A 115343-nucleotide genomic window follows, 5' to 3' on the forward strand; every position below is an offset into this window, starting at 1 on the left:
GCCGTCGCCCGCGAACTGGGCTGCGACGTGGTCGTGGACCGGCGTTCCGAGGACGTCATCGCCGCCGTCAAGGAGGCCACCGGCGGCCGGGGCGCCGACGTGATCTACGACCCCGTCGGCGGTGCGGCGTACACCCAGTCCACGAAGGTCGTCGCCTTCGAGGGCCGGATCGTCGTCGTCGGTTTCGCCAGCGGCTCCATCCCGAGCCCCGCGCTCAACCACGCCCTGGTGAAGAACTACGCGATCCTCGGCCTGCACTGGGGCCTGTACAACACCAAGAACCCCAAGCTGGTGCAGCACTGCCACGAGCAGCTGACCGAACTGGCCGCGCAGGGCGCCGTAAAGCCGCTGGTCAGCGAGCGGGTCGCGCTGGGCGACGCCGCCGCGGCCGTGCAGCGCGTCGCCGACGGCGTCACCACCGGACGCGTGGCCGTACTGCCCGCGCCGGAGAACGGAGCAGGGGCATGACCGACGCCGCACGCGCGGGCGGCGCGCCCGACGCCGCCGAACTGCGCAGCCGCACCAAGGAGTTCCTCGCCGAGCACCCGCCCGCGGAGACCGGGCGCCTCGACTTCCTGCGGGCCCGCTTCGACGCCGGACTCGCCTGGGTGCACTTCCCCGAGGGCCTCGGCGGCCTCGGCGTACCCCGCACCCTCCAGGCCGTCGTGGACAGCGAACTGGATGCGGCCGGCGCCCCCGACAACGACCCCCGGCGCATCGGCATCGGCCTCGGCATGGCCGCCCCCACCGTCCTCGGCTTCGGCACCGAGGAGCAGAAGCGGCGCTTCCTGCGGCCCCTGTGGACCGGCGAGGAGGTCTGGTGCCAGCTCTTCAGCGAGCCCGGCGCCGGGTCCGACCTCGCCGCGCTCGGCACCCGGGCGGTCCGCGACGAGGCGGGGGACTGGGTGATCGACGGACAGAAGGTGTGGACGTCCAGCGCCCACCTCGCCCGCTGGGCCATCCTCATCGCCCGCACCGACCCGGACGCGCCCAAGCACCGCGGCATCACCTACTTCGTGTGCGACATGACCGACCCGGGCGTCGAGGTGCGGCCGCTGCGCCAGGTCACCGGCGAGGCCGAGTTCAACGAGGTGTTCCTCACCGGCGTCCGCATCCCCGACGCCCACCGCCTCGGCGAGGTCGGCGACGGCTGGCGGGTCGCGCAGACCACACTGAACAACGAACGCGTCGCCATCGGCGGCATGCGGATCCCCCGCGAGGGGGGCATGATCGGCCCCGTCTCGAAGACCTGGCGCGAGCGCCCCGAGCTGCGCACCCACGACCTGCACCAGCGGCTGCTGACCCTGTGGGTCGAGGCCGAGGTGGCCCGGCTCACCGGCGAACGGCTGCGCCAGCAGCTCGTCGCGGGCCAGCCGGGACCCGAGGGCGCCGGCATGAAGCTCGCCTTCGCCCGGCTGAACCAGCAGATCAGCGGCCTGGAGGTGGAACTCCTCGGCGAGGAGGGCCTGCTGTACGGCGACTGGACGATGCGCCGCCCCGACAAGGTCGACTTCACCGGCCGGGACGCGGGCTACCGCTATCTGCGCTCCAAGGGCAACAGCATCGAGGGCGGGACCAGCGAGGTCCTGCTGAACATCGTCGCCGAACGCGTGCTGGGTCTGCCCGCCGAGCCGCGCACCGACAAGGACGTGGCCTGGAAGGACCTCTCCCGATGACGACACCGCCGACCCCGCACGCGCAGCCCGACCTGCTGTACAGCGAGGAGGAGGACGCGCTGCGCGCCGCCGTCCGCGACCTCCTCACCGACCACTGCGACGCGCCGGGCGTCATCGCCCGCGGCGAGTCCGACGCGCCGCACGACCTGCCGGCCTGGAAGGCGCTCGCCGGCGGCATGGGCCTCGCCGGACTGCTGGTGCCCGAGGAACTCGGCGGCCAGGGCGCCACGCACCGGGAAGCCGCCGTGGTGCTGGAGGAGCTGGGACGCGCGGTCGCGCCCGTGCCGTATCTGACCAGCGCCGTCGTCGCCACCGAGGCGCTGCTCCAGTGCGGCGCCGACGACCTGCTGGCACAGCTCGCGCAGGCGACGACGATCGGTGTGCTCGCCGTCGGGCTGCACACCGCTCCGGGCGCCGCCTTCCCGGCCGCGGAACTGCGCGACGGCCGCCTGCACGGGAAGCTGACCGGCGTCGCCGACGCGGCCGTCGCCGACGTGCTGCTCGTACCGGCGGACGACGGCGGCCTGTACGCGGTCGACGCCGCCGCCGCGACCGTCACCCCGCAGGTCTCCCTCGACCAGACCAGACCGCTCGCCACGGTCCTCCTGGACGGCGCCCCCGGCCGCCCGCTCGGCGAGGCCGGACCCGCCGTGCACCGTGCCCTGCGCGCCGGCGCCGCACTGCTCGCCTCCGAGCAACTCGGCGTCGCCGAATGGTGCCTGACGGAGACCGTCCGCTATCTGAAGGAGCGCAAGCAGTTCAACCGGGCCGTCGGCGGTTTTCAGGCGCTCAAGCACCGGCTCGCCCAGCTCTGGCTGGAGACCGTGCATCTGCGCGCCGCCGCCCGGCACAGCGCCGACGCCCTCGCGACCGGCAGCGCGGACACGGAAGTCGCCACCGCCCTCGCCCAGGCGTACGCGGCACCGGTCGCCGTGCACGCCGCCGAGGAGGCCCTCCAGTTGCACGCCGGCATCGGCATGACCTGGGAACACCCCGTCCACCTGTACCTGAAGCGGGCCAAGGCGGACTCCCTCGCCTACGGCACGGCCGGCCGGCACCGCGAGGCACTGGCCGAACTGGTCGACCTGCGGGCGCCCTGACCGGCGCGGCAGGCGGGACCGCCGCCGCCCGGGTGAACGCGCGGCGGCGGTCCGGCCAACTCCCGCCACGGCCCTGCTCTTTGCGCCGGACGCCGCCTACGCTGCCGGAGTCCTGACATCGCCGTACGGGCGGTACGCGGACCGTCCCCGTCCGCCCCCGCGCCCCGTACGGCACTCCCAGGGAGGCAGAGCATGGCCCGCATCACCCGCCGCAGAGCCCTCACCACCCTCGGCGCCGCACTCGCGGCCACCGCCGCGCTGCCCGCCGCGCACGCGGGGGCCACCACGGGCCGGCGCCACCCCCGTCCGCTGTGGCGGGCCCACGCGCACAACGACTACGAGCACCCTCGGCCCCTCCTCGACGCCCTCGACCACCGCTTCGGCAGCGTGGAGGCCGACATCTACCTGGTCGACGGCCAACTGCTCGTCGCCCACGACCCCGTCGACCTGGACCCCTCCCGCACCCTCGAAGCGCTCTACCTGGCGCCCCTCGCCGCCCGCGTCCGGGCCAACCACGGCGCCGTCCACCGGGGCCACCGCACACCGCTGCAACTGCTCGTCGACATCAAGACCGAGGGCGCGGCCACCTACCTCGAACTCGACCGCCAACTGCGGCGGTACCGCCACCTGTTCACGACCTACGCGCACGGCCGCGTGCACCCGGGCGCGGTCACGGCCGTGGTCTCCGGCGACCGTGCCGCCCGGGCGCCCATGGAGGCGCAGTCCGTGCGCAGCGCCTTCTACGACGGCCGGCTCACCGACCTGGGCACCGCCGCGCCCGCCTCCTTCACCCCGCTGATCAGCGACAACTGGGCGCTGAACTTCACCTGGCAGGGCACGGGGACGTTCCCCGGCGCCGAGCGGCAGAAGCTGCGCGAGATCGTCGGCTCGGCGCACGCCCACGGGCAGAAGGTGCGGTTCTGGGGGACGCCCGACACGGCGGGCGCGGCCCGCGACGCGCTGTGGGGCGAACTCCTCGCGGCGGACACGGACTACCTCAACACCGATGACCTGGCCGGTCTCGAAGCGTTCCTGGACGCCCACGCGCGCCCGTAGCCGCCGCACCCCGACACCACACGTTCGGGGGACACGTCAGCCGCCCGGACAGACCCTCCGCTACGTCACACTTGCGGCCGAAAGCCGCGGAGTGGACGTGGCGGAGGAGGATGACGATGGCCATTTCCATCTCTGTGGTGGTACTGCTCCTGATCCTCGCGGTGGTGTTCCTGCGCAACGGAGCGCTGAAGCCCTCGCACGCCCTGGTCTGCGTCCTGCTCGGCTTCTACCTGGCGAGCACGAGCATGGCGCCGACCATCAACGAGGGACTGACGGCGACCGCCGACATCGTGAGCGGCCTCAACCCGTGAACCGGTGAGCGGCCCCGGCCCGCGTCAGGGGCTCGAGAACACGCCGATGCCGTTGGGCACGGGCCGCTCCGCCCCGCCGCTCGGATGGTTGCGGACGCTGACCTCCGACGCCCCCGACGCCCGCGCGACGAGCGTGCTGGAGCCCCCGCCGTCCAGACTGAAGCCGTCGTACGAGCCCAACTCCCGCAAGGTGTCGGCCACTTCGGCGATGGTCAGACCGGTGCGGTAGGCGGGGTCCCCGTCCAGCGCGAGCAGCAGCAGCCGGCGCCCGTGGTCCGCGACGCCCACCGCGGTCCGTACGGCCGACGTCACGCCGTCGAGGCCGGGCAGCGGCCGGCCGCCGCTCAGCACCGGGTAACCGCCGAGCGCGAAGCGGTACGGGACGCGGGAGGCGGCGGCCACCAGGCGGTGCCGCACCCGGACCCGCTCGCCCACCGACAGCTTCCGCAGCCGCTGGGCGCCCGCCTCGCGGCCGACCAGGACGGTGCTGCCGACGGCGACGGAACCGCTGCCGGGGGTGTCGGACACCGCCACCACCCGGCCGCCGGTGACCGTCACCTCGTAGGTGTCCGTGCTGCACGGCGCGGCCCGGTCGGTGTCCGTGCCGCACACGGCCCGCGCCCGGGAGACGCCGCCCCAGTCCGCGGTGAACGCGCCGATGGAGCCCTCCGGCAGCGCGTACTGGTTGAACCCGCCGAGCGCCGTGGTGCCGTCCGGTGTGCGCACCGAACCCTCCAGGGCGAGGCCGTCGAGGCGGGCCCGGCCGTCGGCGCCGACGCCGAGCACGTCCTCGGTGCTCCTACCGGGCGGCAGGGCGGGCCCGAAGCGCTGCCCGTCCGGCACGGCGGCCTTGAGCGCGCGCCCGTCCGCGACCGCGGGGCCGACCGGCGCGCCCGTCGCCTCGACGCCCGGATGCTGGGTCTCGGTGATGTTGAAGAAGTCGCCGTTGACCCCGGCCACGGCGCCGCTCGTGCCGGCGAGCGCGGAGAGCGGGGACCGCGCGGCGACGGCGCCCGGGTACAGCAGGCCGACCCGCACCCGGGGGTCGCGCAGGTCGACGTCGAGGAGATGGGCGTGCGTGAGGCCCGCGGCGGCCCGGATGCCGAACTCCCTGTACCGCACGCCCGGGGCGACGGGGGTGCCCCGCTCCGTGGCGGCGGCCGGTACCGCCCCCGCCAGGACCGCCGAGGCCAGCGCGCCCCACACCGCGAGAACCGTCAGTACAGATCTGAACCGTGCGTGATGTCGCACCACAGTCCCCCCTGAAGTCGCGTCAACTGTCGCAGGACTCGAGGGGAGTGCACCAGACGGCGGTGAACCGGCCGGCCGCTACGTGCCGACCAGACGGGAACGGATCAGGAAACGCACTCCTTCGGGGGCCTCCAGGGAGAAGCCGCTGCCCCGCCCCGGTACGACGTCCACGATCAGCCGGGTGTGCGCCCACACCTCGTACTGGCTCTTCGACATCCAGAACCCGACCGGCTCGGCCACACCGGTCACCTCCAGCTCGGCGAGCAGCACGTCGGAGCCGCCGGTGCGGAACTCGCCCGCCGGGTAGCACATGGGCGCGCTGCCGTCGCAGCAGCCGCCGGACTGGTGGAACATCAGCGGTCCGTGCCGCTCCCGCAGCCGCCGCAGCAGCTCGGCGGCGTCCGGGGTGATGTCCACGCGCGGGATCACGTCCACCGCGTCCTCCTGCCGTCGTCGATGACCGCTTCCCAGTCCACACCCGGCCACGTTGCATGCACGTTGCACGGGCGCGGTACGCTGGGCGCATGCTTCCCGCTTTCCGCCCCGTGTGCGCGTATGAGACGGCTCTGGTCGGAGCCGTGATCCGCTAGCGCGTCAGGGCCGGGCCAGAGCCTCCAGGGCAAAGACACCTCGTGTCTTTGCCTTTTCTCGTTTCGCACGTTTCGCACGTCTCGCACGTATCGCGACGGGAGGCAGCGGCCCGGTGGTCCGATCCCCCAGGACCCGGCCCGGTGGGCGTTCCCTTCCGTCCCGTACCTCTCGTACCACCCGGAAGGAACCCTCCATGCACGCACTGCCCGAACCGCTGGCCCCCCTCGCACGTCACATCGAGGACGTCGTGGGAGCCGGCTCCCTGCGCGAACGGTTCGCGTCCGGCCGGCCGCTGCGCATCAAGTACGGGGTCGACTGCACCGCCCCCGACCTGCACCTCGGCCACGCGGTGAACCTGTGGATGATGCGGCACCTCCAGGACCTCGGCCACACGGTCGTCTTCCTGCTGGGGGACGCGACCACGGCGATCGGCGACCCGTCGGGCCGGTCGGCGACAAGGCCCCGGCTCGCCCCCGAGGAGATCGACCGCAACGCCGCGGCGTTCCTGGAACAGGCGTCGCTCGTGCTCGACACGGACCCCGGACGCCTGGAGATCCGCCGCAACTCCGCCTGGTGGTCCACGATGCCCGCCACCGAGTTCATCACGCTGCTGTCGATGACCACGCACGCCCAGCTGGTGGGCCGGGACATGTTCCGCGACCGGCTCGCGAGCGACGCGGAGATCGCCACCCACGAGCTGGTCTACCCCGTCCTCCAGGGCTACGACAGCGTCATGACCGAGTCCGACCTGACCATCGTCGGCTCCGACCAGCTCTACAACGAAATGATGGGCAGGCACTTCCAGCACCGCTTCGGGCAGGAACCGCAGGCCGTGATCACCAGCCGGATCACGCCGGGCCTCGACGGCGGGCCCAAGCAGTCCAAGTCGCTCGGCAACTACGTGTCCCTGACCGACCCGGCGCCCGAGAAGTTCGGCAAGCTGATGAGCCTGCGCGACGACCTCGTGGGCGTCTGGGCGGCGGCGTACACCGACCTCACGGACGCGGAGGCGGCCGGGCTCGGCGAGCAGGCGGCGTCCGGCGGTGTCGCGGCGCGCGACGCGAAGCTGGCGCTCGCCGAGGAGGTCGTGGCCCGCTACCACGGCGCGGAGGCCGCCGCGCGGGCCCGGGCCGGGTTCCTCGCCCGGTTCTCCGAGGGCCGCGTCCCCGAGGACGTCGCGGAGCTGACCGTGCCGGCCCGGCTCACCGTGCGCGAGCTGCTGGCCCTGGCCCGGCCCGAGCTGAGCGTCTCGGCCGGACGCCGGCTGCTGGTGCAGGGGGCCGTACGGCTCGACGGGACGCCCCTGCGGGAGGACGCGGCCGGTCTGGCCGTCGGGGACGGCGCGGTGCTGCGCACCGGTCCGCGGCACCTGGTGCGGCTGCGGACGGAACCGGCGGCGCCCCCGCGGTGAGCACGGCCCGGCGGGTCACTCCCCGCCGGCCGTGAGCCGGGCCACCACCTGGTCCAGGTCGAGGTGGTGGTGCTCGGTGCCCGGCGGTACGAGGGCGTCGGCGCGCCGCAGGAAGGCGGTCACCGCGGCGGTGTCCGCCTCGACGACCGCTTCCCCGGCGTCGCTTCGCAGGACGATGCGGACGACGTCCGGCCGGTCCGGGCGGCGCGGGGACACCAGCACGTCACCGGCGCCCGCCGGGCCGCTGAGCCCCTGGGTGAGCAGCGACCGGGCGAACACCCAGTCCACGGACGGGGCGGCGGGCGCGCCGACGGCCAGGCAGACGGCGTACGGGTCGCTGCGGTCGTAGCGGAACTCGGCGGGCAGCCGTACCGGCGGCCGGCCCGGGGACCCGACGACGATCTCCGTGCGCAGGGCGACCGGGGCGGCGCCCTGCGCGGTACCGCGCGGCCGCCGGGCGGCGGGGCGCACGGGGTGCTCGCCGGGGGAGTGGCGGTACTCGCAGGCGCGGCGGCCGAAGGCGCCGGGAGCCCGGCGCGGCCGCGGCGTCACCGCTCCGCCCGCACGGGGTGCTTGCTCATGACGGAGACCCGGTTGAACGCGTTGATGGTGACGGCCACCCAGATGACGGCCGAGATCTGGTCGTCGGTGAGGGCGTCACGGGCGGCGGCGTAGGCGGCCTCCTGGGCGGCGGCGTCGGCCGGGCTCGTCGTCGCCTCCGCCAGGGCCAGCGCGGCCCGTTCTGCCGGGGTGAACAGCTCGGTGTCCCGCCAGGCCGCGAGCACGCCGAGGCGCTGGGTGGTCTCGCCCGCGCGCAGGGCGGCCCGGGTGTGCAGGTGGAGGCAGAAGGCGCAGCCGTTGACCTGCGAGACGCGGAGGTTGACGAGTTCGACGAGCCTGCGGTCGAGTCCGGCTCCGGCGGCCACCGCGTGGACCGCCTCGGAGGTCTTCACCAGTGCCTGGTACGCCTCGGGGCTCTGCTTGTCGATGAAGATCCGCCGGACCGCGGACCCTGCTGCGGGGCTGCTCAACCTGGGTCTCCTTCGGGGGCCGTGTACGGCTCCGTCTGCTCCGTCGTGTACTTGTACCGTCGTCGCCCTATGATCGGGGCTACTGTTGTTGAAAGTGAAACTACCATGCCCCTTGGGAGGCGGTCCCCGATGAGCAACGTCGAAGCCCAGCCCGTGCAGGTGCGGTGCGGTGCGCCGGCCGGCGGCGAGCGCCCGGACGGGGAGTCGCGCGTCGAGGTGCTCACCCCGCGCGACGTGCCGCTCGGCGGCCCGCGGGCGATGACCGTACGGCGCACCCTGCCGCAGCGGGCCCGCACCCTGATCGGGGCGTGGTGCTTCGCCGACCACTACGGCCCCGACGACGTCGCGAGCACCGGCGGCATGGACGTCGCCCCGCACCCGCACACCGGACTTCAGACGGTGAGCTGGCTGTTCAGCGGGGAGATCGAGCACCGCGACAGCCTCGGCACCCACGCCCGCGTACGGCCCGGCGAGCTCAACCTCATGACGGGCGGGCGCGGCATCAGCCACTCCGAGGTCTCCACCCCGGACACCTCCGTCCTGCACGGCGTCCAGCTCTGGGTGGCGCTGCCCGGCGAACACCGGCTCACCGAGCCGGACTTCGAGCACTACGCGCCCGAGCCGGTCGTTCTCGACGGCGCCGAGGCCCGCGTCTTCCTCGGCGAACTCGCCGGAACCGCCTCCCCGGTGAAAACCTTCACGCCCCTGCTCGGCGCCGAGATCCTCCTCGCACCGCGCGCCGAACTCACCCTCGCCGTCGACCCGGACTTCGAGCACGGCCTCCTGATCGACCAGGGCGAGGTCCGCTTCGCCGGCACACCACTGCACCGCGGCGACCTGGGCTACGCCCACCCCGGCACCGCCACCCTGACCCTCGCCAACGCCTCGGACACCCCGGCCCGCACGGTCCTCCTCGGCGGCACCCCGTTCGGCGAGGAGATCATCATGTGGTGGAACTTCATCGGGCGGTCTCACGAGGAGATCGCACAAGCGCGTTCGGACTGGATGGCTGGCACTCGGTTCGGCGAGGTGCGCGGGTACGACGGAGACCCGCTGCCGGCCCCGGAACTCCCCTCAGTGCCCCTTAAGCCGCGGGGGCGGGTGCGCTGATCTGCTAGGACGTCCGACTCGCCTGAAGAGCGCTCGGAGTTGATCCCTGTTCGGCAGAGGCTCACCAACGCTACGTGGAGATCCTCTGTATGGGCGCTTTCCCTGATGGAGTGTCAGGTCGGCCCTGTGTGTATGCGGTCCACAGCCCCCTTGCGGCACCGCCAGTGGAGCCCGCAACTCCCTTGCTGGCTCGTGCCTTGGCTGAGGGAGGCAGGGCACGTGGGCTCCGGAGGTCAATGGCAGGACCTGCTCGCAAGCGAGCTGGTTGGAGACTCACAACAACCAAAGCGGGTTCTTGCCTGCCCCGGCGGTGTAGGCGCAGGCAGGTCAGATGGGTGATTTGTGGTGAAAGGGCTGCATCCGCGACATGTGCATAGCGTCCCGGTAAGTTCTTCGTCTGCTGGTGGTACATGGACCACGACCTCCATGAACGGCCAGAACAATGGCATTGAGGTCAGCTCCCTGGATGATGGACCGCGAAGGGTTCGAATCTTGGTTCGTAGCCATGATTTGTGTTGCCCGCGGTCACTGGCCTTTGGCTGAGCGATGCGGAGGTGGTGACGGGCGGTGTGCAGGAAGATCCTCTGACCCGTCCCTGCCGGGCGAATGTGACTTCTGGCCCCGTTGCGTGGGGCGATGAGATCTTCTTGAAGTTGTCTACTAGGCCGCCCCCACAGGAGTTCACACGGGAGGTGCCGACTCACAAGTATCTGTGGCTGCCTCATGAGGCGAGGTGACCACGATGTGTGGTCGCCGACACGGTGGAGCAGACCCGCCGGGTCAAGGAGCCTGTTTCAACCTGCCGGAGCGGCTTGCGCGTTGGGCTGACGGACGAAGAAGCCCCTGGTAGACGGTTTTTCGACCAAGAGAACCGGATCCACCAGAGGCTTCGCGTGCTTATCTACCGCTTCGGCATCGACCTGTCCAGTTCCACGGTGCGCTTCCTGGCCGGCCAACTGCGCTCCCGGCATCGACGGAAGGGCACGCGGTGGCGGCGTCTGCCGCCGGGCCGCCAGGCCCTGCTGGTCCTGGCCCGCCTGCGCAAGGGCGACACCTACGCCCAGCTCGCTGCCGGGTTCGGCATCGGCACCGCCACGGCCTACCGCTACATACGCGAGGCGATCGATGTCCTGGCCGTCCTCGCCCCGACGCTCCAGCAGGCCATGGACGAGGCTCGGCGCAAGGCGTTCCTGATCCTGGACGGCACGCTCCTGTCGATCGACCGGATCGCGGAGGACCGCCCGTACTACTCCGGAAAACACAAGCGCCACGGAATGAACGTGCAGGTTATCGCCGATCCGCACGGCAAACTCCTGTGGGCCTCGACTGCGTTGCCCGGTGCCACGCACGACCTGACCGCCGCCCGCACGACCGGAATCATCGAGGCGCTGGGCACCATCGGGCTGACGACCTGGGCCGACCGCGCGTATCAGGCGGCGGGGCGACACATCCGGGTGCCGATCCGCGGCCGGAAACTCAAACGGTGGCAGCGCCGCTACAACACAACCTATGCCAAGATCCGCTGCGTCGGCGAACAGGCCGTCGCCACACTGAAGGGCTGGCGAGTCCTGCGCAAGATCCGATGCAGCACCACCCGGATCACCGACCTTGTCCGAGCCATCCTCACACTTCATCTGGCCAGCTCAACGCCAAGATGAAATGCACTCAGTTTATACAGCAGTCGAATAGAGGGTCAGGCCGGCTCCGCTGACCAGCGGTGCATCGACCCGAGGGCGATAGTCAGTGGTGAAGGGCGAGGCCCTCATAGCACGCCTAGCGGGTGGGACCGGGGGGCCCGACCAGCCAGGACCGCGCCTCTCCCACCGTGATCACGGAGCCGGTGACCAGAATCCCGCCGCTCTCTCCCACGGAGGAAAGGGCCGACTCCAGCGCTGCGGGCACGTTTGGTGCCATGCGCACTCGTTGGGCGCCGAACACCTGGGTGGCGAGCGCCAAGAGTTCCCCGGCATCGAGGCCACGGTCGGTGGAGTTCCGGGTGACCACGAGATGTGAGAGGACGGGCTCGAGTTCCTCCAGCACCCCTCGCACGTCCTTGTCGGCGCTGGCGGCCAGGACTCCGGTTACTTCGCACGGGCCGAACACCTCAGCTACCGCCCCCGCGGTGACCTGCGCACCTGCCGGGTTGTGCGCGGCGTCCAGCACAATGCGTGGCGAGGTTGCCACTATTTCCATTCGCCCGGGGGAGGAGGCTGCCGCGAAGGCTTGGCACACGATCTCGCTGTCGAGCGGGACAATGGCCCCCTGGCGCGGTGCGAGGAACGCTTCAGCAGCAGCCAGAGCCACTGCGGCGTTCTGTGCTTGGTGCGCGCCATGCAGTGGCAGGTGGAGGTTGTCGTACAGGTGGCCCGAAGGCCCGCGCAGGGCAAGGACCTGGCCCGTGGACGTTGGGCAGCGGGACTCAACCCCGAAGTTGCGTCCCTCACGCAAGGCGACAGCGCCCTGTTCAGCTGCCCTTCGTAGCAGTACCGCCTCCGCGTCCTTGGGCTGATGCGCCAGAATCGCGATCGCGCCTGACTTGATGATGTCTGACTTCTCCTCAGCGATCTCGCCTGGTGACGATCCGAGCCGGTCGACGTGGTCGAGCGAGATGGGCGTGATGACGGCGACCTCGGCGTCCAGCACGTTCGTTGCGTCCCAGGATCCGCCCATCCCCACCTCGACCACAGCCGCGTCGACACGGGCATGCGAAAAGGACTCGTAGGCCATGGCGGTGAGCACCTCGAAGAAGGACAGCCTGTAGTCCTGCTCCTCATCGACACGTTGCACGGCACTGTCGATTCGCCCGTAGGCTTCGACGAACTCCCGAGCGGAGATCGGTTCGCCGCTCAGGCTGATCCGCTCGGTGACCGACTGGACGTGCGGAGATGTGTAACGGCCCGTCCGCAGGCCGTGGGCCAGCATCAGGACCTCCACCATGCGTGCGGTCGACGTTTTGCCGTTCGTTCCGGTGAGATGCACCGAAGGGTAGGTCCGTTGCGGATCTCCCAGTGCAGCTATCAGCGCGGAAATCCGGCTGACTGATGGTTCCAGCTTCGTCTCGCCCCAACGTGTTGCAAGTTCGGACTCAACATCCACCAACTCATCTCTGGAGAATCGGCGTTCAACCGGACCGGTTTCGACGTCGAGGCCTGCGGAGGAGGGGCACGAGGGATCAGTGTTATGCATGGTTGGCCAATCGTGTCAGTAGATAGACAACAGATCTTCGGTCGCGACGCGTCAATTCCCACCGCGTCAAACGCGTGCGGGCTCATCATCCTCGACGGCGATGACAGATCCGCACCTGGCATTGCGGAGGTCCCTTGCCCGGTACCAGCTCCTTACTCCAGCGGGAACTGACGTATGGCGGGCTGCGCGACTCCGAGGCCAAGATAAGCACGGGCGGACCCCACGCTCGCCCAGGAGGTAGTCGCGGGGCGCGGCCAGGACCACACCCTGCGCGTCACCGCAGCCCCCACCGTCCGCTGCCGGCTCCTGGTACTCCACCTAGCTCTCGACGGCGGCCAAAGCTTCCTGCAGTCCGGTCCAGAGCAAGGCCCGTCGTAAGTAGGAGAACCAGGTCAGCGGGCTCGTGCCGGCCAACCCATGAGCGTTCTCGCCGGGATGTCCTGTAGCCAACTACTCACACCCGGTATTGGGCCGGGCGGCCAGCAGGGCCAGGCCCAACGCGAGGCCATGGACCGCTGGACGCAGCCACTCCAGGCCCCGCCTCAGGCGTCTTCGGGCGCCTACAGGATGCAGGGAAAGCCGGCTCCGGCCGCACTGGTGCCAGTGCCGAGCCTGGCAAACAGAAAGTCGACGCCATTGAACAGCGACTCAGCGTGCCCCCACACATGCCCTGTCCTGCGTGAGGTGGGTCCGCGCTCTGAGTAGAAGCGGCTTCGCACGCATCCTCGAGCGTGCAAAACCGAACAACATACGTTGCACGCCCAAGGCCATCTCGGCCAATGAGGCTTGGTATACGGTCCCCGCACGCCCCGCTTCGACTACCGCAGGTCCGTCGGTCCGGCGGGCCTGTCTCGTCGGTCGTCCGTTACATTCGCAACCATGTTCTGAGGTGCCATGTCACATAACGTGTCTGCTCCGCAGCGGTCTTCGTCAGCGCTTTCTCTTCGGCACACGAACCTGACGATTCTGCTTGCCTGCCTAGGTGTATTCACTGCTTACCTGCCCGTCGTGGGGGTCTCGGTCGCCCTTCCAGTCATCCAGCAGGCACTGGACGCCAGCACCGTCGAGCTCCAGTGGGTCGCTGACGCTTTCATCCTGCCGACTGCGGCGCTTCTGTTGACGTTCGGAATGCTCGGCGAGCTTTTCGGCCGCAAGAAGGTCTACGTCGCAGGCCTGGGCATTTTCTGTGTGGGCTCCTTGCTATGCCTCGTGGCACCGAACGTTCTGCTTGTCTGTGTCGGTCAGGCCTTCGCAGGCGTTGGTGCTGCCGCATTGCTTCCTTCAAGCCTGGCTCTGATCAGCCACGTCTGTCCCGACTACCGCAGGCGCTCTCGCGCGATTGTCGCGTGGACCGCCTCTCTCGGTCTCGGTCTGGCCCTCGGACCGATAATCAACGGCGTGATCGTCGAGCACGCGAGCTGGCGATGGATCTTTTTCCCGGCCCTGGTCATCGGTGCGGTCATCGTGGCCGTCAGCATGACCGCCCTGAAGGATTCTCGAGGATCGCGCGAACCACATCTGGATATCGTGGGCCAGATCCTCGCCATCGTGGCCATCACCACACTCGTTTACGGCGTCATCGAGGGCGGAAGCGCTGGGTGGACGTCCACCAAGGCCGTCGTCGCCCTGATCGCGGCTGCACTGGCCTTGGCTGCGTTCGTCCTGGCAGAGCTGCGATCTTCGCATCCCATGCTGGACATGCGCCTCTTTGCTTCCAAGGGGTTCTCCGGCGCTGCGTTTGTCATGGCAGTGGCGCTCTTCGCCCAGGTAGGGCTTGTGTTCGCGCTTAGCGAGTACTTCGGACTCGTCCATCACGCCTCGACCTTGGACATTGGTATCCGTCTGCTCGCCCTCAATGGCTTCGCCGTGCTCCTCGCCCCGCTCGTCGGCCGGTTGATGAACAGGACCAGCCCAGGACTGGTTCTCGTCATGGGTCTCGTCATCAGCGGGATCGGAGCCCTGTGCGTGTGCTTCTTCCATGCCTCGACGGGCACAGGCACTGCTGCCCTGGTGATGGGTGTCCTGGGCATTGGGATCGCGCTCGCCCTTGCACCGATCACCAGCATCGCGATCAGCAGCCTGCCCCGCCACCTCGCCGACACTGCAGGTGCGTCGAACAGCACCATGCGCCAGATCGGCAGCGCACTGGGCCCCGCCGTCTTCGGCGCCATCCTCACTGACCGGACCCTGGCAGCACTGCCCGAGCACCTTTCCACCTCTGGCCTGAACGCCGCAGGGCAGGGCCAGGTAGAAGGTGTGGTGTCACACGTAGGAATCCAGGCCGGAGCCTTCTTGCGACTCGACACGGCGCCGGCCACTGAGCAGGCGCTGACAGCCTACGGACAGAGCTTCACCGACGCCTTGCACGTCTGCGCGGTAGTCAGCGGCGTCGGCATGCTCGTCGGTGCTGTGGTCGCAATCGTCACGATCGGCGTGCGCAAGCGAGCCGCCCACGATTCGGCGCCGGCGCGCCAGGAAGCTGTGACGGCAGTCGCCGACGAAGGCTGAGCCACGCCCTGATCGACGTTCCGTGCATGCAGCAAAGGCCAACGGCTTCTGTACCGACGTGGTCCTGGTGGTCCTCGCCGCAAGCCGAGGACCACCCCGGTGCCGGACGTGCTCTGCCCGGCGGCCTGTGCCCTGCCTGAGGCCAGACAAGCAAGGTGGCCCGCAGCGTCACGGCACGCCTCGCAGGACGACTTGAGCGAGGGTTGTGCGGCTCTGTTAGCGTGACTAAATCGATCTGGTTCGCCCTGCAGGAGCGTGCCGCCCGACAGAGCCGCGCACAGGACCGCGAGCGCCCTCGCTCAAAGACTTCTGGTGCGAAGGGCACGAGGAGTTCTATGGATCACATTTCACTGATGCGGAGCTTTGCGGCCGTAGCTCAAGTTGGCAGCTTCAACGGAGCCGCGAAGATCCTCAATTTCTCGGGCTCCGTCGTCTCGCGGCATGTCGGAGAACTGGAGCGGCAACTTGGTGTCCAGCTCGTCCACCGCACCGCTCGGTCCGTCAGCCTCACCCAGTCCGGCAAACGTTACGCCGAGTTCGCCACCCGGATCCTCGACGAGATGGATGAGGAGCGGGCCAGCATCTCCCAGACACACGAACTGGTGGAAGGCGGACTCAGCGTGATGGCTCCCAAGTGGATCGGTAGTCTCGACCTCGGTGATGCCATGGCCGCCTTCTCTATGGAGTTTCCCAAGCTGTCAGTGCGGTTCGAGCTGGGTGGTCTGTCCCATCGCACTTACAACTTCCTCGAGAGCGGCTTCGACGTTGCGCTACAGACCCGGGAGTTGCGGGACTCCAGTGTCCGCCTAAGAAAGATCACCTCGGTGCCGTTCGTACTGTGCGCTTCGAAGGCGTACATCGAGCGGAACGGGGCGCCAACCCGCCCTGACGAGCTCAGTGAGCACGAGTGTCTGGTGCACAGCAACGACCCCGTCTGGAGGCTGGGCAGCGGGCCTGCCGCTGCACCGATCAGGATCCGAAACACCCTGTTTTCGTCCAACTCGCACCTGGCGTTGCACAAGGCGGCTCTATTCGGGCGAGGTATCGCTCTGCTTCCCGAACGGGCTGTTTACGACGATCTTGTGTCGGGCAAGCTCCAGGTCCTCTTCCCCGAACTTGGCGTAACCGATCGATCCCTCTACGCGATCTACGGTCCTGGTGACGCCGTACCGCGCAAGGTGAGTGCACTGCTGGATTTCCTGACCGCGTGGTTCAGGGAGAATCCCATGCCCACGCTCCAGACCGACGCAGCGCCGTGAGTCCGGCCGCTGCCAGAAGCGGCACAGGGCGCAGTCCCATCATTTGGCAGGGGGGACTACGAGATCCGGTATCGACCGATCCTGATCGTCCGCCCCGAGGAGCCCGCCGTTTGACGCGATGGACACGAGCCGGGCCGCCTTGAGCTCTGTCTCATCCCACTCACGTTCCGGATCCGATCCCCATGTGATGCCGGCCCCGGTCCCGAAACGCAAGCGCGACTGCTCCCGATCGATCCAGAAGGTGCGTATGCCGACTGCCAGTTCGCCGCAGCGGCGATCGGCGTCCACCCACCCGATGCCGCCACAATAGGGACCGCGGGGCGCGGTCTCGAGCGAACGGATGATGTCAAGAGCCCTCTGCTTAGGGGCCCCGGTGACCGAGCCTGGCGGGAAGGCAGCGGCCAACATCTGGCCCCAGCCGATGTCTTTGCCCAGGACACCGCGGACTCCGGATACCAGATGGACGAGTCCCGGGTGCTTCTCCACGGCACAGAGGCTCGGAACGGTCACACTGCCCGTCTCACAGATCCGACCGAGATCGTTGCGGACCAGATCGACGATCATGACATTCTCAGCGTAGTCCTTCTCCAGGAGATCGTCTTCTGTGCAGCCGGTCCCCTTTATGGGACCAGAATGAATGACCTGGTCATCGCGGCGAATGAACAGCTCTGGAGATGCCGAGGCCACCTCGATGCCGTGATCGGGCAGGCGCACCATTGCGGCGTACGGGGCGTGGTGGCGCGCGGCCAACAAAGCGGCCAGGCTCTTGATGTCCGCACCCGGGCCGATCGGGGCGGAGAGGATCCGGCACAGGTTGGCCTGGTAGACATCACCGGCTGCGATGAAGTCACGGATTCTCTGAACGCCGGCCACGTAGGAGGCATGGCTGAGTGAGCTGCTCCATTGGTACGGACCGGGGCCCTGCCAGACGCCCGACTGCGCAGCCGGCACAAGCGGCCTGACGCTGCTGAAGCGGGCGAACGTGAGACGTCCTTCGAACTCGGCCACCACAGCCCAGAAGCCCTCGGAGTCGAGAGCTTCGGGATCGTCAGTGACGTCGAGGAGGCCACTCGCCACACGGCCACGAAATACTGCCATAGCTGGGACGTTGTTCATGTGTGGCCTCTTTCGTGACGTACAGACGAGGCGGCATCTAAGCGGGTACGGCTTCGCATTCGGCGGCCCACTCGGCAGCAAGAAGCGTATTGACGAGGAGCATGGCGATAGTCATCGGACCCACGCCGCCCGGCACCGGTGTGATGCGTCCGGCAATTCCGTCGAGTTCGGCAGCACGCACATCACCGGTCAGCCCCTCAGGCGTCCGGTGAATGCCGACGTCGATGACGGTAGCACCCGGCTTTATGTGTTCGGGACCGATGAGACCGCGAACCCCCGTGGCAACCACGACGACGTCCGCGGGGCGAGTCACCGCAGCCAGATCGGATGTGAATTCGTGGGCGACCGTGACAGTCGCTCCGCGACGCAGCATGAGCTGGGCCAAAGGTCGGCCGACGAGTTCGCCCCAGCCAACGACTGCGACGCACGAGCCTCGCAGTTGAATGCCCTCGGCATCGAGCAACTCTATGACGCCACTGGGGGTGCAGGGACGCAGCCCACGCTCGCCGCGGGCGAGGAGACCGGCGCTGGCGGTAGTCAGACCGTCGACGTCCTTGGCGACGGGAATACGGTCGATCAGCTGTGCGGCGCCGAGCTGCGCGGGTAGCGGCAGTTGCAGGAGGATTCCGTCGACGTTGGGGTCGGCGGCCAGCTCGTCGATGACGGCCGCTACGTCAGCCTGGCTGGAGTCGTGGGGAAGGTGGCGGTGTATGTCGCGCATCCCGGCCTCACGGATCGCGCGGCGTTTGGCGCCGACATAGACGGCGCTGGCCGGGTCGTCACCAACGAGAATGGTGGCCAGGCCGGGAACGCGTCCGCTGAGACGCGACTGGCTGACTCGTTCGGTGACCTGGGACCGAATGCGACGGGCGATCTCTGCGCCCTTGATCGTGCGTGTCATGGTGGCGAACCGCCTTCTGCTGGTGAACGATTCGCCCGGTGCTGAGGGCTGCATGCGGCCGCAGCGAGCCTGTGCCGGCCACGGTGTACGGCACCGGAGGCCGGGGCGACGGTGGTGAGCACCAAAGCGGACCATCCGCTGTTCCGTCGCCCCGGTGGCATTTCCGGTGCACGACAAGACCACCTGTCCCTGTTCCGGGCGGTTTACCTGTCGGTGATGGGGTGGGTATGTGCGTCAGGCGAACACGATGGTGTGATTGCCATTGCGGATGACCCGGTCCTCGGCGTGCCAGAGCACCGCGCGGGATAGGACGGCACGCTCGACGTCTGCGCCTCGGCGTGTGAGGTCGGCTGCAGTGTCGGCATGAGTGACGCGGACGACGTCCTGTTCGATGATCGGTCCTTCGTCGAGGTCCTCGGTGACGTAGTGAGCAGTGGCCCCCACCAACTTCACGCCCCGTTCCTTGGCCTTGGCGTAGGGTCCCGCGCCGATGAACGCCGGAAGGAAGGAGTGGTGAATGTTGATAATCGGCACGCCGGCCTTCTCGATGAAGCCGCCGGAGAGGATCTGCATGTAGCGGGCCAGGACCACGAAGTCGACGTTGTCCTTGAGCAGCCGCAGATGCTCCGCCTCGGCGGCGGATTTGTCCGCACCCATGGAGGGCACGTGGAAGAAGGGGATACCGAAGTTACGCACCTCCTCGGCAACATCTGGGTGATTGGATATCACCATGGCGATGCTCACTGGCAGTTGCCCCTGACGGTGCCGCCACAGCAGGTCCAGCAGGCAGTGGTCGGACTTGGACGCGAAGATCGCGACCCGCTTCGGGACCGACATGTCCCGCAGCGTGTAGGTGAGGCCGTACTGCTTGACCAGCTTCTCGTCGAGCTCGGCACGCAGAGCAGGCAGAGCGGCCTGCAGACCGTCCAGAGAGAACACGGTGCGCTGGAAGAACGCGCCCCCGTGCGGGTTGTCGGAGTATTGGTCCAGAGCGACGATGTTGGCTCCGTGCTGGCCGAGCACCGCGGTCACGGCTGCCACGATGCCTGTGGCATCGGAACCCTGGACGATGAGGGACGCTTGGTGGTCCGTGCCTGGGCTTGTGCGGGCGGTGCGGGCCACGGCGGCCTGGGTGACCGTCATGCGTGAGCTTCCTTCCTGAACTGAGCAATCCATGCGGAGGTGGCCTTCAGGCCGCCGAACGTGTAGAAGTGAATCTTCACTTCGCCGTGTCGCACGGGGTCGTATCCATCGGCCAGCGCACGCAGGAATCGGTCCGGCCCCGCGGTGCCCATGAGGTTGGTGATGGACAGGCCGTACTTCTTGGCGATTGAGGCACTGGTACCGACTCCGAAGCGGGCCGCGTAAGTCATCAGGCGCCGCACACCGGCCGGTCCGGGAACGCCTATGCGGATCGGGAGGGTGATGCCTTCGCCGCGGACCCGCTCGATCCAGGACAGCACCGGGTCGACGTCGAATCCGAACTGGGTGATGACGCTGCCTTCCAGGCCCTGGGCGGTGAGAGCAGCGTCCTTCTCGCGCAGCGCGGCCCACAGGACCTCAGGCTTGATGGCCGGATGGCCTTCCGGGTAGCCGCTGATCCCCACGTGCCGCACCCCGTACTCGGACAGCAGGCCGGACTCGATCAGAGCCAGAGAGTCCTCGTAGGGGCCTTCCGGGCTGGAGGGGTCACCGCCCACGGTGAATACCTCGCTGCCGGTGGTGTCGGATCGCAGTCCGCCCAGGAACTGTTCGAAGTCGGCCGAGGATTTAAGGCGACGGGCCGATATGTGCGGGACCGGTTGGAAACCGAGGCGCTTGACGGCGCGGGCCGCGGCCAGCCGCATCTCAAGGTCCTCATTTCCCAGGAAGGTGACGTTGACCCGGGTGCCCGGCGGGATGAGGCCGGCTGCTTCTTCCAGCTTCGGAACGTCCTTGCCGGTCATTTCGAGGGAGAAGTCATCCAGCAGCGAGGTACTCACCGCCGGAGTGGCTGAGCTGAGGGGGTTCATCGGTGCTCCTAACGGGGCGGGAGAGCAGCCCTCGCTATGTGCGATGGGGCTGACCGGCCGTCCGACGGGCCCGCGCGGATACGGCAGGGGAGTACCGGGGCGTGGGCCCGTCGGGTGGCTGCCGGTCATCACTTGTCGGTGACCGGCCTCATGGCGTGACGCCGTGGTGAATCAGACCTCGCGGCGATACTCGGTGCGGGCGTGCCGGTCGAACGGGCTGACCTCGACGGTGGCGCGGATGCGCGGGAACCCGAGGTCAGCCTCGGGGTCGGTACCCGCACCCGGGTGATCACCCCACACCACGGTGACTTCGGTTCCCGGCTCGGCGTGCGCGGCGTCGATCAGCGTCTGGGACAGCACGGTGCCCACGGGGTCGATCGAGGCCGTCTGCATGGTGACGCCGACGAGGCCGGAGGAGGTCTCCACACGCTGACGGGCATAGCTCAGGACGAAGCCCGGGTCCTCGCCGCCACCGATTACCCGGCGCACATCGTCCGGGTCGAAGACCAGGGTGACCTTCTTGCGCAGCCCCCCCTCCTCCTTCGCCTTGAGCAGGGCGTCGCGGCCGTGGAAGTCGTGCCCGAAGTGGATCATCTTGCCGTAGCCGAGCTCGAACGGAGAGACGTAGTAGTCCTCGATGTTGTTCGAGTAGAAACTGCCGCTCAGCGGGCGCTTGCCTTCGATGCCGAAAAGGGGCAGCCAAGACCGGTACTCGGCCAGCTCGGGGTCGGTGTAGATGCCGGGCACGGGCGAGGGGACCCAACCGCTCTCCACGCTCGGCGTCGTGTAGGCGAGGGCACCAACCTGGACCAGGCCGAGCGGCTCGCCGGCCTTCAGAAACGCGTCGTGCACGTATGCCGCGTGCTCCCAGGGACCGATGAACTCGTAGCCGGCCTGGCCTGCCATGCCGTGGCGCAGAGCCTTGAAGGCGCGGCCGTCGAGCGTGACCGGTGTGGCGTGGAAGAACTTCGTCTCAGGGATGGGGCCACCGAAGACCTTCTCGATCAGTTCGAGAGCCAGCGGGCCCTGGATCTGGTAACGGAAGATCCTCGGGTCGCCGCCGCCGGGGCGGAATGCGGAGGACGGGTCGGTGGAGAAGGAGACGTCGTAGCCGCCCTTCTCAGCGTGATACTGCACCCAGTGCTGGGAGGCCGGGACACCGCTGAGCAGGTATGCGTTCTCGGACTCCCGGGCGAGGATGCCGTCGGTGACGATCTGACCGTGACGGTTGACCGGAACATACTGCTTGGCCTGGCCGACGGCGAACTTGTCAAAGTTGTTGGCGCCGTAGTCCGCCAGGACCTGAGTGGCGTCCGGACCCTCGATCCACATGTCGTACATGTGGTGCGACAGGTTGAGCAACGCCACGCCCTCGTGCCACGCGCGCTGCTCGACACGCCAGCCGGCGTACTCGCGGTTGACCACCTCAGGCGTCCAGGGCTCCGCCCCTGTCTGCCACAGCATCTGTATGGGGGAGCCTGCCTTGTCGATGCCGTCCTGGAGGCTGGGAGTTGACATGTGATTCCTTCTTTCGAGGTGGTCCGACGCGATCCCTCGATGAGGTCCGACCAGGAGAAGCTAGATCGATCTAGTTCTTGGTGGTCGCCTGCGGCTCAGAGAACGTGCGGGGTCGGCTAAATCGATCTAGCGGAAACTAGCAGAGGTGATGCGGCTCGGGCGAGGTCTGTGTGGTGCCTTTTTCAGGAAGCGAGGGGCGGGGCAGGAGGAAGGCCGGTGGGCGCCCTCCTGCCCCCGGAAGCCCAGGCGGAGGCCATGTAAACGGCGTGCAGGCTGGAGCGGACGTCGTGCACGCGCACGCAGGAGGCTCCTGCGGAAGCCGCGAGGGCCGAGACCGCGGCGGTTGCGGCGTCACGCTCGTCCGATCCCGACTCGCACGCACCGTGGGCCTGCAGGGCTGTGCGGATCAGTCGCTTCCGTGACGCGCCGATGAGGAAGGGGAATCCCGTCTCTTTCAACGCGCTCAGGTGTGACAATAGTTGCCAGTCTTGCTCGGCGTTCTTGGCGAAGCCCAGGCCGGGGTCGATGATGATCCGCTCGGCCTGAACCCCAGCCGCCACGGCTGCTTCTACGCGGATGTGGAGCTCGGCGACCACCTGACTTACGACATCGTCGTACACGGCATGCCGGTCCATCTCGTGACTCGGTGCCCGCCAGTGCGTGATGACGTATGGAACTTGAGCGGCGCCCACCGTGGCCGCCATAGATGGATCGGCCAGGCCCCCGCTCACGTCGTTCACTATGCAGGCGCCGGCCTGTACGGCAGCACGCGCCACTTCGGCGTGCATCGTGTCGACGCTGACTCTCACGTTGGCCAGAGCGAGTTCCCGGACGACCGGCACCACCCGTGCGAGTTCCTCGGCAAGTGGGACCGGCCGGGCGCCGGGCCGCGTGGACTCTCCGCCGACATCGACCAGGTCGGCTCCTGCACGCGCCAACTGGAGGCCGTGCTGAACGGCGCGGCGTGTGTTTGCGTAGCGCCCGCCGTCGGAGAACGAGTCGGGGGTGACGTTGAGGATTCCCATCACCAGGCATCGGCCCTGGTGTGGGAGTCCTTCCGGAAGCGGGGGTGAGCATCCTGTGACGGTGCGCTGCTTCATGTCGATCATGCTGGAGAAGCCTCCTCAGTGCTCGGATCGGTAGTCCGAGCACGCGTGCACTAAATCGATATAGCCAGCAGGTTACAACCAATGGCTAAATCGTTCTAGTCCTTGAGTGGAAGATTTTGGCATCGGGGCTGGGGGCAGCCGCGGGGTCGCCGTCGGCCCGCTCGTTGACGTGTAGTGAAGCGTGCTCGGCGATTCCACCTATGAAGCCGGCGGCCTGTCCGCAAACCTTGCGTGCTGACGGCCATATCCTGGTCATCAAGCTGCCACCGCCGCGCCAACCGGTTTCCGGCTGCTTCACCATCGACGACTTCCCTGTCGACTGGGCGGCCGGCATCGCGACCTGCCCGGCCCGATGCATGTCCGTCCTCGGGCGGGTCGCAATGGGCAGTGCCCGCGCCGCACGTTCAACGGCGCATCCATAGACTGCCCGCTCGGTGGGTGCTGCTCAATGCCGCACAGGTCGTATTGATCCCTTGCGGCGCCGGTTGACAGCCCGGAGGGTCTCGTCGCCGACCGAGTAGCAGCCATGGAAGTGCGTGATCCCGTGGGCGCGGGGGCTCGCGGAGCCGGACCGGTCCGCATCCTTCTGGGGCGGTACCGGGGGCGCGTCCTGTGGCGTCGGAGCCGTCGTCGGCCGGCGCTTGCGCGCCTGCGTTGGCAGTGAGGCTGGCCCGGCCGGCCTCACGTGGGTCCCGGGATCGGGTCACCGAACCACCCCTCTGGGCATCTTGTGCAACAAAAAGTCGAACTTTTCGTGCCGTTTGGTCCGTTCCAGCTCGGCTCCGCGTTGAAGTGTTAAACAAGAAGCCCGCGTCAGCCTCTATGCCCGTGCTGCGGTGATCCCCTATACCGGTATCTGATGCCTACCGAGCTAGCGGTGGTTTGTTGACGGCGGACCGTGGTGGTGCAGATCAAGAGGTCTGCCGGTGGCAACGGCGTTGATCAGGGCTTGGAGTTCGCTGGGTGGAGGCTGGGTTGTCCAGGCTCGTCAGTAGCGTTGCAGCGTGTTCCAGGGCACCAGCCAGCCACGGACGGCCCGGATCGCCCGGGGCCAGCAGGGCGGTTGGGCCGGGTGGTGTTTGGTTGTGCCCCCTCTTTCCCGCCGACGGCGGGGCGTCGTGCCCGCAGAGCGGTGGGGCGGCTGAGGGCGGGGCGAACCAGGTGCTCCAGCAGAAGCTGAATGCGCAGTTGACCAGGGTCTGGTGGCGGCGGATGGCGGTGTCGGAGCGGACCTGGAAGTCGGCCCAGCCGAGTTCATCCTTGACCTGCTTGTAGCTTTGCTCGACCCAGTGCCGCAGCCCGTAGATTCGCACGATCTCGGCGAGATCGGCGGGCAGATTGGGCGAGTCGGCCGCGCGCGGGGAGCCGGGGCGGGGCAGGTCGGTGGCCAGGTACCAAGTAGCCTTCTCCGGCAGGGTGGCCGGGTCGGTGGTGGCCACGGCCAGACGGACGTTTCCGTCCGGACCCCACCAGCCAAGCCGGGCTTCAGCGGCCCACCAGGTGGCAGCGTGCCCGTCGCGGAAGGCGCGCTCGATGCGTGTCCAGTCCCCAGGACGGTCGGCGTCGGTCCAGGCCAGGGCGTGGGCGGCGTCGACAGGCGTGTACGCGTCGGTGCCGTGGGACCAGGCGCCGTGCCGGGGCTCGAGGGCCATCACGAACGCCAGACCGGCTGCGTGCAAGCCGGCGCGGAAGCTGTCGTGGTCGCCGTAGGCGCAGTCGGCGGCCACCGCCCTGAAGACCAGTCCGGCCGCCTTGGCCTCGGTGGCCAGAGCCACCGCGATCTGCAGCTTGGACTGGAAGCCTGGGTCCTTCTTCCCTCGTGGGAAGTGGTGGGCCGGGGTGTAGGGACGGGCGTGCACCGGGTAGTAGACACGCTCGTCCGCCCAGCAGGTGGTCACGGTGACCACACCTCGGTCGTGGTCACGGTGACCACACCCCGGTCGATCTTCCCGACTGAGCCCAGGTACTGCTTGCCCACGTGCGCGGTCGCCGTCCCTGCCTTGCGGTCCCCGGAATCGTCAACCACCAGCACCCCGCCCGGGTGCGGGGCGGTGGCCGGATCAACCAGCAGCAACTCCAGGCGGCGCGCGTTGACCCGGTGGCTGTCCCACGTCGACTCCGAGAGAAAGAACTGCAGCCGCTGCACCGCCGCATGCTGGGCGCCGACCACCGGCTCGGTGCCGGCCAGGCAGGTCAGCGTCTTGTTCCGGTCCCGCGGCAGAAGCAGCCCGGCCAGATACTCACGAAACCCACGCCGCTGCGCCAGCGTCTCAAAGAGAGCATCGAAGCGGGCGGCATAGCCTTCCAGCGGACCGGGTGCGGGCGGACACGGCAACCGCTTCGTCATCTCGATCCCCACCACACAGCGAGTTGAGGCTCTCACCTCGGGCGTACAACCACCACGGTCCGCCGTCAACAAACCACCGCTAGTAGCTCTTGATGGATTCGGAGGAAGCGAGAGTGCCGCCGGTGGCGGCCGTCGTATCTTGCGTCTGCCTCGGGCCAGTGCAACATGCAGGCACCGTCCCGAGGCCGGTGGTTCGCGTCCACGCGTCTTGCCTGTTCGTGTCGGTGCCCCTGGAAGTCGGCGGGTTCAGCCAATGACCGGGCGAGGCAGCGCGGAGCGCACGCGGGAGACGAGATCCGGCCGGTCGGCTCGGGACAGGATGACGCCCTGCGTGGCTCCGGCGAACTGCGCGGCGAGTTCCACGGCGATGCATTCCCCCTCCTCGCCGACCCGGTCACCAGCCCGCTCGAGCCGTTCGATGAGCGCATCAGGAAGACAGCCAGCCGGCAGTTCCTGCCGCAGGAAGTTCGCCTCGTCCAAGGAGCGCAGTGGGTGGACGGTAGCCAGCACGGGCACGGCTCCCCCGACCGCCTCCAGCAGGGCGTCAAGGGCTCCCTGCGTATAGACCGGACTGCTCACGATGAAGTGCGCTCCGGCCTTTATCTTGCGACGGGTCCTGGCCCGGTCGACGGCGGACAGCCTGGGCGCTGCCCTGATCCTGACCCCGATATCGAAGTGAGTCGGGCTTTCCAGTCGGAGGCCATGGCGGTCGACGCCCTCGTTGAGTCCGCCCAGCAGTTCGATCAATCCGACGGCGTCCACCGTCCACCGCCCGTCTGTCTGGGCGATGTTTCCGACGGGTGGGGCGCTCCCCGCCCCGCAGATCAGACGGGTGACTCCACGAGCGTGAGCCCCGAGCAGATGGGCCTGCAGAGCCATCACGGTCCGGCTCCAGGTCGTCACTGTGGACAACGCGGGGACCCCGGTCCTGTCCTGGCAGGCTGCAGCCAGGTCGATGGCCTGGTTCGTGCTGGTGTATCGCCGCCGTTCGGGCCCCGAAGTCGCCGTGGCGATCAGGTCGGCGCCGGCGGCACGAACTGCGGCCGCGGCAGCCGCGGCAGGCTCTCGCTCCCCCGATTCCGGTACGACGTACGCACCGAGCAGAGGCGCACCTCGCGCGGCCAGGACGTCCCTCACGGGTTGCCTCCAAGTCCATTGACGATCTCAAGAGCCACCTGCACGGCAAGCCGGTCGGAGTAGGAACTGAGGTCCAACCCGGTGATCTCCTCCGCCCGGTGAACGCGGTAGGCCACCGTGTTGGGGTGCGTGTGCATGAGGGCCGACGCGCGCCGCAGGCTGCCGTTCTCACCGAAGTAGGCCGCCAGGGTCCCGCAGTACTCGGTGCCGTTCTTCTGGTCGTGATCGATGAGCTCTCCCAGCACATCACGAGCGTAGCCACCCAGCTCACGAGGATTCCGGACCTGTGCGAAGAGGCGGTGCACACCGAGTTCGGCGAACACGATCACGTCCGACAACCCTGCCATCAAACGCCCGATGTCCACGGCTCTTCGTGCCTCACCGTAGGAGGCGCTGATTCGTGCCGCGCCCGGGTGCGCGTCGCCGAGCCCTGCGATCGAGCGCACGTCGGGGAATCGAACCGCGACGGCCTCCCGGCACAGCCGGGCCAATGCGGTGAGCTGCCGCGTGAGTTCGGTGTCGTCATCACCTGGCACGAGAGCGACCACCTCGGATCCACGGTTCACGACGATGGCCGCCGGGCAGCGTGTGGCGAGCATGTGCTCGACCATATCGATCGCAGCAGGAGCGGGCTTTCCCGTGCCGGGGTACAGCGCCACCACCAACACCCGGTGGCGACCGCCCGGATCGATGCCCAAATGCTGAGCCCAGCCGTCGACGTCCGCCTCCGTGCGATCGCCGACCAGTACAAGTCCGTCGAACAGTTCACGGCGTGCACGACCAGCAGCAAGGGCAACGATGCGGCGTCGGCCGAGGACGACCGCACAGACCATGGCCGCGTGTTCCGTCACCATGATGCGGGCGTCCTCGCCGGTCTCGTCGACGTCGTGACCGGCGGTCACCAGGTACGCCACCGCGTCGTCACCCACCAGAACGGGCGCCACAACCAGTGACGCCGCCGATGCGCCCGAGGCCGGCAGGGACAGGGCGCGGCGCATGCTCGACGCGGCGGCCACCAGCTGCGCGACTGTCTGCGTATCGCTCTCCAGCACATTCGTGAGCCTGTGCGCGGGCGTACCCACGGAACCGGGCGGGCTGGGGCTCTTCACGAGGGGGGCCAGTGAGTCGTCCACGACGGTCGCCCACACTCCGGCGCGCTCGGCGACGAGAGCGACGACCTGTTCGAGGTCGCAGTCCGTCGTCGCCAGGCTGGACAGCTCTCCGCAGAGGGCTACCACCTGCCGCAGGCCAATGGGGCCGCTGTCCGGCTGCGCGGTCATCGGGCTCGACGCAAGGAGAGAAGGCACTCGACGCGTCCAACGGTCCAGCCTCGGTGTACGACCACGGGCTCGTCACTCCTTCCCGACAGCGCCAAACCGGACCTGGACTCGATCCGCCTTCTGGATATCGCACGGCCACCACCTGGTCAACGGGTTACTGCCTACCACTGTGCTCCAGACGGGCCACCACGGCACTGTGTCCCGCCACAAGCGTCGACCCCACTGTTTTGGGACCGACGCCGATGCCGCGGCCCGGCCTCCCTTGCCAACGTTGGCTATGCGCCGCCAGCCCCGACCAGGAGCCGGCCGGCCCTCAAACGCCGAATTCCTCAACATGCCGGATGGAAGGCTCACCGTGAACAAGGCAGCACCTGAGACTCTGCAGGCAGCGGTCGATCGCGTCGGGAACCCCGTCGATCTGATTCGCAACCAGCCGATCAGGGCGTTCTCCCATGGTCTGGGGTTCGTTCCCAGCGAACACACCAACTGGCGCGACGAGGCCATGGCGTGGCACACGACGTGCGCGCTGCTGGACCAGTCCCACCACATGGTCGATCTGTTCATCCAGGGGCCCGACACCGTCCGGCTGCTGACATACCTGGGTGTCAACAGCTTCACCGGCTTCGGCAACGACAAGGCCAAGCAGTTCGTGGCCGTCAATCACGACGGGTACTACATCGGTGACTGCGTACTGGTCGGACTCGGTGACCAGTCTGCCGACCTCGTCGGACGACGCACGGTAATCGACTGGGTCGAATACAACGCGCTCAGCGGCGACTGGGACGTGACCGTCGAGCGCGACCCGCAGTCCGTCCAGCGCGGAGGCCGGCCCCCGAAGCTCTACCGCTTCGAGGTCCAGGGGCCGTCGGCCGGTCCGTTGGTGGAGAAGGTCACGGGCGGACCGCTGCCCGACGTCAAGTTCTTCGGAATGACGACCCTGACGATCGCCGGGCGGCAGGTCCGTGCCCTGCGGCACGGAATGGCCGGCCAGGTCGGCTTCGAGCTGTTCGGCCCGTGGGAAGAGGGCGCCGAGGTATACGCGACGATCCTGGAGCTCGGCCAGGAGTTCGGCATCAAGCAGGTCGGCTCGATGGCTTACTCGACCGCGAACCTGGAATCCGGATGGATTCCGGGCCCCATGCCGGCCATCTTCACCGACAGTCACCTTCAGGGTTACCGCGAGTGGCTGCCTGCCACGAGCGCAGGTTCCTTGGGCGGCAGCATGTCCTCCAGTGACATCTCCGACTACTACATCACCCCGTACGACCTGGGTTACGGGCGACTGATCAAGTTCGACCACGACTTCGTGGGCCGTGAGGCCCTCCAGGCTCGGGCCGGCCAGCCGCACCGCCGCAAGGTCACCCTGGTGTGGCACCCCGAAGACATCGCAGGAGTGTTCTCCTCGCTGTGGACGCCTGGGCCGAGGAACAAGTACTTCAACCTCCCGAAGGCCCGATACGGGCAGTACCAGATGGACGCCGTGCTGGCCGACGGCCGCCAGGTGGGCATCTCCATGGACTGCGGCTATGTGGTGCGGGACCAGTCCGTGGTGTCGCTGGCCGTCGTGGACGAGGAGTTCGCACAGCCGGGCACCGAGGTCCGGCTGCTGTGGGGCGAGAACCCCGTGTCGGCCAAGCCGGTCGTCGAGCCGCACGAGCAGACCGAGATCCGCGCCACCGTCGAGTCCGCGCCTCTCAACAGCTTCGCGCGGACCAAGTACCGCAAGGCCCGCCAGGGCTGACGTCGGCCGTCTCACACGCCGGATAGGCCAGGAACGTTCTCCTCGTAAGGAGCAGCATGAGTTTCGGCAGTACAGCACCCGCGGCGGTGGGCACATCGTTGCTCGATGGCTTCTCTTTGGAGATGACCGGCAAGGATGTCGCCAAACTTGATGAAGCAGCCGCGTTCATCCCTCAGGGGACCCGGATCAACATCACCTTTCTTGGCAACGAGGATCCTGCCCTGCGCCTGTCGGCGGCTCGTGCTGTCAAGCGGTCGGGGTTCGTGCCGGTGCCGCACATATCGGCACGCCGAATCGGATCCCGGCTGCAGCTGACGGACTTCCTCACTGGACTGCAGACCGTCGATGCTTCCGACCAGGTCTTCGTCGTCGGAGGAGACCCCAACAGGCCCGAGGGCCCCTACCCGGACTCCCTCTCTCTCGTTAGGAGCGGGCTGCTGGAACAGCACGGCGTCGGCCACGTCGGAATCAGCGGCTATCCCGAGGGCCACCCCGCCATCACTGACGACATGCTGTGGTCGGCGCTCGTACGCAAGGCCGAGGCGCTGACCGAGCTGGGGTTGCGTGGCAGCATCATCACCCAGTTCACCTTCGATGTCGCCCCCGTGCTCACCTGGATCGAGGCGGTGCGCGAGCGGGGCATCACGCTCCCGATTCGGATCGGCGTGCCGGGTCCGGCCGGTGTACGGCGGCTGATGTCCTACGCATCCCGCTTCGGCGTGGGCACCAGCGCCTCTATCGCAAAGAAGTACGGCCTGTCGCTCACCAACCTGATGGGCACCGCCGGCCCGAACCGATTCCTTCACGACCTGGCCGAGGGCCTGGACCCTGCGCGGCACGGCGAAGTGAAGATCCACTTCTACACCTTCGGCGGGCTCGCGGCGACCTCGCAATGGGTCGCCTCCTATTTGAAGGAAGGCCCCGCATGACCACCGCACGCACCGCGCCCTCGACGGCCCGCCAGATGAAGACAGACAAGTCGCCCCCACCGCAGGCGTCGCTCATCGTGAAGGGCAGCGACGCGACGGGAATCGTCGCGGCGATCACCTCAGTGCTCAGCGAACGCGCCGCCAACATCTTGTCCCTGGACCAGTACTCCGACCGCTCGCACAACGGCACCTTCTTCCAGCGCGCCGTGTTCGAAATGAACGGTCTGTCGGCCGCCCTGCCCGGCATTCGAACCGCGCTGGACGACCTGGCCCAGACCTACTCCCTCGGCTACACCCTCCGCGACATGTCCGTGCCCAAGCGGGTCGCGATCTTCGCCTCCAAGTCCGACCACTGCCTGCTGGATCTACTGTGGCGTCACCGCCAGGGCCAACTCCCTGTCAGCATCGCCATGGTGATCTCCAACCACCCCGACACGGCCGAAGAAGTGCGCGGCTTCGGTATCCCCTTCTTCCACGTCCCCTCCATGGGCCCAGCGAAGTTGGCGGCCGAGACCGAGCATCTGCGCCTGCTCAAGGACAACGTCGACTTCATCGTTCTGGCCCGCTACATGCAGATTCTCTCTGGTGAGTACATCGAACGCATCGGAGTGCCCATCATCAACATCCACCACTCCTTCCTGCCTGCATTCATCGGCGCCGGCCCCTACGCCAAGGCGAAAGAGCGAGGAGTGAAGCTCGTCGGCGCCACCGCCCACTACGTCACCGACGAGCTCGACGAAGGACCCATCATCGAGCAGGACGTCGTCCGGGTGACTCATGCGGACACCGCAGCCGAACTCGCCCGCCGCGGCGCCGACGTCGAACGTGCAGTGCTTTCCCGTGCCGTGCTCTGGCACGCCGAGGACCGGGTCATCCGTCACGGCAACCAGACCATCGTCTTCGCATGAACGGCGGCTACCACCATGACCGTCACGATCAACGGCACCGGCATCGCCCGGGACGTTCGGACTCACGTGACCACGCAGGTCACCCGCCTGGCAGCCAGAGGCGTCGTACCATGCCTGGCCAGCATTCTGGTGGGCGACGATCCAGCGAGTGCCGTCTACATCGCGGCCAAGCGGCGCGCCGTACGCGAGGCCGGCATGCGCGACGTACATCGGCACCTTCCTTCTGACGCCACTCAGGATCAAGTCGCCTCCGTCATCGACACGTTGGCCGCAGACACCGCAGTCTCCGGCATCCTCCTGCAGCTCCCGCTACCGCCCCAGCTGTCCGCAGCAACCCTGATTGATCACATCCCGGTCGGCAAGGATGTGGACGGTCTCACCACTGCCGGCGCCGGCCTGCTCGCCCGTGGTAGAACCGGCCTGCGCCCGTGCACTCCCATCGGTGTGGTGGCTCTTCTCGACGCCGAGCACGTCGAGCTGAAGGGCTCGTATGTCACGATCGTCGGCTGGGGAGAACTCGTAGGCCGTCCCCTCGCGCAGCTCTTGCTGCATCGGGGGGCCACGGTCACCGTCGCCCACGAACACACCACGGATCTGGGGGCTGTGACACGCGGTGCCGACATCGTCATCGTCGCGGCGGGTGTGCCCGGCCTGATCGGCCGCGAGCACATCACCCCCGGCACCACAGTCATCGATGTCGGAATACACCGCACACCCGGCGGCCTCGTAGGCGACGTCCGCGCCGCCGAGCTTCGTGGCATCGCGGAACGCATCACCCCCGTACCAGGTGGAGTCGGTCCCATGACCATTGCCATGCTTCTCGCCAATACCTTGCACGCCGCCGAGGGGAACCTGCGACGCACAGCGGAGCAGCGTGATCACCTGGGAGACGACGGACCGCGCACTATGGCGGCATCCACCGGACACGCGATCCACGCGGCAGCCCGACCTAGCCGGTCGGCAAGGTGACAGGAGACCTGATGAAACGTCGCATCCCGTACATCGGCTCGTCTCGTGACACTCGCGCCTTCGTCCGTGTCAGAGTGCTGGCGGCAGCAGGAAGCGTCGTACTCTCCGCGGCGCTGTTGACAGCATGCGATGACACGGGCTCCGATGGATCTGCATCGATCACCATGGGCGTCGGCGGCAACATCTTTGACATGCCCATACGCATCGCCGCGGCCAAGGGCTACTTCGCCAAGCAAGGGCTCAACGTCAAGGTGGTGACGTTGAACCCCTCGATCGCCACCACTGCGCTCGAATCCGACTCCGTGCAGTTTCTCAACTCCAGCCCCACCACGTTTCTCTCTGCCCTCTCGCGAGACCTGAAGGAGACTGCCATCGCCCACGACGGTGACGGCAATCCCCTGGGGCTGGTGGTGAGCACCGACTTCGCCCGGAAACACCATCTGACCGCCGACACACCCCCGGATCAGGTCGCCAAGGCGTTGGTGGGCTCCACCGGCGGCTCGAGCTCCACCAACACCAAAGCTCAGGCGGGTATCTTCCTCAAGGCTTATGGCGTCGAGCCCGACGACATCAAGTGGGTGTCACTCCTCAGCCCCGCAGCGAACGAAGCCTCCCTCAAGACCGGGCAGATCGGCTGGTTCGCCACCTCTGAACCGACACCGCTGGAGATCGAGCACTCGGGTGACGGCCTCGTGCTCGCCGACGCGGCCCGAGTGCCGGTGTGGTCCAACGACAAGGTGGGCTACGGCCAGTTGCTCGTAGCGCGCAGCAGCTACCTGCGCGATCATCCCGCCATCGCGAAGAAGACTGCCACAGCAGTGCAGCAGGCAACCGCCTACCTGCACACCCATCTCGACTCCGCCACGGTCAAAAACACCGCCAAGGAAACGCTGCCCGGCGTACCCGCGTCAGTGATCGACAAAAGCCTACCGCTGGTCAACTGGCCGACCAGTGCCAAGATGAGCAACGCGGATTGGAAGACCACCGTCTCGTTCATCAACGAACTGCACACCCTCCGCGGGAATATCGAAATGACCACCGACAACTGGACGAACAGCTACTTGCCCTGACCAACTCGTAACCCCCTTATGTGCCATGCGAGCAGGTCAGCGACGGCCGCGGTCCAGCAGCCGACAGCTGAGCCACCACCGAGAGGGACTATTGCCTGCTGCGGCCCGGCCGCGAGACTGAGACGCCGCAGGGCACGCGTCGAGGTCTTGGGCCGCAGCAAACAGTTGGCAGCCGAGCCCATGGCTCGAGGCAATGAACTCGACGCCAAGGACGGCCACCACTCCGCCTTTTCCGAGCACGCCTCTGCGGACGATTCACACGGCCGGACACATCGTCGCCCCCGTCATCTTTTCGCAGCTTCATAGCGAGGCCTTCAGATCTGGCGTGACTTCCCCCTCCTGTTGTCGATGATCAGGGGGCCGGGGCGGGAGGCATCGGCGGACCGCTGATAAGTGGCTCGAGTACCAGCTTCACCCGAGCCGGAAGAGCTGTATGAAATGTGAGTGCGCGGTACCTCGATCGCTCCGCCTGCGGATGCCGGTGCCAGGCAGCGACAGAGCATGGACCGCCAGGGGGAGCCGAGCACCGTCGCCACACTGCGCAGCCGCCTTTACCGGAACACACCGACACGCGCTCGCGCGTTGATGCTGTTGTCTCTGCGCTGAGCGGCGCCCCACGACCTGCACGCACGTAGGCAGCCACCGCAACCTGCATACATAGCTTGCGCCTGTCACACGAAACAGCTGGGCCACAGATGTTGCCCCCCGTAGTTAACCTCCAAGTAGTGAACCTGTGACGCCACCAACATGCGGAGGGGCTGCGCATGCACCGGTTGACCGCGCAGTACGTGCGCGCTCCGAGTCGTGCCGGTTGCGCCCGTCGACTACCGCGGCCCACCTTCGCAAGCGCAGTCAGCAGGTCTCGGAACATATGCCTCCCGTTGCAGAAGGCGCACCGTCTCTCGTCGTGACCTCTGTGCTCGCAACGAATTCACAAGCAAGATGGAGGGCCCAGTGCTTCATCGGACGCAAACTTCGTCGGCAGCCCCACTCAGCGCACCACGCAACGGCTTGTCGACCCCCTACTCCGGTAGGACGCGCGGCGTGCGACAGACGAACGGCCCCTCGTCCCGGCTTCCGCAAGACGAGACGTCCATCACTCCGTGCTGTTCGGTGGTGACGGACGGCACTACCGATTCTGTCCGCTCTTCCGAGCGAGGGACGACGCGTCGACGAGTCCTCGCGACGGCCGGCGCGCTCGGAACCGCAGCGGCGATGCTGCCTTCCCCGGTATCCGCGTCGACCCGACCGGCTCCGCACTCGACGGGGTCGTCTCGGCGCGGCGCCTCGGTGGTGCTCCTCGGTACACAAGGCGGCCCACCGCCCAATCTGCGCCGCGCCGGTATCTCCTCTGCCTTGATCGTCGACGGGGCGACCTATCTGGTCGACGCCGGACGCAAAGCTGTGACGCAGTACACGGAGGCTGGTCTGGCATGGGCAGACCTGCGTGCAGTCTTCGTGACCCACCTGCACGCCGACCACGTAGCGGAACTTTTTCAAGTGTTTCTTCTGGGCGGCTTTCAGACGCCTGCCCAGGGTGACACCCTTCCTGGGCCGACGCCGGTGTACGGCCCAGGCCCTGCCGGCGGACTGCCCCCGAAGTTCGGCGGCGGCACCTCTCAAACGACAAACCCGAGCGATCCGACGCCAGGGCTCGAGGAGTTCTTCGATCAGTCGAACGCTGCCTTCGCTTACAGCACCAACATCTTCATGCGCGACTCAGGCATCCGTGACATTCGGAGCCTCGCCGACGTACACGAGCTCGAACCGCCGGTCAAGGCCAGTTACCAGCAGACGGCACCCGCCATGAAGCCGTTTCTGGTGATGGAGGACGATCGCGTGCGTGTGACAGCGGTGCTCGTGCCACACGGTCCTGTCTTTCCCGCCTTCGCCTACCGTTTCGAGACCGACTACGGCTCCGTCACCTTCTCAGGCGACACCACCTACAGCTCGAATCTGACCTCCCTGGCGCGCGGCTCGGACGTGCTGGTTCATGAGGCCATCAACGTGCAGGGGTGGTCGGGTCCCGCCGCGGTCGCCGACCATCTGCTGCAGGGGCACGTGGAAGTCCAAAAGGTGGGCCAAGTCGCCCAGAGCGCAGACGTAGAACGATTGGTCCTCAGCCATATCGGCGACATGGCCGAGGAACCGCTCTCCCCCCGCAAATGGCACCGTTGGGCACAGCGAGGCTACGACGGGAGCGTCTTGGTCGGCAGCGACATGGACGTGGTGCGCATTCGTTGACCGCAGCCGTCGCCGCCACCTCCGGGCGGAGGACGTGAGGATCACTACGACGCCAGCGAGTCGGCCTGCCCTGTGACCGTGCAGAGCAGCCGAATAAGTTGGGCGACCTCGGCGGACGTGAGGCCCGATGTCACGCTGTCGTTCACGTCCGCCATGGTCTGCCGCCCGTAGGCGACGCCGGCTTGTCCAGTGCTCGTGAGCTCGTAGAGCACGACGCGGCGGTAGACCGGGTGGGGGGTACGGCGTACCCAGTCCAGCTTCTCGAGGCGGTTGAGCGCCGTGCCGACGCTCTGAGGAGCAATGTGAAAGCCCCTGGACAGGTCGGCGGCGGACAGGGGTCCCAGCTCATCCAGATGCACGGCCAGGCCGAGCTGCGTCGCCGTGACGCCGGAGTCATCGAGTTTCGACTGAACCTTTCGGTGAACGGCATTCTGGGCGCGCCACAGGATGTGGGTGAACGCGTCGTCCCAGGGCGTCACAGCTTCACTCACGAGCAATCCTCTCCGAGCACTTGTTATCAGACGTCTTCCATGTTGCCATACGTCTGTCATCCGGCGGCTTGCCCTGTGCGAGCCAGGACGAGAGGAACGGCAATGGCATCATCCAGCCTGCAGGACGGCATCAACAAAGCGGGCTCTGCCGTGCGGCTCCGTTGGACGGACAGGCCGCAGATCTGGACCCCGCCAGTGGTCAAGCCGGAGTACTCCGGCTGGCGCAAGGAGCAGGCCGCCTGGCAGAACAGCGTCGCGCTCATGGACCTCTCCTACCACATGTGGGACACGTTCGTGACGGGGCCAGAGGCGACGCGCATGCTCAGCGAGCTGAGTGCGAACAACTACGAGAACTTCGCCATCAACCAGGCCAAGCAGCTCGTCGTGGTGAACGAGAACGGGTACCTGATCGGCGACGCCATCCTGCTCCGCCGGGGTGAGCAGGACTACGTCATCACCGGCAGGCCGACCCTCCAGAACTGGATCACCTACCAGGCGCAACAGCAGGGGTACGACGTCAGCCTGAGCAGCGATCCCGACTGCTCGCGCGACGCCTCCCACATCCCACCCTTCTTCCGCTACCAGGTCCAGGGCCCGTACGCGCAGCAGATGATCGAGGCCGCCTTCGGAGGTCCGCTGCCGGGAACCAAGTTCTTCCACGCCTCGGACGTCAGCCTCGCCGGGAAGACGTTCCGCGCGCTCCGCCACGGCATGGCCGGCCAGCCCGGCTACGAGTTCATCGGAGACCATGCCGACCACGCGCCGGTCAAGGAAGCCCTGATGAAGGCCGGAGAGCAGTTCGGGCTCGAGCTCGTGGGTTCGCTGGCCTACCCGACGGCCCAGGCCGAAGGCGGCTGGGTGCCCGCTCCGATCCCGGCGATCTACGACGGCAGTACCGCGCAGACCGCGTACCGCTCCTGGCTGCCGCTCCACACTCCGGACGGTATGCAGCCGCTGCACGGCAGCTTCTACTCGCCCGAGATCGCCGATTACTACGTCACGCCGTACGAGCTGGACTACGGCCGGTCCATTTCCTTCAACCACGACTTCCTCGGTCGTGACGCACTGCGCGCACTGAAAGATGCCGAGCGGCGTCACAAGGTGACTCTGGTGATGCGCCCGGAGGATGTGGAGTCGGCTCTGGGCAAGGACCACGGCATCATCAACACTCTGGCGAAGCAGCGGGTCGAGATCGACGGCGAACTGGTCGGAAACACCGAGTACACCGCGTTCAGCGACCCCTACGGCACGATGCTCAGCCTCGCACTCGTTTCCCAGGAGCAGGCCAAGCCGGGGACCAAGGTGACAGTGACCTGGGGCGACCACCCGGGCGGCGACGTGGCGCCGGACGCAGAGCTCGGACTGAACCGTATCCGCGCCACCGTGCAGCCGTGTCCCTACAACGAGTTCGCACGGGCCGGCTACCGCCAGGACTGACCGTTGCAAGATCCGGCTTGAGTCCCGGCGCCCAGCAGGCGCCGGGGTCGCGACCCCACGAATGCGATGTTCAGCCCGTTTCCTTGCGTGAACTTGCAATAAAGGTCACCATGATCGGGCGGGGATGTTCGGGTACGTGGAGGCATGCACGGTGGATCGATTGCAGGTCATGCGCAGCCTCGTTGCCGTAGCCGATACGGAGACCTTCGTCGGGGCCGCCGAGCTGGTGCGCACTTCTGCATCGTCGGTTTCGCGGCACATCGCAGCACTCGAAAAAGATCTGGGCGTGCGACTGGTCAATCGGACCGCTCGCTCCGTGACCCTGACAGAAAACGGAGTGCGCCACAGCGCCTTCGCTCGCCGTGTGCTCGCTGAGATCGAGCACGAGGAACGTGATCTGGCGAAGGCCAACTCCGTTCTGTCAGGAACGCTGTCAATCATCTGTCCCAAGTGGCTCGGTAGCCTTGAGCTGGGGGACGCGATCGCGGACTTCTCCGTTCTCCACCCCGAGGTCGACGTCCGCCTCGCACTAGGTGGCGTCCAGGATCGCGCGTACGCGTTCCTGGACGACGGCTTCGACGTCTCCTTCCAGACGCGACCCCTGCGCGAATCACGCATAGCAGCGCGCCGCATCGCCACATTGCCCTTCGTGCTGTGCGCATCGCCGAGCTACCTGGACGAACGAGGTCGCCCGCGGGAGATCCATGAGCTGGCACAACATGCCTGTCTCACCCATGACCATGAGGTCTACTGGCGGCTGAGATCTACAGGCGAAGAAGCAGTGCACAAGATCGTCCACAGTTCCTTCGCAACGAACTCCTACCTCGCGCTGCAGAAGGCGGTGGTCCGCGGCAGAGGCATCGCCCTACTGCCGCTGCGGTCTGCAGCTCCCGCAATCGCAGCGGGGAAACTGCAGGTTCTGTTCCACGGGCGAGAGCGCGTGCTGTGCGCGGTCCACGGTGCGGAAGGGACGACGCCACGGAAGGTCAGCGCTCTGCTGGACTTCGTGAGCCAGTGGTTCGAAGAAAACCCGGTGTCCCGAGACGCATCCTGCTGAGTCTCGGGACACCGGGTCGCATACGACTCGGGCTGGGGGTGCGCCGGGGCGCTCACGATCAGCGCTTCACGTAGACCTGGGGCGGATACCAGGCATCGGTCTGCAGGGGGCTGCTGTCATCGGGCCGGTTGGAGACGAGTCGGCGATTGAGGTGGTCGCCATGGTGTCCGTGCCGCGTGTAATGGTCGAGCAGGAGATCGTGCCCGAGATCGTTGTTGAGGTCACGCCAGACGGTGTGCTTGTGCTGGCCGGCGGCGACGGCGTTGTCTGCTTCGACGAGCAGGCCGCGCGTTGAGATGCGGTAGTAGTGCGCGGTGTCGGGGGTGGTGCCGCCGGCCCAGGCGAAGTGCAGGGTGGACGGGTCTTCGCGGAACACCTCGTCCCGGTACTGGGTGGTGATCTCCTCTGGGCCGGTCTCGACGTAGCGCATCAGCAGTTCCCGGACCGCTGTCAGTTCGCTACCGCTGAGGTCGGCCCCACTGATGCCAGAGGGGGCGTCCTTGGTGAACCGGAGCTTGCGTCGGTCTTCGTCGGTCGTGGTGTAGCCAACGATGCCGAGGTCAACCGGGTCGGGCCACTCTTCGGCGCCGACGCGGGGCACTTGGCGGGTGACGAAGTCGGCGGGCGCCACGTCGTGGATGACGGCTTGGGCTCGAAGATCGGGCGCGAGAGAGTGCAGAATGTCGAATGCCATACGACCGTGTTCACCCAGCGGGTCGAGGACCCCGGCAGGGATCGGCATTGCTCCCATGGCGAGGGGGGTGACGGTCAGGTATCGCTGGGTGACCACAGTGAAGTTGAGCGACAGATGGTGGCCAATGACACGCCATCCCCAGGTGTCCTCGAAGCCGGGGCGTCCGAAGATCGTGAACCAGTACGCGTCCGGGCTGCGGAAGTCGCCGGCGAAGACACCGAACTCGCGCTCGATGACGTCGAGTTCACGCAGAATGTTCTCGGCTGCCATCACTGCCAAGGCTTGGCTGTAGCCGCGAAGACTGAGCCCAGACTTCAACAGGGTGTGGGCCAGGGTCCGTTGATGACTGTCCAGCTTGCTGAGTGGGACGCCGGTGCGGTCGGGCTTGGGAATGAAGTCCCAGTCCCAGCGCCGTGGGTCACCCATCTCCGGCTGATGCATCCGATCACGCAGCTCCGGCGAGAGCGAGTCCAACAGTGCCCACGCGGAGAAGAGCATTCTCTTGATGGCGCGGGGCGCCTCGTAGTTCATGGGGGTGGGGGTCGTCATGGTTCCTCCCGCTTCAGGCGGCCGGGGGCGTTGAGGTACTTGGGGACGGCTCGGGAAGCACGGCGAGCAGGTCACAGTGCACCAGCGCTCTTCCATCGAGCCGCGCGGCGATGACCTGGCGTGCCGGCCGGTGCGCGGGGTCGGGGAACATGGCCAGCCACTCACGGTTGAGTGTTTCCCGGTCGCGCGGGTCGGCCAAGTGGAAGGTCATCTTCAGGATGCTGTCGGTGCTGGCGTCCACGGCACGCACGAGGGCCCGTACGTGTGCGAAGACGTTGACAACCTGCTGGTCCAGGCCCGTCGGCAGTACTCCGCTCGCGGGATCGCGGCCGGTGAGGGCCCCCGAGGCCAGGAAGGGTCCAATCCGACTGGCTACCGGGATCGGATTGGCATGTCCAAAGCCGGGAAGCTCGATGCTGATCCGTTCGGTCACAGCTCAGGCTTCCTCTACGATGCGGTTCTCCAGGACGCCAAGGCCCTGAATTTCGGCTCGCACCACGTCACCGACGCGCAAGAAGTTCTTGGTCGGAGCGCCGATACCGGAGGGGGTGCCGGTGGCGAGAATATCTCCCGGCATGAGTGTGAAGACCTGCGACAGGTAGGCGATCTGTTCGTATATGTCGTAAATCATGTCGCTCGTGGGCCAGTCCTGACGCACCTCTCCGTTTACAGAGAGGGTCATGCGCAGCGCGAGCGGATCTGAGATCTCGTCGTCCGTAGTGAGCCAGGGGCCGAGGGGACCATGGGTGTCGAAAGACTTACCGAGGGTGAAGGTGGGCGAACGCTTCTGCAGCCAGTCGCGGACGGACACGTCGTTGGCCACGAGATAGCCCGCGATCACAGATCGGGCATCTTCCGCGGACACATGCTTGCAGCGACGACCGATGACGACGCCCAGTTCGATCTCGTAGTCGAGCTCATCCGAGATTTCTGGCTTCACGACGTCGTCATGCGGTCCGACGATGCACGAGACCTGCTTGTTGAACCACATCTGGCTCGTGGGAATGGGGATCCCCGCCTGGCGCGCCTCTTCAGCGTGCTCGCGGTAGTTCATGCCGATGCCGAGGAACTTCTGCGGCTCGTCGATCGGAGCATCCAGGACGATGTCAGCCAGCTGGTACGTCTGGCCCCGTGACTGCGAGATGCGTTCCTTCAGCGTGGTCAGATCCGGGAGGATTGCCCGCAGCGAGGTACCCACGTCCTCGGAGATATCAGTGATCTGACCGCCGTCGACTCGGCCGAGCCGGACGGGGCCGCCGGCGACGTGAAAGCGCGCAAGTTTCATGCGCCTGCACCCTTCTGCTCGATCGTCGTGTCTTCGAGACCCGCTCGCTCTGACTCTGTGGCCGGCCAGACGTGCTCGCCGTCCGGGGTCATTTGGAAGCTGACGAAGCGCCAGGCGCCGTCCTCGCAGCGGCGCAGCACCTGAATGACCTGCCCGCGCACAATGCGTTCTGTACCGTCGGGGCTGTCGAGCCGGTTGGTGATGCGTCCCGTCACAATGGCCACGTCACCGATGAGACGGATGCTGAGCGGGCCGCGTGTCATGTCGAGGTAGGCCTGGCGAGTAGAGACGTGCTCCAGCAGTTGGGCCTTGTTGTGGGTGAGCCCAGGTGCGTGTGTGTGGACGAGAGTCTCGTCGTACAGATCGTCCAGCGCGGTGAGGTCGACCGCGAGGAGTGCCTCGCGCCGGCGCTCCTCCACTGCGAGGATCTCGGCCCGGATGACGTCGTCGGCGTAGACGACGGGGTGGGGGCGGTTGGAGTTCATGTCCGTCCTCTCTACGATTCCGGGCCGGTCGCGGCCGTCGCTCGCGACCGGCCCGAGCCACTAGCGGTTGGCGTCCTTGGTGCGGAACCCGGTGGTGTCGCCGGCCTCGTGTCCGGGACGGGGCTGGCCGACGAGCGCGTGGTACTTGCTGAAGATGGCGTCGGCCTCTTCGAGAGGGAGCACGTCCTCGATGTCGGTGAACCGCTCGCCGCCGGTGCGCTCTTCGACCATGCGACGGATGACCTCGTAGCCCTCGCCACGGTGTGCCATCACGATCCCGTTGACCGCCGCGAGACGCTGGTCCTCGAACGCCTTGAGGGCCGCGGGGACATCGTCGATGGTTGCCAGCTTCCCGGCAAGCGCGCCGCCGTCGACGATCGCCTGGCAGGCGCCGTTGCCCCCTCGCGGGTACATTGCGTGGGCGGCGTCGCCGATCAGGACCACGCGGCCGTCGATCCACGTGTCCAGCGGGTCGTGCCGAATGAGGGGAAACAGGTAGACCTCGCGCGCGTTGCGCAGCATCTCCTGGACGTCGAGGTGCACGATGTCGCACTCGTCGTAGTAATGCATGATCTCGTCGACGCTGCCGAGCTGGTTCCAGTCCTCGATGGACTCACCGCGGTTGGCCTCGACGACCCAGTTCACAAGGACTTTGCCGGTGCCCTCGAAGTCGTTGGCGATCGGGTAGACGATCATGCTGGAGGTCTGGGGCGCGCCGATGTGCAGGATGGTGCCACCACTGCCGAAGGGCTCCATCAGTGTCGTGCCGCGCCACATGGTGATGCCGGAGTACACGGGCTCGGAGGCATCGGGGTGCATCTGCTTGCGGGTGGGCGACTTGATGCCGTCCGCCGCGACGACGAGGTCGGCGGTCACCTGTGAGGTCTCGCCGTCCTGGTCCACCAGGTCGAGCGTCACGTGGTCTTCGTGGTTGGTGTAGCCGGAACAGCGCATGCCCAGAACGACCGCATCCTGGCCGAGCCGCTCGAGGACCGTGCGGTAGAGCAGCATCTGAAGGCGGCCGCGGTGCACGAAGCGCTGCTCGTGAAGGTAGCCCATGTGCACACCGCACAGTTCGGCGTAGATCTCCTGGCCGTACTTGTTGTAGAAGATCGAGTCCTGGGCGTCGACGGATATCTCACGGAAATCCTCGAGGAGTCCCAGCTCGTCGAGTTCCTTGCTGCCGTAGACCTTGACGTCGATGCCGACGCCGAGCGGCCGGAGTTCGGGGGCGGCCTCGTAAATGCGAGGCCGGAAGCCCTGCTGGTGCAGGCGCAGTGCCGCGGCCAGGCCGGCCGGTCCGGCGCCGATGATGGCGATGTCGAGAGAGCTGCTGGTCATGAGGTTCCTCGGATCGGTTCGGCCCAGGAGTTCCGTGGGCGCGTGTTTCGGGTGAGGTAGCCAAGCGGTCAGACGGTCAGGCGCGATTCGTCGATCTCGCTCAGGAATCGCAGAGTTGCCTGCCAGGACCGGGCGGTACTGCGTGCGTTGAACGCGACGACGTCGGGCCTGGGTGAGGACTTGGCCATGGGGCTGGTGAAGGCGTGGACGGTGCGGGAGTAGACGTGCATCTGCCAGTCGATGTCCGCCTTGCTCATCGCCGAGGTGAGATCGGCGCGCATGCCGGCCGTGGCCATCAGGTCGTCGGCGCCCGTGCACACCAGGACGGGGGCGTCGGAGGCGGAGGACCAGTCGAAGTCGATGATGTCGAGGCCGCCGTGGACGCTGATCGCGCCGGCGACTGCCCCGCCTGTGCGCTGGTACTCGAGTGCGGAAGAGCCGCCGAAGCAGTATCCGAGCAGGACGACGTCCCTGGTTTTGATCTCGGGCTGGTCCAGGAGCGCAGTGTGTGCGGCGCGCACGCGTCCCAGCCAGGTTTCACGGTCGTTAGCCATGGCGCCGATGAGGGGGCCGAATTCGTTCTGGCCGCCCGGCAGGAGACGGTTGCCCCACAGGTCGGCGACGAGTGTGGGATGCCCTTGGTCCGCCAGCCGCGCGGCGATGTCGATCATGTGCTGGGTGACCCCGTAGGCGTCGGGGAGCAGGAGAACTGCGGCGCGGGTGGGGCCGGTCTTCGGCACGCACACGTGGCCGAGATGGAGGTTCGCGTCGTGCCAGTACTCGACGTCGCGCGTGGTCACGTCGCTCATATGCGAGGAGGTCCCTTCTCACGGGCCCGCCCTTGATCACGGGCGCGGTGGCAAGTGGCGGTCCTACGGCGAGCAGAACGTCGCCACAGCAAGGACCGTAAACGAGATCGTGTACGATTTCAATTACGAAAGCACTTGCGGTATGGGCAGAGCCCGGGCTACGTTGCGTATCAGATTTCGTACACGATTTGGTCTGTGATGCGGCGGCGCCACCCGTGCGAGGGTGGGCGCGAGGCCATCGAAAGCCACAGAATCCGACGTAAAACGAGAGGGATCTCCCCCATGACCGTAGTCGACATCAACATCCACCACCTGCCTGAGGATCTGTTCTCGAACCCCAAGATCCTCAACGGCTTCCTCGACAGCGCTCCGCGCGGTTTCGGGGAGATTGCCCGGGTTGCCGACCTGGAGGACGGGCGCCAGCAACTGATCCTGGAGAAGCCGGCCGGCTTCCAGAACCTCAATTACGTCGACGGCGACTACAGCGCCGAGGCCAAGCTCGCCGCCATGGACGAAGCCGGCGTCGACTACGGCATCATGCGGGTCCCCGTGTGGCAGGAATGGCTGCCGCTGGAGACCTGTCGCGAGGTCAACGACAACGCCCACGAGATCGTCGAGCGCTCGGGCGGCCGACTCTTCAGCACGGCTTGCATTCCGCCGTGGGGCGGCAAGGAGAACATCTACGAGCTGGAGCGGTGCGTCAAGGAGCTCGGTGTCGTCGGCGTCCAGCTGGCTTGCCACTACGGGCAGATCTACCTCGACGACCCGGTCTTCGAGCCCTACCTGAAGGTCATCGAGAAGCTCGACATCCCGGTCATCGTCCACCATACTCCCCTGCCGGTGGAGTGGCGCTCGGTCATCGACTACACCAACCTGCGCCGGGAGTACGGCCGCATCGTCGACCAGGGCACCGCTGTGGGCCGCGAGCTGTTCAGCGGAATGTTCGACCGCATGCCGGGGCTGCGCTTCGTCCACACGATGCTCGGCGGCAACTGGTTCGCCAACACCGCGCTGCTGACCCCGCACAAGTCGAACAAGAAGGAGGCCATCACCCGGCTCGACCCGACCGGCGGGGAGAAGATCCAGAGCTACCTGGAGAACAACATCTTCTTCGACCTCACCCACCCGCACTCGTGGGGCAAGGACCAGGTCGAGTGCGCGCTCAAGGTCAACGGAGCCGACCACTACATGTTCGGCTCGTCGTTCCCCGTCTTCTACGGGTGGATGAGCCAGGGCGTGGAGTTCCTCAAGGAGACCATCGAGATCGACGACAAGGAGCGCGAGATGGTGCTCTCGGGCAACGCCAAGCGCCTCTTCCGGCTGCCGATCTAATCCGATACCCGCAGCCCCAGGACAGGAGTCACCCGTGAGCCCGCATGAGCGTCAAGGCGACCCGGCCGACCAGACACCGGGCGGCCCCGCCGACCAGGACATCGACGGCTTTTTCTCGACCGCACGTGTCTCCGCACGGCAGGAAGCGGTCGGGCTGCCCACCGACAGCTACAACCGCTACCTGTTCGACCTCGACGACCCCAAGCTCGCCGAGGTCCGGGGCATGGACTACGAGGAGTTCGCGCAGGATCGCTACAAGGCACCGTTCCTGCAGGACCTGCTCGCCGTCTGGCAGTCGATGTACGACGAGCCGTTCACGGGCATCACAACCGACGGAACCGTCCGGCAGGGCCTGTACGAACTGCCGGACGATCCCCTCGTCGACGATGCGCCGCAGCGGGCGGCGGACCATCTGCTGTCCACTCTCACCGAGGCCGAGAGGCAGTCTGTCGCCTATCCGGTGACGGCTCGGGAGTGGCGTGCTTGGAGCAATCCCGAATTCGTCATCCACCGAGTCGGCTTGCGGCTGGAGGATCTCGCCACCGAGAAGGTGGCGGCGATCCTCGATGTGGTGCGGGCCTCGCTGAGCCCGGAGGGCTATGAGCGGGTTACTGCGGCGATGGAGCTCAACGCGGTACTCGGCCACTTGGTGGACCTGCCGACCGTGATGAACGCCGGCAGCTATTGGTTCTCGGTGTTCGGGCAGCCGGATCGGCGCGAGCCCTGGGGCTGGCAGCTCTTCGGGCATCACGTCGCCGTCAACTTCGTCTCTGTGGGAGGCCGGCACGTCATCGCTCCGGTCTTCCTCGGCGCGGAGCCTGCCTTGAGCGATACCCAGCCGCCGCTCTTCGCCGCCCGCGAGGCGACAGCTCTTGAACTGGTGGGATCACTGACCGACAGCCAGCGAGACAGCGCCGTTGTCTACGCGTCGGTCCTCGATCCTCAGATGCCAGAAGGCCGGCTGCACCCGGCCGACGAGCGCCATGTAGCGGGTGCCTTCCAGGACAATCGGGTCATTCCCTACGAAGGAGTCCAGGGCGCCGATCTCAACAGCACCCAGCGCGGCCTGCTGCGCACCGTGGTCGAAGACTTCTTGTTGCTACTCAAAGACAGCCAGCGCACCGCGACCCTGGCGCAGTACGACGCCCACATGGAGGACACGTGGTTCTCCTGGTACGGCGCCACCGACGGCTCCCAGCCGTTCTACTTTCGAATACAGAGCCCGGTGATCATCGCCGAACTCGATCACCACGCCGGAGTGTGGCTCAACAACCGGCTGCCCGCGCGGTTCCACGTGCACACCACGCTGCGGCACCCGAACGGCAATGACTACGGCCGTGCATTGATCACCCGCTGGAACCAGCAAGTGAAGTGATCAGCCGTGGACACGCCCGTTCCCGTCTTGGCGGACCTCTGCTTCGTACTGGGTCACCGCTTCCACAGTCCGCAGCTCATGCTTCCGGGCAGCCGTTTCGATGGCGTCGGGATCGGCTTCGGACTCGATGAGGGTGAGGAGTTCATCGTGCTCAGTCAACGACGCCTCGGCTCGTCCGGGCGCGTACCAGTAAGCCGACTTGCGGATCACTTCGAGTCGCGCCCACTCACTGCACACCATGTTGACGAGCCGCTGGTCTCCCGCACGGGAGGCCAGCAACTCATGGAACGCACGGTTAAGACGGCCGAACTCAGCCGGGTCAAAAGCGGCGAGCGCCTCGCTCATACGCCGGTTGAGGTCACGTGCAGTGTCCAGGTCGTCCGGCGACAGGTGCGGGGCCGACAGTGCAGTTGCGTAGCCACCGATGCGGGCCAGCAGGCTCAGTCCCTGCTGCCAGGCGTCGGTGTCGAATGTACGCACCAGCGCTCCGACGTTCGGAACGATCTCGACCCAGCCTTCGGCCTCCAGGCGGCGCAACGACTCGCGCCACGGCACGGAGCTAATGCCGTGTTCACGCACGAGCTGATCGATGACCAAGCGATGGCCAGGCCCGTAGGTTCCGTCCATGATCCGCTCTTTGAGGATCTGGAAGGACTGCTCGGCTTTGCTCTGCATGCGACAGATACTACTGAGAGGAGCACACGGTGAACGGCGCCGGGCAGGTGGGCCGCTGGGAGGAAGCGCAGCGCCCAGGAAAGATCATCGCGGTCCACACCAACTACACCTCGCGCGTGGCCATGGGCGGCACGCCGCCCGCGCATCCTTCCTACTTCCTCAAGCCTTCCAGCTCAGTGGCTGCTTCCGGCGGTGAGGTCGAGCGGCCAGCGGGCACCGGATACCTGACGTGCGAAGGAGAGATAGCTCTGGTCATCGGAGCAAATGCACGCCGTGTCAGCCGCGAGGATGCCTGGGCGCACGTGGGTTGGGTGTGCGCGGCCAACGATCTGGGCGTGATGGAGCTGCGGGCTCAGGACGGCGGGTCCAATCTTCGGTCCAAGGGCGGTGACGGCTTCACTCCCCTCGGCCCTGAACTGATCGACGCACGCACGGTCGATCCAGCCTCCCTGCGTGTGCGGACCTGGGTCAATGGGGAACTCACCCAGGAGGACACCAGCGCAAGAATGATCTTCCCGCTGGAGCAGCTCATCGCGGATCTCACTCAGCATGTGACGCTCGAACCCGGCGACATCATCCTCACCGGCACCCCGGGCGGCTCACGGGTGCTGGCTCCCGGCGACGTCGTCGAGGTCGAGGTGGATGCTCCAGACGCTCCAGGGGCGCCGACGTCTCAGCGGCTGCGCACCACTGTGGCCGCCGGGCAGGTGCCCTTCAACCCCGAGCTCGGGGCGCTGCCGGAGCCGTTCGACGCCGAACTCGGATCAGTGCCGCAGCCGGCCGCCGCCCACACGTTGCTCAGCGCGGAGCTGCGCGACAAGCTCAGCCGCACGCCCGTGGCCGGACTGTCGGCACAGCTCCGCAAGCGGGGGTTGAACAACGTGTCACTGGACGGCCTGGCCCCCCTGACCGCCGGCAGCAAGATTGTCGGCACGGCCCGCACGCTGCGGTTTGTCCCCAATCGTGAGGATCTGTTCGCGTCGCATGGCGGTGGCTACAACGCTCAGAAGCGAACCTTCGACGCTGTGACACCCGGCGAGGTCGTGGTCATCGAGGCGCGCGGGGAGCAGGGATCGGCCACCTTGGGTGACGTCCTTGCTCTTCGCGCGCACGTCCGCGGTGCTGCCGGCATTGTGACCGACGGCGGCGTGCGTGACGCCGAAGCGGTCGCGGCCATCGGTATCCCCGTCTTCAGCGCCGGCAGCCACCCTGCCGTGCTGGGCCGCCGCCACGTGCCCTGGGATCACGATCTGACCATCGCCTGCGGCGGGGCAACAGTCCAACCTGGCGACGTTATCGTCGCCGACACCGACGGCATCGTCGTGATCCCTCCCGCGCTCGCAGACGAGGTCGCCGATGCGGCGCTTGCCCAGGAAGACGAAGACGCCTGGATCGCCGAGCAGGTAAAGGCCGGGCACGCGGTGAACGGTCTGTTCCCGATGAATGCGCAGTGGCGGGCCCGGTACACCGATTGGCAGGAACGGCAGTGAGCACGACGAGTTCGGAGAGCAAGTCGCAGCTGGCCTACCGGTGGATTCGGGAGCGGATCGCAGCGGGTGTGTTCGGCCCGGGCTACCGATTGGTCCTGAGTTCCGTGGCAACCGAGTTGTCCATGAGCGTGGTGCCGGTCCGTGAGGCTGTGCGGGCTCTGACCGCCGAAGGCTTGGTGACCTTCGAGCGCAACGTCGGCGCGCGCGTAGCCGCGGTCGACGGTGCTCAGTATCGCTTCGCCATGCAGACAATCAGCGTCCTGGAGGGGGCGGCCACGGCCTTCGCCGCTCCGTTCCTGGAACCTGACGACATCACGCAGGCCCGAAAGCTCAACGATGTGGTACGTAGCGGACTTCCGGATCTCGATCCGCGAGTCTTTCGCGAGGTCAACCAGGAACTCCATCGCACGCTGTACTCAAAGTGCCCCAACCCTCGCCTGCTCGAGAGCATTGACGCCGAGTGGCGAAGACTCGGGCACCTGCGCGGTGCGCTCTTCGACATCGCACCGGGCAGAGCCGCAGCAGCGGTCCTGGAGCATGAGGCGCTGATCGGCCTCATCGAGAGCGGTGCGGACGCTGAGGAAGTCGAGCGCGCGGCGCGCCGGCACCGCAACGGCTCCCTCAACGCCGATCTGGCCGCCCGTCACCCCGAGCTGAACGCTTGCGGTTTTGCCATCCCCGAAGGAGCGTGAATGCTGCCGTCTGACGTCATCAATGACCTGGCCGCCGAACTGTCCAAGGCGCATGAGGGGCGCTCGGTGGTGCCACGGATCACCGCTCGCCACCCGGAAGCTACAGTCGAGGACTCCTACGCCATCCAGAGCGCCTGGCGGGACAAGCAAATCGCTGCGGGACGCCGCCTGATCGGCCGCAAGATCGGTCTGACGTCAAAGGCCATGCAGGCGGCTACCGGAATCACCGAGCCCGACTACGGCATCATCCTGAAGGACACGGTTTGGGACAGTGGCGCGGTCATTCCCTTCGACGACTTCTCCAACGTGCGGATCGAAGTCGAGCTCGCCTTCCTCCTGAAGGACGCGCTTGAGGGCCCGGACTGCACGCTCCTCGATGTCCTCAGGGCCACCCGGTACGTCGTGCCGGCGCTCGAGATCCTGAACTCGCATATCGAGCTCGAGGGACGCACGATCGTTGACACGATCGCAGACAACGCGGCCTACGGTGGTGTGGTGGTCGGCGGCAATGCCGTTCCGCCGGAGGCGGTGGACCTGCGTTGGATCGCAGCCCTTCTGCACCGCAACGAGACCATCGAAGAGAGCGGCGTTGCTGCCGCAGTCCTGGGCCATCCGGCCAACGGTGTCGCGTGGCTGGCCAACAAGCTGCATCAGCACGGTGGACGGCTGGAAGCCGGAGAGCTCATTCTCGCGGGTTCCTTCACCAGGCCGATGTGGGTATCGCGCGGTGACGTTGTTCTGTGTGACTACGGACAGATGGGAACAATCTCGTGCCGCTTCGAATGAGGCCGACCATGCGCGACAGCCTGGCGTCGGCGACACGGCCCCTCACCGGCATGTGGGTGTGCAGCGGCAGTCCACTGGTTGCCGAGATCTGTGCGGGCGGTGGGCTCGACTGGCTGCTGATCGACATGGAGCACGCCCCCAACGGGCTGGAATCAGTACTCTCCCAGCTGCAGGCGGTCGCGGCCTACCCAGTCGATCCGGTCGTACGGGTCCCCAGCGACGACCCTGTCGTGATCAAGCAGGTTCTGGACCTTGGGGCGCGCACCATTCTCGTCCCGATGGTCTCCTCCGCCGACCAGGCCCGAGAGGTGGTCGCGGCCGCCCATTATCCGCCACGTGGCCGCCGCGGAGTGGGTTCGGCCCTCTCGCGCTCGGCCCGATGGAACCGCGTCGACAACTACTTGGCCGAGGCCGCCGAGCATGTGTCGGTGCTGGTCCAGGTCGAAACTACGGAAGCTGTAGCGGTCGCCGCCGAGATCGCCTCTGTGGACGGAGTCGACGGGATATTCGTCGGCCCCTCTGATCTGGCGGCCTCAATGGGCCTGATCGGACAACAGACCCACCCCGCAGTGATGGCTGCGGTGCACGATGCAATCGCCGACGTAAGGGCCAGCGGCACTCCCGCCGGCGTCAACGCCTTCGACCCTGTCGCCGCAGACGCCTACATACAGACGGGCGCAAACTTCGTACTCGTCGGTGCCGATGTCGCTGTCCTGGCCCGCGCATCCGAGTCCCTTGCTGCGCGCTTCATCCCGAATCCACCGCCGGAAAAGCGGCCCTGAACGCGGTCTTCGGGAGTCAAGAACCTCTGTCATTCAGGTCAATCGACCTACGAAGACAGCATGTACAGCAGAGAACAGACCACCGGCCCTCGCGGCGGTAGGGGCTTCTGCCCCTACCGCCGCGAGGGCCGGCCCAGGTTTCGGTCACGGCCGGTCACAGCCACGGGCCCACCGCTCCTCTCCATCGGCACGAGGAGCACCAGCACCAAAACAGCGCATGGTTCGACGATTCGACCGGACGCCTCACAGCGGCTGGGGCATCGGCATAAGTCAGGACGGATGGGTGACGGCCCTCCAAGTCGATCTGCGTCCCGGTGCATTGCAGAAGCTGAGCAAGGCCGCCACGAAACATGGCCACGGTGCTGGCGGCTGGTTCTTCTACGCCTCGGTGCACTGGGCCTCGAACTGGCCGCTCATCGCGGACTCCGACGCCGGCCAGGCGCTTCCGGTGCCCTGTGATCACACCAGCACGGCAGGTCCACTGGACGCCGCGCCCACTCAAGTTCTGTCACGCGTTTGCTCCACGGCAGCGGCTCCAGCCCGTTGGCGGCAGCCGTGCTGCCTTGGTCGGGCTGCGCGCGAGTTCCGGTCAGGCGGACTGACGGACGACGACGCGGGCAGGTGGCGGGCGGAGATTACCTGCGCCGAGATCGAGGGAGAGGCGGGCGCTGAGACGTCCATGGGACTCGGCGTCCACGTAGATGGTGGTAAGCGCAGGGTTGCTGAACGCGCCGTACCCGTTGTCGTCGAAGCCGATCACGGCCACGTCGTCCGGCACTCGTCGGCCGAGATCGTGAAGCGCGAGCAGGACACGCAGGGCGACGTCGTCATTGAAACCGGCGATCGCGGTCACCTCGGGCTGGCGTGTCAGGTACTCCGCGACGGCGTCGGCGCAGGCCGTCCGATCGGTTGGAATGACGACAGATTCAGGTCGGGGAATGCGCAGGTTGTCCGCTGCAAGCCCGCTGAACCTTATGCGGGTTGCCACCAACGGGGAATCGCGATCGGACAGTGCCAGGGCGATGCGGGTGTGTCCGCTGTGCACCAGATGGCGGATTTGAAGAGCCGTGTGGGCAGCGAGGCCGTCGCGCCATCCGCCGCCGCTGTCGTTGAGCTCTTGTCCGGTCAGATACGTGTCGCCGAAGCGGATGACGGCACGAGGCGCGATGGTGTCGAGGACCTGCTGGGTGCCCTCCGCGGTGTGGTGCCCGTGCCGCACGAGCAGGACGTACCCGTGAGCCGCCAGCTCAGCGTCGAGGCCATCGATGTAGGTGCGCGAGTAGTGGCCCTCCAGGCCCGCCTCGATGTTCAGGACAACGACACGGGATGTGCCCTCGCGCAGGGCACGAGCAACTCCGTGGGGCACGTAGCCCAGTGAGCGGGCGGCCTCTTTGACCCGGTCGCGAGTGGCAGCCGAGATCGTCTGGTGGGGGTCGTCGTTCAGGACGAAGCTCACGGTGGCGCGCGACACCCCGCTCGCCGCTGCCACGTCGCTCAGCGTGACTCTTCGGGAAGTGCCCATCAACCCCTGCCCTGCCGCGGGTCCGCACCATAGCGCTGGTGGGACGTTGTCCGTTCATTCTAGGGACCCGGCAATACGGGTCGGTACGGCTACCGCCACCGCAGCTCGCCTTTCGCGCCGTTCGGCGTGGAGCTTACTCATGACCTTGTGTCTGGCAATGTCGGATTCGAATCGCGGAGTACTTGTGGCTCGTTGGCCTGCCTGGAAAGCGCTGCGGCTCAGTGGGGCTGGAGCCGCTGAACGAGGTCCTGTCGGAACTGCCGCGGCACGATGAACGGGCCACTATCAACGATCCCGCAGGTCGACCAGACAGAAGCAAGCAGTAGTCAAGCGGTTATGTTCGCGGGCTGCGTCGAGCGGTGTCCTGTACCACCGTATGGAATACGGCCATGAGCCGCTCAGACATAGCCTCGAGGCAGTGTGTTGTGGCCGAAGGTCGATCCGACCCGGCTCCGCACGGTAGGACAAGTGCTAGCGGTGGTTTGTTGACGGCGGACCGTGGTGGTTGTACGCCCGAGGTGAGAGCCTCAACTCGCTGTGTGGTGGGGATCGAGATGACGAAGCGGTTGCCGTGTCCGCCCGCACCCGGTCCGCTGGAAGGCTCGCCGCGTCCCGCCCCGTACGTCGCTGGCTGGTGCTGGCGATCTGCTGCCTCAGTGTCGGTGTGACCGGACCCAACCTCACGATCGTCAATGCGGCGCTCCCCTCCATCAGCCGGGACCTGCACGCCTCGCTCAGCAGCCTTCAGCGGACGGTCAGCGCTTACTCCCTGACCATGGCTTGCTTGCTGCTGCTTTCCGGTTCGATGGCCGACCGTTTCGGCCGCAAGCGCGTCTTTCAGCTCGGACTGGCCGTCTTCTCCCTCGGGTCCCTCTTGTCGGGCGTTTCTCGCCATCGGTGCCCTTCTGCTCGTGCCCTTGAGCACACACACCAACAGCCTCTACCTGCTCGCCGCCTACCCCGTCTTCGGCCTCGGCACGGGCCTGGTCAGCCCGCCCATCACCAACACCGCCGTCACCGGACTGCCGCCCGACCAGGTCGGTGTCGCCGGCGCACTCACCGCCAGCGCCCGCCAGTTCGGCACCTCGATCGGCGTCGCCGTCACCGGCGCGATCGTCACCAGTTCCGGCATCGATCTCACCAGCGCCAGTCATGCCGCCTGGGCGGTATTCGCCGGTTGCGGATTTGTCGCCCTCGCCCTCGGCCTCGTCTCCACCAGCAATTGGGCCAAGGTCGCCGCCACCCGCAACAGTCGGCGCATCGCCGACGCGACCACATCCTGACTCGACCGTCATCCCGCCCGGTGCAGTGCAGTTCGCTTCGCTCAGCCTGGACCCCGTGGCGCACCACGACGGGACAACCGCAGACACCAGGTAAGGACCACCATGTTCCCTCTCGACCACCTCTGTCTCGCCGTCCGTGATCTGGACGAGGGCGTTCGCCGAGTGCACGAGGAAACAGGTCTCGCCCACTACTACGGCGGCACCTTCGCCGCCGGCATCGCCAACACGATCTTCCCGCTCGGCCAGGACGCCTACCTGGAGGTCGAGGCGGTGATGGACTCCGCAGTCGAGCAGGATGCCGGCGCCGCGCTGTTCGCTCAGGCCGTCACTGACGGCGACCGCTGGATGTTCTGGAGCCTGCGAGCCGACACACTGGAAGAACTTGAAGCGGTCGCACAGCGGCTCGGCGGCACCGTGACGCAGACTCCGGGACGCGTCCAGCCCGACGGCACCCAGCGCATCATCACCACGGCGCCTGGCCCCGACCGAGCGCTCGACACATGCTGGCGCCGCGGGCTGCCGAACTGGTTCTACCGCGAAGATCCCGCCACCAACCCCGATCGGGGACACGCGCAGCCCGGTGACCGCGGACAGGCTGTCATTCGCCTGGAAATCGGTGCCAACGCCGAAGAATTGCGCCGGCATATCGGGGCCGACACCTTCGAACGTCTGCCACTGAAGGTCGTGCCCGGTCCGCCCGGCGTACACGCGATCACCGTACTTACCGCGAACAACCGAGAGGTGAGCCTGCGTAGGGATCCCGCCATCCTATAGCGCCAACCGATGGCGAACGTGGTCGTCGTCCGGACCCCATCGTCAGCTTGGGCCCGCCTGCTATTGCTCTGCATCAGCATCGTCGTTTCCGGCCACACCCGGATTGTGGAGGGGCGTCGCGACCGAACATGCGCAGCAGGTCTTTGGCGCGGCTCCGGTTGGTGATGAGCGAATTGGCCGCCGTGAGCCTGTCCGGCCAGTTCGTGGCGATCTCCTTCAAGTTGGGAGGCCTCCGTGAGACCGTCCCTGACCGTGGCCCGGCCCGCTACGCTCCGGCCGCCCGGCCAACGCCACACGTCAGACAGCGAAGTCCCGCTGGAGTACTAGGCGGCGGTTCGGTACCCGGCGTCGAGTTCCGCGCGTAGTTTGTCCCGGTCGATGGCCTTCTCCCACTTGCCGACGACGAGGGTGGCCACGCAGTTGCCGGCGATGTTGGTGAAGACGAAGGCGGCCGAGAGGATGCTGTGCACGCCGAGGACCAGGGCGATGCTGCTGACGGGGATCGTGTGGGTCGCGCTCAGGGTCAGTGCCAGTACGGCGATTGCCGAACCGGACACTCCGGCGCCGCCCTTGGACGTGAGAAGCAGAACCAGCAGGAGGCCGAGCTGAGCCGACCAGCCCAGGTCCGCACCGGTGGCCTGGCCGAGGAAGACGCTCACTGCGGCGAAGTAGAGGCAGGTGCCGTCATGGTTGAAGCTGTAGGCCGTGGGCAGCACCAGCCCCACCACGGGTTCGTCCACGCCGAGATTCTTGAGCTTGGCCGTGAGCTGGGGGAAGACGCTCTCCGATGAGCTGGTGCCGAGCACCAGGACGAGTTCGGCGCGGAAGTAGCGCAGAAGCTTCAGCAGGCTCACTCCCGCGTACCGCGACACCGGCCACAGGACCAGTACGAAGAACAGCACCACGATCAGGTAGAACACGGCCACGAGGCGGCCGAGTGAGAGCAGGGTTCCCAGACCGTACTCGGACACCGTATAGCCGATGGCGCCGAACGCCGCCAGGGGAGCGATGCGCATTACCTTGCGGATGATCCAGAAGAGCGCCTGCTGCACCGTCGACACGATGTCGAGCACCGGCTGCGCCCTGTCTCCTACGGAAGCGAGCCCACAGGCGAAAAGTACGGAGAAGACCAGGATCTGAAGGATGCTGCTCTCGGCGAAGGCCTGGACGGCAGAGGTCGGCACGAGGCCGACGAGGAAGTCGTCGAAGCCCTCCGACTTCGCCGGCGCGGTGGCGGAGGAACTGGCGTGCAGGGACGACGGATCGATGTGCATGCCGGAGCCCGGTTTGAGCACGTTGACCACGACTAGAGCGATCACGAGGGCGATCGTGGTGATGACCTCGAAGTACACCAAGGATCTGATCGCGATGCGGCCGACCTTGCCGAGGTCACGCACGCTGGCGATGCCGTGTGTGACTGTGCAGAAGATGATCAGGCCGACGACCATCTGGATCAGGTGGATGAAGATGTCACCGAGGAACTGCACATGCTGTCCGACCGAGGGCGCCAGCGCGCCGACGAGCACGCCGAGTGCGACTCCGGCGAGCACCTGGAACGCCAGGTCGCGGTAGAACGGCGGGCGCTTCTTCGGGGCCTGCGCCGCAGAGCCGGCCTCTGCGGGGGCACTGGGGGAAGTGGTATCGCTCATCGTCCGGTTTCTCCGTTGAATTTCCGGTACCGACAGGGGAGTCGAGGGCCGTGCGCGTCAGTGCATCAGCCCGCGTCGTTTCCGAGCACCTCCCTGGCCGGTTGGAAGACTTCTTCCGGGGTGAGTCGCCGGGGCAGCAGGCCCTGGGCGAGGCAGGCGTCGATGACCGTTTCGAAGGGCTCCCGCAGCCGGTCGAAACCGAAGAGAGTGGGGTGGGGCGTGCCGTCGGAGCGCTCCACGGACGCGTCCGCGCGCCGCAGCATCGCGTAGCTCTCACGGACGGCGGCGGCGTTCTCGCGGCAGGTCGACTCGGCGACCGCCACCATGTGGTTGATCGGCATGAAGGCGTGCTGCTGCCACCACTGTTGGTCGCGGGCCGCGGCGTCGGGGAGAACGGGTACGAACTCGTTGCCTTCGGGCAGGTCGTTGCCGAGGACGGCGGCGTCGATGTGACCCTCGCGCAGCAGGTCGGGAAGGGACGCGGTGTGCGGATCGGCGGTGACGAACGCGGGGTCGGCGTACTCGGCGACGTGCGCACCCTCGCGGGTGGTCCAGCGGATGTCCTGCGCGGCGAGGCCGTAGTCCTCGGCGAGATGGGCGCGCACCCACATTCCGGTGGTCTGCGTGTAGGACCGCACGCCGATGCGCTTTCCCTTGAGGTCCTCGGGCCGCACGGGGCGTGAGGCGTGAGTGATGAGGCACCCTCGCTGGAACCGTGCGGCCACCACGGCGGGCAGTAGTACCACCGGGCGCTCGTACGCGATGGCCTGCAGCGCGGTCACGACGGCCAGCTCGCAGAGGTCGTATGCCTCGTCGCGCACCATCGGCCCGAACGCCCGGTGGATGGGCGAGACCGGGAGGAAGTCCAGGCGCGCCCGCGTGCCGGAGACGGTGCCGTTCTTCAGCGGGACCGTGTGCGGGTAGTCGCCCAGGACGGTACGGAGCACGGGGAGCTCAGCCACGGGATCCCCCCACCGTCGCGATGCGAGAGTAGAACGCCGCGGTCGTTCCGCCGAAGATGAGCTTCTGGTCGGCCTTCGGCAGATGCGATGCAGCGTCGCGGGCCTGGGCGAGAAGCTCTGCCGGGGTGCCCTGTGCCGCGGGGAAGTTGGAGCCCCACGCGATGCGGTCCGCGCCGAAGGCCGCGACCAGGTCCGCCAGGAATTCGGCGGGGTCGGAGGCGCCCTGTGCCGCCGCGTCCAGCGCCCGGTGGGTGAGCTTGAGATGGACACCGGGGTGGGCGGCGATGTCGAAGAGTTCCGCGGCGAGCCGGTAGGGCCGGCCGTCGGACAGGTCGGGGCGGGCGCAATGGTCCAGCAGTACCCGAACTCCCGGGAACCGTTCCAGCAGCCCCCGCAGCGCTGGCAGCCCTTGGATCGTCATCTGCAGGCAGACCGGTATGTCCTGCTCCTCGGCGTAGGCCCAGGCGGGATACGAGTCCTCATGGCCGAGCCAGTCCGCCTGGCCGGGCATGGTGGTGCCGGTGGTGAACAGCCGGAACCCGGAGAGACCCTCGGCCTGCCACTGCTTGATGTGCTCGACGGCATCCGGCGCCAGGGCGTCGATCGAGTACACGCCGATGAAGCGGTCCGGGTGGGCCCGCACCGCCTCGACGACGTAACGGTTGTCGTGGCCGTACACGGTCGACGCCTGCACCACGACCGCCCTGGCGATTCCGGCACCGTCCAGTGCCCGGACGAGCCCGTCGATGTCCACGGGGCGGGCCTGTGACCATTCCGACCGGCGCCCGCCGATCGGGGTGGCCGGATAGCGCTCGGTGTCGGCCGATATGACGTGGGTGTGATTGTCGATCACCAACATGAAAGTGCCATGTCCTTTGCGATTGCTGTGGAGCTGCCGCGCTGTACGCGCAACTCAGAGGCCGGCCGTGCGCAGGCGCGCGTCGAGCCGGGGATAGACGGTGCGGGCGTTGCCCTCCTCGATCGCCGCGAGGTCCGCGGGGGAGAGGCCTGCCTGTTCGATGTAGCGGCGGGTGTCGTCGAAGTGGTGATCGGTGTCCGGGTCGACGCCACGTACCGCGCCGATCATTTCGGAGGCGAACAGTACATTCGCGTACGGCATCACCTTGAGCAGCAGGTCGATGCCGGGCTGGTGGTAGACGCAGGTGTCGAAGAAGACGTTGTTCAGCAGATGCTCGGTCAGCTCCGGCTTGCCGAGTGCCTGCGCCAGGCCGCGGAACCGTCCCCAGTGGTAGGGCACCGCGCCGCCCCCGTGCGGAATGACCAGCCGCAGGGTGGGGAAGTCGGCGAACAGGTCGCCCTGGATCAGCTGCATGACGCTGGTGGTGTCCGCGTTGAGGTAGTGCGCACCGGTGGTGTGGAACGCCGGGTTGTCACTGGTGCTCACGTGGACCATCACCGGCACGTCGAGTTCGACGATCTTCTCGTAGAGCGGGTACCAGGAGCGATCGGTGAGCGGCGGCGCGGTCCAGTGGCCGCCGGAGGGATCGGGATTGAGGTTGACCGCGACGGCGCCCAGTTCCTCGACCGCGCGGGTCAGTTCGGGTATGCAGGACGCCGGGTCGGCGCCGGGCGACTGGGGGAGCATCGCGGCGGGGGCGAACCGCTCGGGGAACAGCTCGGCGACGCGGGCGCACAGGTCGTTGCAGATCCGCGCCCAGTCCGCCGAGACACCGAAGTCGCCGATGTGGTGAGCCATGAACGAGGCGCGCGGGGAGAAGACCGTCACGTCGATGCCGCGCTCGTCCATCAGGCGCAACTGGTTGGGCTCGATGGTCTCCCGGATCTCGTCGTCGCCGATCCGCAGATCCGCGTGGTGCGGAGCATCACCGCCGGTCAGGGCTTGAATCTGACGCTCGCGCCACGCGCCCAGCGCCGGGGGCGCGGTCGTGTAGTGGCCGTGGCAATCGATGATCACTGCCGGTCTCCTTCGCTTGTCCGCCGCCTCCACAGCACTCGGAGTACGTATGAAGCGGGACGCTAATCGGCCGTCGCAGCCATGGTCAATCATTTTGGTGACAATATTTTCAGCGATCCTGCCGAAGGTCTGGCCTGGCCCGGGTTCTTGCTGGATAGATTTGCAAAATATTTGCTCAAAATATCGCTGATGATAGAGTCGGCCGGAGCGACGGCGGTCCGCAGGCGGGATCCCGGCGGAGGATCGGTGAGAGAGGGGCCAGCAGCAGGTGACCAGTACGCAGATCAAGGGGGCGGCTGCGCGGCTTCACGTCAGCACGCACATTCGGCAAGCCCTATGGGCCGGTGACCTGCTGCCGGGCCAGCGCCTCGTCGTGCAGGACCTTGCGGATCAGCTGGGGGTGACCCGCAGTTCCGTGCGCGAAGCCCTCTTCGACCTGGCCTCCGACGACCTGGTGGACTTGGTGCCCAACCGCGGTGCCAGCGTCAGGGTCGTCTCCGTCGACGAGGCCGTCCAGATCACCGAGTGCCGCTCCGTGCTGGAGCGCCTGTGCGCACGCAAGGCGGCCGAGCACGCGAACGAGGCGCAGCGCGCCGAGCTGACCGAGATCGGTGGACAACTGCGGGCGGCGGTGGCGGCAGAGGACATCCACGCCTACTCCGCGCTCAACCGCAAACTGCACGACCTCGTCATCGAGTTCAGCGGCCAGGCGATCGCCAAGCGCCAGCTGGAGCGGCTCAACGTACAGATGGTGCGTTTCCAGTTCCGCCTCGCACTCCGGTCCGGGCGCCCGCAGGAGTCCCTGCCTCAGCTGCTGGCAATCATCGACGCGATCACCGTCGGCGATCCCGATGCCGCGGACGCGGCCGCCGAGGCACAACTCGCCAGTGTGATCGACCAGTTGCGGATGACCGAGAGGCTTCCGATGGTCTGAGCGGACATGTCAGGCTGTGACGGGTGGCAACATGAGCGACTTGAGCCATCCCTGTTCTCCTGGAGCAGGCTTATCGAAATGGATATGAGGTGCGGGAGCGCCAACATTGCGCCGACCGGACAGACACCCGCAGTTGCTCCGCCACCCGCTCCTCAGCGTGTGTTCCAGCGGGCAGACTCTCTGTTCAGACCGCTTCCTGTCAGACGTGTGCCGGGTTGATGAGACGGCCGTGGCGGATGAGGGACGCGCCCTGCTTGAGGCGGCGCACCCGGATGCTGATCTCGTAACCCTTGATGCCGTCGACGCGGGCGAGTCGACCTGTGAGATAGCGGTAGAAGTCCGGCGTGTTTCGGGCGACGACGACGGCCATGATGTTGTGCTGGCCGCTCATGGCGCCGGCGAAGGCGCACTCGTCGTGTCGGCTGATCTCCTCGCCGACCCGGTGCAGGTCGGCCAGGTGTACCTGGATCCAGAGCGTGGCGTTTAGCTCGTAACCGAGTCGTTCGGGAAGGGCGTCGACGATATAGGTGACGGTGCCTGCGGACTCGAGGGCTTCTAGCCTGCGTGCGACACGGGGCTTGGACCACCCTGTGAGTTCCGCGAGACGGGTCTGGGACACACGGCCGTCATCCGCCAGCGCAGTGAGGAACTGCGCGTCTTCTGAGGTCGGGACGACGGCAGGTCCTGCAGGGGCGGTTCTTTCCGTGGTGAGCTGTCGCACCTGCTCAGGGGTGAGGGAAGCCTCGTGGCCGGTCCAGCCAGCGGTCCCAGGGGCGCTGCTGAAGGAGTGGACGAGCAGGTCGACGCTGACGCTGAGGACGGGCGGGACCTGTGGCAGCCGACTCAGGAGCATCTCGTCTCGCTGCTCGCCGCTGGGCGAACGGACGATGCAGATGATCTCGGAACCGCCGGAGGCGATGTTGGCGTAGGTGATCTCGGCCCTGTGGGCGAGCGAGTCCGCGAGGGGACCGACCCGGCCGGGCCGGCAGCGCAGGCGTGCGACCCACTCGGCCTGACCGTGCACCGCCGGGCTCACTCGACCGACCACGCGCAGTAGGCCGTCGCGGCGCAGGGCGTTGTAGCGGCGGGCCACCGTCTGTTCGGACGCACCGATCACCTCGCTGATGCGGCGAAAGGACACACGGGGGGCACAGCGGAGGCAATGGATGATTTTCCTGTCCAGGTCGTCCGTCATGGAGGAATAGTCACATGCACTTGCACTGTGTTGGAAATTCGATGACGTAATGCGCCGTCACGCTGGTGAACCTGTCTGGTAAGAGCAAAGCTAGCGGGCGACTTCGTCATAGGACAGATCGGCAAGCGGGCTCGAAGGGCCTTCGGGCGTGCCCCTCCTCCCCTGGAAGCCGCTGATAGCGGCCTTCCGAGCTGCTGAAGGAATGACTTCATGATCCATACCGCCCTTCATGAACCCGGGCTCGGACGTGCTGCAACACTCGGCAAGGCGTGTCTGAAGGTGTTCGTCGTCCTCACTGCGTGGGTGAGTCTGCCGGTGGCCCAGCAGGCGAGGGATGCCTCTATGGCGCAGTTGTCGTGGGGAACAGACGTGTTCGTTCTGCCCATGGCCGCTCTGATCCTGGCCACCGGCTTCATTGATGACGCGCACGGCTTCGAACAGGTAGACCTCGAGCAGAACGTCGTACACGTCACCCACGCGCAGGGCTGCGCCCACCTGATGCGCCGCGGCGCACGACGGCTCCAGCTGTGAGCCGACGTACCCCCTCAACACGGCGTGCCGAACTCGGACGCAACTGGCACAGCATCAGAGACCCACACCAGAACTGGAGCCGAACCATGAGCATCGCTGACAGGCAGCGCGCCGCGTACGAAGCCATTGCGGCGAGCGGCGCCGACGCACCGTTCCTAACCGAGCGGCCCGCACTGTTCAGCCCGGCCGCCGCAGCCCAGGACATCCTGAATGTCCGAGGCACCTACGGCCGATTCGCACAAATCCTGCTGCCCATGGAGTACAGCCACTGGACCGAAGAAGCCACTGCCCACGTCAGGTCCTGTTACCTCGGCGACTGGACCTCCCTGCACAAGGTTCGCCTTCGTGGACCGCAAGCCTTCGCGTTTCTAGGCCAGTTGGGCATGCGCGACCTCTCTCGCTTCGAGACCGGCCAGATCAAGCATCACGTGCAGCTCGATGAAAATGGCTATGTCGCCTCCGAAGGAGTCCTCACCCGCACCAGCGAGCAGGAATTCGTCTATACGGCGGGCAGCTGTGACTGGCTGCTGTGGCAGCTCTCTCAAGGCGAATGGGACGCCGAGGCCACCGATATCAGCGCCGAGCGCTTCATCTTTGGCGTCCAGGGCCCACACTCCCTGCGGGTCCTGGAAACGGCCACCGGTGAAAACCTGCGTGACATCGGCTTCAGCCGCGGTCGACCCACCCAGGTCGCGGGTATCCCCCTTGCCATCATGCGCACGGGTATCTCCGGCGAACTCGGTTACGAACTGCACGGGGCCACCGACGACGCCGAGGCGGTCTGGACCGCCGTCCTGGCCGCTGGCGAAGAGCACGGCATCCATCAACTCGGCTTCCGCTCCCAGCCGGTACAGCACATCGAGGCCGGCATCGCCACCAACGGGCTCGACTACCTCCCCGCATCCATACTCACCCCCGGCGCCCCTCGCCAGTTCCGCCGCGGAACCCCAGGAGGCAGCTTTGTCCCGGCGAACGGCATCACCGACTACTTCCGCACCCCTGATGAACTCGGCTGGGGCTTCCGCAATGGTCTCCCCGACCGCCAGTTCGTCGGCCGTGACGCCCTCGCTGCGCAAGCTGCACGGGGTGGACCCTCGCGTGTGTTGGTTGGCTTGGTGTGGAACGCTGAGGACGTCGCCGACGTCCTCACCTCCCTCTGCCGGGACGGCGAATTGCCCGACCAGATGGACATTCCGCGCAACCTCGGCCCTCACTTCGACCAGGTCGCCATCGCTGACGCTCCTGTCGGCGTCGCCACCGGGCGCACCCTCAGCCCGACTCTCCGCGGCACCATCTCGCTCTGTGTCATCGACCGGGATCATGACTCACCCGGCACCGAGGTAGACGTAATCTGGGGTCGGCCCGGCACCCCTCAGCGGACCATCAGGGCGGTCGTTACGTCGCTCCCATTCAAACCCGATCACCGGCGCACCGACATCGCTCGTCTTTGACGGACGGAGACGTTGTCCCGAGGTTCGGCAGCCGACCAAGTCGTAGTCTCATCAATGGACAAGACATCAGCGCCAACTGTTTGCCGAGTGGTCTGACGATCTGGCGTAGCAGGCGGTGGCCGGCGCGGCCGTACATCATGCGCTTGAGTAACTTGATCTTCGTGTTGGCGCCTTCGGTGCGGCCGTTGTGCCGGGGCAGGGTGAGGGCGGCATCGACGGCGGCGCGGTCGCGTTCCAGGCCGTTGGCGAAGGAGTGTAGAAAGGGCAGGTCAGCACTACGGGCTCGAGTGATCCAGGCTGTCAGCTTCCCGGCGTTGTCGTCGTGCGGAACCAGCATCTCGGCGAAGGTACGGATCTGGTCGGCCAGCACGGTCATCTCGGGGCAGGCACCGGCGAGTTGGTCGCGCAGGGCGCGCTGGGCCTCGGCGAGGTGGTGGGGGTGGCAGGTGAGCAGGCCGGTGACCTTGCGGGGTGACAGGGCGGTGTGGTCGGCCTCGACGCGTCCTTGGTTGATGGAGCGGACCAGGAGGTTGGTGCTGCCGGTGTAGCCCTGTTCCCGGATCTCCGCCAGCAGGTGGGTGACCGGGACGGCCGGGTCCTCGGTGCGGCGTCTGCGCAGATGGTCGCGGTAGGGGTCGACCAGGCAGGCCCGGTAGACGGGGGCGCGGATCATGCGGTCCGGCTCGCTGTGGCGGGCATAGCGCTTGACCGTATTCAGCGACACGCCGAAACGGCGTGCGCACGCGAGCAGGCCGACGCCCTGGTCGAGGAGGTCGTGCACCTGCCGCCATCGCTCGCGGGTGGTGGCGGCGCTTCTGCCCCCGGGCAGCGGCGGGCCGAATTTGCTCCAGCAGGAGGCGTGTGCGCCGACCTCCTTCAGCGCGGTTCCTGCCAGGCCGTGCCAGAGGTGCCAGCAGTCGCCGACCTGCACGATCGTCGGATCGGCGTCGGTGGTGGCCTTACGCGAAGGAGCCGGAGCCGTCCCGGCACACCACGCGGACGCCGGGATGCTCACGCAGCCAGGCGGTCACCGTCACCGCTAGGCGGTCGGGCAGTACGTCGATGCGCTCGCCGTTGTCCGCGTTCGTGATGACCGTGGCATAGCGGTGGCCCTTGAGCAGGGCGAACTCGTCGATCCCGGCCACCACGGGCGTGGGCCGGCCGGGCAGCGGCATGCGCATCAGAGGGTTCAGCACCGACGCCGCGGACAGCGTCTGGTGCAGCACCACGAGCAGCCGGGCACCGGCCGAGCCCGCCGGCACCACCGCGACCGCCTCGATGATCCGCCGCAGTGCCGGCGTCCTGCGCTGGTAGCGCTCCGTCAGCCCGTCGACCTGCTCGATGAACGTTGTCCTCGGGCAGGCCGGGTTCTCGCAGTACAGCCGCCGCACCGAAAGGCCGCTCACCACGGGTCGCCCGCCGGCCGACTCGTCCGCGACGTGACGCACATACCGCGAGTGCACCCAGTCCGACTCCTGACGACACCCTGGGCATGCACGGCGCGCATCTTCCCTGGTGAACGCGGTGATCCTCACGGTCTTCGGGTCGGTACTCACCCGCTCCACTCGTAATCCCGCCAGCCGGGGCAGCAGTTCGTCAAGGGTGACGTCACACACCACCAGCCTGGCACCGGCAGTCCGAGTCATGCCGCCAATCGCCCAGACGATCAACGCCTACGGAATTCTTGGAAGAGCCGGTGAGCGTACAGACCCGCCGCCGCCCGCGGGAGTGCTCTGCCTCGGCGACGTCCGGCGGTCACTTCATGCCGGACGTCTTCATCGACTCCACGATCTTCCGCTGGAAGGCGAAGAACACGGCCAGTACGGGGAGGGCGGCCACCGTCGCCGCTGCCAGGATGTAGTTCCAGTGGGAGGTGTACTGCGTCTGGAACGAGGCGATGCCGAGCTGGACCACCGTCAGGTCCGGGTCGCTGGTGGCCACCAGGGGCCAGACGAAGGCGTTCCAGTTCGCGAGGAAGAAGAAGACCGCCAGCGCGGAGAGGATCGGCCGGGACAGCGGCAGCGCGATGTTCCAGTAGACGCGCCAGTGGCCGCAGCCGTCGATGACCGCCGCCTCCTCCAGTTCCTTGGGCAGTCCCAGGTAGAACTGGCGCAGCAGGAAGATGCCGAACGCGTTGAAGACCGCCGGGACGATCAGGCCGGCGTAGCTGTCGAGCAGCCGCAGTTCGCGGGCTACCAGGAAGAGCGGGATCAGCACGACCGGAGCAGTGACCAGGAGGGTCGCGAAAATCGCCGCGAAGAGCTTCTCCCGGCCCGGGAAGCGCAGCCGCGCCAGCGCGTAGGCGGCCATCGAGTGGAAGAACAGCGCCGCCACGGTGATCACCGTCGAGACGAAGAAGCTGTTCCAGAGGTAGCGGGCGAACGGGACCTCGGTGAACACGTAGACGAAGTTCTGGAGGGTGGCGTCCCGCGGGATCAGCCTGCCGTCGGTGACGGTGGCCCGCGTCTTGAAGGCCGACGTGACCATCCAGAGCACCGGGAAGACGCTGACCAGCGACAGGACGACGGCCAGCGCGGTCAGTCCGGCGCGGGCGGCCGGGGCGTCACGCGCCATCGTCGAACCTCCCGCCCTGCGTGAACCTGAAGATCACCGCCGAGACGGCGACCATGATCAGCACCAGGAACGAGCCCATGGCCGACGCGTAGCCGTACTCCCCGTAGCCGAACGCCTGCTGGTAGATGTAGAAGATCGCCAGTGAAGTGCCGTTGGCCGGCCCCCCGTTGGTCAGGACGAAGATCAGGTCGAGGCCGCCGGTCAGGGCGGCGACCGTCGACATCAGCAGGACGAAGAAGCTGGTGGGGCGCAGCAGTGGCCAGGTGATGCGGCGGAAGGTGGTCCACGGACCCGCGCCGTCGATCCGCGCGGCCTCGTAGTACTCCTGCGGGATCTCCTGGAGCCCGGCGAGGAAAATGATCATGTAGTAGCCCATCATCACCCAGACCATGACGGCGATGACGCAGCCGAGGGCCAGGGACGGAAGTCCGAGCCAGGACGCGCCGTCGAATCCGGCGGCCCGCACGGCCCGGTTGACCGCCCCCGTCTGCTCGTCGAGCAGGAACTTCCACAGCACGCCGACCACCACGAGGCTGATGACGTACGGCAGGAAGAGCGCGGTGCGGTAGGCGCCGACGCCGGGCAGCCGCTGCTTGACGAGCAGGCCGAGACCGAGGCTCACGCAGAACAGGACGGGGACGAGAACCACCACGTACAGACCGGTGATCCGCATCGAGTCCCAGAACAGCGGATCGTCCAGCATCCGCCGGTAGTTGCCGAGCCCGATCCATTCGTACGCGCCGAAGCCGCTGACCCGGAAGAAGCTCAGCCCGACGGACAGCGCCATCGGGACCGCGACGAAGACCAGCAATCCGAGCACGTCGGGCGCGAGGAACAGCCCCGCGGCCAGCCACTCGCGGTGTTCGCGGACGCGTCGGGGATCGCGGGAGGGGGCGGGTGGTCGCGCCGGGGCCGGACCGGAGCGCCCGCCCGCCCTCTCGCGGGCCTCCCTCGCCTCCCTCGCCTCCTGCGCCTCTTTCGCGGTGACGCCGCTCATGTCAGGCTCGCCCCCTTGTAGCTCTTGGTGTACGCCCTGATGGCGCGGGCGGCCCGCTCGGCCTCGGCGGCCACGTCGCGGCCGGCCAGCATGGTGCCCTGGACGGCGTCGGAGATCGCCTTGTGGACGACCGGCGGATAGCGCGGCTCGGCCCGCCCGCCCGGAAAGATGTCGTCCTTGAACCGCTTCATGACCCCGGAGTCGTAGCCGCCTCTGGCGGCCCCGCGCTCCAGCGCGGTGGCCCGGGGCGCGAGGTCCGACTTGGCGCCCACGCACCAGTCGGCCATCCGGTCCACGCAGTCGTCCGCCATGGACCCCAGCGCCCAGACGCAGAACTCGGCCGCCGCCTCCGGGGCGCGGCCCCGCGCGTTGGCGCAGAAGGACCAGCCGCCCAGCGCGGTGACGTACCGGCCGCCCGGGGGCAGCGGCAGCCTGAAGACGCCGTAGCGGTAGTCGGGCGCGAACGCCTTGAAGCTGGAGACGTTCCAGATGCCCTGCTGCCACATCGCGACGTTGCCGGCCTTGAACCCGCTGATCACGTCACCGGCGGTGGGCGGGGTGCGCGGCGCGATGCCGTGCCGGACGGCGTCCTGCCAGAACCGCAGCGCCTGCCGCGTCGCCCGGGAGTCGAAGACGACCTCGCCGTGTGCGTCCAGGACCTCGCCGCCGCCCTGCCACAGCCACGGGTACCAGGTGAAGTTCTGGTAGTAGCCCGGGCTGGTCTCGAGGACGAGCCCGGCCCGGGTACGGGTGCGCAGCCTGTCGCCGACGGCGAGCAACTCGTCCCAGGTGGCGGGGACGTCGGCCTCGGACAGACCGGCCTTCTCCCAGACGTCCCGGGCGTAGAACACGGCCAGTGGTTCGACCTCCATGGGCAGCGCGTAGATCCGGCCGCCGACCGTCCGGCTGTCGAGCGAGGAGCCGAAGTCGTCCACGGCGGCCCGCTCCATGTGCGCGCCGAGGTCGGCCAGGACGCCGCCGTTGTAGTAGCGCAGGAAGTCGCCGGGGGAGAGCAGGAAGATGTCGGGGCCCGCGCCGGTGGCGAACGCGGACGGCAGCTTGAAACCGTTGAGGTAGGTGGGCTGCGGCAGGTGGACGAGGTCGATCCGCGGCCGGTGGGTGGCGTTCCACTTGTCGACCGTGTCGACGAACCACCGGGACTGCGCGTTGATCGCCGGGTCCGGCGAGCGCTGCGGGCCGTAGAAGTTCCAGAACTGGAGCCGGCCGCCCCGGGCACGAGCCGTGCCGCATCCGGTGAGCAGGGCCGGGGCGGTCAGGGCTGCCCCGACACCGGCTGCCCCGGCTCCGACCGCCCCCGTACCGGCCACCCCGGCACCGGCCGTCGCGGTGAGGAAGCGGCGCCTCGAAGGGGCGGAGGCGGAGGCAGGACCGGTGAGGGCCGCGCACCCGGCTTCGCCGCCGTGCTGGAGCATGCGTGCGCTCCTGTCGGAGGAGGGGACGGACGATGGGCGATCGACGGGCGGTAGACGGTCGGCGGGCGGTAGACGGTCGACGGGCGATCGACCGGCGGTCGACGGGCGGATCAGTCGACCTCGAGCGCGAGCCAGTCCGGCGCGGGTGGGCGGGCCGCCAGGCTCGGGGCGTCCAGGTAGAACAGCGCGGTACTGGCGATGTCGTCGCTGGTGTGCCGGTAGCGGTGCGGCAGGCCGTTGCCCTGGCCCGGGCCGATGCCGAGGCTCTGCACCGTGACCCGCAGGTCCGCTCCGAACCGGACGGGGTCGAGGACGTGCCAGCGGTACATCCCGAACCGCTGCTGGCTGCGGTACAGCCCGTCGGGGCGCAGGACCTGGTTGAGCCCCAGGTAGGGGGTGGTGTACGCGGTGTAGCCCCGGCCGGGCACGTCGAAGTTCCAGGCGCCGCCGAAGTAGTCCTCGGTGCCGGTACCGCAGATGGTCGGATACGCGTCGTCGCCGTCGAGGAAGAACTTGACCTCCCCCTCGCCCCACCAGCCGGGGCTGTTGACGCCCCAGGCCAGATAGGTGCCGACGTAGCTGCCCGCGCCGCCGACCGCGTCGAGCAGGGTGTGCTCCGCGCCGAACGGCACCGGACGGCTGCGCCGCCACTGCGCGTGGAAGTACGTGGCGTCCGCGCCGACCCCGGCCAGTTCGTAGTCCACCTGGTAGTAGAGGGTGACCCGCTCGGCGGACAGGTTCTCCAGCGTGATGCGCGCCCGGCGGCGGAACGGCATCGGCCAGTACGCGTTGAAGCCGCCGTTCGGATTCACGGCGACGGGCACGGACGAGACCTGGCTGAAGGTGTTCCAGCCGTTGCAGAAGAAGTCGCCGAGCGGCACCTCGACGGCCGGGTCCGCCTCGCCCTCCCAGTGCATCCGCAGCAGGGTGCCCCGCCACGCCCGGTGCGGATCGGTGGTGCACCACAGGTGACGGACGGTGCCCGGACCCTCGATGTCGGCGAGCACCGCCGTGGTGCCCGGCGCGATGTCGATGCTGGGCGAGATCTTCCAGCCAGGGCCCAGTCTGCTCGCGGCCGCCGCTCCGGTGCCCTCGGTGGCGCGGCCGCCGCCGGACTTGGCGCCGGTGACGTTCTCGGCGCTGAGGGAACGGCTCACGGCACGGCTCCTGCGCGCGAGGCCGTCGAGTCCGAGCATCGTGTCGACATCCATCTCACCGGAACGTAGGGCGGCCCCCGAGGCCGGTCAAGGAAGGCGGCCGGGCGGCTCGCGGGGTTCACCCGAGGTGCCGATCCACCTGCATATAAGCGTTTTCCCGCACCGGAGCGGCCGCGGCGCGTGCTCCCTTGAGCCTGAAATCGATCTGTGCGAGCGTGCTCGTCATGCCTCGTGAAGCAGTGCTCGGTGTGGACATCGGCACCTCGAGCAGCAAGGGCGTCCTGGCCGCTCTCGACGGCACGCTGCTCCGCTCGGCCGTACGGGAGCACAGCCCCGCCAGACCGGGGCCCGGCCGATTCGAGATGGACGCCTCCGTGTGGTGGCGCGAATTCATCGCACTGGCGCGGGAGTTGACCGCCCCCGGGGACGCCACCGTGGTCTCCGTCGGGGTCAGCGGCATGGGCCCCTGCGTCCTGCTGACCGACGAGCACGACACCCCGCTGCGCCCGGCGGTCCTGTACGGCGTCGACACCCGCTCGGTCCGTCAGATCCGGCGGATCGAGGAGCGGCTCGGCGCGGACGAGATCATCCGCCGCGGCGGTTCCGCCCTGACCACTCAGGCCGCGGGACCGAAGATCGCCTGGATCGCCGAGGAGGAGCCCGCCCGCTACGCACGTGCCCGCCGCCTGTTCATGCCGAGTTCGTGGCTGGTCCGCAAGCTCACCGGCGCCTACGTCCTGGACCACCACTCGGCCAGTCAGTGCACCCCGCTGTACGACGCCCTCGCCTGCGACTGGTACGCCCCGTGGGCCGCCGAGGTCGCCCCCGGCATCGACCTGCCGCCGCTGCGCTGGTCCGGCGAGGCGGCCGGCACCCTCACCGCCGGCGCCGCCCGGGAGACCGGCCTGCCCGCCGGCATCCCCGTCACCACCGGCACCATCGACGCCTGGGCCGAGGCCCTGAGCGTAGGGGCACAGCACACCGGTGACCTGATGCTCATGTATGGCACCACCATGTTCCTCATCCACACCGTGCCCGAGCCACTCACCAGCCCGTCCCTGTGGGGCACCGTCGGCGCACTGCCCGGAACGCGGAACCTGGCCGGCGGCATGGCCACCTCCGGCGCCGTCACCACCTGGCTGCGCGACCTCTTCGCCGACGGCGACCACGCCGAACTCACCCGCCGGGCCGCCGAGTCGGGCCCCGGCGCCAACGGCCTGCTGATGCTCCCGTACTTCTCCGGCGAACGCACCCCGGTCATGGACCCGGACGCCCGCGGCGTGATCGCCGGGCTGACCCTGTCGCACACCCGGGGCGACCTCTACCGGGCCGCCCTGGAAGCCACCGGGTTCGGCGTCCGGCACAACATCGAGGTGCTCGAAGCGGCGGGCGGCGACATCCGCCGCGTGGTCGCCGTCGGCGGCGGCACCCAGGGCTCCCTGTGGACCCAGCTCGTCTCCGACATCACCGGCCGCCCCCAGGAGGTGCGCACCATCACCATCGGGGCCGCTTACGGCGGCGCACTGCTCGCCGCCCAGCTCGTCGGGGACGCCGCCGTCGACGACTGGAACCCGGTGCGTACGACGGTCATACCCCGCTCCGGACACCGCGCCCGCTACGACGAGCTGTACGCCCTGTACCGGAGGCTGTACCCGGACACCGCCGGGACCGTCCACGCCCTGGCGGCACTCCAGGAGCGCTGACCGGCGCGTCCACGGCCCGGCAGCGACCAGGACCGTCCACGCCTTCACGGCGCCGCAAGAGCGCTGACCGGCGCCGCTTCCCCCACCGGCCCCCACCCCGAGGCCGGACGCACCACCAACGGAGACCCCATGCCCCCGTACACCCTGCCCCAGCCGCACCGGACGCCCGTCGCCGAGCCGGGCACCGTCCTCACCGTCGCCAGCGGCGATCTGCGTCCCGCCGCCAATCTCACCTGCTGGCCCGCCCAGGAGAAGCTGGAGAAGGACCTCACCACGGCCCTCGCCGGACTCGGCTGGACGGTCCGCCGGGGGCACGCGGTCGACGCGGCCAAGGGACACGGGTTCATCGACAGCCAGCGCGCCGGCATCGAGGTCTTCAAGAAGCTGCCGAGGGACGCCCCGCTGATCGTCGTCGAGGCCGTCTGGCAGTACAGCCACCACCTCCTCGCCGGACTGCGCGACCACCGGGGCCCGGTCCTGGTCGTGGCCAACTGGAGCGGCGAGTTCCCCGGCCTGGTCGGGCTGCTGAACCTGGCCGGCAGCCTCACCAAGGCGGGCCGCGCCTACTCCGTCCTGTGGAGCGCCGACTTCACCGACGCCTGGGCGCGCGACGGCCTGCGCACCTGGCTGGAGACGGGCACGCTCACCCACGACACCGGCCACGTGCGGCCGCTGCCGCCGCTGCCCGCGGACCCGGAGACGGAACTCGGCGCGGCCCTCGCCCGGCAACTGCGCGAGGAGAAGGCGATCATCGGCGTCTTCGACGAGGGCTGCATGGGCATGTACAACGCCGTCATCGACGACGAGTACCTCAACCCGCTCGGCATCTACAAGGAACGCCTTTCGCAGAGCGCCCTGGTGGCCGAGATGCGCACCGTCACCGACGCGGAGGCACAGGCCGTCCGTGACTGGCTGGACGAGGCCGGCCTGACCTTCCACACCGGCGCCGACGAGGCCACCGAACTCACCGACGCCCAGCTGCTCAGCCAGTTCAGGATGTACATCGCCGCGCTGCGCATCGCCGACGACTTCGGACTCGACGCGGTCGGCATCCAGTACCAGCAAGGCCTTAAGGACACCGTCCCGGCCAGCGACCTCGCCGAGGGCCTGCTCAACAACGTGCACCGGCCGCCGGTCCTCAGCCGCGACGGCACCCGCGAGCTCTACGCCGGCGCACCGCTGCCGCACTTCAACGAGGTGGACGAGGGCGTCGCCGTCGACTCCCTGGTCACCCACCGCCTCTGGACCGCGATGGGCCTCGATCCGGCCACCACGCTGCACGACGTCCGCTGGGGCGAGGAGTACGACGGCCGCTTCGTCTGGGTCTTCGAGATCTCCGGCGCGGTGCCCGCCTCGCACCACGGCGGCTACGACAGGTCGTACAGCATGCGCCAGCCGCCGATGTTCTTCCCGCTGGGCGGCGGCACGCTCAGCGGGGTCTCCCGGCCGGGCGAGATCGTCTGGTCGCGGGTGTTCCTGATGGACGGCGCCCTCCACGTCGACCTCGGCCGCGCCACCGCCGTCGAGCTGCCCGAGGAGGAGACCCGGCGCCGCCTCGACGCCACCACCCCGCAGTGGCCGATCATGCACGCGGTCCTGCACGGCGTCACCCGCGACCAGTTCATGGCCCGCCACCGCGCCAACCACCTCAACGTCGTCTACGCCCCCGACGCGGCGACCGCCGGCAAGGCCCTGCGCGCCAAGGCCGCGCTCTTCGCCCACCTGGGCGTCGCGGTGCATCTGTGCGGTGACGTGGCGCTGTAGCCCCGCTCGCCCAACTCGCGCTCCTTGATGCCCCGTTGTGCAACATGCGGCGCGATGCGACACTCACGCCGCAGCTGACGTTTCGACAGGGGGAGTCGTGACATGAGAGGCATACGCGCGGCGGGGACGGTTGCTACGGCTTTCGCCCTCTTACTGCTCACCGGTTGCGGCGGCGACGGTGACCGGAGCGGCGGCCCGGACACGCTCGACCCGGAGGCCGACCTCACCCAGCAGTCCCTGACCGTCTCCATCTGGGACGGCTACAGCCCCGAGGACCTGCCCGAGCGGGTCGAGAAGGACCTCGGGGTCCGCATGATGAAGATCGCGCACCACGCCACCAACGAAGAGATCATGGCCAGGCTCACGGCCGGCGGGGCCGGGAGCGACAGCGGCGTCGACGTCGCCTTCGTCTCCGGCCAGTACGCCCAGGCCCTGAACGAGGCCGGACTGCTGGAGCCCATCCACGCGGACCTGATCCCGAACCTCAAGAACCTCTACCCCGAGGCCCGGAAGCTCGCCTACGACAAGGGCAACACCTTCTCCGTGCCCTACACCTGGGGCACGACGGGCCTCTGCTACCGCACCGACCTGGTGAAGCAGCCGCCGACCAGCTGGAACGACCTGCTGAAGCCACCGGCCGGGCTGACGAAGAAAATCACCATGATGACCACCGAGCGCTGGCTGGCCCTGCCCGCGCTCAAGGTCAACGGCGACTCCGTCAACACCACCAGCGACCAGGACCTCGCCGCCGCCCGCACCCTGCTCCTGGACGCCAAGAAGAACCTGCTCGCCTACGACGACACCACCTTCGGCGACCGGCTGACCAAGGGGGAGACCGCGCTGGCGGAGGCCTGGGACGGCTGGTGTCCGACCAGCGAACCGAAGATCGAGTTCACGGTGCCCAAGGAGGGCAGCGACCTCTGGGTGGACACGATGGTCGTACTGAAGTCCTCGAAGAACAAAGAGGCCGCGCACGCCCTGGTCAACTACATCCTCGACCCCGACGTCCACCGCTGGGCCGCCGAGAACATCCTCTACAAGGTGCCCAACAAGGCCGCCATGGACCAGCTCGACCCCAAGCTGCTCAAGGCCAACGCGCCGCTGCGGATGACCCCGGCCGAACTGCTGAAGGGCGAGTCGATCGTCGACGTCGGCGAGGCGGCCACCAAGTACACCCGGCTGTCGACCGAGGTGGCCGCCGGCTCATGAAGCGGTGGCCTTCGACCGGCCCCGGCCTGCTCTATCTGACCGTCTTCATGGTCGTCCCGCTGGGCCTGGTGCTGAGTTACGCCTTCTTCCGGCGCGGCCGCTTCGGCGGCGTCGTGTACGAGCCGACCACCGAGAACCTCACCCGCCTCACCGACCCGCTCTACACGGACGTCCTGCTCCACTCCACCTGGATTGCCGCCCTCACCACCGTCCTCGCCCTGCTGATCGGCTACCCGACGGCACAGGTGATCGCCGGTCTGCCCCGCCGCCGGCAGACCCTCGCCCTGGTCGCCGTCGTCCTGCCGTTCTGGACCAGCTTCCTGATCCGCGTCTACGCCTGGATCGTGCTGCTCAGCGGCCCCGGCTGGCTCAACAAGGCGCTGCACACCATCGGCCTCGGCCCCGTTGAGGTGCTCTACACCGACACCGCCGTCGTCCTCGGCCTGCTCTACGCCTACCTGCCGCTGATGATCCTCCCGCTGTACGCGTCCCTGGTGCGGCTCGACCCCCAGCTGGCCGAGGCCGCCGTGAACCTGGGCGCCGGACCGTGGACCGTCTTCCGCACGGTGACGCTCCCCCTCACCCTCCCGGGCGTCCTCACCGGCTGCCTCTTCGTCTTCGTCCCGAGCTTCGGCAATTTCGTCGTCCCCGAACTGCTCGGCGGCGGACGGTCCGTGATGGTCGGCAACCTCATCCGCGACCAGTTCCTCAAGGCCCGCGACTGGCCCTTCGGCTCGGCCCTCGCACTCGCCCTGCTGGCCGGCCTGATGGTGCTGCTCCTCGCCCAGGCCTGGACGGCGAGGAGGTACGCGACCCGATGAGACCCCGGCCACTGGCGAAGGTGCCGCTCTGGCTGACGTACCTCTTCCTCTACGCGCCCGTCGTCGTCCTCGTCGTCATGTCGTTCAGCGCGGGCGACTCCCCGTACGCCTTCGAGGGGCTCAGCCTGCGCTGGTACGGCGAGCTGGCGGGAGACGACGAGATCCTGCACGGGCTGGTCAACACGCTGATCGTCGCGGCCGGCTGCGCGGCGCTGTCCACCGTCCTCGGCACGCTGCTCGCGGTCGGCACGGGGCGCGGCACCCGGTCCCGGCTGCTCGACGCGGTGACCCTGCTCCCCGCCGTCGTCCCCGACCTGCTGCTCGCCGTCTCCCTGCTCGTCCTCTACGCCGCCGTCCACTTCACCCTCGGCCTGCACAGCGTGCTGCTCGCGCACACCGTCTTTGGCACCGCGTTCGTCGCCGCGCTCGTGCGGACCCGGCTGGCGCACACCGACCCCGCGCTGGAGGAGGCGTCCCGCGACCTGGGCGCGACACCGCTGGTCACGTTCGTCCGCATCACCCTGCCGTCGCTCGCGCCGGGTATCGCCGCCGGGGCGCTGCTCGCCTTCACCCTCTCCGTCGACGAGTTCGTCATCGCGTTCTTCACGGCCGCGCCGACCGAGCCGACGCTCCCGGTCGTCGTCTACTCGATGATCCGCTTCGGCGTCACCCCGGAGATCAACGCGCTCGCGACGCTGCTGCTGACGGTCAGCTTCACCGCCGTCGTGCTCGCGCAGCGGCTCACCCGCACGACCACGCCCGGCGCTCCGGAGGTGAACGGATGATCGAGATCAGGGGGGTGAGCCACCGGTTCGGGCGGACCCGGGCCCTGGACGACGTGGCACTGGACATCGGCGAGGGCGAGTTCTGCGCGCTGCTCGGGCCGAGCGGCTGCGGCAAGACGACCCTGCTGCGCATCCTCGCCGGCTTCGAGAAGCCGGCGGCGGGCACGGTCACGCTCGACGGCCGGGACCTGCTGGCCGTGCCCCCGCACCGCCGCCCGGTCAACCTGATGTTCCAGTCGTTCGCGCTCTTCCCGCACCTGTCGGTCGAGCGGAACGTGGCCTACGGCCTGGAACGGGAACGGCTCCCGCGCCGCGAGGTGCGCGCACGGACCGACGCCGTCCTCGCCACCGTCGGCCTGACCGACCACGCCCGCCGCAGACCGCACCAGCTCTCCGGCGGACAGCGCCAGCGGGTCGCGCTCGCCCGCGCGATCGTGAAGCGGCCCCGGCTGCTGCTGCTCGACGAGCCGCTGTCGGCGCTCGACAGACAGGTGCGCGCCGAGATGCAGCTGGAGCTGAAACGGCTTCAGCACGAGGCCGGCATCACCTTCCTCGTGGTCACGCACGACCAGGAGGAGGCGATGTCCCTCGCCGACCGGATCGCGGTCATGAACGCGGGCCGCATTGAGCAGACCGACGCCCCGGTGGACCTGTACGAACGTCCGCGCACCGCGTTCGTCGCGGGCTTCGTCGGCGCGAACAACCTCTTCCCGGAGGGGGACGGTGACGGCGACTCCCTTGGCAGTGGCAGTGGCAGTGGCAGTGGCGGTGGCGGTGGCGGTGGCGGTGCGGGCGGCTTCACGGCCGTGCGTCCGGAGCGGATCCGTATGCGTACCGGTGACGGCCGTGGCGAGGGCGGTGGGGCCGGGCGGCTCACAGGCACGGTCGTCGACGTCAGCTTCCACGGCGGTACGTCGCATCTCGCCGTACACGTGCCCGACCTGCCGAAGCCGGTGCTCGTCGCCGTCCAGGGACCCTCCCGGGTCGCGCCCGGCGAGCGGGTCTCGCTCTCCTGGCCGCCGGAGGCCGCGATCCGCGTACCTGCCAGTCCGACCGAGCGTCCGACCTAGGGGGAAAGCCATGCCGGACCGCCGGCTCACCGTGCTGTTCGTGCCCGAGAGCGCGTACGGCCCCACCAACAACTGCGTGGGCATCGGCGACGTCCTGCGCCGCCGGGGCCACCGTGTCGTCTTCGCCGCCGAGGCGTCCTGGAAGGGCAGACTCGCGGCGCTCGGCTTCGAGGAGGACCTGATCGACCTCGCGCCGCCGCCGGAGGGCGAGCAGGACGCGGGCCAGTTCTGGAAGGACTTCATCCGGGACACCGCACCGGAGTTCCGCAAGCCGACCGTGGAGCAGCTGGAGACCTGGATCAAGCCCGTCTGGGAGGAGCTGATCAGCGGGGTCGAGTACTGCGAGCCGCGGTTGCGGCAGATCACCGAAGGGGTGCGGCCCGATGTGATCGTCGAGGACAACGTCATCTGCTTCCCCGCCCTGCTCACCGCGGGCAGACCGTTCGTCCGCATCATGTCGTGCAACCCGCTGGAACGGCGGACGGACGACGTGCCGCCCGTCTTCTCAGGACTGCCCTCCGCGGACCGCACCGGCTGGGCGGACTTCCGCAAGGCGTACGACCGCTCCCACCGCGCGCTCTGGGAGGAGTTCAACGCCTGGGTGGTGTCCCAGGGCGCCCCGCCCCTGCCCGACCTCGACTTCATCCACCCGGGCACCACGAACCTGTACGTGTATCCGGAGGCCGCGGACTACGGGCGCACGCTCGGCCCGGACTGGCACCGCCTCGACTCCTCGGTCCGGGAGACGGACGACACGTTCGAGCTGCCCGCGGAACTGCGCGACGGCGACGGCGCGCTGATCTACTTCTCGCTGGGCTCGCTCGGCTCGGCGGACGTGGAGTTGATGCGGCGGGTGGTCGGCGCACTGGCCGGGACCCCGCACCGCTACATCGTCTCCAAGGGCCCGCTGCACGACGAGATCGAACTCCCGCCGAACATGTGGGGCGCGGAGTTCCTGCCGCAGACGTCGATCCTGCCGCTCGTCGACCTCGTCATCACACACGGCGGCAACAACACGACCACCGAGGCCCTGCACTTCGGCAAGCCGATGGTGCTGCTGCCGCTGTTCTGGGACCAGTACGACAACGCCCAGCGGATGGCCGAGCTGGGCTTCGGCATCCGGCTGGACACCTACCGCTGCTCGGACGGGGAGCTGGCCGGGGCCGTGCAACGGCTGCTCGCGGACGGCGGACTGCGGGAACGGGTGGCCGAAGCGGGGCGGGAGATCCGCCGTCGCGACGGTGTACGCAGGGCGGCGGACCTCATCGAGCGGGCCGCGACGCCGCCTTGACCGCGAGGGAATGAGCGGAGGGGGTGAGCGGCGGGATCGAGCGGGGTCCGATCGGGGGGATCGGGGGGATCGAGAGGCACCTGGCGGGGTCCGGGCCGGGCGCCTCTCTCCTTTCCGGGCTCCTAGAAGAAGCCCAGCTTCTGCGGCGAGTAGCTCACCAGGAGGTTCTTCGTCTGCTGGTAGTGGTCGAGCATCATCTTGTGGGTCTCGCGGCCGATGCCGGACTGCTTGTAGCCGCCGAACGCCGCGTGGGCCGGGTAGGCGTGGTAGCAGTTCGTCCAGACGCGGCCCGCCTGGATCGCACGGCCCGCGCGGTAGGCGGTGTTCATGTCCCGGGTCCACACACCCGCCCCGAGCCCGTACAGCGTGTCGTTGGCGATCTTGATCGCATCGTCGAAGTCGTCGAACGACGTCACCGAGACGACCGGACCGAAGATCTCCTCCTGGAAGACACGCATCCGGTTGCTGCCCTCGAAGATCGTCGGCTGGACGTAGTACCCGCCCTTCAGCTCACCGTCGTACTCGATCCGCTCGCCGCCGGTGAGGACCTCCGCGCCCTCCTGCCGCCCGATGTCCAGGTAGGAGAGGATCTTCTCCAACTGGTCGTTGGACGCCTGGGCGCCGATCATCGTGTCGGTGTCGAGCGGATGGCCCGGCTTGATCAGCTCGGTGCGCGCGACGGCCGCGTCCAGGAAGTCCCGGTAGTGACCGCGCTGCACGAGCGCCCGCGACGGACAGGTGCACACCTCGCCCTGGTTCAGCGCGAACATCGTGAAGCCCTCGAGGGCCTTGTCGCGGAAGTCGTCGTTCTTGTCCCAGACGTCGTCGAAGAAGATGTTCGGCGACTTGCCGCCCAGCTCCAGGGTGACCGGCTTGATGTTCTCCGAGGCGTACTGCATGATCAGCCGCCCCGTCGTGGTCTCGCCGGTGAACGCGACCTTGGCGACCCGGGGGCTGGACGCGAGCGGCTTGCCCGCCTCCACACCGAATCCGTTGACGATGTTCACGACGCCCGGCGGCAGCAGGTCCGAGATCAGGCTCATCCAGTAGTGGATCGACGCGGGGGTCTGCTCGGCGGGCTTGATGACGACCGCGTTGCCCGCCGCCAGCGCCGGCGCGAGCTTCCAGACCGCCATCAGGATCGGGAAGTTCCACGGGATGATCTGCGCCACGACCCCGAGCGGCTCGTGGAAGTGGTACGCGACCGTGTCGTCGTCGACCTCGCCGAGCGAACCCTCCTGCGCCCGGATCGCCCCGGCGAAGTAGCGGAAGTGGTCGATGGCGAGCGGGATGTCGGCGGCCAGCGTCTCCCGCACCGGCTTGCCGTTCTCCCAGGTCTCGGCGACGGCCAGCCGCTCCAGGTTCGCCTCCATCCGGTCGGCGATCTTGAGCAGGATGCCGGAACGCTCGGCCACGGACGTGCGGCCCCAGGCGGGCGCCGCGGCGTGCGCCGCGTCCAGGGCGCGCTCCACGTCCTCCGCGGTGCCCCGGGCGACCTCCGTGAACGGCTGACCGTTCACCGGGCTCGGGTTCTCGAAGTACTGCCCTCGGGCCGGCGGCACGTACTCACCGCCGATGAAGTGGTCGTAACGCGCCTGGTAGGAGACGATCGCGCCGTCGGTCCCTGGCGCCGCAAATCGGGTCATGCTGTTCTGCCTCCCGTGAAGCGCTGCCCGCCGTTGGGCAGCTCTCGCCGCGAGGCTAGAAACCGGAACGTTGCAACCACGTTGCGGACGCCGCCCCCGGTCCCTGGCCTCTTCCCGGTCCCGCCGACAGCTCCGCGTCCAGCTCCGCGAGCCGCGCCCGCACGGCCGCCGTCGGCCGCACCGCGGCCAGCGCCCGCCACACGTCGAGGTCGTCCTCGCCCCACGGCGCGTGCGCCCACCGCGCCAGCAGGTCGGGATCCCGGCGGGCGACCAGCGCCGTACGCAGCCCGTCGGAGAGTCGGCGCCGCAACCGCACCACCGCCGGCGCCCCCGAACCGGGCAGCAGCGGACCCGCGTACGCCGTCACCGCCGCCGCGACGGCACCGGTACCGAGCCGCCGCTCGACGACGGCGACGTCCGACACGACCGGCACCGCCAGCCGGTACGGCCTGGACTCGAGGAGCCCGGGGCCGAGCAGCCGGCGCAGCCGTGCCAGCTCTGCGCGCAGGGTCACCGGCGTCACCGACTCGTCCTCGTACAGGGCGCACAGCAACGCGTCGCCCGTCAGCCCCTCGGGATGCCGGGACAGCACCACGACGATCTCGCTGTGCCGGCGGCTCAGCCCGACCGAGCGGCCCGACGGCAGCAGCAGCCTGGCCTCGTCCCGGCCGAGCGCGGTCAGTTCGAGCGTGTCCGACGCGGCCGGGACCGGCGCGAGCAGCGCCAACTGCGACTCCGCCGCGCGCGCCACCGCCTGCACGAACCCCAGACTGTGCGGATGCGCCAGACCGTCACCGCCGGTGATGTCCACCGCACCGAGCACCTTTCCGGTCCGCGGATCGTGCACCGGCGCGGCCGCACACGTCCACGGCTGCACCCGCCTGCTGAAGTGCTCCGCCGCGAACACTTGCACCGGCCGGTCCACGGCGACGGCCGTACCCGGCGCGTTCGTCCCGACCGCGCTCTCCGACCAGCGCGCCCCGGGAACGAAGTTCATCCGGTCCGCCGCCCGCCGCGTCGACGGATGGCCCTCCACCCACAGCAGCCTGCCCTGCGCGTCGCACACCGCCAGCAGATGCTCGCCGTCCGCCGCGAACGTCCCCATCAACTCGCGGAACAACGGCATCACCGACGCCAGCGGATGCTCGGCACGATAGGCCCCGAGGTCGCCGCCGGTGAGCTCGACGCACGCCGTGCCGTCCGGCCCCACCCCGGCCCGCGCCGAACGCCGCCACGACTCGGCCACCACGGAACGCACGGGCCGCGCCACCGTCCCCGCCTCGGTGAATCTCTCGTGGGCACGGCGCAGCGCCCGTACCCTCTCGGCCGGGTCGGTACCCGGTTCCAGGGCCACCCATGGATCGGACAAGTCGGCCTCCCGGGACAGCGATGCGGCTGGAGACATCGTTACTCCCGGTGCGCGCCCCGACAAGCTTTCGTCACCGTGCTCCTCGCGCCGGCCGCCGTCCCGCGACGCCCGGCGCGAACCACCGGAGCCCGTCGGTCAGAGGAGATTGACCAGGCGCAGGTAGCGCGTCCAGTCCCAGAGGGGCCCGGGATCGGTGTGGTCACTGCCCGGCACCTCGTAGTGACCGATGATGTGCGCCCGGTCTCTGGGAATGCCGTACTTCTCGCAGATCGTCGCGGTCAGCTTCGCCGACTCCTCGTACAGGGCGTCGGTGAAGTAGGCGGGCTGATCGACCCAGCCCTCGTGCTCGATACCGATGCTCCGGGTGTTGTAGTCCCAGTTGCCCGCGTGCCAGGCGATGTCGCGCTCACGCACGCACTGCGCGATATGCCCGTCGGCCGATCGCACGACGTAGTGGGCCGACACCTTCTTCGCGGAGCTGCCGAAGATGGCCAGTGTGTCCGTATAGGTCTCCTGGGTGACGTGGATGACGACGTAGTCGAGGGGATAGGCGCTGGGGCGGCTGGACGCCGTGTAGTTCGAGGTGCTCGCCGACACCCACTCGGCCGACGGGTAGTCGACGGCCTCGGCCTGGGTCTGTGCCTCGGCCTGTGCTTGTGCCTGGCCCTGGGCTCCGGCTGGAGTGCCGGAGGCCAGCGTGGCCGGGACGGCGGCCAGGGCCGCGCCCTGCAGGAGCCTGCGCCGACTCACGTGCCGGCTGGTGAACGGTCTCGTTCGCTCCATCGGTGTCTGCCTTTCGGGGTGGGGGGATGCCGCCCTCGGGGAGGGGCGGTGGGGAGGGGAGCTGTAAGGGGGGACTTCTGGGAGGGGCGCTGTGGGGAAGGGGGTTGTGAGTCGCCCGGGGTGCCCGGCGTGTCCGGGGTGCCCGGCCGTGGTGTCGGTGCTGGGCCTCAGCGGCCGAGTGCCGCGGCGGTCTCGCGCAGTTGGGCGTGCAGTCCGCGATGCGGTTCCCGTGCGGGGAGCCACTGCTTGCGGAGCTTGGCCACGCACGTGTAGTTGGTGTCGCAGACGTTGGCCAGCGGGGACTCGACCGCCTGGGTCGCGAACTGGTAGGCGTCCAGCTCACTGAATCCGTAGTCACGGACCAACCACTGCACCAGGTCGAGCTGGGATATCCGGAACGCGTCCTCCAGCGGGCGTGCCGAACCGGTCGAGATGATGTGGGTGTCGGACTCGATGCGGGGCCACGGAGTGGTGATGCCCTTCAGCAGTTCGACAATCACCACCGTGTTCATCGCGCACTCCACGGCGACCCCGCACGTCTCGCCCTCGCCCTGCCGCGCGTGCCCGTCACCGAGGCTCAACAGGGCGCCCTCGACGTTCACTCCGAGGAAACAGGTGACGCCGGCGCGCATCTCCGGAGTGTCCATGTTCCCTCCGTGCGCGTCCGGGACCAGGGCCGAGCGCACCTCCAGATTGGCGGGCGCCACCCCGACGGTGCCGTGCATCGGATCCATCGGCAGCTCGATCGCGAGGTCGCTGTCCCGGGCGCTGAACAGGGCGGTGCGCCGCTCCCGGTCGAGCTGCCAGATCCACACGGTCTCCGGCAGCGGCGGCTGGAGCGTGGCCGTGGTGTGCGTGGACGTGAGCGCGCCGAACAGCGGGACCGTCGTCGACGCCGCCCAGTCCCGGGCCGGTTCGACCGACACGAAGTGCACCGCCACCGTGTCACCCGGCTCGGCGCCCTCCACATGGAAGGGACCGGTCTGCGGATTGAGGAAGGGGAACTCGCAGACCTCGGACACCAGGTCCTTCTCCGACCGCACCCGTCCCGCGAAGCAGTCCTCCGTGTACAGGTCGAGGACGGTGCCCGGCGCGATGCGGGCGACGGGTGGCGCGCCGCCGAACGTCCACGCGTATTCGTCCGGTCCGGGCCGCACGGTGAGGATGCGGGGGTCACTCATGGCTGTACTGCTCCGTTCCGCCCTGAGTCCGGGCTGTCGGGGGAGGGCTCTTCGTCGAGGTGGACGCGGGCGGTCTGCGCTATGCGCTCCGGATGACGCCGCAGCAGGATGATCAGTACCACCACTCCCGCCATCATCCAGACGCCGACGACGGGGCCCGCGTACGACACGGGCGGGGTCAGCTCGGACACGAAGTCGAAGACCGGCAGGCCCGCCGCCGTCAGCAGCGCGGGTACGAAGGCGGCGATGCCCAGCAGCGGGAACACCAGATGCCGTACCGGCGAGAAGGACTCGCGTCTGCGGCGCAGGAAGTAGCCGGTGCAGGCGAGGTTCACCACGATGTACACCCCGATGACGACCGTGACGATCACCGTGGCGAGCAGCAGGAACGCGGTCACCGGATCGTAGGCGAAGCCGAGTCCGAGCACCGCCGCGACGGCCACCGCGCACTGGGCGGCGACTCCGGCGACGGGGGAGCGGTGCCGGGGGTGCACGTGCGCGAAGAGATGAGGGAAGACCCGGATCCGGGCCAGGGCGAAGGCCGTGCGCGTCGACACCGTGGCGCACGCGTTGGCGTTGGCGATCGTCGAGTTGACCACCGCGAGGAACACCAGCACCCAGAACAGTCCGAACGACGCGCGGGCCACACCCTCCCAGGAGGCGGCACCCGAGGCACCGAACTCCGTGAACCGGTCCGGACCGTAGTACACGGACATGGCGTACGTGGTCAGGACGTAGAGCAGCCCGATGGCGAGTGCCGAGCCGAGGACCGCCCGGTGCATGGTCCTGCGCGGATCCTTGGTCTCCTCGGCGAGCGGAGCCGCCGCCTCGAAGCCGGCGAAGGCCAGCACCGTGTACACCGAGCCGGCGAAGACGCCGCTGATGCCTTCGTAGCCCTCGGCCGTGTGCGATGTCCCGAAGACCGACAGGGTGTTGTCCTTACCCGCTTCGGCGATCAGCCAGACCGCGAGGACGACGAAGACCAGCACTTCGAAGACGCCCAGGACCGTCCCGAAGCGGGCGGACGCGCGCACGCCGAGATACCCGGTCACCGCTATGATCGCCGCTCCTGCCAGCGACCACGGCCACCACAGGTCCGCCGGGTAGGAGGACCACTCCTGGTGCAGGGTGCCCGCCGTGGTGAAGCCGAGCTGGAGCAGCAGCAGGGGTGGGACGAGCGCTTCCACGAACACATAGCCCCACCCGACGAGGAAGCCGACGGCCGGGTGCAGCCCCTGCGCGGCATAGGTGGAGACCGAACCCGCCGCGGGCAGGTGCCGGGCCAGCTCGGCCACGCCGGAGGCGGTGAGCAGGCAGGCCACGAGCGCCACAAGGACGGCGAGCGGCAGACTGCCGCCGGCGAAGGCGGCACCCGACGGAATGGACGCGGCCACGGCCGCGGCCGGCGCCATCGCCGTGATGCTCTGGAACAGGACCTCACGCAGCCCGACGGCCTCTCGCCTGAGCCCCGGAACCGTCTCCCCCGACATGTGCACCGCCCCCGATACGTCCGCACACACAGCCACCGGTCGGACGGCTGCGTCTCGCGTGAATCACGGTACGGCGCTTCGCCGTTGGGCAGGAAGAGCGCTGTGGGCAACGGTGGACGACCGTCCGCATGTGGATAACTCGCTCACTCCTGAGAGGGAACGGGGCAGGAGAGAAGCGTGCCCCGGGCCGTGGTGGGACGGGAGTCGGCCGAGGAGGTCTACGGCCGGGCCGCCACGGCCGCCGGGTCGTCGAGCACCGTGCGCACCACTGAGTGCGCCGCCCCGAGCAGCGGGCCTTCCGGACCCAGCCGGGACACGGTCACCGCGCACGCGGGCCCGGCGGAGCGGCGCGCCAACTCGCTCTCCAGCGACGGCAGCAGCCACGGCGCGAGACCGGCCAGGGCGCCGCCCAGCACGACGGCGCGGGGGTCCAGCAGGTTGACCGCGCCGGTCAGCGCGATACCGAGCGCGGTTCCGGCGCCTTCGAGAGCCCGCCGTACCCTCGCATCGCCCTCGGCCGCGCGTCCGGCCAGGAGACCGACCCGGTCCGCGTCCGGTTCGAGGCCCGCCTCGCGCAGGACGGCCTCCTCACCGGCGTACTGCTCGAGACAGCCGCGGCCGCCGCACACGCAGTCCGGGCCGTCCGGGCGCACCGGCACGTGCCCGAGTTCGCCCGCGAAGCCGCGAGTGCCGCGCAGCAGCCGCCCGTCGACGACCACGGCGGCGCCGATGCCGATCTCCGCGGACACGTGCAGGAAGTCCTGCGGGGTTCCGTCGCCGAGCCAGAGCTCCGCGAGGCCGCCGAAGTTGGCCTCGTTGTCCACGGTCAGGGGCAGTTCGCCGGGCAGCAGGGCGCCGAGGTCCGTGTCGTGCCAGTCGAGGTTCGGGGCGCGGACCACGGTGCGGGCGTCGCGGGCCACAAGGCCCGGCACGGCCACCGCCAGACCCGCGGGCCACAGCCCCTCGCGCTCGGCCTCGGCGACGACCCGGTCCACCAGCCCGGCCAGTTCCTCGGTCACCGGCCCGGGCGGCCGGCCGCGGTTGGCGCCGTGCCGCACGGCCCTCGCCCGCACCTCGCCTCGCAGATCGACCGCGCACACCGCGAGGTGGTCGACACCGATCTCCGCGCCGATCCCGGCCGGGCCGCGACCGCTCACGGCCAGTGCGGAGCCGGGGCGGCCCACCCGGCCGGGCCGCTCCGGGCCCAGCTCCTCCAGGAGACCGGACCGGATCAGCTCGTCGACCAGCGTCGAGACCGCGGCACGGGTCAGACCGATGTGCGAGGCGACGGCGGCCCGGGAGAGCGGGCCCTCGGCGCTCAACGTGTGCATGACGCGGGCGAGATTGCGGCGGCGCATGCCCTGCTGGGTGTCGGGCAGTCGCCGGCCGGACGGCTGGGCTTCGTGCAGTGGTGCGGTCATGCCTCCGTCAGTCCTCGTCCGGCCGGTCCCCGTGGGGCTGTCCTGATCGAGCCGGTCGCCCTCCGCTCCCGCTGTCGGCTCGCGTCAGCCTCTGTCCGTGGTACCGGGCTCGCCGGTGTCCCGCTCCAGCAGCGGGGCCGCGTCGGAGAGTACCCCGGCGATCCGGTCCAGCGCCGCCCGGTCCTGCTCCACCGCGTCCAGCACCGGACCACGGGCCGTGTCCCAGCGGCGGGCCACCGCGGCCGGGTCCTCGCCGGTCAGCAGGCCCGCGGCCTGGGCGGCGGCCCCGAGCGCGACCAGCTCCCCGGCCTCGGGCACCTGTACGGGCCGCCCCGACAGCCGGCGCACGGTCTGCTGCCAGGCCCGGCCCCGCGCGCCCCCGCCGATGAGCAGCAGCGGCGCGGAGCGGTCCGCGTCCTCGTCGAGGACCAGATCCAGCGCGCCCAGCAGGGAGTGGACCGCACCGTCGTAGGCGGCCTGCAACAGCTGACCGCCCGTCGTGTCGTGCCGCAGCCCGTGCAGCAGGCCCGAGGCGTGCGGCAGGGCAGGCGTGCGCTCGCCGTCCAGGTAGGGCAGCAGGGTGACGGAATCGCTCGGTTCCACCGCCTCGCGGTCCAGGCCGAGCAGGGCGGCGACCCGGTCGACGGCGAGTGTGCAGTTGAGGGTGCAGGCCAGCGGCAGCCAGTCGCCGCGCGCGTCGGCGAAGCCCGCCACGGTACCGGTCGGATCGGCGGACCGCCGCGTCGAGACGGCGTACACCGTGCCGGAGGTGCCGAGGCTCAGCACGGCCGTGCCGGGGCGCAGTCCGAGGCCGAGCGCGGCGGCCGCGTTGTCCCCGGTGCCGGCGGCGACCAGGGTGCCCTTGGCGAAAGGCAGTTCACCGCTGTCGCGCACGGTCCCGGCCACCTCGCCGGGCCGCACAACACGGGGGAGGAGAGCGGGGTCGAGGCCGACGTGGGCGAGCACCTCCTCGTCGTACGCCTCGGTCGCCGACGCCCACCAGCCCGTGCCCGAGGCATCACCGCGATCCGTGGTGCCCTGCCCGGTGAGGCGCTCGGTGAGGTAGTCGTGCGGCAGCCGCACGGCCGTGGTCGCCCGGACGGCGTCGGGCTCGTGCTCGGCCAGCCAGGCCCACTTCGTGACCGTGAACGAGGGGCCCGGGACGCTGCCGCACCGCTCGGCCCACGCCTTCGGGCCGCCCAGCTCCTCGACCAGACGCGCGGCCTGCGGCGCCGAGCGCACGTCGTTCCACAGCAGGGCGGGCCGCACCGGATCGCCCTGGGCGTCGAGTGCGACCAGGCCGTGCTGCTGCCCGCCGATCGACACCGCCGCCGCCTCCCGCGCCGCGTCGCCGCACTGGTGCAGCGCCTCACGAAGCGCGTCCCACCACTGGCGGGGATCGCTCTCCCGGCCCGCTCCGGTGGAGACGGTGTGCGGGGCCTGGCCGCTCGCGACCACCCGTCCGGTCGACACGTCGACGACCAGTGCCTTGGTGGACTGGGTGGACGTGTCCACCCCGACGACGAGCGGACCCTCGGCTGCTGACATCGGGCTCTCCCTTTTCCCGCGGCTCTGCGGGATCTGTCTGGTGCGGCGTGGTGCGGCGTGGTGCGGCGCTCCCCGGACCGCAGGGACCGGGTTTCGCACTGGGTCTCTTCCCAGAGATGCCTCCGCATACTAATTTGTTAAGCGCCATGACGAAATAGTCGGAGCGAGCAAGGAGCCGCGGCATGAACTACCAGCCCACCCCCGAGGACAGGTTCACCTTCGGCCTGTGGACCGTCGGCTGGCAGGGAAGGGACCCGTTCGGCGACGCCACCCGGCGCGCCCTGGACCCGGTCGAGTCGGTGCAGCGCCTGGCGGAACTCGGTGCCCATGGAGTGACCTTCCACGACGACGACCTGATCCCCTTCGGGTCCTCGGACAGCGAGCGCGAGTCGCACATCAAGCGCTTCCGCCAGGCGCTCGACGCGACCGGCATGAAGGTGCCGATGGCCACCACCAACCTGTTCACCCACCCCGTCTTCAAGGACGGCGCCTTCACCGCCAACGACAAGGACGTGCGCCGATACGCCCTGCGCAAGACGATCCGCAACATCGACCTGGCGGCGGAGCTTGGCGCGCAGACGTACGTCGCCTGGGGCGGACGCGAGGGAGCGGAGTCCGGTGGCGCCAAGGACGTGCGCGCCGCGCTCGACCGCATGAAGGAGGCGTTCGACCTCCTGGGCGAGTACGTCACCTCCCAGGGCTACGACCTGCGCTTCGCGATCGAGCCCAAGCCGAACGAGCCGCGCGGTGACATCCTGCTGCCGACGGTCGGCCACGCCCTGGCGTTCATCGAGCGCCTGGAGCGCCCCGAGCTCTACGGCGTCAACCCCGAGGTGGGCCACGAGCAGATGGCCGGACTCAACTTCCCGCACGGCATCGCCCAGGCCCTATGGGCCGGCAAGCTCTTCCACATCGACCTCAACGGCCAGTCGGGCATCAAGTACGACCAGGACCTGCGCTTCGGGGCGGGTGACCTGAGGGCGGCGTTCTGGCTGGTCGACCTCCTGGAGAGCGCCGGTTACGACGGCCCGCGGCACTTCGACTTCAAGCCGCCACGGACCGAGGACCTCGACGGCGTGTGGGCGTCCGCGGCCGGCTGCATGCGCAACTACCTGATCCTGAAGGATCGTGCGGCGGCGTTCCGCGCCGACCCGGAGGTGCAGGAGGCGCTGCGGGCCTCCCGCCTCGACGAACTCGTGCAGCCCACCGCGGAGGACGGTCTCGCCGGACTGCTCGCCGACCGGACGGCGTTCGAGGACTTCGACGTGGAGGCGGCTGCCGCGCGCGGTATGGCCTTCGAGCGGCTGGACCAGCTGGCCATGGACCATCTGCTGGGGGCGCGTGGCTGACATTTGCTGTGGCTGTGGCTGTGGCTGTGGTCATGGGCGTGTGCGTCGGCGTGGGCGTGGGAGTAGGCGTGACCCTGGTCGCGGTCGCGGTCGCGGCCGCGGCCGGGGCCGGGCGTCGCAGTCGGAGTGGGATTGCGCCGGAATCGTGCGATCCGTGAATTCGGTCCGTATCAACTTGCGCGCAAGGGTCGCGTGCTGACCGGTTCGAGACGACTCTTGACGGTATGGCCATGCCGCCCGTACCGCCTCAGCCGCCGGGGAACACGCCTCCTCCGGGGGACGGTGGATTCGGTCCGCCCCCCGGAGGCTTCGGTCCACCGCCGGGAGACTCGGGCCCGCCTCCCGGCGGCTACGTGCCCGGCGGATACGGTCCGCCGCCGGGCGGCGGCAACTGGTCGTCGGGGCAGGGCGGTGACGGCGGGGCGGGGCCGCCCCAGCCGCCTCCCGGTGGGGGCGGCCCGCGTCGGAACACCCTCCTTTTGGTGCTCGCGGCAGCCGTCGCTCTGGGGGCCATAGCCGTCGTCCTGCTGGTGACCGGCGGAGGCGACTCCCCGGAGAAGAAACCGCCGGCCGAAACCGGCGGTGGCACGAGCCGGTCGCCCGAACCGTCGCTGAGCATCCCGTCCGAGCTGCCCAGCGAACTGCCTTCCGGGCTCCCCTCCGAAGTGCCGTCGGAGCTTCCCAGCCGGCTGCCCAGCGACTTCCCGAGCGATCTCCAGACGCTCTTCGCGACCCCGGCGGGCAAGGACGTGCCGTACTACATGCTGAAGGCGGGCGACTGTTTCGACGCGGACGCCGACCAGCCCGGGCAGGCGGCCAGGCGCTCGTGCCGTGAGCCGCACGACGCGGAGGTCGTGACGGTCGAAGAACTCGAGGGCATTCATGAGACCGACGCGGCGCTCAGGAAGGCGGCCCTGGCCCTGTGCGAGAAACCGCTGGCACGGGCGGCGGCCGAGCAGCCCGGGAGGGCCGTACGCGTCACGCTGGTGCAGTACCCGGACACCGCCACCTACCGGATCGGTATCGACAGCGTGGCGTGCAGCCTGTCGGCCGGGGCCGGCAGCCACGGGCTGAGCCGGCCTCTGAAATGACTCCCGGAAACGCTGCTTGTCGGTGCGCGTGCGCGCGCGTGGCCGCATGCGACGGCCCACGCGCGCGTACTCAACGACGACGGTGGTGACGCCCGAGGGTCAGATGCGGTTCGACAGCCGCACGTACGTCACGGTCGTCTCGATGTCGCTGTCCACGAGCCGGCCGTCCGCGTCGAACGCCTCGGAGCCGTCCGTCATCCCGAAGTCGTTGTCGTTGATGAGGGCGAGCGTGTCGTCGTCCACGCGCGCGATGCCCTCGATCTTGCCGGGCACGCCCGCGACCTTGCCGAGGTCGACGACGAGACGCTTGCGCAGGACGGGTACGTCGGCGGCCGCCGGGTCGTCGAGCTCTTCGAGGGACGGCGAGGTCGTGTCGTCGTCCCAGGCGTCCGACAGGATGTTCGCGCCCCGGGTGAGCCGTACTTCGTGGATCCGGGCGGCGTTGTCCGTCCGTTCCTCGACCAGCAGGCGGTCATGGCCCACGGCGACCACGGAGGAGATCTTCAGCTCGGAGGTGTCGTCCTCACCGGGGTCCACGACGTCCACCGGGTCGAACCGGTAGGCGTACTCCGCGGTGACGGCCTGCTTCTTCGGCGAGAAGCGCAGCAGACGCGTGGTGCGCGAGGCTTCTCCCGCGTCCTCGTCCGGCAGTGACAGCGGGCTCTGGAGGGCGATCACCAGGTCGCCGCCCTCCAGTTGGGCGAGGCCCTCGAAACCACGGTTGATCTTGCGGTGCAGCAGGACGGCGGGCAGTGCCTCGACCACCTTGTAGTCCGTGCCCGTCAGGTTCAGCCCCTCGGGCACGTAGCGCGTGAGCACCCGCCCGCGCGCGGAGACGTGCACCAGCGAGGGCCCGTACTCGTCCACGAGCCAGAAGCTGCCGTCCGCGGCCCGCACGATGCCCTCGGTGTCCAGACCGTTCGGGTTGTACGCGAGCGGCTCCTGGGCGTCGTAGGAGTACGGCGCCTCGTCGCGGCCCTCCTGGTTGGACAGGCCGGTGACGGCCTTCCCCGAAAAGGTGGTGATCGGAATGGAGTCCACCACGCGCACGGTCTTCCCCGAGACGCGTATCTTCACGATCGCCGGGTCGAACCCGGGCACGGGGAACGTGCGGCGCTTCTTGCCGTCGACCTTGATCTGGCCGTTCGGGCCCCGGTCCGTGACGGTCCAGAACTCGCCCTTGCGGCCCGTGGGGTAGATGTCGCTGCCGATGCCTCCGAGATCGACGCCACGGTCGTCGTCCACCGTGCCGGGCAGCAGGGAGTTGCTGAACGTGCCCAGCGGGATGTCCCCGAGCGTCGCGGTGCCGGTCACTCGCGGCTCCGTGGCACGGCCGTGCGCGACGGCCGTCCCGGAGAGGGCCAGCGTGGCCAGTACCGCGAGCGGCAGCCCGATGGCGACGGAACGGTGGACGCGGCGCCGGCCGACGGCGTGCGGGGACATCGGGCCTCCTGGGGCACGGTTGTGGTGACGGTGGCCAGATTCGGCCGCCGCCCCCAACCAGGTGCGTCCACCGGGTGAACGGGAAGGCACGAGTCGTCGACTTCGAGGGAATGGCGGCCGGAAGCGGGCAGGTGACAGGGCGTCCTCCGTGCGACGCCCTGTCACCCGCACCCACTGCGTGCCGTCAGAGCGGTGCCCGTTCCTCGTCCTCCAGCGCCTGTGCCAGCGCGGCGGCCGGATCCGTGGACGGGCCGCCCGCGGGCGCCCAGCGACCCCCCTCCTCGCGATACGGCCACCAGCGGCCGTCCCGTCCCAGCCGGAGCTGCGCGGGAGTGCCGTCCACGGTCCACCGGTTCCCCGCCGCACGCAGTTCCGGCCGCTCGTCCTCGTCCCAGGCCGATTCCAGGGCGGTACGCGCGCGTGCGAGCGTTGTGGCGTCCGCGCTCCACTCGTCGCTCTCCAGGACGGACAACGCCGCCGCACCTCCGTTCCGCCAGGCGCGCACGGCGAGGCCGAGGCCGGTCCGGTCGCGACCCGTGCCCTGTGCGAGCCGGGTGGCGATCTCCTCGGAGGGGTCACCCGCCGCGAGACGCACGGCGTCCTGAGAGGCCGACAGCCCGGTCGCGAGGCCCTGTCGCTCATGTCCGGGGGTGACCGCCTCTCCGAGCAGCCGCAGGGCCTCCTGAGCGGCCTGCGTGGCGAGGAACCGCAGCGCGGCGGCGTCCACCCCGGGCGCGGGCCGCGTATCGGTGTCCAGGGACGGCGGAGGCCCGGACCGCTCCGGCACCGAGGGAGGTCCGGGCAGTGGCGGCAGGATGTCCCCGGCCGCGTACGCCTCGGCGGCGTCCACCCCCTCCACGGGCGTCTCCGGGGACGCGGGTACGCCGGACGGCGGGGCGCTGCGCGCCTGCAACTCGTCCAGCAGCAAGCGCTCGACCCGGCCCCGCATCAGCAGCAGCACGAAGGGATCCTCGTCCAGCAGGCGTGCCATCTGGTAGCAGAGGGCGGCTGTGTGGCCGCAGTGGTCCCACGCACCGCAGTCGCACTCCGGCTCGAGATCACCGAGACCGGGCAGCAGCTCCACACCCGCGGCCGCCGCGTCCTCGACCAGATGCGTGGGCATCTCGTGGTCGAGCAGCGCGGCGACGTGCCCCGCGCGCTCGGCGGCCATGTCCAGGAAACGGTCCCACTGATCCCCGGAGAGCTCCTGCAACAGGACGTCGGCTCGATGCCGCGTGCCGTCGCGGTCCCGCACCACGGCCGTAATGCGTCCCGGGCGCACCGACACCGCTCCGACGGCTCCCGCGCGTGCGAGTCCGCGGCCCTGCTTCACCTGCTTGAGATCCATCGCACCGTGCTCCAGTGCCGTCAGCCAGGCCCGGCCCCACCAGGTGAGGGCGAAGGCCCGCCCCTGGGAGGGCGGCAGCGCCCGGAACGTACGTTCGTCCCGCTGGTCCGTCATCGCGTCTCCCCTCGCAGCCGCACCAGGTCGGCCAGTTCGGCGTCCGTCAGTTCCGTCAGCGCCGCCTCGCCGGAGCCGAGCACCGCGTCGGCCAGTTCCCGCTTGCGCAGCAGCATCTCGGCGATGCGGTCCTCGACGGTCCCCTCGGCGATCAGCCGGTGCACCTGTACGGGCTGGGTCTGGCCGATGCGGTACGCCCGGTCGGTGGCCTGCGCCTCCACGGCCGGGTTCCACCAGCGGTCGTAGTGCACGACGTGCCCGGCCCTCGTCAGGTTCAGCCCCGTACCCGCGGCCTTCAACGACAGCAGAAAGACGGGCACTTCGCCCCGCTGGAAACGCCCCACCATGTCCTCGCGCCCCTGGACGGAAGTGCCCCCGTGCAGGAACTGCGACGGCACACCACGTGCTGCCAGATGCCGTTCGATGAGGCGCGCCATCCGCACGTACTGGGTGAACACGAGAACGCTCGCACCCTCGGCGAGGATCGTGTCGACCAGCTCGTCCAGCAGTTCCAGCTTTCCGGACCGGCCGGCGATCTCCGGCCGGTCCTCCTTGAGGTACTGCGCGGGGTGGTTGCAGATCTGCTTCAGCCCGGTCAGCAGCTTCACGACCAGGCCCCGCCGGGCCATGCCGCCGGCGCCGGAGATCTCCGCCAGGGTCTCCTGCACCACCGCCTCGTAAAGGCCGGCCTGTTCCTCGGTGAGCGACACGGGACGGTCGGTCTCCGTCTTCGGGGGCAGCTCCGGCGCGATGCCCGGATCCGACTTGCGGCGCCGCAGCAGGAACGGCCTCACGAGCCGGGCCAGCCGTTCGGCCGCGGCCGGATCGTGGCCGCCCTCCACGGCCTCGGCGAACCGTGCGCGGAAGGTGCCGAGCCGGCCGAGCAGCCCGGGAGTCGTCCAGTCGAGGATCGCCCACAGCTCCGACAGGTTGTTCTCCACGGGGGTGCCGGTCAGCGCCACGCGCGCGCGTGCCCCGATGGTGCGCAGCGCCCGAGCCGTCGCCGAGTACGGGTTCTTCACGTGCTGGGCCTCGTCCGCCACGAGCAGGCCCCAGCGCGCCCCGGCCAGCCGGGGCGCGTCGAGTCGCATCGTGCCGTACGTGGTGATCACGAACTCCCCGTCGGCCAGGTCGTCCAGGCTCCGCCGGGAGCCGTGGAAACGGCGGACCGGGGTGCCGGGCGCGAAGCGTTCGATCTCCCGCTGCCAGTTGCTCATCAGGGACGTCGGGCAGACGACGAGGGTGGGGCCCGCCGCCGACTCGTCGGTCTGCCGGTGCAGATGCAGCGCGATGAGCGTGACGGTCTTGCCCAGCCCCATGTCGTCGGCCAGACAGGCGCCGAGACCCAGGGAGGTCATCCGCGCCAGCCAGTTGAGCCCGCGCACCTGGTAGTCCCGCAACGTCGCGGCGAGTCCGGCCGGCGGCTCGACGGGCTCGTGCGCCTCCGGGTCGGCCAGCCGCTCCCGCAGCGTCGCCAGCCACCCCGTGGGCCGTACGTCGACCAGCGCGCCGTCGTCCTCGGCGGAACCCGTCAGGGCCGCGCTCAGCGCCTCCACGGGCGTGACCTTCCGGTCCTGCCGTGCCCTGGCGCGGCGGATCTCCCGGGGGTCGACCAGAACCCATTGGTCGCGCAACCGCACCGCGGGCCGGTTCGCCTCGGCCAGCCGGTCGAGTTCCTGCCGGGTGAGCCGTAGGCCGCCCAGCGAGAACGACCAGTCGAAGGAGAGCAGGGCGTCGGCGGACAGGAAGGACGGCACGTCGGAGACGGTCCGGCCCGGCCCGTTCCCCTCGTCGGCGGGGCCGATGACGGCTTGCGTGGTGAGGCCGAGGGCGAGCCCTCTGGGCCAGTGCACCTCGATCCCCGCCGCCGTGAGCAGCCGGGCGCCCTCGCCCAGGAGTTCGGCGGCTTCCTCCTCCGCGAGCTTCACCGCGTCGGGCACGGCCGCCGACAGCAGCGGAGCCAGCGGTGCCCAGACCCGGGCCGCGCGGCGCAGAGCGAGGAGTACGTCCATCCGCGCGCGCGGGCCGAACGCTCCCGTACCCGCCCACACCTCGGAGGCGTCCGCGACGAGCGCAGGATCGAGCGCGCTGTGCACCTGGAGCACCGCGCGGAAGGACAACGCCGCCCCGTCCGGTGCTGCCGGTTCCAGTCCGGAGATCTCGACGCGCAGCGAGATGCGCACTCCGGCGTCGTGCACGGCGGCCACGTCCGCGGCCCAGGCGTGCTGTTCGGGGATGTGCTGCGGCCGCTGGTCCGCGAAGGCGGTGGCACCCGCCGCGAGCGTCGCGGCGGGGGAGCGGGGCAGCGCGTCGGCGACGGCGTCCAGGAAGGCGCGCACCAGTGTTTCGGGGTCCGGCAGCCGCGGTGGTTCGGTCGTCTCCACGGGTACCGCGTGCGCCTCCGGCGGCATCGCCGCGGCCAGCTCCCTGATCCGCTGGACGTCCACCGCGCGGAGCGGGCCCACGCGCCACGCGTCGCGACCTTGCGGCGACAAGCCCGGCAACAGCAGCCCGCGCGCGACGCAGTGGAGCGCCTCGACGGCCGCCGCGCTCCAGAAAGCGGTCGACCGGTGTGCCCCGGTGGTGGCACGGGCCCGGGTCAGCACGGGCAGCGCGGCGGCCACCGGCAGCAAGGCGGCGGCTACGGCCACCCGTTCGGCGCCCTCGTCACCGGGGACGACGATCGTCACTTCCTCCGTGGAGCCGAGCGCGGTGGCGGGTGGTGCGCTTCCCTCCGGTTGCCAGAAGGCGACACGGCCGGTCCTGGCCGGATCGGCGGGCATGAACACGGCACGGCAGCGGGTCAGTTCGGCGACCTCGGTCGGCACTGCCGCGGTGATCTCCTGCTCGGTGATGGCGTATTCCTCAAATTTGACTACTGGGAGCGAGGGCGCCGAGGGTACCGCATGTCCGCGACTCGTGGAAACGTGGGACGGCCCGCGCCCGGCCGCGCGGCGTACTTCCGGAACCGGGCGACCGGGACGGTCCTCAGGGGAAAGTCGGGGGCGCGGCTCAGGGATGTGTCAGGGTCGAGAGCCGGAACTGCCGCACGTGCCGGTCCGTTTTCCACCACAGAGAGCGGCGATGGCCGCAGCCGCGAAGGAGGCTGCAGATGTCGAAGAACGCGAAGATCGCAGCAGGGGTCGGGATCGTCCTGTTGATCCTTCTGCCCGCGATCGGTGTGCCCTGGTGGATCGCCTTCCTGATCGTGCTGGGTGTGCCCGCCGCGGCCTACCTGACGCTCGATCCCTCGCAGCGGCGCAGGCTGCGCCGCGTCTCACGCCGGGAGATAGGCCGCTGAACCTCGGTGCTTCGCCGGGGCTCAGGCCAGAGCGCAGGAGTCGACCACGTCACCGCTCGTGGGCCTGCCGATGGTCCGGTCCGCGGGCGGCCGTGTGCCCCGCTCGACCCACGCGGTCAGCGCGCGGAACGCGGAGCGGTAGCACGGCAGGATCGGCCGTAGCCGGTCGGGATACGTGTCGTACAGCCCGTCCACGTGCGTGCCGCCCTCCACCGTGTAGTAGCGGTGCCGCTGCCCCCGCCCGCTTCCGTCGACCATGCGGGCGTACACGTCCGAGTCCGAGGCTTTGGGCAGCAGCGCGTCGAGGTCGCCGTGCAGGGTGATCAGCGGCCTGCCGATGCGTCCGGTGAGGGCGACCCGGGCGACCGCCCGGTGCACGGAGGCCGGGCGCGACGCGTAGTCGTACGCCGCGTCGGACGGGCAGGGCGCCAGTATCTGCTCGGCCGCGGACCGGGCGGACCGTCCGGGACAACCGGCGTCGTAACCGGGGTCGAACTCCGCGCGGTAGATCTTCTGCGTGACGCCCCAGTACGCCTTCTCGTGGTACGGCCACAGAAAGGCGGAGCCGGGCGCGAAGCCCACCGACTCCATGTCCTCGTCCCCTGCCGAGCCGAGCGTTCTCGCCACTGCCGTCGGCAGCGAGGTGAGCAGGTTCGGGCCGTCGGCTGTCCACAGCGCTCCCTCCCAGTCCACACCGCCGTCGTACAGCTCCGGGTGGTTCTCGAGCTGCCACCGGGTGAGGTAACCGCCGTTGGAGATCCCGGTCATGTACGTGCGGCGCGGGACGTGGCCGTAGCGCTTGGCGGCGCGCGTGAGCTGGGTGGTGCGCAGGTTCCACTCGGCCACCGCGTCACCGGGGCGGCTGCCGTCGCAGTAGAAGTCGGAGCCGCTGTTGCCCTTGTCGGTGGCGGCATAGGCGTATCCCTGGGCCAGCGCCTGGTCGGAGATGGCCGTGTCGGTCGCGTACTGCTTGCGGGTGCCGGGCGCGCCGGTGACGACCAGGCCGCCGTTCCACTGCTCGGGCAGCCGGATCACGAACTGCGCGTCGTGATTCCAGCCGTGCGCGGTGTTGAAGTGCGAGGTGTCCGGGAAGTAGCCGTCGATCTGCACACCGGGCACCCCCGACGGCCGGCCGGTGTCCTTGGCGGTGAGTCCCGCCCGATCGGCCATGTCGGTGTACGGGGTTCCCGAGAGGGTGGAGGTGGTCAGGTCGCCCAGGCATGCGCTCCGCTGGTGAGCGGCGCCGGGCACCCGTACCGTCTCGTACCCGCCGCAGTGCCCACCGTCCCGCGGCGCGGTGGCTGCGGCCGGGGCGGCCCCGGTGAGGGCCAGCGCCGTGGCGACGGCGGTGTGGAGCGGAACACGGCGGAAGGTACGCATGAGCTGGCCTCCGAGGACAGGCAGAGCGGGGAAGTCGCCTCATGCTGCGGTTCCAGCGGCTGCTCGGCCATGGGCGGACGCCACACTGAGCGCGCCCTACCTGTGGAGGTTCAAAACACCGCTTCCGTGAGCAGCGCGGCAGCCGGCCGTTCAGGCCGGACGGACCGCCATCTTGTCGAGCGCCTCCAGCAGGCCGGGCAGTTGCGGCCCGCGGCCGACCGGGAGCACTTCGCCGGGTTCGTCGTCCAGCAGGACGAACGCGATGTCGTCGGTCCTGGCCACCATGGACCAGCCGGGGCCGTCGGCACGCAGGGTCCGGGCCGCGCCGGGAGCGAAGGACGACCGCACCCGGCCGAGCGGAGGCGGCGTCTCCACGTATGCGCGGGCTTCGGCCAGGACACGGCGGATGCCTTCCCGGGCGGTGCTGTTGCCGGTGCCGGTGCTGGTCACCGCGGCGGGTTGCTCCGGAGCCCCCTCGGCCGCTCGCGAGTCCACCGGTTCCTCGGCGTCGGGCTTCTCGTCCCTAGGTTCCGTGCCGCCCGCATTCTTGTTCTCCGGTGCTGCCTTCTCCGGTTCTTTGCTTCCCGGCTCCACAAAGTGGTCGTCGGGGATCTGTTCGCGCCAGATCGCCCACTGGAGGGCGATCTCGTCGGCGCCGAGCCGCCGTTGCGCGGGGCCCCAGATCGTGGTGTCCGGCGGTGACAGGGGCGGTCGCTCGGCCACCTCGGGATCGGGATCGTGCGGGGCGGGCACACCGGGGGCCGCGACGGCCACCGCGAGCGGCCAGCCCGGCAACGCGGTGACGACCGAGCGCTCGTCGGGCGACAGATCGTACTCCATGCCGCAGTCCCACGACGCGATGGCCACCGCGACCAGCGAGACGTCGTCGACCACGACCGTCCAGCGTGCGCCGTCGCCGTCCTGGCCGATCACGAGGCCGTAGCCGTCGGCGAGGGGCGCGAGACCCAGCGCGGCGCACGCCTCCGGATAGTCGTCACCCAGCACGCTGGGGAACTGCGCGGGCGTCAGCAGCACCGCGGTGAGCACGTACAGCGCGTCGTCGTCCGCGGCGGCGACGGCTTCCTCGCCCGTCCCGGCCATCCCAGCCCTCCCCATCGCTTCGTCCGTCGGCGCACCTTAATGCGACGGGAAGGAGGTTGTCACGAGGGTGAACCACACCCGGAGCTGCAGTTATCCGACTGGACGGGGCGAAACGGCCTTCCGGCTTCCGGTTGTCAGGCGGCCGGGAGCCCGAGCAGCGACCGTGCCACCGTGCGCGGTGACTCGTCACGCTGCCGCGCCAGCACGATGACCGCCCGGCACGCCAGCTCGCTCACCCCGAAGGACAGCGCGTCGGGCGACACCCAGCCGGTGGCCTCGTCGATCCGGTCCTGGTCGTCGTCGGCGCACGCCGACACATAGGCCGCGGCCGCCTCGAACAGGTTGTGCCTGCGTTTCGCCGGCGGCCCGGCGCCGGACGGCTGTTCCTCGTCACGTCCGGCCGGTTTCGGACGCACCAACCGACGCAGTCTTCCGAGCATGCCGGACATCGGGCCACCTTCCCCCTGCGGTGCTGCCATCGTCCCGCTGCCGTCCGGGTGTTGTCGCCGTTCATCTGGCCCATACGAACGTAGAGTTGGAGGCTCGGCGGCAGAAGGGGGACCGTGCGGTGAAGCGTTTCGAACGGCTCGAACAGATCCGGCGACTGGACCCGGTGACGGACGCCTCGGACATCTACCGGCTCTCCGCGGCATACGAGTTTCCCTGGGACTTCACCCGGGCGCTCGAACTGGCGCTCTACCGCACCTACGCCGTCCCCAGCATCGGCCGGCTGCTCGCCGAGACGGCTGAACTCACGGACCGTACGCAGAAAAGGTACGACGACACCTCACTGCTCCTGGACGCCGTCGTCGAGCACGGCTTCGGCAGCGACGAAGGCCGCACGGCGATCCGGCGCATCAACCAGATGCACCGCAGCTACGACATCACCGATGACGACATGCGCTATGTGCTGTGCACCTTTGTGGTGATGCCCAAACGGTGGGTCGACGCCTACGGGTGGCGCAGGCTGTCGCGTCACGAGACCGTCGCCGCCACGGTGCACTACCGGACACTGGGCCGCCACATGGGCATCAGGGACATCCCGCAGACCTATGAGGAGTCCGAGTCCTGCCTCGACACCTACGAGGAGGCTCACTTCGGGTGGGACGAGGGTGCGCGCCGGGTCTCCGACGCGACGCTCGACCTGATGGCCTCCTGGTATCCCCGGCCGCTGAAGCCACTCCTGCGCACCGCGACGCTCGCCCTGCTCGACGATCCGCTGCTACGCGCCTTCCGCTACGAACCGCCGAGTGCCGCCACGCGCGCGTGGGTCCGGCGCGCGGTCCGCGCACGCGGCCGCGTCGTCCGTCTGCTCCCACCGCGCCGCGCTCCGCACCACGCACGGCAGAACTGGGAAATCAAGGGTTACCCGGACGGCTACCGCGTCGCCGACCTGGGCACCACACCCGTCCCGGGGGTGCGGGGGTGCTCCGTCCGGCACACCGGGACGTCAGCGGCCGCCTCCGGCGAGTGAGTCGATGGTGGTGCGCAGCCAGGTCAGTTCGGGCCGCTTCTGTCTCCATACCGCTGGACGGAGGTGGCGGGGACCGGCCCCGCGCGGTTGGTACGTCCACGGGCTGAGAGCTGCGGCTCCCCTTGCCGTCGAACTCCGCCTGCTTCCTCCGCACTCCCCTGGCTTCGATCCGCCGTTCGTCCCTCCCTGAGACCCCTGTTCGTCGATCTGCCGGAACACGGCATCAGGGGCTTCGACGCCCCGGACGCCTCCGTGGCCCAAGTGGCCGGGCCGGCCCGAGGGCTCAGCCCGTGCGCACGGCCAGTGCCAGGAACTGGTCGTCCTTGTCGACGTACGACGTCATGCGCCAGCCGGCCGCCGCCAGTACGGAGCGGAGATTGGGCTCCGCGCGCAGGTCGTCCGGGGTGATGCGCCGGCCCTGCCGGGCCGCGAGCGCCGCCCGGCCGACGGGGTGGAACAGGGCCAACCGCCCTCCCGGGCGTACGACTCTCGCCAGCTCACGGAGATCGCGGGCCGGGTCGGGCAGGTGCGAGACGAGGCCCGCTCCGAAGACGGCGTCGAGGGACCCGGTCCGCAGCGGAAGTCCGGTGACGTCGGCGAGCAGGAGCTGCCCGGCGCGGCCCCGTCCGGCCCGTACCGCGGCCGCGAGCATGGCCGGGGTGAGATCGGCCCCGACGACGACTCCGGACGCCCCTACGGCCGCTCGCAGCGGCGGCAGGGCACGCCCGGTGCCGCAGCCCGCGTCCAGTACGCGGTCACCCTCCTTCAGGCCGAGTTCGGTGACCGCGGCCGCGTAAGCGGGGCCGTCGTCGGGGAACCGGCTGTCCCAGTCCGCGGCCCGTGGCGTGAAGAACTCCCGGACGTGCGTGTGGTCATCGCTCATGTCTCGCATGATTCCGCACCGGCCGCGCGATGCCGTCACCGACATGAAGCACGAAGTGGTGCGCATGTTCGAGCGTGCCGCGATCGCTCGCTGTCCCGGTGCGTCATATTGCAGCAGCTTTCGAACTGCGCCCCCTTCGCGCGCCCCGGGCGGGACTAGCGTCCCGGAGCCATGGAACACCTGCACCACGCCACCTTCGGCTGGCTGACTCCCGTGCTGTCGTACCTGATGGCCTGTACGGGCGCCGCCCTGGGCCTGCGCTGTACCGTCCGCGCGCTCGGTGCCACCGGGCGGTCGCGCCGGAACTGGCTCCTCACCGCCGCTTCCGCGTTCGGCACCGGTATCTGGACGATGCACTTCGTGGCGATGCTCGGCTTCAGCGTCGAGGGGACCGAGATCCGCTACGACGTACCGCTGACCGTGCTCAGCCTCCTCGTGGCCGTACTGGTCGTAGGGATCGGCGTCTTCGCCGTCGGCTACGGCCGTGACCGCAACCGCGCGCTGGCCGTCGGGGGACTCACCAGCGGACTTGGTGTGGCGAGCATGCACTACCTGGGCATGGCGGCCCTGCGACTGCACGGCGAGCTGAGTTTCGACCCGCTGTGGGTCGCCCTGTCCGTGGTGACCGCCGTGCTGGCCGCGACAGTGGCCCTGTGGGCGGCACTGAACATCAGGACGCCCAGGGCGGTCGCCGTCGCCTCACTCGTCATGGGAGGGGCGGTCAGCAGCATGCACTACACCGGGATGCTCGCCGTGAGCGTGCGGGTCGGCCCCTCCGGAGCACCCCTGCCCGGTGCGACGGTGATGCAGTTCGTCTTCCCCCTCGCCGTCGGCCTCGGCTCCTACCTCTTCCTGACCTCGGCGTTCGTCGCCCTGTCGCCGACGGCCGGTGAGCACGTGGCCGCCGCGCCGGTCCGGCTGCCGGCCGGGGAACCTGAGTCACCAGAACCCTCGGAGACGGCCGGGGACACCGAGAACGCCGTTCGCTGAGCCGTCGCGGACCCGAAGCCGACGGCTCCGACGGACCGTCTCCACCCTCTTCGAGCGAGGAGGCCATGCGCACACCCCGCAGGCACCCCAGGGCCGGTGCCGAACCACCGACCCGACCACCCGTACGCGGTCGCCGCGCACACGCCGGCCCCCCGGCCGACGAGCGTTTCGACCTGGACGAGGCCATGGCCAGGACGATGCCGACGCTCTCCACGCGCGCGGGAGCGCTGCCTCTGCGCCCCCGCACCGTACGCGCCAGGGTCGTCTGTCTCCTGATGGTCCCCGTCGTCTCCCTGCTCGCCCTGTGGGCCTACGCCACCGTGAGCACGGCTCAGGACATCGCCCGGCTGCGGCAGACGCAGCGCGTGGACGCGACCGTCCGCGCCCCTGTCGACGCCGCCGTCGAGGCCCTTCAGGCCGAACGTGCCGCCGCCGTCCGGTACGCGAGCGATCCCGCCGCCCGGCGGCGCGGTGAGCTGGCGGACACGGCGGCGGACACCGACCGGGCCGTGGCGAAGCTGCGCCTGGGGGAGCGGAACACCGTCGCCGACGGCGCCGACCTGCCCACCGCGACGGCCGGCCGGCTGAACGCCCTGGTCACCGAGGCCGATCGGCTGCCGTCCGTGCGCACCGGGCTGCTGGACCGGGGAACCGGATGGAACGACGCGTACGACCAGTACACCCGGGCCATCGCGACCGCGTTCTTCGTGGGCGGAGCGCTCACCGGAGTGCAGGACACCGCTGCGGGCACCCACGCGCGCGTGCTGCTCGAGTTCTCCCGCGCGGGGGAGGCACTCGCCCAGGAGAACGCCGTACTGTCCAGCGCCAGGCCGACGGGCACGCTGGACGGTCCCCGGCTACGGCTGTTCACCGAAGCCGTCGGCACCCGCCGGGCGCTCACCGACTCGGCCACCGCCGATCTGACGGAGCCCGGACGAACGGCCTGGCGCGACCTCGCGGAGGGGAGCGCGTACGCCCAGGTACGCGCCGTCGAGGACGAAGTACTGGCCTCCGAACCCGGCCGCAAGGCCGCCGACGCCGCACCGGAGAACACCTGGAACGCGGCACACGAGCGGGTACAGGACGGCATGCGCACGATCCAGGCGGACACCGGCCGCGCCGCCGCCGACCAGGCGGACCCGCTCACCCGCGGCCTGCTCCCGGCGGCGGGCTCGGCGGTTCTGCTCGGACTCGTCGCCGTCGTCGCCTCGCTGCTGATCTCCGTACGCATCGGACGCGGCCTCGTCGTCGAACTCGTCGGCCTGCGCGACAGCGCCCTGGTGATCGCGCACCGCAGACTCCCGCACGCCATGCGGCGACTGCGCGCGGGCGAAGAGATCGACATCGACGCGGAGTCACCGTCCGGGCCGCCCACCGACGACGAGGCGGGACAGGTCGCCGCGGCCCTGGGCACCGTGCACCGCGCCGCACTGCGCGCGGCCGTCGAACGCGCCGAACTGGCGGACGGGATCTCCGGGGTGTTCGTCAATCTGGCCCGCCGCAGCCAGGTCCTCGTCCACCGGCAACTGAGCCTGCTCGACAGCATGGAGCGCCGCTCCGAGGACCCCGACGAACTGAGCGACCTCTTCCGGCTCGACCACCTCACCACGCGGATGCGGCGCCATGCGGAGAGCCTGATCATCCTCTCCGGAGCCGCGCCCGGCCGGGCCTGGCGGAAGCCGGTCTCCCTGACCAACGTCATCCGCGCCGCCGTGTCGGAAGTCGAGGACTACGCGCGCGTGGAGGTGCGCCAACTGCCCGAGACCGCCGTGGTCGGCGGTGCGGTCGCCGACCTCACCCATCTACTGGCCGAACTGGTCGAGAACGCCGCCCAGTTCTCGCCGCCCCACACCCGCGTGCGGATCACCGGCGAGGCGGTCGGCAACGGCTTCGTGGTGGAGGTCGAGGACCGGGGTCTCGGCATGGGCAAGGAGAGTCTCGCCGAGGCCAACCGCCGCATCCAGCGGTCGCAGACGCTCGACCTCTCCGACAGCGACCGGCTGGGGCTTTTCGTGGTGAGCCGGCTCGCCGCACGGCACGACATCAGGGTGCACCTGCACACATCGCCTTACGGCGGCACCACGGCGGTCGTCCTGCTGCCGACCGCCCTGCTGGACAGCGGTCCGGTGGAACGGACCTCTGCCGCCACCCGTTCGTCTCCCGCCACCGACCGGGAACCGGCGGCACCACGCGCGTACGCGCGCGTGGCGAGCGCACCCGACCCGGAACCCGTCCCGGCCCTTGTGGAACGGCCCGCCCTGACGCCTCCGGCGCCGGCCACCGACGAAGAGGAGCAGCCGGCGACCGACTCGCGAGCAACCGGCTCACGAGCAACCAGTCCGGCCGCAACCGGTCCGGCAGAGAAGTCCCTGAACGGATCGCCCGGCACCCCGCTCCCCGTAGTACGCACCGAAGTACCCACCTTGCGGCCGCACCGTCCCCCGGACGACACCGAGCCGTCCGACGAACTCCCGCGGCGCGTACGACAGGCGAGCCTCGCCCCGCAACTGCGCCACCAGCGCGCCGAAGAGCCGGCGTCGTCACCCGGCGAGCCGGACGACGACGAACGCACACCGGAGAAGGTACGTGCCCGTATGGCCGCCTACCGCGACGGCTGGGCCCGCGGTGGCGGCAGACCGCCCGGCCTCCGCCGGCCCCGGGAACACCCGGCGGACAGCGACAGCAGCGAAGGAGACCCCGCATGATGCACGATTCGAGCACGAGAGCCTCCGGGCGGTCGGGCGAACTCGACTGGCTGCTGGACGACCTGGTGCTGCGCGTCACCCAGGTGCGGCACGCCGTCGTGCTGTCCAACGACGGACTCGCGGTCGGCTCGTCCACCGGCCTCACGCGCGAGGACGCCGAACACCTCGCTGCCGTCGCCTCCGGCTTCCACAGCCTGGCCAAGGGCGCGGGCCGGCACTTCGGCGTCGGCGGCGTGCGCCAGACGATGGTCGAGATGGACGACGCCTTCCTGTTCGTGGCGGCCGCGGGCGACGGTTCCTGCATCGCCGTGCTCACCGCCGTCACCGCCGACATCGGCCTGGTGGCGTACGAGATGGCGCGGCTCGTCAAGCGGGTCGGCGAGCACCTTCGCACCCCGACGCGCGGCGCCGCCCGGCCGCCGACCGCCGGATGACCGAGGTGGTGCGCACAGATGACCGAGGACACCCCGGACGCCTCGCCGGAGCGGGGCAGCCAGTGGTACGACCGCGAGGCCGGACCGCTGGTCCGTCCGTACGCGTTGACGGGCGGCCGGACCAGACCGGGTCCCGGAGCGGCCGGGTTCGACCTGATCGCCCTCGTCGCACTGGACGCGCGTGCGCCCGGCCCGGGCGACGACACCTCGCTCGGCCCGGAACACCGCATCCTCGTCGAACTGTGCCGGTACGAAACCCAGTCCGTCGCCGAACTGGCCGCGGGAGCCGACTTGCCGGTGGGCGTGGTGAGAGTGCTCCTGGGCGACCTTTCGGCCCTCGGCTGCCTGTCCGTCAGCCGCCCGGTACCGCCCGCCCACCTGCCCGGCGAACGCATTCTGCGTGAGGTCATCGATGGCCTGCGGGCGCTGTAGAGCGATGAACGAGCATTCCCGAACGGTCCCGGAACGAGCAGTTGCCGCGATGCTGGTCCCACGCGGACGTACTCGCGTCGACCGTTGCAGGCACTCCTGAGAGAAGTGATCGATGGTTGTGGAGCATTCCGACGCCGCCGACGGCGACAGCACCGCCCTGGCGTTGAAGATCCTGGTCGCCGGCGGGTTCGGCGTGGGCAAGACGACCTTGGTGGGAGCGGTCAGTGAGATCAGGCCGCTGCGCACCGAGGAACTGCTGAGCGAGGCCGGTCAGTCGGTGGACGACACCGGCGGCGTGGACCAGAAGACCACGACGACGGTCGCCATGGACTTCGGCCGCATCACCATCAGGTCCGGCCTCTCGCTCTACCTCTTCGGAACGCCCGGGCAGGACCGGTTCTGGTTCCTGTGGGACGAACTGTCCCTGGGCGCACTCGGCGCCGTCGTCCTCGCGGACACCCGGCGGCTGGAAGACTGCTTCCCGGCCGTCGACTACTTCGAGCACCGGCGCATCCCGTTCGTGGTGGCCGTCAACTGCTTCGCCGGAGCGCGCGCCTACGACGCCCAGGACGTCTCGCGCGCCCTCGACCTCGACCAGGGCACGCCCGTGGTGCTCTGTGACGCCCGGGACCGGGACTCGGGCAAGGAGGTGCTGATCCGTCTCGTCGAGTACGCCGGGCGGGTCTACACCGCCCGGCTGCTCGACTCCGTCGGCTGACGGCGATCCCCCGGCCGCGTCGGCCGACGAGTGCGTCATCGGCCGACGCGGACAAATGGACGGGCAGCGGGGAACGTGCGGACGGGTGGGCGGGCAGAAGGGGGCGGGCGCGCTCAGTCGGCCACGTCGGCGAACCCCACCACCTTCTCGACCCTCATGCGTACCAGCAGTTCCCCCGGAACCCCGTTGCGCCTGCCGAACTCCTCGCCCCGGTCCTCGCCCATGTAGCGCGCTCCGATCCGCCCGGCCCAGTACTGGAGTTGCTCGGGATCCTCGGTGATCTCCGCCCGGCCTTGCAGGACGACGAAGGCGAAGGGCGGCCGGTCGTCGTCCACACACAGGGCGGCTCGGCCGTCGCGGACGAGATTTCTTCCTTTGACGGTCTCCTTCCCCGTGTTGAAGACCACGTCGTCACCGTCCAGCAGGAACCAGATCGGAGCGACATGCGGGGCTCCGTCGGCCTTCACGGTGGACAACTTGCCGGTGCGCGTGCCCTGCGAGACGAAGGCCCGCCACTGCTCATCGGTCATCTTCTGTGCCATGCCTTCCATCCTGCTTGCCCGTGCGACGGCTGTCCGGAAGGCTTGCTGACCGAATCCCCCGGTCAGGGGGAGAGGCGACACGGGGAGAACGGCACATGGGGCAGAAAACGGGGCTCGGCTGGTTACTCGACGACCTGACCGAGCGAGTCGAACACGTCAGGCACGCACTGGTGCTGTCCAACGACGGGCTGGTGACGGGCGCGAGCACGGGACTGCGGCGCGAGGACGCCGAGCACCTCGCGGCGGTGGCGTCCGGTCTGCACAGCCTGGCCAAGGGGTCGGGACGGCACTTCGGCGCGGGTCAGGTACGTCAGACGATGATCGAGTTCGACGACGCGGTGCTCTTCGTCACCGCCGCCGGCGACGGCAGCTGTCTGTGCGTCCTCTGCGCGGCCGAAGCGGACATCGGTCAGGTGGCCTACGAGATGACACTGCTGGTCAACCGCGTCGGCGAACATCTCCGCGTGGACGCCAGGAAACCGGAACACACTCCGCCCAGACGGCTCTGACCTGCGCAAACGCGGCGTCAGGCGGAGTTGTCCACAGGCCCCCCGTGCGATCCGGGAAACCGGTTACGGTTTTTCCCAGAGCCCGCGAGAACCGACGCGGGCACCGCACGGGGGAGAAAAACATGTCAGGCACGACCATCGCGCAGACCGCCGCGTCCCTCACGGTTGCGGCCACTGCCGGACCGCGGGCCAAGTCGTACGCGCCGAACCGAGCCGCTCGTGAAATGGGCCTGCAGCGCAGGGAGTTCGACCTCGCCGTGCGCCTCGGACTGATCCGCACCGTTCCGGACGAGGGCGGCGGCGGAGCACGACGGGTGGCGCGGGCCGAGATCGACCGGGTGCGCGGCGAGGACGGCGGAGTCGCGGAGCTCCTGCGGCAGCGGGTCAGGACCGTGGGCACGGCGGAGGGCGCGGCCCTCATGGAGGTGACGCCCACCAGGTTCACGCGCCTGGCGCGCCTGGGCCTGGTGGTGCCCGTGAACTTCTACGTCAACCGGTACCGAGCCGTCGTCTGGCTCTATCTGGCCGACGAACTGCGCCGGTTCACCGACAAGGAGGACCACGCGAAGCTGTTGACGGGCCGTACGCCGGAAGGACTCCGTGACCAGCTGAGCGAGGGACTCGACCTGCGGCCCCGCAACTGGCGCGGGCGCCACCTCGGATTCCTGCTCCGCCAGACCGAGGACCCCTGGGCGCGCGCCGCGATCGTCGCCTCGTTCCTCGACCCGGTGCACGTGGCGGACACCGTCAAGGACCCGTACGAGCGTGCCCTGCTCAATCGGCTGCGGCCGGAACCGGCGGCGCGCACGGCGCCCGACTCGCCCGCCGCGCACGTTGCGGCCGAGATCATGACGGCCCAGGAGCCCGACGAGATCGGCTGGCTGAGGGCCGACCTGGCACAGACCGTCGCCACCGCCCGGGAAGCGCGGCCGGCACCACGTCCGGCCTCGGGCCCGGCATCGCCGGACGCCCTCCGGCCGGCGGCACCGCACGTCACCGAGGACACTCCACCGGAGCGGGAAGCGGAGCGATCACGCGGCTTCCTCGGCTGGCTGCGTCGCAGAGGCGCGTGAACCGGAGGCGCGTCAGCCTTCGAGCTTGCGGAACAGACCCTCCTGGACCACGGACACGAGCAGGCGTCCCTCCACGTCGTAGATGCGGCCGCGGGCCAGCCCGCGGCCACCGGTCGCGATCGGGGACTCCTGGTCGTACAGGAACCACTCGTCGGCACGGAACGGCCGGTGGAACCACATGGCGTGGTCCAGGGACGCCATGTCGAAACCGCGCGGACCCCACAGCGGCTCCACCGGGATGCGCACGGCGTCCAGCAGGGTCATGTCGCTCGCGTAAGTCAGGGCGCAGGTGTGGACGAGCGGGTCGTCCCCGAGAGGGCCGACCGCGCGCATCCACACGGCGCTGCGCGGCTCCGCGCCGACGACGTCCTCCGGCGTCCAGCGCAGCCGGTCCACGTACCGGATGTCGAACGGCTGGCGGCGTGCCATGCGCTCCAGTGTCTCGGGCAGCGCGCCCAGGTGTTCCTTGATCTCCTGCGAGACAGTCGGCAGCGACTCGGGGTCGGGGACCTCGCGGGCCGGCGGCAACTGGTGCTCGAAGCTCCCTTCCTCGGGCTTGTGAAAGGAGGCGGTCAGATTGAAGATCGTGCGGCCCTGCTGCACAGCGGTGACCCGGCGCGTGGTGAAGGACCGCCCGTCACGGACCCGCTCCACCTGGTACACGATGGGCACGCCTGGGCGGCCGGGGCGCAGGAAGTACGCGTGCAGCGAGTGCACCGGCCGGTCGCCCTCGGTGGTGCGGCCGGCGGCGACCAGCGCCTGTCCCGCCACCTGCCCGCCGAAGACCCGCTGCAAGGACTCCTCCGGGCTGCGGCCGCGGAAGATGTTGACCTCGATCTTCTCCAGGTCGAGCAGGTCGACGAGTCTCTCGGCTGGGTTGCTCATGGGTGAGGTTCTCCTGTACTCACAGCTGGCCGACGTCGGTGACCTTGACGATGGCACGGCCCTCGGTGTCGGACGCGGTGAGGTCGACCTCCGCGCTGATGCCCCAGTCGTGATCGCCGCCCGGGTCCGCGAAGGTCTGACGCACGCGCCACAGCCCGTTCTGCGGCTCCTCCTCGATGCGCAGCAGCTTGGGGCCGCGTGCGTCGGGGCCGGTGCCGAGGTCGTCGTACTCGTCCCAGTACTTGTCCATCGCCTCGCCCCACGCGTCGGCGTCCCAGCCGGAGTCGGCGTCCATCTCGCCCAGTTCCTCGACCTGGTCGAGGGCGGCGAGCTCGACCCTGCGGAAGAGGGCGTTGCGGACCAGGACGCGGAAGGCGCGGGCGTTCGAGGTGACGGGCTTGACCTGGTCGGCCCTCTCCTGGGCCTCCTCGGCGGTCATCTGCTCGGGGTTGGCGAGCTGTTCCCACTCGTCGAGCAGGCTGGAGTCGACCTGGCGCACCATCTCGCCCAGCCAGGCGATCAGGTCCTCCAGGTCGTCCGACTTCAGGTCGTCCGGGACGGTGTGCTCCAGGGCCTTGTAGGCGCTGGCGAGGTAGCGCAGCACGATGCCTTCGGTGCGGGCCAGCTCGTAGAAGGAGACGAACTCGGTGAAGGACAACGCCCGTTCGTACATGTCGCGGATGACGGACTTCGGCGACAGCGGATGGTCGCCGACCCACGGGTGGCTCTTGCGGTACGTGTTGTAGGCGTGGAAGAGCAGTTCCTCCAGCGGTTTCGGGTACGACACGTCCTGGAGCCGCTCCATCCGCTCCTCGTACTCGACACCGTCCGCCTTCATCGCGGCGACGGCCTCGCCGCGGGCCTTGTTCTGCTGGGCGGCGAGGATCTGCCGGGGGTCGTCCAGCGTCGACTCGACGACGGAGACCATGTCGAGCGCGTACGACGGGGACTCGGGGTCGAGGAGTTCGAACGCGGCGAGGGCGAAGGTCGACAGCGGCTGGTTCAGCGCGAAGTCCTGCTGGAGGTCCACGGTGAGCCGCACGATGCGGCCCTCGGCGTCCGGCTCATCGAGCTTCTCAACGATGCCGCCGTCGAGGAGGGACCGGTAGATGGCGATGGCCCGCCGAATGTGCCGCAGCTGCTGCTTGCGCGGTTCGTGGTTGTCCTCCAGCAGATGCCGCATGGCCTCGAAGGCGTTGCCCGGCCGGGCGATCACCGACAGGAGCATCGTGTGCGTCACGCGGAAGCGGGAGGTCAGCGGCTCCGGCTCGGAGGCGATCAGCTTCTCGAAGGTGTTCTCCGTCCAGCCGACGAACCCCTCGGGTGCCTTCTTGCGCACGACCTTGCGGCGCTTCTTCGGGTCGTCGCCCGCCTTGGCCAGCGCCTTCTCGTTCTCGATCACATGCTCGGGGGCCTGTGCCACGACGAAGCCCGCGGTGTCGAAGCCGGCCCGTCCCGCCCGCCCGGCGATCTGGTGGAACTCACGCGCGCGCAGCGTCCGCACGCGGTTGCCGTCGTACTTGGTCAGGGCGGTGAACAGCACGGTGCGGATGGGCACGTTGACGCCGACGCCGAGGGTGTCCGTACCGCAGATGACCTTCAGCAGACCGGCCTGCGCGAGCTTCTCCACCAGCCGCCGGTACTTGGGCAGCATGCCGGCGTGGTGCACGCCGATGCCGTGCCGTACGTAGCGGGAGAGATTGCGGCCGAACTTGGTGGTGAAGCGGAAATTGCCGATCAGCTCGGCGATCTGGTCCTTCTCCTCACGCGTGCACATGTTGATGCTCATGAGCGCCTGTGCCCGCTCCACGGCCTGCGCCTGGGTGAAGTGCACGATGTAGACGGGAGCCTGCTTGGTGGCCAGCAGCTCGGTGAGCGTCTCGGTCATCGGGGTGAGCACGTACTCGTAGGAGAGCGGCACAGGGCGGGTCGCCGAGCGGACCACCGCGGTGGGGCGGCCGGTGCGCCGGGTGAGGTCCTTCTCGAACATCGAGACGTCGCCGAGCGTGGCCGACATCAGCACGAACTGGGCCTGCGGCAGCTCCAGGATCGGGATCTGCCAGGCCCAGCCCCGGTCGGCCTCCGCGTAGAAATGGAACTCGTCCATGACGACCTGGCCGACGTCGGCGTTCTTGCCGTCGCGCAGGGCGATGGACGCCAGCACCTCGGCGGTGCAGCAGATGACCGGGGCGTCGGCGTTGACGGAGGCGTCGCCCGTGAGCATGCCGACGTTCTCGGTGCCGAAGAGCTTGCACAGCTCGAAGAACTTCTCCGAGACGAGAGCCTTGATCGGCGCCGTGTAGAAGGTGACCTCGTCGCGGGCGAGGGCCGCGAAGTGCGCACCCGCGGCGATCATGCTCTTGCCCGAGCCGGTGGGTGTCGAGACGATCACGTTCGCCCCCGACACCACCTCGATCAGCGCCTCCTCCTGGTGGGGGTAGAGCGTGAGGCCGCGTTCCCCGGCCCACGACTCGAAGGCTTCGTAGAGGGCGTCGGGATCTGCGGTTCGCGGCAGCTGATCGATGAGGGTCACGCCTCCATCTTGCCTGGCATCGGGCGTGATGAGGGAATCGGCTGTCGGCACGAAGATCGCGAACGTTACGCTGAGGCACCGACGGAGCGTCAGCGCGCGGGGACAACTCGACAGCGACAACAGCGAAATGGGGCGGGGCACGGCCATGATGGGACCAGCACACTCACTGTCCGGGGCCGCGGCCTGGCTCGGGGTCGGAGCGGCCGCCGCGGCGGCCGGTCACCCCATGCCCTGGCCGGTCCTCCTGGTCGGCGCCCTGATCTGCGCCGGCGCGGCGCTGGCGCCGGACCTGGACCACAAGGCGGCGACCATCTCGCGGGCCTTCGGACCCGTCTCACGGGGCCTGTGCGAGATCGTCGACAAGCTCTCGTACGCCGTCTACAAGTCCACCCGGAAGCAGGGCGACCCGCGTCGCTCCGGCGGTCACCGCACATTGACGCACACCTGGCTGTGGGCGGTGCTGATAGGCGCGGGTGCGTCCGTCATCGCGATCACCGGGGACCGCTGGGGAGTCCTGGCCATCCTCTTCATCCACATGGTGCTGGCCATCGAAGGGCTGCTGTGGCGGGCGGCGCGCGGATCCAGCAGCGATGTCCTGGTCTGGCTGCTGGCCGCCACCAGCGCGTGGATTCTCGCCGGCATCCTGGACGAACCGGGCAATGGGGCGGGCTGGCTGTTCACCGCGCCGGGGCAGGAGTACCTCTGGCTGGGGCTGCCGATCATCCTGGGCGCGCTGGTGCACGACATCGGGGACGCGCTGACGGTGTCGGGCTGCCCGATCCTGTGGCCCATTCCGATCGGCCGCAAGCGCTGGTACCCCGTCGGGCCGCCGAAGGCGATGCGGTTCCGGGCCGGCAGCTGGGTGGAGCTGAAGGTGCTCATGCCGGCCTTCATGGTGCTCGGCGGCGTGGGCTGTGCGGCGGCGCTGAACTTCATCTAAGACGGGCCGGTCCGGCGGGGACGGGCGCGGGTGCCGCCGGGGCGATGTCAGCCGTCGCCGCCGGAGCCGGTGCTCCCGCCGCCGTACCGCCGTTCGAACTGGGCGATGCGGCCCTCCGTGTCCACGGTGCGCGCCTTGCCCGTGTAGAAGGGGTGGCTCTCCGAGGAGATCTCCACGTCGACGACCGGGTAGGTGTGGCCGTCGTCCCACTCGATGGTCCGGTCGCTCGTCGCGGTGGACCGGGTGAGGAAGGCGTAGCCGGCGGCGCGGTCACGGAAGACCACGGGGTGGTAGTCGGGCTGCTTGTCCTGCTGCATGGCTGCTCCTTGCGAAGGGGAGTGGGGCCGCCGCGGGGACGGGCACGGTCAGCCCGGTACGGCGTCCTCGTCGACGACATGCATCGCGGCTTCCTCGGCCGACGCCGCCGCGCCGTCGATGCCCACGTCGGTGGCGACGAGCCCGCTCTCCTGGTCCTCGTGCGCGCCCTCGTCGGGTGCGACGAGACGGCCGGAACGGGCGGCACCCACCTCGCTGTCCAGCGGCTCGCCGTCGGTGTCGGCGGAGTCGCCGATGCCGTCGTCGTCCGTGACCGTGATCTCCGGCACCTCCTCCGCGAGACGCTCGTCGAGACTCTCGCCGCGCTGCCGTTCCGCGGCGGTCACGCCGGAGTGCTCCACCGCCCACGGCCGCTCGGGCGGCGAGAAACCACGGTCCAGAGGATCGTCGACGCCATCGGCGTCCAGGGTGTCCTCGACGTCGAGCAGCCCCGAGTCCTCCTGTATCTCGGAGCTGTCGGGCTGGTAGACGTCGTCTCCCCAACCGTCGGCGCTGTCCACGGATACCTCCAGGTGACGCGGGCGGACCCGGCGTCGCCGTGTCGCGCGGCGCGACAGGGCCGCTTGGCACAGGCCGCGCCCCGGCGAGCCGGGGTGGCTCAAGGACGCTCCCCGAACCGGTACCGCCTTCCACCCTTCCACTCACTGTCGGCCCCGCGCAACGGCACAAGGTCACGAACCGCTGACCGGGCAGGACGGGGGTGGGCCCCGCCTTCCCGACCGGCCGGGACGGTGCCTGCCGGGTGCCCGCTACCCGTGCCAGGACCGCCACAGGGCGGCGTACGCGCCGTCGGCGGCGACCAGCTGATCGTGGCTGCCCAGCTCACTGATGCGGCCGTTCTCGACCACCGCGATCACATCGGCGTCGTGCGCGGTGTGCAGCCGGTGGGCGATGGCGACGACGGTGCGCCCGTCGAGCACCCGGGCCAGCGAACGTTCCAGGTGGCGGGCGGCGCGCGGGTCGAGGAGCGAGGTCGCCTCGTCCAGGACCAGGGTGTGCGGATCGGCCAGCACGAGACGGGCCAGCGCGATCTGCTGAGCCTGGGCCGGAGTGAGCGAGAGGCCGCCCGAGCCGACCTCGGTGTCCAGACCGCCGTCCAGGGCCCGCGCCCACCTGTCCGCGTCGACGGCACCGAGAGCCGCCCACAGTTCGGCGTCGGCGGCGCTGGTCCGGGCGAGGAGCAGGTTGTCGCGCAGGGAGCCCACGAAGACGTGGTGCTCCTGGTTGACCAGGGCCACGTGCGAGCGGACCTGCTCGGCCGGCATCCGGGAGAGTTCGGCGCCGCCCAGCTCGACGCGGCCGTCGCGGGGCGCGTAGATCCCGGCGAGCAGCCGGCCCAGCGTCGACTTGCCCGCGCCGGACGGGCCGACCAGGGCGAGCCGGGTGCCGGGCGCGACCTCCAGGGAGACCTGACGCAGGACGTCGACGCCGGCGTGGTAGCCGAAGTGGACCTCGTCGGCGAGGACGTCGCGGCCGTCGGGGGCCACCGTCGGGTCGCCCGCCTCCGGCTCGATCTCCCGGACGCCGACCAGCCGGGCCAGCGACACCTGGGCCACCTGCAGCTCGTCGTACCAGCGCAGGATCAGGCCCACCGGTTCGACGAGCATCTGCGCGATGAGCGCGCCCGTCGTCAGCTGACCGATGCCGATCCAGCCCTGGAGGACGAAGACCCCGCCGATCATCAGGACCGAGCAGAGGACCGTCACGTGCGTGATGCTGACGACCGGGAAGAGCACGGAGCGCAGCCAGAGGGTGTAGCGCTCCCAGGCCGTCCACTCCTTGACCCGCCGGTCCGAGAGGCGGATGCGCCGCTCGCCCAGCCGGTGCGCCTCGATGGTGCGCCCGGCGTCGACGGTCTCGGCCAGGACGGCGGCGACGGCCGCGTAGCCGGCGGCCTCCGAGCGGTAGGCGGACGGGGCGCGCCTGAAGTACCAGCGGCAGCCGGCCACCAGCAGCGGTACGGCGATCAGCACGACGGGTGCGAGCGCCGGCGCGGTCACGGTGAGGCCGGCCAGGAGCAGCACCACCCACACCACGCCGATCGCCAGCTGCGGTACGGCCTCACGCATCGCGTTGGCGAGCCGGTCGATGTCCGTGGTGATCCGGGACAGCAGATCGCCGGTCCCGGCGCGTTCCAGGACACCCGGCGGCAGGCCCACCGACCGTACGAGGAAGTCCTCGCGCAGGTCGGCCAGCATCCGCTCGCCGAGCACGGCCCCGCGCAGCTGCACC

At 69.2% G+C, this 115343-nt stretch carries 100 protein-coding genes and 4 pseudogenes (2 of these 104 cut by a window edge); 49 read left to right on the top strand and 55 right to left on the bottom strand.

The window, feature by feature from the left end:
* From ACFV6E_RS00835 to ACFV6E_RS00855, 5 genes are all read left to right on the top strand, one after another.
* Positions 1-468, top strand: partial view of an NADPH:quinone oxidoreductase family protein gene (locus ACFV6E_RS00835; RefSeq protein WP_385159118.1) — the end only. It extends 510 nt beyond the left edge of the window; only the last 468 of its 978 coding nucleotides appear in the window; the start codon falls outside the window, past its left edge; the stop codon is at positions 466-468.
* Complete coding sequence (locus tag ACFV6E_RS00840; protein ID WP_385458597.1) at positions 465-1676, top strand: acyl-CoA dehydrogenase family protein; 1212 nt, start codon at positions 465-467, stop codon at positions 1674-1676. The genes ACFV6E_RS00835 and ACFV6E_RS00840 overlap by 4 nt, the downstream gene beginning before the upstream one ends.
* Positions 1673-2776, top strand: coding sequence for an acyl-CoA dehydrogenase family protein (locus tag ACFV6E_RS00845; protein WP_385159122.1), 1104 nt, complete (start codon positions 1673-1675; stop codon positions 2774-2776). Before ACFV6E_RS00840 ends, ACFV6E_RS00845 begins: the two co-directional genes overlap by 4 nt.
* 192 nt (positions 2777-2968) lie before the next feature.
* Entirely contained in the window at positions 2969-3832 is an 864-nt protein-coding gene (locus ACFV6E_RS00850; RefSeq protein WP_385159123.1) for a phosphatidylinositol-specific phospholipase C/glycerophosphodiester phosphodiesterase family protein, read from the top strand.
* 116 nt (positions 3833-3948) lie between these two features.
* Positions 3949-4143 carry a hypothetical protein gene (locus tag ACFV6E_RS00855; RefSeq protein WP_385159125.1) on the top strand — a complete coding sequence of 65 codons (195 nt, stop codon included), beginning with the start codon at positions 3949-3951 and terminating at the stop codon, positions 4141-4143.
* 24 nt (positions 4144-4167) lie between these two features.
* Here the strand turns inward: ACFV6E_RS00855 and ACFV6E_RS00860 are convergent, their stop codons facing one another.
* Both ACFV6E_RS00860 and ACFV6E_RS00865 read right to left on the bottom strand, forming a co-directional pair.
* Entirely contained in the window at positions 4168-5397 is a 1230-nt protein-coding gene (locus tag ACFV6E_RS00860; protein ID WP_385159127.1) for a phosphodiester glycosidase family protein, read from the bottom strand.
* Between the two features lie 75 nt (positions 5398-5472).
* Complete coding sequence (locus ACFV6E_RS00865) at positions 5473-5829, bottom strand: DUF779 domain-containing protein (RefSeq protein WP_385159129.1); 357 nt, start codon at positions 5827-5829, stop codon at positions 5473-5475.
* Between the two features lie 349 nt (positions 5830-6178).
* On the opposite strand from ACFV6E_RS00865, the gene tyrS reads away from it, so the two are divergent.
* A complete protein-coding gene (tyrS, locus tag ACFV6E_RS00870; protein ID WP_385159131.1) occupies positions 6179-7396 on the top strand; it encodes a tyrosine--tRNA ligase in 1218 nt (405 codons plus the stop codon).
* Positions 7397-7411: 15 nt separating this feature from the next.
* Here tyrS and ACFV6E_RS00875 read toward each other — a convergent pair whose 3' ends face one another.
* Both ACFV6E_RS00875 and ACFV6E_RS00880 read right to left on the bottom strand, forming a co-directional pair.
* Positions 7412-7948 carry an SsgA family sporulation/cell division regulator gene (locus tag ACFV6E_RS00875; protein ID WP_385458599.1) on the bottom strand — a complete coding sequence of 179 codons (537 nt, stop codon included), beginning with the start codon at positions 7946-7948 and terminating at the stop codon, positions 7412-7414.
* A complete protein-coding gene (locus ACFV6E_RS00880) occupies positions 7945-8427 on the bottom strand; it encodes a carboxymuconolactone decarboxylase family protein (RefSeq protein WP_385458601.1) in 483 nt (160 codons plus the stop codon). Before ACFV6E_RS00880 ends, ACFV6E_RS00875 begins: the two co-directional genes overlap by 4 nt.
* Positions 8428-8556: 129 nt before the next feature.
* On the opposite strand from ACFV6E_RS00880, the gene ACFV6E_RS00885 reads away from it, so the two are divergent.
* Positions 8557-9537 (top strand): pirin family protein, encoded by a 981-nt coding sequence (locus ACFV6E_RS00885; protein WP_385458603.1) that lies wholly within the window; start codon positions 8557-8559, stop codon positions 9535-9537.
* Positions 9538-10430: 893 nt separating this feature from the next.
* Positions 10431-11195, top strand: coding sequence for a transposase family protein (locus ACFV6E_RS00890; RefSeq protein ID WP_385458747.1), 765 nt, complete (start codon positions 10431-10433; stop codon positions 11193-11195).
* Between the two features lie 115 nt (positions 11196-11310).
* Here the strand turns inward: ACFV6E_RS00890 and ACFV6E_RS00895 are convergent.
* Positions 11311-12716: pseudogene (locus ACFV6E_RS00895) on the bottom strand (bifunctional folylpolyglutamate synthase/dihydrofolate synthase); the annotation flags it as partial.
* A 913-nt stretch (positions 12717-13629) separates the two neighbouring features.
* Between ACFV6E_RS00895 and ACFV6E_RS00900 the strand changes: the two are divergent.
* Both ACFV6E_RS00900 and ACFV6E_RS00905 read left to right on the top strand, forming a co-directional pair.
* Complete coding sequence (locus ACFV6E_RS00900) at positions 13630-15231, top strand: MFS transporter (RefSeq protein WP_385458605.1); 1602 nt, start codon at positions 13630-13632, stop codon at positions 15229-15231.
* A 335-nt stretch (positions 15232-15566) separates the two neighbouring features.
* Positions 15567-16490: a LysR family transcriptional regulator gene (locus tag ACFV6E_RS00905; RefSeq protein ID WP_385458607.1), complete on the top strand. Its 924-nt coding sequence runs from the start codon at positions 15567-15569 to the stop codon at positions 16488-16490.
* A 39-nt stretch (positions 16491-16529) separates the two neighbouring features.
* Here ACFV6E_RS00905 and ACFV6E_RS00910 read toward each other — a convergent pair whose 3' ends face one another.
* From ACFV6E_RS00910 to ACFV6E_RS00960, 11 genes and pseudogenes are all read right to left on the bottom strand, one after another.
* On the bottom strand, positions 16530-17606 hold the full coding sequence (locus ACFV6E_RS00910; RefSeq protein ID WP_385458609.1) for a chorismate-binding protein: 1077 nt from the start codon (positions 17604-17606) through the stop codon (positions 16530-16532).
* A gap of 37 nt (positions 17607-17643) precedes the next feature.
* Entirely contained in the window at positions 17644-18507 is an 864-nt protein-coding gene (locus tag ACFV6E_RS00915; protein ID WP_385458611.1) for a bifunctional 5,10-methylenetetrahydrofolate dehydrogenase/5,10-methenyltetrahydrofolate cyclohydrolase, read from the bottom strand.
* Positions 18508-18741: 234 nt separating this feature from the next.
* Positions 18742-19650, bottom strand: coding sequence for a formyltetrahydrofolate deformylase (purU, locus tag ACFV6E_RS00920; protein ID WP_385458612.1), 909 nt, complete (start codon positions 19648-19650; stop codon positions 18742-18744).
* Complete coding sequence (locus tag ACFV6E_RS00925) at positions 19647-20519, bottom strand: methylenetetrahydrofolate reductase (protein ID WP_385458613.1); 873 nt, start codon at positions 20517-20519, stop codon at positions 19647-19649. The genes purU (ACFV6E_RS00920) and ACFV6E_RS00925 overlap by 4 nt, the downstream gene beginning before the upstream one ends.
* A 171-nt stretch (positions 20520-20690) precedes the next feature.
* Positions 20691-22037: an aminomethyl transferase family protein gene (locus tag ACFV6E_RS00930; RefSeq protein ID WP_385458615.1), complete on the bottom strand. Its 1347-nt coding sequence runs from the start codon at positions 22035-22037 to the stop codon at positions 20691-20693.
* Positions 22038-22219: 182 nt separating this feature from the next.
* Positions 22220-23146 carry a dihydropteroate synthase gene (gene folP, locus ACFV6E_RS00935; RefSeq protein WP_385458617.1) on the bottom strand — a complete coding sequence of 309 codons (927 nt, stop codon included), beginning with the start codon at positions 23144-23146 and terminating at the stop codon, positions 22220-22222.
* A 469-nt stretch (positions 23147-23615) separates the two neighbouring features.
* Positions 23616-23699 (bottom strand): annotated as a pseudogene (locus ACFV6E_RS00940) (IS630 family transposase); the annotation flags it as partial.
* Positions 23700-24057: 358 nt separating this feature from the next.
* Complete coding sequence (locus ACFV6E_RS00945) at positions 24058-25044, bottom strand: transposase (protein WP_385458619.1); 987 nt, start codon at positions 25042-25044, stop codon at positions 24058-24060.
* Complete coding sequence (locus ACFV6E_RS00950; protein WP_385458620.1) at positions 25041-25508, bottom strand: transposase; 468 nt, start codon at positions 25506-25508, stop codon at positions 25041-25043. Before ACFV6E_RS00950 ends, ACFV6E_RS00945 begins: the two co-directional genes overlap by 4 nt.
* Before the next feature lie 231 nt (positions 25509-25739).
* Complete coding sequence (locus ACFV6E_RS00955; protein WP_385458622.1) at positions 25740-26630, bottom strand: methylenetetrahydrofolate reductase; 891 nt, start codon at positions 26628-26630, stop codon at positions 25740-25742.
* Complete coding sequence (locus ACFV6E_RS00960; protein ID WP_385458624.1) at positions 26627-27910, bottom strand: PucR family transcriptional regulator; 1284 nt, start codon at positions 27908-27910, stop codon at positions 26627-26629. Before ACFV6E_RS00960 ends, ACFV6E_RS00955 begins: the two co-directional genes overlap by 4 nt.
* A gap of 355 nt (positions 27911-28265) precedes the next feature.
* Between ACFV6E_RS00960 and ACFV6E_RS00965 the strand changes: the two genes are divergently transcribed.
* The 6 genes from ACFV6E_RS00965 (at position 28266) to ACFV6E_RS00990 (ending at position 35771) form a co-directional block, all read left to right on the top strand.
* The gene (locus ACFV6E_RS00965; protein WP_385458626.1) at positions 28266-29651 is read left to right on the top strand and encodes an aminomethyl transferase family protein; all 1386 of its coding nucleotides are present in this window, start codon (positions 28266-28268) and stop codon (positions 29649-29651) included.
* Between the two features lie 56 nt (positions 29652-29707).
* Positions 29708-30580: a methylenetetrahydrofolate reductase gene (locus tag ACFV6E_RS00970; RefSeq protein WP_385458628.1), complete on the top strand. Its 873-nt coding sequence runs from the start codon at positions 29708-29710 to the stop codon at positions 30578-30580.
* On the top strand, positions 30577-31488 hold the full coding sequence (gene purU / locus ACFV6E_RS00975) for a formyltetrahydrofolate deformylase (protein WP_385458630.1): 912 nt from the start codon (positions 30577-30579) through the stop codon (positions 31486-31488). Before ACFV6E_RS00970 ends, purU (ACFV6E_RS00975) begins: the two co-directional genes overlap by 4 nt.
* 15 nt (positions 31489-31503) lie before the next feature.
* Positions 31504-32457: a bifunctional 5,10-methylenetetrahydrofolate dehydrogenase/5,10-methenyltetrahydrofolate cyclohydrolase gene (locus tag ACFV6E_RS00980; protein WP_385458632.1), complete on the top strand. Its 954-nt coding sequence runs from the start codon at positions 31504-31506 to the stop codon at positions 32455-32457.
* A gap of 11 nt (positions 32458-32468) precedes the next feature.
* On the top strand, positions 32469-33527 hold the full coding sequence (locus ACFV6E_RS00985; protein ID WP_385458633.1) for an ABC transporter substrate-binding protein: 1059 nt from the start codon (positions 32469-32471) through the stop codon (positions 33525-33527).
* A 1356-nt stretch (positions 33528-34883) separates the two neighbouring features.
* Positions 34884-35771: an MBL fold metallo-hydrolase gene (locus tag ACFV6E_RS00990; RefSeq protein WP_385458635.1), complete on the top strand. Its 888-nt coding sequence runs from the start codon at positions 34884-34886 to the stop codon at positions 35769-35771.
* Between the two features lie 44 nt (positions 35772-35815).
* On the opposite strand, the gene ACFV6E_RS00995 is transcribed toward ACFV6E_RS00990, so the two are convergent.
* The gene (locus tag ACFV6E_RS00995; RefSeq protein ID WP_385458637.1) at positions 35816-36262 is read right to left on the bottom strand and encodes a MarR family winged helix-turn-helix transcriptional regulator; all 447 of its coding nucleotides are present in this window, start codon (positions 36260-36262) and stop codon (positions 35816-35818) included.
* Between the two features lie 102 nt (positions 36263-36364).
* On the opposite strand from ACFV6E_RS00995, the gene ACFV6E_RS01000 reads away from it, so the two are divergent.
* Positions 36365-37699 (top strand): aminomethyl transferase family protein, encoded by a 1335-nt coding sequence (locus ACFV6E_RS01000; RefSeq protein ID WP_385458639.1) that lies wholly within the window; start codon positions 36365-36367, stop codon positions 37697-37699.
* 151 nt (positions 37700-37850) lie between these two features.
* Positions 37851-38756: a LysR family transcriptional regulator gene (locus tag ACFV6E_RS01005; protein WP_385458641.1), complete on the top strand. Its 906-nt coding sequence runs from the start codon at positions 37851-37853 to the stop codon at positions 38754-38756.
* Positions 38757-38814: 58 nt separating this feature from the next.
* On the opposite strand, the gene ACFV6E_RS01010 is transcribed toward ACFV6E_RS01005, so the two are convergent.
* From ACFV6E_RS01010 to ACFV6E_RS01035, 6 genes are all read right to left on the bottom strand, one after another.
* A complete protein-coding gene (locus ACFV6E_RS01010) occupies positions 38815-39999 on the bottom strand; it encodes a DUF3500 domain-containing protein (RefSeq protein WP_385458643.1) in 1185 nt (394 codons plus the stop codon).
* Positions 40000-40012: 13 nt separating this feature from the next.
* A complete protein-coding gene (locus ACFV6E_RS01015; RefSeq protein WP_385458645.1) occupies positions 40013-40432 on the bottom strand; it encodes a RidA family protein in 420 nt (139 codons plus the stop codon).
* A gap of 3 nt (positions 40433-40435) precedes the next feature.
* Positions 40436-41284, bottom strand: coding sequence for a fumarylacetoacetate hydrolase family protein (locus ACFV6E_RS01020; protein WP_385458647.1), 849 nt, complete (start codon positions 41282-41284; stop codon positions 40436-40438).
* Positions 41281-41769, bottom strand: a complete 489-nt coding sequence (locus tag ACFV6E_RS01025; protein ID WP_385458649.1) for a nuclear transport factor 2 family protein — start codon at positions 41767-41769, stop codon at positions 41281-41283. Before ACFV6E_RS01025 ends, ACFV6E_RS01020 begins: the two co-directional genes overlap by 4 nt.
* Positions 41770-41829: 60 nt before the next feature.
* Positions 41830-43110, bottom strand: a complete 1281-nt coding sequence (locus ACFV6E_RS01030) for an FAD-dependent monooxygenase (RefSeq protein ID WP_385458651.1) — start codon at positions 43108-43110, stop codon at positions 41830-41832.
* A gap of 68 nt (positions 43111-43178) precedes the next feature.
* Complete coding sequence (locus ACFV6E_RS01035) at positions 43179-43919, bottom strand: dienelactone hydrolase family protein (protein WP_385458653.1); 741 nt, start codon at positions 43917-43919, stop codon at positions 43179-43181.
* 282 nt (positions 43920-44201) lie between these two features.
* Between ACFV6E_RS01035 and ACFV6E_RS01040 the strand changes: the two genes are divergently transcribed.
* The gene (locus ACFV6E_RS01040) at positions 44202-45251 is read left to right on the top strand and encodes an amidohydrolase family protein (RefSeq protein WP_385458655.1); all 1050 of its coding nucleotides are present in this window, start codon (positions 44202-44204) and stop codon (positions 45249-45251) included.
* A 34-nt stretch (positions 45252-45285) separates the two neighbouring features.
* The gene (locus ACFV6E_RS01045) at positions 45286-46626 is read left to right on the top strand and encodes a DUF3500 domain-containing protein (protein WP_385458657.1); all 1341 of its coding nucleotides are present in this window, start codon (positions 45286-45288) and stop codon (positions 46624-46626) included.
* On the opposite strand, the gene ACFV6E_RS01050 is transcribed toward ACFV6E_RS01045, so the two are convergent.
* Positions 46627-47301 carry a GntR family transcriptional regulator gene (locus tag ACFV6E_RS01050; RefSeq protein WP_385458659.1) on the bottom strand — a complete coding sequence of 225 codons (675 nt, stop codon included), beginning with the start codon at positions 47299-47301 and terminating at the stop codon, positions 46627-46629.
* 29 nt (positions 47302-47330) lie between these two features.
* On the opposite strand from ACFV6E_RS01050, the gene ACFV6E_RS01055 reads away from it, so the two are divergent.
* Genes ACFV6E_RS01055 through ACFV6E_RS01070 form a run of 4 tightly spaced genes read left to right on the top strand, consistent with a single transcriptional unit; the run spans position 47331 to position 51051 of the window.
* The gene (locus tag ACFV6E_RS01055) at positions 47331-48791 is read left to right on the top strand and encodes a fumarylacetoacetate hydrolase family protein (protein ID WP_385458660.1); all 1461 of its coding nucleotides are present in this window, start codon (positions 47331-47333) and stop codon (positions 48789-48791) included.
* Entirely contained in the window at positions 48788-49483 is a 696-nt protein-coding gene (locus ACFV6E_RS01060) for a GntR family transcriptional regulator (protein WP_385458662.1), read from the top strand. Before ACFV6E_RS01055 ends, ACFV6E_RS01060 begins: the two co-directional genes overlap by 4 nt.
* Positions 49484-50269, top strand: coding sequence for a fumarylacetoacetate hydrolase family protein (locus ACFV6E_RS01065; RefSeq protein WP_385458664.1), 786 nt, complete (start codon positions 49484-49486; stop codon positions 50267-50269). It begins immediately after the preceding gene.
* A gap of 8 nt (positions 50270-50277) precedes the next feature.
* Positions 50278-51051, top strand: coding sequence for an aldolase/citrate lyase family protein (locus tag ACFV6E_RS01070; RefSeq protein ID WP_385458666.1), 774 nt, complete (start codon positions 50278-50280; stop codon positions 51049-51051).
* A gap of 589 nt (positions 51052-51640) precedes the next feature.
* Here the strand turns inward: ACFV6E_RS01070 and ACFV6E_RS01075 are convergent.
* On the bottom strand, positions 51641-52540 hold the full coding sequence (locus tag ACFV6E_RS01075; protein ID WP_385458668.1) for a LacI family DNA-binding transcriptional regulator: 900 nt from the start codon (positions 52538-52540) through the stop codon (positions 51641-51643).
* 697 nt (positions 52541-53237) lie between these two features.
* Between ACFV6E_RS01075 and ACFV6E_RS01080 the strand changes: the two are divergent.
* From ACFV6E_RS01080 to ACFV6E_RS01090, 3 genes and pseudogenes are all read left to right on the top strand, one after another.
* A pseudogene (locus ACFV6E_RS01080) lies at positions 53238-53390 on the top strand (MFS transporter); the annotation flags it as partial.
* A gap of 94 nt (positions 53391-53484) precedes the next feature.
* A complete protein-coding gene (locus ACFV6E_RS01085; protein WP_385458749.1) occupies positions 53485-53856 on the top strand; it encodes a hypothetical protein in 372 nt (123 codons plus the stop codon).
* A 102-nt stretch (positions 53857-53958) separates the two neighbouring features.
* On the top strand, positions 53959-54630 hold the full coding sequence (locus ACFV6E_RS01090; protein WP_385458670.1) for a VOC family protein: 672 nt from the start codon (positions 53959-53961) through the stop codon (positions 54628-54630).
* Positions 54631-54953: 323 nt separating this feature from the next.
* Here ACFV6E_RS01090 and ACFV6E_RS01095 read toward each other — a convergent pair whose 3' ends face one another.
* The 4 genes from ACFV6E_RS01095 to ACFV6E_RS01110 form a co-directional block, all read right to left on the bottom strand.
* Complete coding sequence (locus tag ACFV6E_RS01095) at positions 54954-56279, bottom strand: cation:dicarboxylate symporter family transporter (protein ID WP_385458672.1); 1326 nt, start codon at positions 56277-56279, stop codon at positions 54954-54956.
* Between the two features lie 65 nt (positions 56280-56344).
* Entirely contained in the window at positions 56345-57241 is an 897-nt protein-coding gene (locus tag ACFV6E_RS01100) for a hypothetical protein (RefSeq protein WP_385458674.1), read from the bottom strand.
* The gene (locus tag ACFV6E_RS01105) at positions 57234-58100 is read right to left on the bottom strand and encodes an amidohydrolase family protein (RefSeq protein WP_385458676.1); all 867 of its coding nucleotides are present in this window, start codon (positions 58098-58100) and stop codon (positions 57234-57236) included. Before ACFV6E_RS01105 ends, ACFV6E_RS01100 begins: the two co-directional genes overlap by 8 nt.
* A gap of 54 nt (positions 58101-58154) precedes the next feature.
* A complete protein-coding gene (locus ACFV6E_RS01110) occupies positions 58155-59177 on the bottom strand; it encodes an amidohydrolase family protein (protein ID WP_385458678.1) in 1023 nt (340 codons plus the stop codon).
* Between the two features lie 268 nt (positions 59178-59445).
* On the opposite strand from ACFV6E_RS01110, the gene ACFV6E_RS01115 reads away from it, so the two are divergent.
* Complete coding sequence (locus ACFV6E_RS01115; RefSeq protein WP_385458680.1) at positions 59446-60111, top strand: GntR family transcriptional regulator; 666 nt, start codon at positions 59446-59448, stop codon at positions 60109-60111.
* A gap of 199 nt (positions 60112-60310) precedes the next feature.
* Here the strand turns inward: ACFV6E_RS01115 and ACFV6E_RS01120 are convergent, their stop codons facing one another.
* Positions 60311-61306 (bottom strand): Lrp/AsnC family transcriptional regulator, encoded by a 996-nt coding sequence (locus ACFV6E_RS01120; protein WP_385458682.1) that lies wholly within the window; start codon positions 61304-61306, stop codon positions 60311-60313.
* Between the two features lie 210 nt (positions 61307-61516).
* Between ACFV6E_RS01120 and ACFV6E_RS01125 the strand changes: the two genes are divergently transcribed.
* Both ACFV6E_RS01125 and ACFV6E_RS01130 read left to right on the top strand, forming a co-directional pair.
* Positions 61517-61837, top strand: coding sequence for a hypothetical protein (locus ACFV6E_RS01125; protein WP_385458684.1), 321 nt, complete (start codon positions 61517-61519; stop codon positions 61835-61837).
* A gap of 86 nt (positions 61838-61923) precedes the next feature.
* Complete coding sequence (locus tag ACFV6E_RS01130; RefSeq protein WP_385458686.1) at positions 61924-63288, top strand: aminomethyl transferase family protein; 1365 nt, start codon at positions 61924-61926, stop codon at positions 63286-63288.
* Positions 63289-63391: 103 nt separating this feature from the next.
* Here the strand turns inward: ACFV6E_RS01130 and ACFV6E_RS01135 are convergent.
* The 5 genes and pseudogenes from ACFV6E_RS01135 to ACFV6E_RS01155 all read right to left on the bottom strand — a co-directional run.
* A pseudogene (locus tag ACFV6E_RS01135) lies at positions 63392-64880 on the bottom strand (ISL3 family transposase); the annotation flags it as partial.
* Between the two features lie 163 nt (positions 64881-65043).
* Positions 65044-65862: a carbohydrate ABC transporter permease gene (locus ACFV6E_RS01140; protein WP_385161930.1), complete on the bottom strand. Its 819-nt coding sequence runs from the start codon at positions 65860-65862 to the stop codon at positions 65044-65046.
* Positions 65852-66859 carry a carbohydrate ABC transporter permease gene (locus tag ACFV6E_RS01145; protein WP_385458688.1) on the bottom strand — a complete coding sequence of 336 codons (1008 nt, stop codon included), beginning with the start codon at positions 66857-66859 and terminating at the stop codon, positions 65852-65854. The genes ACFV6E_RS01140 and ACFV6E_RS01145 overlap by 11 nt, the downstream gene beginning before the upstream one ends.
* Positions 66856-68292 (bottom strand): ABC transporter substrate-binding protein, encoded by a 1437-nt coding sequence (locus tag ACFV6E_RS01150; RefSeq protein WP_385161927.1) that lies wholly within the window; start codon positions 68290-68292, stop codon positions 66856-66858. The genes ACFV6E_RS01145 and ACFV6E_RS01150 overlap by 4 nt, the downstream gene beginning before the upstream one ends.
* Before the next feature lie 110 nt (positions 68293-68402).
* Entirely contained in the window at positions 68403-69503 is a 1101-nt protein-coding gene (locus tag ACFV6E_RS01155) for a glycoside hydrolase family 172 protein (RefSeq protein ID WP_385161925.1), read from the bottom strand.
* A 170-nt stretch (positions 69504-69673) separates the two neighbouring features.
* Here ACFV6E_RS01155 and ACFV6E_RS01160 point away from each other — a divergent pair, with 170 nt between their 5' ends.
* The 7 genes from ACFV6E_RS01160 (at position 69674) to ACFV6E_RS01190 (ending at position 78092) form a co-directional block, all read left to right on the top strand.
* Positions 69674-71152: an FGGY-family carbohydrate kinase gene (locus ACFV6E_RS01160; protein WP_385458690.1), complete on the top strand. Its 1479-nt coding sequence runs from the start codon at positions 69674-69676 to the stop codon at positions 71150-71152.
* Between the two features lie 129 nt (positions 71153-71281).
* A complete protein-coding gene (locus ACFV6E_RS01165; RefSeq protein ID WP_385458692.1) occupies positions 71282-72916 on the top strand; it encodes a fucose isomerase in 1635 nt (544 codons plus the stop codon).
* Between the two features lie 102 nt (positions 72917-73018).
* Positions 73019-74125 carry a spermidine/putrescine ABC transporter substrate-binding protein gene (locus ACFV6E_RS01170; RefSeq protein WP_385458694.1) on the top strand — a complete coding sequence of 369 codons (1107 nt, stop codon included), beginning with the start codon at positions 73019-73021 and terminating at the stop codon, positions 74123-74125.
* Positions 74122-74946 carry an ABC transporter permease gene (locus ACFV6E_RS01175; RefSeq protein WP_385161917.1) on the top strand — a complete coding sequence of 275 codons (825 nt, stop codon included), beginning with the start codon at positions 74122-74124 and terminating at the stop codon, positions 74944-74946. The genes ACFV6E_RS01170 and ACFV6E_RS01175 overlap by 4 nt, the downstream gene beginning before the upstream one ends.
* Positions 74943-75731 carry an ABC transporter permease gene (locus ACFV6E_RS01180; protein ID WP_385161915.1) on the top strand — a complete coding sequence of 263 codons (789 nt, stop codon included), beginning with the start codon at positions 74943-74945 and terminating at the stop codon, positions 75729-75731. Before ACFV6E_RS01175 ends, ACFV6E_RS01180 begins: the two co-directional genes overlap by 4 nt.
* Positions 75728-76801, top strand: a complete 1074-nt coding sequence (locus ACFV6E_RS01185) for an ABC transporter ATP-binding protein (RefSeq protein WP_385458696.1) — start codon at positions 75728-75730, stop codon at positions 76799-76801. The genes ACFV6E_RS01180 and ACFV6E_RS01185 overlap by 4 nt, the downstream gene beginning before the upstream one ends.
* Before the next feature lie 10 nt (positions 76802-76811).
* Positions 76812-78092 (top strand): glycosyltransferase, encoded by a 1281-nt coding sequence (locus ACFV6E_RS01190; RefSeq protein WP_385458698.1) that lies wholly within the window; start codon positions 76812-76814, stop codon positions 78090-78092.
* A 122-nt stretch (positions 78093-78214) separates the two neighbouring features.
* On the opposite strand, the gene adh is transcribed toward ACFV6E_RS01190, so the two are convergent.
* The 7 genes from adh to xylB form a co-directional block, all read right to left on the bottom strand.
* Positions 78215-79738 (bottom strand): aldehyde dehydrogenase, encoded by a 1524-nt coding sequence (adh, locus tag ACFV6E_RS01195; RefSeq protein WP_385161909.1) that lies wholly within the window; start codon positions 79736-79738, stop codon positions 78215-78217.
* A 55-nt stretch (positions 79739-79793) separates the two neighbouring features.
* Entirely contained in the window at positions 79794-81143 is a 1350-nt protein-coding gene (locus tag ACFV6E_RS01200; RefSeq protein WP_385458700.1) for a GAF domain-containing protein, read from the bottom strand.
* 99 nt (positions 81144-81242) lie between these two features.
* A complete protein-coding gene (locus ACFV6E_RS01205) occupies positions 81243-81890 on the bottom strand; it encodes an N-acetylmuramoyl-L-alanine amidase (protein ID WP_385458702.1) in 648 nt (215 codons plus the stop codon).
* A 167-nt stretch (positions 81891-82057) separates the two neighbouring features.
* Positions 82058-83071, bottom strand: a complete 1014-nt coding sequence (locus ACFV6E_RS01210; protein WP_385161903.1) for an acetamidase/formamidase family protein — start codon at positions 83069-83071, stop codon at positions 82058-82060.
* Positions 83068-84561 (bottom strand): APC family permease, encoded by a 1494-nt coding sequence (locus ACFV6E_RS01215; RefSeq protein WP_385161901.1) that lies wholly within the window; start codon positions 84559-84561, stop codon positions 83068-83070. The genes ACFV6E_RS01210 and ACFV6E_RS01215 overlap by 4 nt, the downstream gene beginning before the upstream one ends.
* Positions 84562-84779: 218 nt before the next feature.
* Positions 84780-85982, bottom strand: a complete 1203-nt coding sequence (locus tag ACFV6E_RS01220) for an ROK family protein (RefSeq protein ID WP_385161899.1) — start codon at positions 85980-85982, stop codon at positions 84780-84782.
* Between the two features lie 84 nt (positions 85983-86066).
* A complete protein-coding gene (xylB, locus tag ACFV6E_RS01225) occupies positions 86067-87530 on the bottom strand; it encodes a xylulokinase (RefSeq protein WP_385458704.1) in 1464 nt (487 codons plus the stop codon).
* A 182-nt stretch (positions 87531-87712) separates the two neighbouring features.
* On the opposite strand from xylB, the gene xylA reads away from it, so the two are divergent.
* Positions 87713-88879, top strand: coding sequence for a xylose isomerase (gene xylA / locus ACFV6E_RS01230; RefSeq protein ID WP_385458706.1), 1167 nt, complete (start codon positions 87713-87715; stop codon positions 88877-88879).
* A gap of 482 nt (positions 88880-89361) precedes the next feature.
* Positions 89362-89970, top strand: a complete 609-nt coding sequence (locus ACFV6E_RS01235) for a hypothetical protein (protein WP_385161893.1) — start codon at positions 89362-89364, stop codon at positions 89968-89970.
* A gap of 99 nt (positions 89971-90069) precedes the next feature.
* Here ACFV6E_RS01235 and ACFV6E_RS01240 read toward each other — a convergent pair whose 3' ends face one another.
* The 3 genes from ACFV6E_RS01240 to ACFV6E_RS01250 all read right to left on the bottom strand — a co-directional run bounded on the left by ACFV6E_RS01240 (position 90070) and on the right by ACFV6E_RS01250 (position 95658).
* Complete coding sequence (locus ACFV6E_RS01240) at positions 90070-91413, bottom strand: esterase-like activity of phytase family protein (protein WP_385458708.1); 1344 nt, start codon at positions 91411-91413, stop codon at positions 90070-90072.
* A gap of 184 nt (positions 91414-91597) precedes the next feature.
* Positions 91598-92875, bottom strand: a complete 1278-nt coding sequence (locus ACFV6E_RS01245) for an SWF or SNF family helicase (protein WP_385458710.1) — start codon at positions 92873-92875, stop codon at positions 91598-91600.
* On the bottom strand, positions 92872-95658 hold the full coding sequence (locus ACFV6E_RS01250) for a DEAD/DEAH box helicase (protein ID WP_385161938.1): 2787 nt from the start codon (positions 95656-95658) through the stop codon (positions 92872-92874). Before ACFV6E_RS01250 ends, ACFV6E_RS01245 begins: the two co-directional genes overlap by 4 nt.
* 329 nt (positions 95659-95987) lie before the next feature.
* Between ACFV6E_RS01250 and ACFV6E_RS01255 the strand changes: the two genes are divergently transcribed.
* On the top strand, positions 95988-96176 hold the full coding sequence (locus ACFV6E_RS01255) for a hypothetical protein (protein WP_385161887.1): 189 nt from the start codon (positions 95988-95990) through the stop codon (positions 96174-96176).
* 21 nt (positions 96177-96197) lie between these two features.
* Here the strand turns inward: ACFV6E_RS01255 and ACFV6E_RS01260 are convergent, their stop codons facing one another.
* The 3 genes from ACFV6E_RS01260 to ACFV6E_RS01270 all read right to left on the bottom strand — a co-directional run bounded on the left by ACFV6E_RS01260 (position 96198) and on the right by ACFV6E_RS01270 (position 99097).
* Complete coding sequence (locus ACFV6E_RS01260) at positions 96198-97556, bottom strand: tannase/feruloyl esterase family alpha/beta hydrolase (protein ID WP_385458712.1); 1359 nt, start codon at positions 97554-97556, stop codon at positions 96198-96200.
* 150 nt (positions 97557-97706) lie between these two features.
* Positions 97707-98657 (bottom strand): hypothetical protein, encoded by a 951-nt coding sequence (locus ACFV6E_RS01265; protein WP_385458714.1) that lies wholly within the window; start codon positions 98655-98657, stop codon positions 97707-97709.
* A gap of 134 nt (positions 98658-98791) precedes the next feature.
* Complete coding sequence (locus ACFV6E_RS01270; protein WP_385161936.1) at positions 98792-99097, bottom strand: hypothetical protein; 306 nt, start codon at positions 99095-99097, stop codon at positions 98792-98794.
* Between the two features lie 128 nt (positions 99098-99225).
* Between ACFV6E_RS01270 and ACFV6E_RS01275 the strand changes: the two genes are divergently transcribed.
* Positions 99226-100131, top strand: a complete 906-nt coding sequence (locus tag ACFV6E_RS01275; RefSeq protein WP_385458715.1) for an oxygenase MpaB family protein — start codon at positions 99226-99228, stop codon at positions 100129-100131.
* 283 nt (positions 100132-100414) lie between these two features.
* Here ACFV6E_RS01275 and ACFV6E_RS01280 read toward each other — a convergent pair whose 3' ends face one another.
* A complete protein-coding gene (locus tag ACFV6E_RS01280; RefSeq protein WP_385161879.1) occupies positions 100415-101014 on the bottom strand; it encodes a class I SAM-dependent methyltransferase in 600 nt (199 codons plus the stop codon).
* 171 nt (positions 101015-101185) lie between these two features.
* On the opposite strand from ACFV6E_RS01280, the gene ACFV6E_RS01285 reads away from it, so the two are divergent.
* The 5 genes from ACFV6E_RS01285 (at position 101186) to ACFV6E_RS01305 (ending at position 106293) form a co-directional block, all read left to right on the top strand.
* Complete coding sequence (locus tag ACFV6E_RS01285) at positions 101186-102004, top strand: MHYT domain-containing protein (protein ID WP_385161877.1); 819 nt, start codon at positions 101186-101188, stop codon at positions 102002-102004.
* 65 nt (positions 102005-102069) lie between these two features.
* Positions 102070-104709 carry a nitrate- and nitrite sensing domain-containing protein gene (locus ACFV6E_RS01290; RefSeq protein WP_385458717.1) on the top strand — a complete coding sequence of 880 codons (2640 nt, stop codon included), beginning with the start codon at positions 102070-102072 and terminating at the stop codon, positions 104707-104709.
* Entirely contained in the window at positions 104706-105143 is a 438-nt protein-coding gene (locus tag ACFV6E_RS01295) for a roadblock/LC7 domain-containing protein (protein ID WP_385161873.1), read from the top strand. The genes ACFV6E_RS01290 and ACFV6E_RS01295 overlap by 4 nt, the downstream gene beginning before the upstream one ends.
* An 18-nt stretch (positions 105144-105161) precedes the next feature.
* The gene (locus ACFV6E_RS01300; RefSeq protein ID WP_385161871.1) at positions 105162-105575 is read left to right on the top strand and encodes a DUF742 domain-containing protein; all 414 of its coding nucleotides are present in this window, start codon (positions 105162-105164) and stop codon (positions 105573-105575) included.
* 112 nt (positions 105576-105687) lie between these two features.
* A complete protein-coding gene (locus ACFV6E_RS01305) occupies positions 105688-106293 on the top strand; it encodes an ATP/GTP-binding protein (protein ID WP_385161869.1) in 606 nt (201 codons plus the stop codon).
* 113 nt (positions 106294-106406) lie between these two features.
* On the opposite strand, the gene ACFV6E_RS01310 is transcribed toward ACFV6E_RS01305, so the two are convergent.
* The gene (locus tag ACFV6E_RS01310) at positions 106407-106835 is read right to left on the bottom strand and encodes a PPOX class F420-dependent oxidoreductase (RefSeq protein ID WP_385161867.1); all 429 of its coding nucleotides are present in this window, start codon (positions 106833-106835) and stop codon (positions 106407-106409) included.
* A gap of 95 nt (positions 106836-106930) precedes the next feature.
* Between ACFV6E_RS01310 and ACFV6E_RS01315 the strand changes: the two genes are divergently transcribed.
* A complete protein-coding gene (locus tag ACFV6E_RS01315) occupies positions 106931-107344 on the top strand; it encodes a roadblock/LC7 domain-containing protein (RefSeq protein ID WP_385458719.1) in 414 nt (137 codons plus the stop codon).
* A 122-nt stretch (positions 107345-107466) separates the two neighbouring features.
* Positions 107467-108417, top strand: a complete 951-nt coding sequence (locus tag ACFV6E_RS01320; RefSeq protein ID WP_385458721.1) for a DUF6397 family protein — start codon at positions 107467-107469, stop codon at positions 108415-108417.
* Positions 108418-108429: 12 nt separating this feature from the next.
* On the opposite strand, the gene ACFV6E_RS01325 is transcribed toward ACFV6E_RS01320, so the two are convergent.
* Together ACFV6E_RS01325 and ACFV6E_RS01330 are read right to left on the bottom strand one after the other, a co-directional pair.
* The gene (locus tag ACFV6E_RS01325; RefSeq protein WP_385161861.1) at positions 108430-109302 is read right to left on the bottom strand and encodes an acyl-CoA thioesterase; all 873 of its coding nucleotides are present in this window, start codon (positions 109300-109302) and stop codon (positions 108430-108432) included.
* Positions 109303-109321: 19 nt separating this feature from the next.
* On the bottom strand, positions 109322-111835 hold the full coding sequence (locus ACFV6E_RS01330) for a DEAD/DEAH box helicase (RefSeq protein ID WP_385161859.1): 2514 nt from the start codon (positions 111833-111835) through the stop codon (positions 109322-109324).
* A 145-nt stretch (positions 111836-111980) separates the two neighbouring features.
* On the opposite strand from ACFV6E_RS01330, the gene ACFV6E_RS01335 reads away from it, so the two are divergent.
* Positions 111981-112775, top strand: coding sequence for a metal-dependent hydrolase (locus ACFV6E_RS01335; RefSeq protein ID WP_385458723.1), 795 nt, complete (start codon positions 111981-111983; stop codon positions 112773-112775).
* A gap of 47 nt (positions 112776-112822) precedes the next feature.
* Here the strand turns inward: ACFV6E_RS01335 and ACFV6E_RS01340 are convergent, their stop codons facing one another.
* From ACFV6E_RS01340 to ACFV6E_RS01350, 3 genes are all read right to left on the bottom strand, one after another.
* Positions 112823-113092 carry a type B 50S ribosomal protein L31 gene (locus ACFV6E_RS01340; protein ID WP_385161855.1) on the bottom strand — a complete coding sequence of 90 codons (270 nt, stop codon included), beginning with the start codon at positions 113090-113092 and terminating at the stop codon, positions 112823-112825.
* 48 nt (positions 113093-113140) lie between these two features.
* The gene (locus ACFV6E_RS01345; protein WP_385161853.1) at positions 113141-113611 is read right to left on the bottom strand and encodes a DUF5709 domain-containing protein; all 471 of its coding nucleotides are present in this window, start codon (positions 113609-113611) and stop codon (positions 113141-113143) included.
* A 249-nt stretch (positions 113612-113860) separates the two neighbouring features.
* A protein-coding gene (locus ACFV6E_RS01350; RefSeq protein WP_385161851.1) for an ABC transporter ATP-binding protein crosses the window boundary here: on the bottom strand, positions 113861-115343 show its 3' portion. The gene runs 299 nt beyond the window's last position; only the last 1483 of its 1782 coding nucleotides appear in the window; its start codon lies beyond the right edge, outside the window — the gene reads right to left on this strand; it ends in the stop codon at positions 113861-113863.

Source organism: Streptomyces sp. NPDC059785, from assembly GCF_042732375.1.
GTDB lineage: Bacteria > Actinomycetota > Actinomycetes > Streptomycetales > Streptomycetaceae > Streptomyces.

Bases quoted from the DNA above. Each gene is read 5' to 3' on its own strand.
- ACFV6E_RS01040 (WP_385458655.1), top strand. From the start codon at position 44,202: ATGACCGTAGTCGACATCAACATCCACCACCTGCCTGAGGATCTGTTC.
- ACFV6E_RS01140 (WP_385161930.1), bottom strand. From the start codon at position 65,862: ATGGCGCGTGACGCCCCGGCCGCCCGCGCCGGACTGACCGCGCTGGCC.
- ACFV6E_RS01290 (WP_385458717.1), top strand. From the start codon at position 102,070: ATGCGCACACCCCGCAGGCACCCCAGGGCCGGTGCCGAACCACCGACC.
- ACFV6E_RS01165 (WP_385458692.1), top strand. From the start codon at position 71,282: ATGCCCCCGTACACCCTGCCCCAGCCGCACCGGACGCCCGTCGCCGAG.
- ACFV6E_RS01010 (WP_385458643.1), bottom strand. From the start codon at position 39,999: ATGACGACCCCCACCCCCATGAACTACGAGGCGCCCCGCGCCATCAAG.
- ACFV6E_RS00905 (WP_385458607.1), top strand. From the start codon at position 15,567: ATGGATCACATTTCACTGATGCGGAGCTTTGCGGCCGTAGCTCAAGTT.
- ACFV6E_RS00925 (WP_385458613.1), bottom strand. From the start codon at position 20,519: ATGAACCCCCTCAGCTCAGCCACTCCGGCGGTGAGTACCTCGCTGCTG.
- ACFV6E_RS01250 (WP_385161938.1), bottom strand. From the start codon at position 95,658: ATGCCCGCCGATCCGGCCAGGACCGGCCGTGTCGCCTTCTGGCAACCG.
- tyrS (WP_385159131.1), top strand. From the start codon at position 6,179: ATGCACGCACTGCCCGAACCGCTGGCCCCCCTCGCACGTCACATCGAG.
- adh (WP_385161909.1), bottom strand. From the start codon at position 79,738: ATGACCCGATTTGCGGCGCCAGGGACCGACGGCGCGATCGTCTCCTAC.
- ACFV6E_RS01245 (WP_385458710.1), bottom strand. From the start codon at position 92,875: ATGACGGACCAGCGGGACGAACGTACGTTCCGGGCGCTGCCGCCCTCC.
- ACFV6E_RS00915 (WP_385458611.1), bottom strand. From the start codon at position 18,507: ATGACACGCACGATCAAGGGCGCAGAGATCGCCCGTCGCATTCGGTCC.
- ACFV6E_RS01215 (WP_385161901.1), bottom strand. From the start codon at position 84,561: ATGTCGGGGGAGACGGTTCCGGGGCTCAGGCGAGAGGCCGTCGGGCTG.
- ACFV6E_RS01265 (WP_385458714.1), bottom strand. From the start codon at position 98,657: ATGGCCGGGACGGGCGAGGAAGCCGTCGCCGCCGCGGACGACGACGCG.
- ACFV6E_RS00980 (WP_385458632.1), top strand. From the start codon at position 31,504: ATGACCGTCACGATCAACGGCACCGGCATCGCCCGGGACGTTCGGACT.
- ACFV6E_RS01170 (WP_385458694.1), top strand. From the start codon at position 73,019: ATGAGAGGCATACGCGCGGCGGGGACGGTTGCTACGGCTTTCGCCCTC.
- ACFV6E_RS01305 (WP_385161869.1), top strand. From the start codon at position 105,688: ATGGTTGTGGAGCATTCCGACGCCGCCGACGGCGACAGCACCGCCCTG.
- ACFV6E_RS00885 (WP_385458603.1), top strand. From the start codon at position 8,557: ATGAGCAACGTCGAAGCCCAGCCCGTGCAGGTGCGGTGCGGTGCGCCG.
- ACFV6E_RS00840 (WP_385458597.1), top strand. From the start codon at position 465: ATGACCGACGCCGCACGCGCGGGCGGCGCGCCCGACGCCGCCGAACTG.
- ACFV6E_RS01130 (WP_385458686.1), top strand. From the start codon at position 61,924: ATGAGCATCGCTGACAGGCAGCGCGCCGCGTACGAAGCCATTGCGGCG.
- ACFV6E_RS00850 (WP_385159123.1), top strand. From the start codon at position 2,969: ATGGCCCGCATCACCCGCCGCAGAGCCCTCACCACCCTCGGCGCCGCA.
- ACFV6E_RS01025 (WP_385458649.1), bottom strand. From the start codon at position 41,769: ATGAACTCCAACCGCCCCCACCCCGTCGTCTACGCCGACGACGTCATC.
- ACFV6E_RS01210 (WP_385161903.1), bottom strand. From the start codon at position 83,071: ATGAGTGACCCCCGCATCCTCACCGTGCGGCCCGGACCGGACGAATAC.
- ACFV6E_RS01335 (WP_385458723.1), top strand. From the start codon at position 111,981: ATGATGGGACCAGCACACTCACTGTCCGGGGCCGCGGCCTGGCTCGGG.
- ACFV6E_RS01020 (WP_385458647.1), bottom strand. From the start codon at position 41,284: ATGAAACTTGCGCGCTTTCACGTCGCCGGCGGCCCCGTCCGGCTCGGC.
- ACFV6E_RS01315 (WP_385458719.1), top strand. From the start codon at position 106,931: ATGGGGCAGAAAACGGGGCTCGGCTGGTTACTCGACGACCTGACCGAG.
- ACFV6E_RS01030 (WP_385458651.1), bottom strand. From the start codon at position 43,110: ATGACCAGCAGCTCTCTCGACATCGCCATCATCGGCGCCGGACCGGCC.
- ACFV6E_RS01185 (WP_385458696.1), top strand. From the start codon at position 75,728: ATGATCGAGATCAGGGGGGTGAGCCACCGGTTCGGGCGGACCCGGGCC.
- ACFV6E_RS01260 (WP_385458712.1), bottom strand. From the start codon at position 97,556: ATGCGTACCTTCCGCCGTGTTCCGCTCCACACCGCCGTCGCCACGGCG.
- ACFV6E_RS01120 (WP_385458682.1), bottom strand. From the start codon at position 61,306: ATGACGGACGACCTGGACAGGAAAATCATCCATTGCCTCCGCTGTGCC.
- ACFV6E_RS01325 (WP_385161861.1), bottom strand. From the start codon at position 109,302: ATGAGCAACCCAGCCGAGAGACTCGTCGACCTGCTCGACCTGGAGAAG.
- ACFV6E_RS01160 (WP_385458690.1), top strand. From the start codon at position 69,674: ATGCCTCGTGAAGCAGTGCTCGGTGTGGACATCGGCACCTCGAGCAGC.
- ACFV6E_RS01000 (WP_385458639.1), top strand. From the start codon at position 36,365: ATGGCATCATCCAGCCTGCAGGACGGCATCAACAAAGCGGGCTCTGCC.
- purU (WP_385458630.1), top strand. From the start codon at position 30,577: ATGACCACCGCACGCACCGCGCCCTCGACGGCCCGCCAGATGAAGACA.
- ACFV6E_RS01340 (WP_385161855.1), bottom strand. From the start codon at position 113,092: ATGCAGCAGGACAAGCAGCCCGACTACCACCCCGTGGTCTTCCGTGAC.
- ACFV6E_RS01125 (WP_385458684.1), top strand. From the start codon at position 61,517: ATGATCCATACCGCCCTTCATGAACCCGGGCTCGGACGTGCTGCAACA.
- ACFV6E_RS01295 (WP_385161873.1), top strand. From the start codon at position 104,706: ATGATGCACGATTCGAGCACGAGAGCCTCCGGGCGGTCGGGCGAACTC.
- ACFV6E_RS01240 (WP_385458708.1), bottom strand. From the start codon at position 91,413: ATGTCCCCGCACGCCGTCGGCCGGCGCCGCGTCCACCGTTCCGTCGCC.
- xylB (WP_385458704.1), bottom strand. From the start codon at position 87,530: ATGTCAGCAGCCGAGGGTCCGCTCGTCGTCGGGGTGGACACGTCCACC.
- ACFV6E_RS01285 (WP_385161877.1), top strand. From the start codon at position 101,186: ATGGAACACCTGCACCACGCCACCTTCGGCTGGCTGACTCCCGTGCTG.
- ACFV6E_RS00985 (WP_385458633.1), top strand. From the start codon at position 32,469: ATGAAACGTCGCATCCCGTACATCGGCTCGTCTCGTGACACTCGCGCC.
- ACFV6E_RS00960 (WP_385458624.1), bottom strand. From the start codon at position 27,910: ATGACCGCGCAGCCGGACAGCGGCCCCATTGGCCTGCGGCAGGTGGTA.
- ACFV6E_RS01180 (WP_385161915.1), top strand. From the start codon at position 74,943: ATGAGACCCCGGCCACTGGCGAAGGTGCCGCTCTGGCTGACGTACCTC.
- ACFV6E_RS01320 (WP_385458721.1), top strand. From the start codon at position 107,467: ATGTCAGGCACGACCATCGCGCAGACCGCCGCGTCCCTCACGGTTGCG.
- ACFV6E_RS01205 (WP_385458702.1), bottom strand. From the start codon at position 81,890: ATGGAGCGAACGAGACCGTTCACCAGCCGGCACGTGAGTCGGCGCAGG.
- ACFV6E_RS01175 (WP_385161917.1), top strand. From the start codon at position 74,122: ATGAAGCGGTGGCCTTCGACCGGCCCCGGCCTGCTCTATCTGACCGTC.
- ACFV6E_RS00855 (WP_385159125.1), top strand. From the start codon at position 3,949: ATGGCCATTTCCATCTCTGTGGTGGTACTGCTCCTGATCCTCGCGGTG.
- ACFV6E_RS01095 (WP_385458672.1), bottom strand. From the start codon at position 56,279: ATGAGCGATACCACTTCCCCCAGTGCCCCCGCAGAGGCCGGCTCTGCG.
- ACFV6E_RS01105 (WP_385458676.1), bottom strand. From the start codon at position 58,100: ATGTTGGTGATCGACAATCACACCCACGTCATATCGGCCGACACCGAG.
- ACFV6E_RS01190 (WP_385458698.1), top strand. From the start codon at position 76,812: ATGCCGGACCGCCGGCTCACCGTGCTGTTCGTGCCCGAGAGCGCGTAC.
- ACFV6E_RS01300 (WP_385161871.1), top strand. From the start codon at position 105,162: ATGACCGAGGACACCCCGGACGCCTCGCCGGAGCGGGGCAGCCAGTGG.
- ACFV6E_RS01220 (WP_385161899.1), bottom strand. From the start codon at position 85,982: ATGACCGCACCACTGCACGAAGCCCAGCCGTCCGGCCGGCGACTGCCC.
- ACFV6E_RS01035 (WP_385458653.1), bottom strand. From the start codon at position 43,919: ATGAGCGACGTGACCACGCGCGACGTCGAGTACTGGCACGACGCGAAC.
- ACFV6E_RS01070 (WP_385458666.1), top strand. From the start codon at position 50,278: ATGCGCGACAGCCTGGCGTCGGCGACACGGCCCCTCACCGGCATGTGG.
- folP (WP_385458617.1), bottom strand. From the start codon at position 23,146: ATGATCGACATGAAGCAGCGCACCGTCACAGGATGCTCACCCCCGCTT.
- ACFV6E_RS01150 (WP_385161927.1), bottom strand. From the start codon at position 68,292: ATGCTCCAGCACGGCGGCGAAGCCGGGTGCGCGGCCCTCACCGGTCCT.
- ACFV6E_RS01270 (WP_385161936.1), bottom strand. From the start codon at position 99,097: ATGCTCGGAAGACTGCGTCGGTTGGTGCGTCCGAAACCGGCCGGACGT.
- ACFV6E_RS01155 (WP_385161925.1), bottom strand. From the start codon at position 69,503: ATGGATGTCGACACGATGCTCGGACTCGACGGCCTCGCGCGCAGGAGC.
- ACFV6E_RS01050 (WP_385458659.1), bottom strand. From the start codon at position 47,301: ATGCAGAGCAAAGCCGAGCAGTCCTTCCAGATCCTCAAAGAGCGGATC.
- purU (WP_385458612.1), bottom strand. From the start codon at position 19,650: ATGACGGTCACCCAGGCCGCCGTGGCCCGCACCGCCCGCACAAGCCCA.
- ACFV6E_RS01065 (WP_385458664.1), top strand. From the start codon at position 49,484: ATGCTGCCGTCTGACGTCATCAATGACCTGGCCGCCGAACTGTCCAAG.
- ACFV6E_RS01310 (WP_385161867.1), bottom strand. From the start codon at position 106,835: ATGGCACAGAAGATGACCGATGAGCAGTGGCGGGCCTTCGTCTCGCAG.
- ACFV6E_RS01090 (WP_385458670.1), top strand. From the start codon at position 53,959: ATGTTCCCTCTCGACCACCTCTGTCTCGCCGTCCGTGATCTGGACGAG.
- ACFV6E_RS00845 (WP_385159122.1), top strand. From the start codon at position 1,673: ATGACGACACCGCCGACCCCGCACGCGCAGCCCGACCTGCTGTACAGC.
- ACFV6E_RS00930 (WP_385458615.1), bottom strand. From the start codon at position 22,037: ATGTCAACTCCCAGCCTCCAGGACGGCATCGACAAGGCAGGCTCCCCC.
- ACFV6E_RS01145 (WP_385458688.1), bottom strand. From the start codon at position 66,859: ATGAGCGGCGTCACCGCGAAAGAGGCGCAGGAGGCGAGGGAGGCGAGG.
- xylA (WP_385458706.1), top strand. From the start codon at position 87,713: ATGAACTACCAGCCCACCCCCGAGGACAGGTTCACCTTCGGCCTGTGG.
- ACFV6E_RS01280 (WP_385161879.1), bottom strand. From the start codon at position 101,014: ATGAGCGATGACCACACGCACGTCCGGGAGTTCTTCACGCCACGGGCC.
- ACFV6E_RS00970 (WP_385458628.1), top strand. From the start codon at position 29,708: ATGAGTTTCGGCAGTACAGCACCCGCGGCGGTGGGCACATCGTTGCTC.
- ACFV6E_RS00910 (WP_385458609.1), bottom strand. From the start codon at position 17,606: ATGAACAACGTCCCAGCTATGGCAGTATTTCGTGGCCGTGTGGCGAGT.
- ACFV6E_RS01200 (WP_385458700.1), bottom strand. From the start codon at position 81,143: ATGTCTCCAGCCGCATCGCTGTCCCGGGAGGCCGACTTGTCCGATCCA.
- ACFV6E_RS01255 (WP_385161887.1), top strand. From the start codon at position 95,988: ATGTCGAAGAACGCGAAGATCGCAGCAGGGGTCGGGATCGTCCTGTTG.